Raw genomic sequence first — 113245 nt, 5'->3', positions numbered from 1 at the left:
GTGACATCATCAGTATGTCGGAAGATCTCTAAAAGTGAATGGGCCGTTTAAGCGGGATACTTACAGGAGCAGTGGCAATATCAGTATGATGCCTTTGGCAACATGGTGACAAGGCAGGACAGCGCCCGTATCCAGCGTTACCGCTACGACGGAGATAACCGTTTGGTGGGGGCTGAAGGGAGTGTTTGAAGCGCAGTACCACTATGATGCGTTGAGCCGCCGGTTGAGCAAGACCGTGACTCATCGGCAAGAGCGGCACGAAACGCATTTTCTGTGGCAAGGATTACGGTTATTGCAAAGCCACACCGCAGACAGCCAGCAAACCTGCTGTTACGACCCGAACGAAGCCTATACGCTGTTGGCCTGCATTGAGCGGCGCTACGGCGAAGACCAGTTGTACTGGTATCACACCGACCTGAACGGCTCACCGCAGGAAGTGACCAACAAACAGGGCGACATGGTGTGGTCAGGGCAATATGGCGTGTTTGGTCAGGTGACCCGCCAGACCGATGCGATGTGGCGCAACCTCAGCAAACCGCTGGGGCAGTTCAGGCAGCCGCTGCGTTATGCCGGGCAATATCTGGATGAAGAAACCGGGTTACACTACAATACTTACCGCTATTATGCACCGGAAGTCGGTCGGTTCACGACGCCGGATCCGATTGGTTTGTCGGGGGGACTGAATCTTTACCAGTATGCGCCGAATCCGCTGAGTTGGATTGACCCTTGGGGTTTAACTGGCAAGCCATTAAATTCTCCATTGATAGACAAATGGATAGATAAGGGGGGGAGTGTTTGGCAAGAGATCGATACGCGAACTTGGGTATATCAAGATAACGTTGGCAATGTAGTGAGATATCCGAATGGTTATCCAGACTTTACACCTTATGAGGTGCAGCGAGTTGATGTTCCTGATATGAAAGGTAACCACCGTCTTGGCCCTTCAGGGGATTTTGGTAAAGCGAATGCCCTTGCCCCTAATGGGGCTGCAAATCTGGAAGTTAACACGTGGCACCACCACCAGAATGGCGTTACGATGCAAGAGGTACCTAAAGATATACATAGTAATTTCACTCATAGGGGTGGCGTGTCAAAAATTAAAAAGTCGTGTCCCTAATATGGAGGCAATATGCCAATTTCATGTGGTAATGGTTCATCAGATGTTCAGATCAATAACCTTGAGCAGTTGTATAGTATTCATTTCCCTAATGACTACAGGAATTTTTTATCTGTTTATAATGGTTTTGTAGTCAAACAACCTGATTACTGTGAGTTGCCTTGTAATGATGTAGATGATGGGTATATTGCATTTTATTCTTTGTTTGGCTTTGGTGTTTCAAATAAAAATCATGACATAAATCATCAGAACAAAGAATATCTAGATGAGTTAAGCTTCATTGAAGAGGCATTCATCATTGGTGGTGATCCTGGAGGAAATTACTTTGTGCTAGTTTGTAATGGTGTTCAAAAAGGAGTTTACTACTGGGATAGGACACATCTGCATTCGGAATATGACATGCAAAAAATCTCTATTCAGGAAGTGGATGAATGTGGAAGTCTTTATAAAATCCATCATGAATTTAGTGATTTCTTCGCGGAGCTTGTAAGAAATACAATAGATAAAGGAATGAAATTGACTAAAGATCTTTTATAAATAATAGCGTGTGGCTGTTATAATGTGGCCTAATTTAATGAAAAAAAGAATGCTCTTTAATAAATCTATTTCAAAGCTTAGGTATTGATTATTCAAAACTAAGCTTTTATGACTCGTTTGAGTTTTTACAGGAAGAAAGGAAGTATCCAAGGTTTCTTGAAAATTATGCTCTTTATGTTGAACGTAAGGAATACTGGTAATGTAGTGGCATAGTTAATTTGGCAACCTGAAATCGAATATGATGCGATTACCTGTTGCTCCAGGTATCGATCCGAATCCAAATCTTGGTTTACATAGGGGTTGAACAGCAGAACATGCGGAGTATAACCGTGCAATTGGCGCTGAACTTGATGCGCTAGAACGGAGGACTATACAAAATAATTGGAATTATCGACGGACACAGCAAGAAGTTCTTAACTTACAACATAAAAGAAGAGCAGGTTTTAAAACGGGTAAGTATACGTGTGCTTAGGTAAAGGAGATTATAATAAGATTATACAGCCTTGAAAGTCCTATTAAATCCAGTGGTGATGTTGTCAGTTTTTCTGATCCTAAGGGCCGAATATCCTCTTATTTTATATGGAATGAAGGAAAGAGTAAATTCTTGGACTTCATGAAGCCGAAAGGACTCGCTCAAGAAAAAGTGAGGCTTTCGACTTATTAATGGCAGATTTTCTTCCTGCAAATATCGGCATACCAATATTCTCAGAAAAAGCAATGGGTGCAATTAGAGATTTCATTCCTGAGAGTGTGAAAGGAGTGGAGTGCATCATATCCTGTGAGGGAAGACAGGTGACTTATAATTTGTGCTGGGTTGGTGTTTATCTGAACTTGGTCGATGAAGAAAAATCTTCATTTAGAACGTTAAGTGATGGGGATAAAATATTAACGAAAGCTATATATAAAAGTGATTTTCAATATGACTTTATGATTGCTAGGGATGCTGAATTCAAAGAGCGCTTAGTTGTATCCCAAGGCTTTGTCGATTTTTGTCATTCCAAAAAGTTAAATGTGAACTTTGGAGAGCCCATATAGGAGAGCATGAAAAAGTGTGGGGCAGCCATCGGATAGGCCGCCTGCAGAGGCTAGAATAACCAACACCATTTCACAACAATACCCAGTTCCACTGCTATGAAAATCTACGTCATCAAAACCGCTGTTCGTGGAGTCAGTCCCATGGTCTGGCGTCGGCTAAGAGTCTCTGCTGATACGCCGCTGGCCGCGCTTCACTTCATTTTCCAGATCGTGCAGGGCTGGGGTGATGACTACCTCTATCAGTTTCATATTTACGGCAAAGAATGTGTTGGACGTTCTGGATGGAGTTATCGCTGATATCGGCCGGGAGGCGAAAAAAATTGGGCAAAAAAAACGCGTGAGAACGCTGAAAGATCTTGATAAGTCAGCATTAGAGCTGGCAAATATTTGCTCAGGTACCCTGACGCTGGGAACAATTTGGGCGTCAGTTTTGAGCCGATCGTTGCTGAGCAGCGATCGCCCTTCAGGGTTAACACAGGCAATTATCGAAGCCGGGAAAATAAATAAGACACTGTATCTGCTGAATTATATTGATGATGAGTGGCGAATTTTATCGCTCCGGACAACCATTTAGTTACAACATACATATGTGCATCAACTCAAATAATAACATTTGAAGCTTACGTGATTAAAAAATAATCAAGGGAACATAATCATTCCGCAAAGTCTAACAGGGGGTATTGGGGTGCGTACGGGAACTATAGCCTTCAACGAATCGTGGTAACGTTTTAATAAACATTAATTCTTCGGTCATAGTAGAACGGATTCTGGTGCGGATTCATTTAGAGAAGCCCACGATTATTATTAATAGAATTTATAAAAATATCAGCGTCTAAGAATGACCGCCATTTTCAGGCGGCCTGAAGCAAGATTTAGAGTTTAGAGATAACGCTGCTCTAAGTGCTGACGGAAGAAGCGCGGATTAAGCGTTTCGCCCGTTGCTTTAGTGATCAACTCGTCGGTGAGATAACGGCTGCCGTGCTGCCAGATATTTTGCTGCAACCAAGCGAATAAGACGCTGAGATCGCCATGAGCAATTTGTTGATCCAGATTGGGAATCGATTCGCGAGCGGTCTGAAATAACTGCGCGGCATACATTGCACCCAAGGTATAAGTTGGGAAATAGCCAAAAGCACCGTCGGTCCAGTGAATATCCTGCATGCAGCCATTGCGATAGTTGCCATCGGTATTAACGCCCAAATAACGCTGCATTTTTTCATTCCACTGTGCCGGAATATCCTCAACCTCAATTTCGCCTTCGATAAGCGCTTTTTCGATTTCGTAACGCAAAATCACATGCGCTGGATAGCTAACCTCATCAGCATCCACTCGAATAAAACCGGCTTCAACGCGCTGATTAATCGCAATGAAATTATCTTCGGTTAACGCAGCTTGTTCGCCAAAATGTTTGATAGCCAGCGGTAACAAAAGCTTTAGGAACTCGTCGCTACGTGCCAATTGCATCTCAAATAGCAAGCTTTGAGATTCATGTATCGCCGTGGAGCGAGCATGAGAAATAGGTTGGCCTAACCATTCGCGCGGTAAATTCTGTTCATAGCGGGCGTGACCAGTTTCGTGGACGATCCCCATCAGGGCGCTAGTGAATTCTTTCTCGTTATAGCGCGTAGTAATACGCACATCTTGCGGAACACCGCCGCAGAAAGGATGCACGCTGACATCAACCCGGCCGCCGTCAAAATCAAAACCAAGCAGCGCCATAACGCTCAGGCTAAGCTGGCGCTGTTTCTCTAAATCAAATGGGCCGACTGGCGTTAAATGTGGTTGTTTAGCCTGTTTGACGATCGCTTTTTGCAGCAAATCCGGTAACCATTGCTTTAAATCACCAAAAATATGATCCAAATCGCTGCTGCGTAAACCTGGCTCATACAAATTTAACAGCGCATCGTAGCGAGATGTGCCGGCAGCCTGCGCGCGGATCTCGGCTTCCTGACGACTGAGTTTTACCACTTCTCGCAGATTTTCGGCAAAACCCGCCCAATCATTATTGATGCGTTGCTGACGCCAGGCATGTTCGCAACGCGCGCCTGCCAGTGACTTAGCTTCAACCAAACTTTCTGGCACCAGAACCGCGTTGTTGTAATGGCGACGCATTTCGCGCAGATTCGCTTTCTCAATAACGTTCAGAGTTTCCTGTTCAGCCTGATTAAGCCATTGATCGACTTGCGGCGCGGTCAGAATTTGGTGATGCAGCACGTTTAGCTCAGCCAAGGCCTCTGAGCGAGCCAAATTGCCTTTAGGGGGCATCATGGTTTGCATGTCCCAGCCGGTAATGGCCGAGAGATGTTCAAAACGAGACAGGCGAGTGAAGGTGCTGCGCAGGTGATGATATGCTGTGCTCATAGGGCACTCCATTAGTTAACCAATCATAATCAACGTCTTTTGCTATTTACTTTTTATCTGACACGGCGTCTGGATCGACGGATAAACTGTAGTAGTCTTTGACAGGCCAGCAGAAACGGAAGCACGCACCGCCCAAAGAACTGCTTTCTACAAAAACGCGTCCCTGATAAGCCAGCGCAATGGAATGAACGATTGCCAGACCTAAACCGCAGCCACCGGTCGCGCGATCGCGACTTGGATCTAGGCGTACAAAAGGCTCAAATACTGTGGTACGTTCCTCCGGCGGAATACCGGGGCCATCGTCTTCAACCTGAAGACAAGCTTCATCACCGTCGAACCACAGGCCAATGCGCAAACGCTGATTGGAGTAGCGCAGGGCATTATTCACCAGATTATCCAGTACTCGCTCCATCAGGCGTAAATCCACCGCGCCAAAATCGCCGCTGTGCGGAATATCCAGCGAGATTTTTCGCTCGCTGTGAATCAGGCGCATATCTTCGACTTTAGTCTGCAGCCAGGCCGGTAAATCTATTGGCTCCAGATTAAGAGAAACCTGAGGGCGATCCAGACGAGCATAGGTCAGTAGTTCGTCTATCAATGATTCCAACTGACCGATATCCCGGTTTAATGCCAGTTGCTCTGTTTCGCTCAGATTCTCACTCATGGCTAAACGGTAGCGCAAACGAACCAATGGGGTGCGTAACTCGTGGGCTATGCCGTCAATCAGCAGTTTTTTGCTGGCAATCAGAGTGCTGATGTTATCCGCCATCTGATTAAAAGCGACGCCGAGACGATTCAAACTGGACGTTGGGTCAAAGTGCGTCCGTTCATCTAAATGCCCGGAACCCAGCCTCTGGGCAGCGTTTTCCAGCTGTAGCAGGTCTTTCCAGTGCGGGCGCATCCACAGAAAAACCGGCAGCGCCAGCGACATACCGATTAAAATCAGCAGAGCCAGATCCAACAGTCGCATTTGATGTAAATAGAATAAATACGGAATCGGACCGACCACCAATACATAATGACTGCGAGGAATTCGCTGCAAAAATGAGTATTCATCGTCTAAAGCGATGATTTCTCCTGCCCGCAGTCGCTTATTCAGGCGCGGCCCTAAATCTCGTTTATCCAGCGGTTCAATATGCAGCTCAAACGAAAGATTCAAATCCAGCGTTTCGATGGTTTTATTCCAGTCACGCAGAGGGATTTCTCTCAGTTCGCTGCGCATTAATGACAGCGAGCTTTTCATTAAGTCGTCTAAAGACTGGCGCCCAGCGCGTTCGGCGGTGACTTTATAAACCAGCCCGACCAGCATCGCCATCACCAGAAAGCAGACAAACAACAATAAGAAAAACTGTATGAATAGTTTTCTCATTGTTGGACGGATTCCCAAGCGTTAGGAGCAAACAGGTAACCTTTATTACGCACGGTTTTAATGCGGAAGGGCTCCAGCGTATTATCGTAAAGTTTGCGACGTAAACGAGAGATCGCCACGTCAATACTGCGATCCATGCCGTCATAGCTGACGCCGCGTAGGCTTTTTAATAAGACTTCCCGATCCATAATAATACCGGCGTGGGTGGCCAGCTCCCAAAGCAAATCAAAGTCTGACGTGGAAAGCGTAATTTCTTCCTGGCCCAGATTGACCTGACGATTAACCGGATCGATACAGAGCAGACCGAATCGAATCGCATTTTGATTGGTCAGCGTGGTTACTTGCGGCTCTTTAGTCTGGCTTTGATGTTGTCGTAAATGCAAACGCAGCCGCGCCAGCAAAACGGCAGGTGGCGTAGTTTTCAGAATATAATCATTAGCCCCCATTTCCAGCGATAGGATATGGTTCATATCGCTATCCAATGAGGTCAGCAGCACTATCGGACCATCGTAATGAGGACGCAAATCCCGGCATAGCGTCATACCGTCTTTACCTGGCAACATAATATCCAACAGCACCAAATCCGGTTGTTGCTCGGTAATAAAGTCCTGCGCGGTGTCGCCTCGCGGCTCAATCAGAACGTCAATATCATGTTTGCCCAAATAGGCAGCAATAAGTTTTCCAACTTCTGGATCGTCTTCGACAAAAACAATTTTAGCCATATTTCCCGATCTATAAGAATCTGCGATAAAAGTGACGGAATTCAGCATAGCGCGCGGAGGAGGGCAATGCCATGAGGATTTGGTGTCTAATCTTGAGCTGTATCGCGCAATTATTCATTCATATGATTAAAGCGTCGGCTCCGTCTGGTAAACAGTAAGGGAATTATGTCATTATATTGATGACACTGACTGTCACGTCGTCTCTATTTAGCCGTAGTCCAACACTATTTTGATTATAAGAGAGGATTAGGGGATGAGTAGTGAGCGGATACAGCACGAAACCATCTGCTTTGATTACATGAAATTTCTATCGGCCTCTTGCAAAAAACGCTGGAGTTTTGTCGATGCTATTTATGGTGTAATGCCTATCTTCGGCATGGTGGTAAAAAAATCTCAAACTGAATTAGAAAAAAACCCGCAAGAGCAGTTAACTGCCTTAGCTTTGCAGGTGCTATCTACACAGGTCAGCGATGAAACCAATATGATTCGGTTAATTCGGTTGGCGCGCCAACAAGGGATTCAATCTCTGGAGGTTCAATTACCCTATGGTTTGGATATCGGTCAATTAGCGACTATTTCACGCCAGTGCTCACCGCAGGTTGCTTTGACGTTGAACGGCGAGCGGTTGTTGGTTAATTTGCCCGTCATTCAGCCGTAGATCGAATGTTCATGGCATAATAGCCGTTCGCCGTTCATAGAGTAATAGTCGTTCATAGCGAGCAATAATAGCTCTTGGTCATTTTATATTTATATCTATATTTTATCACCCACAATTTCAGCTAAATATCGGCTGTGCTTACTGATAATTTTAATTTCATGCTCGGCTTCCTTCCCGGTATTTATACGTTGTTCAATATCATCTATTCTATCGTTTCTCTCCTCTAACGTATCATACTTAACTGGATGTTTCTGGTGTTTATACAGGTGAGAAATAAGGTTTTTTTCCGATTCTTGGATTGTTTTTATCAATGCATCAACTCCATTAAAAGCAGCCTTATTTGCTTTTACTATTTCATCGAAATTGCCTTCAACTGTGATTCTCTCCAAACTTTTTATTAATTGTTGGGTTTCTTGCCACTTCAACTGCGGCTTGATGTCTGAGTAGATAAAGCTGGCAATAGGACCGTTATTGCTTATTTCGTTGATTTTCCCCACCATGAGCATAATCGTAGGTTTAATATCTTTTGCTTTTTCCATAAGCATAGCTTGCTGATATGTGGGTGGTGCATTTGAATTGAGAAGAGGGAAGGATGAACTGCTTTCATAGGATGGGGGCTTGGATGAAATCATTATTTACTCCTATTGGCTGACTTGCGAAATAGGAGAATATCAATTTTCATTCATTCTTTTCTACTATAAAACGCCGCTCAGCCTCTACTTTATTATTACTAACATTTGTATGTGGAGAGCTGAACAGAGTAGAAATTAATGCATAATTAGCCAAGTGGCGGGCAGCGTAGCGACCATTACCAGACAAATAGCCACGCGCTCCATTTTATTTAAGATGCGAATATCATGGTGGCTTTTTCTAGCATAAATAAATACCAATAATCCCGGCGCATACAATAATACCGACAGTAGCAAATGCAGCATACCGGCGGCGTAAATCAGCCATAAACCGTATAAGCAGGCACCGCTGGCCGCCACAATCAAGCGCCAATCCTGACGTTTTAGCGCAACTTTAAACAGAAATGCGCCGACCAGAAAATACGGTACTAAAATCATTTCAGAGGCGATAGTTAGCAACGTATTGTAATTGCTACCAGTGATCCAAATCAGAACCAACGCAATCTGTACCGCGCCGTTGGTAAACCACAGCGATTTGGATGGCGCATTATTCTTGTTTTGCTGACAAAATGCTTTCGGGAAAGCGCCGTGTTTAGCTGCGTGCAACGGCACTTCGGCGGCCATAATGGTCCAGCTCAAGTAAGCGCCGCAGACTGAAATAATCAGGCCGGTGGCGATAACGATTTCACCCAACGGCCCCATCAGCTCAACCATTAAACCGGCCATCGATGGGTTGCGCATCTCTGCCAGCTCGGCGCGTGGTACTACGCCTAGTGAGAGTAGGGTGATCAGCAAATACACGCTCAGCGCAGATAACACTGCCAGCATGGTTGCCCGCCCAACGTCTTTTTTATTTCGCGCCCGCGCGGAAACCACGACCGCACCTTCCACACCGATAAACACCCACAGAGTGATAAGCATGGTGTTTTTAACCTGTTCCCACACCGGCGTACCCAAAGCGATGCCGCTGAAATCCAGCGTAAAGGTATCCATATTAAAGGCGATCGCCGCCAAAATAATAAAGCCGCCTAAGGGTAACAGTTTCGCCAGCGTCGCCGCCAGATTGATGCTGGCCGCTGTCTGCACGCCGCGTAATACCAAGGCGTGAACGACCCACAGCAGGAAAGAGGCCCCGATTAATGCTTGCCAGGTATTTCCTTCTCCAAAAACGATGTTTTCCGGCGTATCGGTGAAAAAGCTCAGAGCGGCAAACACAATCACCAGATAAGACACGTTAGCGATAACCGCGCACAACCAGTAACCCCAGGCGGAGAAAAAACCGATCAGATCGCCAAAGCCCTCTTTAGCATAGGTAAAAATACCGCCATCCAGATCCGGCCTGAGGCGAGTCAGCAACAGCATGGCAAAGGCAAGGAAGATAATCCCGACGCCGGTAATACTCCAACCGATAAGTAACGCCGCGGGACTGGCAACTTCAGCCATGTTCTGCGGCAGGCTAAAGACGCCAGCACCTAGCATTGAGCTGAGAACGAGTGCAGTTAGCGCGGTTAGGCCGAGTTTTTTTTCCAATGCTAGAAGTCCTGGTATTTAAAGAATTAATCTATGGATGTTAGCTATCAACTAGCAGGATATGGGGAGTCGGCACCGATAACTGAAAGATAATAGCCCTAAAAAGTGCCAAGATTTTACGGAGTGCGGGGTGTGGATGCAATGATTGGTTATGCGATTAGGATAAAAAGTTATTCAGTCGTTCAGGTTTTGTGCAACCAGAAAGGCGGTTAGGCGGGAAGAGGGTAAAGAATGGCGGAAACAAAAGTAAAACGGGGCAACCTTAGGCTGCCCCGCAAAGATTATTTGAACAAATCAGCGCTCACGGTAAGGTTACCGCCGCTTTTGTTCTGCCATTGACGAGTCACGTGATAGTACTTGGCTCCTTTCGCTGCGGCGCGTTTAGCCACTTCTTGCGAAACATCGGTCATACTATTGAAATGACCGGTGAAAGTAACGGAATCAAAGGGCACCATTTGCGCCGCAGTGGTGTTATTCAGTTCTTGAATTTGCGTACCGTCGGACAGGGTTACAGTGTAACGTTTTCCGGTTGAGGACTGAGTTTCGAAGAAGCGACCCACAGCATTGCTTGGCGTACCCGAAGAGGCCACGCCCGGCAATTCAACTTTAGCCGCTTCGGCACCGCCAGCTGCCAGTGCGGCACGGCCTGCGTCAGAGTCGGCAGGGATGGCGTCCGGGCTTTGCACCTTACGTTTTGGCGCATCAGCTTTATATACGTAAGCGGTGATGAACTGGTTACCGCCACCGTTGGCATCGACCTGACGCACGATGAAGAAGGAACTGGCATTTTTGCTTTTCGCTTCTTTAGAGATAGCGTCGTTGATATCCGGCTGGCTGCGGAAGAAGCCACTGACCGACACGGTATCAAAAGGCTCCAGCAGATAAGCTTCGTTCTTCGGCAGCTCTTTTACGCCGTTAAAAGTGCGGTATTGAGTATCTTTACTCACTTCTTCCGCATCTTTGTGGTACAGATCGGCCGTTACACGCCAGTTACCACCGTTATTATTGCTGTTAGTATCCTGAATATAGAAAGCGTCTGCGCCCAATTCGTCAGCGCGACGTGACACCGCAGCGGCTGCTTCATTGATTGCGTTAAACCGACCGGTAATTGTTATGCGTTGGAACGGTTTAATGGAGGCTGCTTTTTCCGGCGCTAATTCTTGCGCGGCTTGTGCAGCAGAAAATGCAGTCAGTGATAGCAATGCTGACGCGATGATCGTGTATTTCAGCTTCATAAAAAATCCTTTCGCCTTGCGCATTAACGTTATACGAGCAGAACTATTGATGTGTAACAGAATAGCCGATGATTATTACATGTAATAATGGCAGGTGTCTCAGCAATTTATGCCGCACAGTGTGACTATTTGCTACCGGCAATTTATGGCGATCTTTCCCGCCAATACCGATAAGCTTTGATAATAATCCAATTAACCATATAAGCTCGATTTATTTACATTCTTCTAACCTAAGGCCACGTATTTACTGGGTTCATAGAATGGATAGAATAAATTTAATCTGACGATAAATGGCAGGATAAGACTCTGGTAAATATAATATTGATAGTCATTTATACAATCTTCCCATTGGCTATCAGTTTTTATGCAAAAAGCGTTAATGTGACGCAGACAAATATGGATCATCAGCCACATTTTCAGTAGGTTATAGGAAGCTGTAGCAAGCAGGTTTCGGCGGCGCGAAGATTCGGCGCAACGAAATCACAACTATAGGCAGGATGACGACACACTCATCATCGAAGAGAACTAAAAGGGAACATTATGCGTATTGGTGTACCAAGAGAGCGGTTGGCCAATGAAGCCCGGGTTGCAGCAACGCCGAAAACGGTGGAACAACTGCTGAAGTTGGGCTTTACCGTCACCATAGAGGCCGATGCCGGGCGACTGGCCAGTTTTGACGATGCGGCTTATCAGGCAGCTGGCGCCACAATTACGGATACGGCGGATGTGTGGCAATCGGATCTGATCCTAAAAGTTAACGCGCCCCTTGAGGATGAAATTGCCTTAATGCGTGAGGGCAGCACGCTGGTCAGTTTTATCTGGCCTGCGCAAAATCCCGAACTGTTGAAAAAACTGGCAGACCGTCAGGTGACGGTCCTAGCGATGGATTCGGTGCCGCGTATCTCACGGGCGCAGTCGATGGATGCCTTAAGCTCCATGGCCAACATCGCGGGTTACCGCGCCATTGTGGAAGCCGCTCATGAATTCGGTCGTTTCTTCACCGGGCAGATTACGGCCGCAGGTAAAGTACCTCCGGCAAAAGTGATGATTATCGGTGCTGGTGTTGCCGGTCTGGCAGCCATTGGTGCCGCGGGCAGCCTTGGGGCTATCGTTCGCGCCTTCGATACACGTCCGGAAGTAAAAGAACAGGTTCAGAGTATGGGGGCCGAATTCCTCGAGCTGGACTTTGAAGAAGAAGCGGGCAGCGGCGATGGCTACGCCAAAGTGATGTCCGAAGCTTTCATCAAGGCAGAGATGGCGCTGTTTGCGGCACAGGCGGCGGAAGTAGACATTATCGTCACTACCGCGCTGATTCCGGGCAAACCTGCTCCGTTGCTGATCACCAAAGAAATGGTTGCCTCGATGAAGCCGGGGAGCGTGGTGGTCGATCTGGCGGCACAAACCGGCGGTAATTGCGAACTAACCGTCGCAGACAAAATCACCGTGACTGATAATGGCGTTAAAATTATTGGTTACACCGATTTACCCAGTCGTTTGCCAACCCAGTCTTCCCAACTTTACGGTACTAACCTGGTTAACTTGCTGAAACTGCTGTGCAAAGAGAAGAATGGCGAAATTGATATCGATTTCGAGGATACGGTGATTCGCGGCGTAACCGTGGTGAAAACCGGTGAAATTACCTGGCCAGCACCGCCAATTCAGGTTTCTGCACAGCCTCAGGCGGCGAAATCGGCGGCTCCGATTGAAAAACCGGAGGCTAAACCTTCGTCTCCTTGGACCAAATATATCTTTATGGCGATCGCCATCGTGCTGTTTGGCTGGCTGGCTAACGTGGCGCCGAAAGAGTTTTTATCACACTTCACCGTGTTTGCTCTGGCTTGCGTAGTGGGTTACTACGTGGTGTGGAACGTCAGCCATGCGCTCCATACGCCGCTGATGTCGGTCACTAACGCTATTTCAGGCATCATTGTGGTAGGGGCGTTGTTGCAGATTGGCCACGGCGGTTGGGTAAGTTTCTTATCCTTTATTGCCGTATTGATTGCCAGTATCAACATTTTCGGTGGTTTCACCGTGACTCAGCGCATGCTGAAAATGTTCCGTAAACACTAAGGGGTAACTGATGTCTAGTGGTCTCGTAACAGCTGCATACATAGTTGCCGCGATTTTATTTATTTTCAGTCTGGCCGGTTTATCCCGCCACGAAACCTCCAAGCAGGGTAATACTTTTGGTATTACCGGTATGGCCATTGCGCTGATCGCCACCATTCTGGGGCCGGATTCCGGCAACGTTGGCTGGATTATTGTCGCTATGGTTATCGGTGGCTCCATCGGTATTTATCTGGCGAAAAAAGTCGAAATGACCGAAATGCCAGAGCTGGTTGCGGTGCTGCATAGCTTCGTGGGTCTGGCAGCGGTACTGGTTGGTTTCAACAGTTATCTGGATCATGGCGCGCCAATGGAGCCAGTGATGCAGAACATTCATCTGACCGAAGTGTTCCTTGGCATCTTTATCGGTGCAGTAACCTTCACTGGTTCTATTGTGGCCTTTGGTAAATTACGCGGGATTATCTCCTCTAAACCGCTGACTTTACCTCATCGCCACAAGCTGAATCTGGCGGCGTTGGTGGTGTCATTCCTGCTGATGGTGCTGTTTGTGAAAACCGACAGCGTGGCAATGCAGGGCATTTGTCTGTTCCTGATGACTGCCATCGCGCTGGCTTTCGGCTGGCATCTGGTGGCTTCCATTGGCGGCGCGGATATGCCGGTTGTGGTTTCCATGCTGAATTCCTACTCCGGTTGGGCAGCGGCGGCGGCGGGCTTTATGCTCAGCAACGACCTACTGATCGTCACCGGTGCTTTGGTGGGTTCTTCCGGTGCGATTCTGTCTTACATTATGTGTAAGGCAATGAACCGTTCGTTTATCAGCGTGATTGCCGGTGGCTTCGGTACTGACGGATCGTCCGTCGGTGATGCGGAAGAAATGGGCGAATACCGTGAAACAACGGCGGAAGAAGTCGCTGAAATGCTGAAAAACTCTAGCTCGGTCATTATCACTCCGGGCTATGGCATGGCGGTAGCACAGGCGCAGTATCCGGTGGCAGAAATCACCGCCAAACTACAGGCGCGCGGTATCAAGGTTCGTTTCGGAATTCATCCGGTTGCCGGTCGTTTACCTGGTCACATGAACGTGCTGCTGGCGGAAGCCAAAGTACCGTACGATGTGGTACTGGAAATGGACGAAATCAATCAAGACTTCCCGGATACCGAAACCGTGCTGGTCATCGGTGCTAACGATACGGTTAACCCCGCGGCGTTGGAAGATCCGCGCAGTCCTATTGCCGGAATGCCCGTGCTGGAAGTGTGGAAAGCGCAGAACGTTATCGCGTTTAAACGATCGATGAATACTGGTTATGCAGGCGTTCAGAACCCGCTATTCTTCAAAGACAACACACAAATGCTGTTTGGCGATGCTAAAGCTAGCGTGGAAGCCATTCTGCGCGCGTTGTAACCGTTAACAAAAAAGAGCGGCTACATTTGGCTCCTTAATTTCAACGGTTAAAAACGCATTCCAAGCGACAAAACAAAAATCCGGAGCGCATCTACCTCCGGATTTTTTATGCCAATAACTTAGTGAAATAACGGGGATATATACAGCGGGAAGTTGGCGCGTTCGGCGGCCTGATTCAACTGTTTTTGCGCGGTGAGAATGTTTTCGCGCCAGTTTTCATTCTGTGCCCACATTTCAATCACCAAGGGTACGCGGCTATCCATATCTCGAAGCGCGCGGAAAATAGCCGTGAAATCCACTTCACCTTCACCAATAACCAGATCGCGGAACTGGCCCGGTGCATGTTCACTGACTTTAAGGGTGTCTTTCAGGTGAATCTGAACTATGTGGTCGCGGCTTAGCCTCAACTCCGTCAACGTATCGTAATTCCAACCGTTAATATTACCCACGTCAGGGTAGGCCATAAAATAAGGGGAGGGAATTTCTCGCTTCAGTATTTCGAATTTACTCAATGAATTCAGATAGTCGGTATCCATAATCTCAACCGCCAGCATCACGCCTGCGCGTTCGGCTTGTTTAGCACTCCATTTCATCCCATCAATAAAACGCTGGTGAGTATGTTCGTTAGAATCTTCGTAATAAACGTCATAACCCGCCAGTTGGATCACGCGAATCCCAAGCTTGTAAGCAAAATTAATCGCTTTTTCCATATGGATTTTAGCCTGTTCGCGAATAACTTTATCTGAGGAACCAAAGGGAAACTTACGGTGAGCGCTGAGACACATCGAATGTAGCGGAATCTGATGCTGTTCGCACAAGCGACGCAGGCCATAGATTTGCTCGTCTGACCAATCCAGTCTCGCGCGTCGTTCATCGGATTCATCTATCGATATTTCCATGAAATCAAAGCCTAGAGACTTGGCCACTTTAAGTTTTTCTTCCCACGGCATGGCGCTGGGGAGGGCTTTCTCATAAATCCCAACAATCTGGTTTACTCTGTTTGCATACATTATCAGCCTCCCGGACCATATCAGTTACGACCAGTATTTATCGATTTCAGCGCGTAATGCCTGTGCGTTGGACTGACCTTTTGGGCCGGTCAACGCTCGACCTGCAATAAAAGCTTTGGCGCGAATGCCTTCGAACAATCGGATATCCTGCGGTACTATGCCGCCGGTAATAGAGAGTTCCAGCCCTAAATCAGACAGGGTGCGCATGCGAAGAAGATCATCATCGCTCCAGCCCACGCCGGCCAATTCTGCATCTCTGGAACGATGATAAATGGCCTGTTTAATGCCCAGACCGCGCCAAGCTTTAGCATCATCGAGCGTCCAATTACCGTAAATTTCAATTTGAATTTCTCTGCCCAACTCATCGGCGACTTTTTTACAGGCTTCAATAGTAGCGATGTGCGCAGCGGCAGAAACAGTCAGCCAATCTGCGCCAGCGTCGAAAGCCATACGTGATAAAATCGCGCCGCCGTCGGTGGTTTTTAAATCGCAGACTAATAGGTGATTTGGATGGTTTTGGCGTAACGTCGTTACCGCCTCCATTCCTGCGGCGAAGGCCAGAATAGTCCCGACTTCGATAATATCGACGTAACCCGCGACGCTTTTTGCCAGAGTCACGGCGCTAGCCAGATCGGTTTGGTCTAGGGCGATTTGGAGCATAGGTTTAGCCATAGTGATATTCCTTTTCAGTAAGCGGCATCCGTTAACCAGATGCCGATGTGATAGCGAAGCAGGAGGGTGAGGCGGCTAACGTTGCCCGTAGTAGGCGTTGCTGCCGTGTTTGCGTCGATAATGTTTATCTGACAAAGCATTCTGGAGGTGAATGTGAGCATTGAGCGAGCGTGTCGCCAGCGCCATGGCGGCGACTTCCTCTAAAACCACCGCGTTATGTACCGCTTCACGCGCGTTTTTCCCCCAGGTGAAGGGGGCGTGCCCATAGAGCAACACGCCGGGTACGGCTACCGGATCGATACCGCGCATGTTGAAAGTTTCATCAATCACCAGCCCGCTGTTTCTTTCATAATCTTGATTAATCTCACTGTCATTTAGTGGGCGAGTGCAGGGAATGTCGCCGTAAAAATAGTCAGCATGGGTCGTTCCCAGCGCCGGAAGATCTTTTCCCGCCTGCGCCCAAATAGTGGCGTAACGCGAATGGGTATGTACGATGCCACCTAGCGCCGGAAACAGGCGATACAACTCAAGATGAGTAGGTGTATCGCTCGAGGGATTTAAATCGCCCTCGATCACATTGCCCTCCAGATCCAGAACCACGATATCCTCGGCTTTCATCTGGTCGTATTCCACACCGGAGGGTTTAATGGCAATGACGCCATGTTTTCGATCGATTTCAGAAGCATTGCCCCAAGTAAAGGTCACCAAACCGTAGCGAGGCAACAGCAAGTTGGCTTCCAGCACCCGATGTTTCAAAGCTTGATACATAATTTAATTCTCCTTGTCACACCCGCAGCGCTGCATCAATCACCGCATAAACGTCTTCTGCGGTACGGCAGCGGCGCAGTTTGTCGAGATCGACTCCGGTTTCGCTGTTTTCGTCATCCAGAACCTGCGTAACCTCCATTAATCCCGCCATGTGCTCATCCGAACTGCTACCTGCGAGGGTGATCAACACATCCACCGCGTCGTCTTCTCCGTCGAAATAAATAGGCTCGGTTAACGTCACTAACGCAAACGCCGTGCGATTTACGCCGTCTTCCGGTCGGGCGTGGGGCATAGCAAAATTCGGTGCAATAACGATATAAGGACCGAGTTTTTCAACGCTGCTGATAATGGCCTGATGGTAGGCCGGCGTCACGGCACCTGATGCAATCAGCATATCGGTCCCCAGCTTAATGGCCGCGCGCCAGTCGTCGGCCTGAGCCTGTAACAATATGGAGCGGTTTTCTATCAACGAGCCTTTCAGTGATGAGGTGGTCATAGTGATATCTCCCCGGATAGCTCTGGTGTGTCTTCAATATGAAAATTAAGGTTATTTTTGTTGGGTAACTCGCTCGATCAGGGCAAGCAACTCTTCGCCAAAGGAATGCGGGTTCAGCATATTTTGCACCCCAAGAATGAATTTACCTTCGCCAACGACCATCTCATTCGACAGGTGTTTTGACGAAACAATAATGTCAGTATTAGTCAGTTTGGACTTGTAGTCAGAAACCGCGCAGGAATCCATGTGATGAGGAATGCCTTTTTTCTCTAGATAGCTGCCGATCTTCATTTTCATCATCATCGAAGAACCCTGCCCGTTGCCGCAAACGGCAAGAATCCGGACCGGTTTAGCGCTAGTGACACTGGGTTCATCGGTAAAATGTTCGGATTTTATCGCTTCGTCCTGATTTTCATCCGCCGTAGGGGGGAGTGCCGCCAGCGCTTTAGCGGCATCTTCTTCAGCCCGTAAGGTGCGGGAGGCAAAGAACATGTAAACCAGTGCCAGTGCGATCAATAGATAGAAAGTTAAGGATGAAGCAGACAAACCTTGCATGATAGGAGGGAATAGCAGCGACCAGTCGGCCATACCCATCCAGCTATTAAAGGTGGTGCCATTCTGCATAAACAGATCAATAGCCCAAGCAGAACCTAATACTTCGATAATTCCCATTACGAAGCAGATTTTCATTACCGCACGCCAACCGCCGAAGTGGTTGGCAAATACGCCGATAGTGGCGTTGGAGAAAAACATCGGAATAAAGCCGGGAATAATCATGATAGACGTGTTGAAGGCCAGCATCGCCAGTACGGCGGTGAACTGCCCTAAAGCGCCCCAGATAAAACCAAAAACCATCGCGTTAGGGGAGAAGGCGTAGATCGCAGCGCAGTCAATCGCCAGTACCGCATTGGGAATAACCCGCTCAGAGATGCCTTTAAAAGCTTCTGACAGTTCGGCCACGAACATACGCACACCGGTCACAATAATCTGAATTGCTACGGCGAATTTCAGACCGGTTTCCAGAATATAGATGGCCCAGTTAGTGCTACCCGCCATCGAACGCAGATTGTCCATGCCGAAAGAGAGTAAAATTACGCCAAAAAACAGCGTCATAACAATAGCGGTGGCGGCAATGCTGTCATGGAATATATGTAACCATTTCGGCAGCTTTAGGTTATCAACGTTATCTTTCGGATCGCCAAGTTTAGGCGCAACTTTTACCGCAATCCAAGAGGCCGCCTGCTGTTGGTGCCCGATAGAGAACCCAGCACCGCCGGTCACCGCCTCCGTCGGTTTAAACATAATATTGGAGAAAATACCCCAATAAAGGGCGAGGAGAATCGATGAGTAAATCACGGTTTCCCACATTGGAACTGCCATCACAAAGTAGAAGACCGCGATCAATCCAGCCTGCTGGAACATAATGTGGCCGGTTAGCATAATGGTGCGAATCCCAGTGTAGCGGCGCAGCACCACCAGCAGAATATTGATTGCCAGCGCCAGTAATACCACGTACCCGACCCAGGAATAATCGTCGCCCATGGTTTCCATGGTTGCCATCATTGACGTATAGGGATCGATAACCGATCCTGTCAGACCATGGAATTCGGCCATTTTTTCGATGACCGGTTTAAAGCTGGAGACCAACGTTGTTGCGCCGACTTGTACCAGCATAAAACCGACTATAGTCTTGATTGTTCCTTTAATAATGGTTGTGATATCACGACGTAGCAGGCTATAGCCGATACAAGTCACTAGGCCCAGCAGCAACGGCGCTTTGGTCATGACCTGGCTGTAGAAGATATAAAACACATCATACAGATACTCCATACCACCCCCTGATACTAATATGGTTGGACGGAATCTTTGCCACCGTCCTGTAGAGATCCATTTCTCGGATAATACATGACACAACAATAAGCTATATAATCAAAGATGATCATTCAATGATTCAATGTGATTAATTTGATTCTACTCACACTAATAAGGGCCGCGTGGTTACGATTTGACTTTAATGCATTGAAAGTAAACATATAATATGATTATGATGAGTCATGGATGTCTTTTCCCGTATAAAGAAATCAAGGGTATACCGAGATAATAGCCATTCAATTGTTGAATATTACGCCATTGACAGTTATTTTTCTCACGTATATGATCAATTTAAATCAAAACCAATCACCACGTAATCAACGGGTGAGCGGTTATCGTAGGATGACTGAAATGAATGAAATGCAGCGTCACCATGAAATCGTGGCTTGGGTAAATGCGAAGCGGTCTCTCACTATTAACGATCTTATTGAGCGTTTTGATATTTCACCCGCGACTGCACGCCGTGACATCGCCAAGCTGGATGCATTGAAACAGTTAAGAAAGGTACGCAACGGTGCAGAACGCATCGCGGATAAAAAAAAGCTGGCCTGGTCGCCGCTGAATATTAATAACGCCGATAACTATGAAGAGAAATCACGCATTGCCGCCAAGGCGTCGGAATTGTGTCAGGACGGTGACAGCGTAGTGCTTAACTGCGGTTCCACCGCATTTTTACTGGGACAAACTTTGTGCGGACGTGACGTACAAATCGTGACGAATTACTTCCCGCTGGCTTGTTATCTGATTGAAAACGACCACGAGTGCGTGATCATTATTGGAGGTCAATACAACAAAACGCAAAACATTATTCTTAACCCTACCTCGACAACTTTTGATGCTTATGCAGGCAAATGGATGTTTACAAGTGGCAAGGCGCTCAATGAAACCGGGCTGTATAAAACCGATATGTTAACCGCAGTCTCGGAACAGCAGATGCTGGATAAAATCAGCAAACTGGTGGTGGTCGTTGATAGCTCCAAAGTGGGGCAGCGCACGGGATTGCTGTTTTGCCCGGCCCGTAAAATCGATATCCTGATTACCGGCAAGGATGCAAATCCAGAGGTTATCAGCAGCCTGAAAGCACAGGGGGTAGACGTCATTTTGGTCTAATTTCTTTATCCTAAAGGTCTGATTATGAGCAAAGTAAACGAGATTACCCGTGAGTCATGGATTTTGAACACTTTCCCTGAGTGGGGAACTTGGTTAAATGAAGAAATCGAGAAAACCGAGGTTCAGCCAAATACTTTCTCCATGTGGTGGTTAGGATGCACCGGTATCTGGCTAAAATCAGCCGGTGATACCAATATTTCTATCGATTTTTGGTGCGGTACTGGGAAAAAAACGCAGTCTAATCCTTATATGAATGCTCAACATCAAATGATGCGTATGGGCGGCGTGCGGGCATTACAGCCAAATCTTCGGACTTCGCCTTTTGTATTAGACCCTTTTGCTATCAAGAAGATTGATGCCGTGCTGGCCACTCACGATCACGCTGATCATATCGACGTCAACGTTGCTGCCGCGGTGCTGCAAAACTGCGGCGATCATGTGAAATTTATCGGCCCACAGGCCTGCGTTAATCTGTGGCTCGGCTGGGGTGTCCCTGAAGATCGCTGCATCGTGGCAAAAGTTGGAGCGGTGATTGATATTGGTGATATTCAAATCACCGTATTGGACTCTTTTGACCGTACCGCACTGATTACATTACCAAAAGGCACATCCTCCAAGGACAAGGCTCTGCTGGATACCATGGATGAGCGAGCGGTGAATTACCTGATAAAAACCAGTGGTGGCACGATCTACCATTCTGGCGACTCTCACTACTCAAATTATTACGCTAAACACGGCAATGATTACGATATTGACGTCGCGCTGTTGTCCTACGGTGAAAACCCTCGCGGTGTAACGGATAAAATGACTTCATCAGATATTCTGCGCGCTGCTGAATCTCTGAATGCGCAGGTAGTGGTACCGTTCCATCACGATATCTGGGCTAACTTCCAAAGTGATACTCGTGAAATCGAAGTGCTGTGGAAAATGAAAAAAGATCGATTGGACTACAAATTTGCGCCGTTCTTCTGGCAAGTCGGCGGGAAATACACCTATCCAACAGACAAGCATAAAATGCATTATCAGCATAACCGAGGCTTCCACGATATCTTTATCGATGAGCCGGAGCTGCCATACAAAGCCTTCCTGTAGCTGATATTCCATACCAATAGGCGCTGGAATGGCAACAACCGGCGTCTGTTTTATCCACCAAAGACTAAGGCTCAAAACCCGCAATTACACTGCTATAAGGGGATTTTTAAGGGTAGGGAACGCACCGGATGTGCCTGATTTGTCGGCACCGGTGCGGAGCAGACAACATATCGTTTTGAGTGAGTTCACTAAGCCAAAGCCAGTCCGTTTTCACAGACTGGCTTTGGTATTGAAGAGGTTATCGCTAAATTTATGTCCGCTAAACTTAGTGGCCGTTATCCGTTGGACTCCAGACCTTCACCATCCTCATTACATTCCACTGGACAGGTAAATCCATCCGGCTTGATTGCCAGCAAATCACATTTCAGATGGTCGATCACATGTTCGGTCGTGTTACCGATAAAAGCGGCGGAAAGACCGGTTCGCCCCAATGTGCCCAGTACGACCACGCCAGCGCGTAGGTGCTCAGCCAAATCCGGAATCACTTCCTCCGGCAGACCTTTTTCAACATGGGTGAATTTTTCGTCTAAACCGAATTTTTGCCGCAATGCTTTCATGGCTATCAAATGCTGGCCGCGAATAGCATCGTTATATACGCTCGGATCAAAATCAGGCAGTTCAATGGCAATATTGATTGGCGTCACCGGATAGGCGCTAATGAGATGCACCGCAGTCTGGTTAACATGCTCAGCCAGCTCTTTGGTTTCTTGTACCAGCTTGAGGTTGAGCGGATCGTGAAGTGGATCTTCGCTGGAAAGGTTAACCGCCACCAAAGCCGTGCCGCCTTCCGGCCAAGGCTGATCTTTCACCATCCACACCGGGCACGGGCATTTACGCAGTAAGTGCCAATCTGTTGGGGTAAAAATAATAGATTCCAGCCGATCGTGCTGATGAGCCATTTTTAACAGCAAATCATGCTTAGCACTCAGAACTTCCTGAATAATGGCTTCATAGGGTCGGTTGTGCCATACCACTTTAATTTCAATAGGAATGCCCGCTTCAACATAGAAACGACACTGTTCAGCAATCCAGGCGGCGCGTTGACTGATCACGCCTTTACGCATCGCCGTTCGTTCATCTGGCGAAAGTAGGGTGGTCATATCATAAGAAAGGTCGTAGATAGCGAGGAAAGCTTTGATTTGCCCGCCGTTACGCTGCACGAGATAAACAGCTCGGCGCAATGCCGGTTGATCGTCCTGATTGGGGTCAATAGCCACCAGAATATTCTGATACTTTGCCATAGGGTCTCCTTACAACTGCGAATCACTATTAACAGTGTGTTACTTACAGAGTAAACCATGATGGAAAAACAGAACAGGGGTGATAGAGAGCCAGACCAATAAATATGCAAATTATTGATCTGGCATTAGGTCAGATTAGAACGCCGGTTTTGGGTTACCCGCTAGCTGTGCCAGCGCTTCGGTATTCTCAATGGTAATGTATTTGCCTTTTACGCTGAGGATCCCACTTTTCTGAAAGCGACCCAGTAAGCGGCTAATGGTTTCAACCGTTAGCCCCAGATAATTACCAATATCGCCACGCGTCATCGTCAGGCGGAACTCACGAGGTGAGAAACCACGTTGGGCAAACCGGCGCGACAGGTTATAGATAAAGGCGGCCAGACGCTCTTCCGCGTTTTTCTTCGACAGCAACAGAATCATGTCCTGATCGCCTTTGATTTCACCGCTCATCAAACGCATCATCTGCTGACGCAGGTTAGGCATTTTGCCGGATAAATCATCCAGCGTATCGAACGGAATTTCACAGACCATCGAAGTTTCCAGCGCCTGAGCAAAACTCGGGTGTTGTAAATTGCTGATCGCATCGAAACCAACCAAATCACCAGCCAGATGGAAACCGGTAATTTGCTCATCGCCTTCTTCGGTAATGGTATAGCTCTTAATGGTCCCGGAACGAATAGCATACAAAGACTTCAGCTCATCGCCAGCTTTGAATAACGCCTGTCCTTTCTGAATGGGCTTTTTCCTTTCAATGATGTTGTCGAGCTGATCCAGCTCGTGTTCATTTAAGGTAAAAGGAATACAGAGTTGGCTGATGCTGCAATCCTGACAATGAATTGCGCAACCACCAGACTGGATACGTCGGATAACACGTTTTTCCGGGATCATTAGGGTATTCCCATTAATATTGATATTAGTCAATTTTAACATCTTTTAAGGCGTCTGATAAGAGTAACAATGCTTAGCGCGCTAAAAGATAACCTTCATGAGCCAATAACCAGCGTTTCCGTTCTACGCCACCGGCGTAGCCGGTCAGAGAGCCAGACGCGCCGATGACGCGATGACAGGGCACCACAATGGAGATGGGGTTCAGGCCATTAGCCATTCCCACGGCGCGGGAGGCGGTAGGGCGACCAATTCGTTGAGCCAATTCGCCGTAAGATAGCGTTTTCCCGCAGGGAATATTACGCAACTCTTGCCACACTTGCCGTTGAAACGCCGTTCCAGCGGTTTTTACCGGCAGACCGTCGATAATATCCAGCTCACCGGCAAAGTAACGCTGCATTTTATCGGTTAAACCGCCAGGATTAGCCTTTTCAATCAGCGTAAAAGTATTTGGCCCATAGTGAGACGTCAGTAATTTCAGCAGTCTTTCATAATGATCAACCCAATCAATGGCGCGCAGGTTATGTTCACTATCGCAAATAATGACCAGTTCACCGGCAGGGGTGTCAGTACGGTCAATGTAAAAGGTTTCCATAAGGCTCCGTGGAGTTTGTCTACTGGTTTTATCAACAGCAGTATGGCACGAAAAATCAGTGTTTTTGAATAGCTTCTGTCAGTTTGATGCGGCAAATCACGGACAATGCGAAGCGGCTCTCACCGATTAACTACAAAGCGTTAGTCTTTGTCCTTCCAACTGATTATGACAGGTTATAAGCCGTGACTGGGCATCGCATCGAATAGCGACTAGGATAAGGTTTTGCCTAATATATCGGAGTCAGAAATATGTCAGTTGACCGTCCGCAACCCTTATTAACCGCTGAGGATTGCTCGCCGGCCGTGCTAGAACGCGCTTGTGGAGCTTCTCCTTTCATTTTACTGGCTGACCACGCCGGACAAAAAATCCCCGGGCGATTAGGTGATTTAGACCTGCCGCTCGGTGAAATAGATCGACATATTGGCTGGGATATCGGCTCTTTACCTGTAGCCCAACGGCTCAGTGAACTGCTGGACGCCACCTTAATCCATCAGCGTTATTCTCGCTTGGTCATCGACTGTAACCGTACTCCCGGTATCGCCAGTTCTATTCCTGAAATTTCAGAGCAAACCACAATTCCAGGCAATCAAAGCGTCACTCCCGCGCAGGCTGAAGCCCGCAGAACCGAAATTTTCCAGCCCTACCACGATCTTATTAGCCAAACTCTGGCTCGACGCGCAGCACAAGGGCAGCCTAGCGTTATTATTTCGATGCATAGTTTTACGCCCACTTTTAAAGGTGTTTCCAGACCCTGGCAGATCGGTACGCTGTTTAACCGTAATCCGAAATTGGCTTTATTGCTGGTTGAATTATTACGTGCAGAAGGAGATTTACAGGTCGGAGTCAACGAACCTTATGCCATGACTGATGCGACGGATTACACCTTGCCATTCCACGCCGAACGGCGGCATTTACCTTATGTCGGCATCGAGATTCGTCAGGATTTGATAACGCAAACCTTTGGACAACAGGAATGGGCAGGAAAGTTGGCGCGTATTCTACCGCGTCTGTGGCAACAATTTAGCAACCGTTGCTGATCGTTCGCCGAGTTGATAGCTAATAAGGAAGAGTTAATTGAGTGGAATCTGTCAAAAATAAACAACCGCCAACCAATAAAGTGCTGGTGAGCGCCTGTCTGATGGGGCAACCGGTGCGTTACAACGTCAGTGCCGTCTCCGGTGAACGCGACATTCTACGCCGCTGGGAGAGCGACGGAAGGCTGGTCATTATTTGCCCTGAAATGGCAGCGGGAATGCCGGTTCCACGACCGGCGGCAGAAATTCAGGCGGGTAATGGCGAGTTCGTTTTAGCCGGACGCGCGCTCGTGCGAGAGATTTCCGGTGCTGATGTCAGCGCAGAATTTGTGTTAGGGGCACAACTGGCGCTAAAGCTAGCAAGGGAAAACGGTTGTAAAGTGGCAATTTTAACCGAAGGTAGCCCGTCCTGCGGCAGTTCGGTGATTTATGATGGTCATTTTAGCGGGACATTGCTATCGGGTAGCGGAGTAGTCACAGCATTGCTACGCAGTCAGGGGATTCAGGTTTTCAGTCAGAACCAATTAGACGCTGCTGATGCCTATTTATGCGAAATAGAACAAAAATGGCGCAATTAACGCTGTATAAATGAACGATAGTCAGATAATATCGCAGTACTGTTTATTTATACAGTAACGCACGGTATTGATATTTGCTCACGTTCAATCAGGCTCCGTATCGGATTTGAAACCGTTCGTGAGAAGAGAGATCTTCCTAAATCTTATCTTGAGAGGCCGCTACGATGACATTTCGCATTATTGAAAAACAGCCGCAGCAAGTTGTGAGCATTCGGGTGATTGGCCCTTATGCCAAAACCATTCCTCTTGGTTTCAAACAGTTATCATCCTGGCAGCAGCAACATCAGTTACCCTATGAATCCTGGCTAGCGCTTTATTGGGATAACCCGGAAACGACGCCTCCCGCCGACCTGCGGGCTGATGTGGCTTTTTCTGTGGCCGATGATTTTGTCTTGCCGGCACATGCTAGCAGTGGCGTGCTATTACAAATAATACCCGGTGGGACTTATGCGGTTTATCGTGCGAGGGTGACCGATGGAGATTATGCCAAAGCATGGGGGGAGCTATATAACCTGCATTTACCCGCCAGCGGCTACCTCCCGGCAGAAGGCGCATGTTTTGAGGTCTATTTGAATGACGGAATGGTCGACGGTCATTTTGATATTGATATCTATCAGTCAGTGAGCCCGATGGACACCGAGTGACGTTTACTCTGCCGAGTCATCATTTCCCTATTCGCTAAACTCCGCTCTTGCTGATTTAACTTATTGATTGATAAATAGAATGATAGTTAAGTAAAACTGGGGGCGTCGGTTAATCGAGGGTTGAAGGAAGCATGCCAGAGCTGCAAAATGCCGCTTTCTTTTATTAAATTAGGCCGATGTTTTTAAAGTGGTTTTATTAAAAATGATAGTGAAATAATTAACATAAACCGTCATAAAAACGTCATCCGGCTACTCTAGTATCCAATGTAACCAATAAATATAAACTGTATTAGTGTGTTACAAAAGGAACTCTACCGATGTCAAAGCGTATTGCCACTGCCTCCCAAGTCGCATTATCAACACTGCTGTTATCTACCAGTAGCGTATTATTTATGCCTAACGCCAGTGCCGCCGCACCGGGCTTATACGACCGCTCCGTGAAAGGCGACATCACCCAGTTCGGCGGAGCGCGTCGATTAGAGAGCGACCAAACGCAAGCTTTACGCGACTCTTTATCGGATAAAACCGTAAAAAATGTCATTTTGCTGATTGGCGACGGAATGGGCGATTCTGAAATCACCTCGGCGCGTAACTATGCGGCTGGTGCCGGCGGTTTCTTCAAAGGTATTGATGCCTTGCCTCTGACAGGTCAATATACCCATTACTCTTTAGACAAAAAAACGCAAAAACCGAATTATGTCACCGACTCCGCTGCATCAGCCACCGCATGGTCGAGCGGCGTTAAAACTTATAACGGCGCGTTAGGTGTAGATGTTACAGGCAAAGACCACATCACCATTCTGGAACTGGCGAAAGCGGCAGGGAAAGCCACCGGCAACGTTTCTACCGCAGAGTTGCAAGATGCCACGCCAGCCGCACAGTTTGCTCACGTTACCGGTCGCAAATGCTATGGACCTGAAGAAACTAGCGAAAAGTGCGCGACCAATGCGCTGGAAAACGGCGGAAGAGGCTCTATCACCGAGCAAATGATTCAAACCCGGGCGGATATCACGCTAGGCGGCGGAGCAAAATCTTTTGAGCAACAGGCTAAAGCCGGTGAATGGAAGGATAAAACCTTGCGCGAGCAGGCTATTGCCCACGGTTATCTGATTGTTGAGAATCTGAATGATCTTAATGGGGTCACTCAGGCAAATCAGGATAAACCCGTTCTTGGCCTATTCTCGGCGGGTAATATGCCTGTACGTTGGTTAGGTCCTAAGGCGTCTTACCACGGTAATATCGATAAATCTCCAGTCACCTGCGAGGCTAATCCGGAGCGTACTGCGGATATTCCAACGCTGGCCGCCATGACAGAAAAAGCCATAGATGTGTTGAAAACCAATGAAAAAGGTTTCTTCCTACAGGTAGAAGGGGCGTCAATCGACAAACAGGACCATGCCGCGAACCCTTGTGGCCAGTTCGGTGAAACCGTTGATTTGGATGAAGCGGTGCAAAAAGCGCTTGAGTTCGCAAAAGCCGACGGCAATACGCTGGTGATTGTGACCGCCGACCATGCTCATTCCAGCCAGATCGTCGAGGCTGATGCCAAAGCGCCGGGGTTGACGCAGGCATTAATGACCAAAGATGGTGCAGTGATGGCGATCAGTTATGGGAATTCCGAAGATGACTCCCAAGGTCATACTGGCACGCAGCTACGCATTGCAGCCTATGGCCCTCACGCGTCTAACGTCGTTGGCCTGACTGACCAAACCGACCTGTTCTTCACCATGCGTGATGCAATGGCGTTGAAATAATTATTGGTTTTGTTGGAAGATATAGACTCCCCCGCTTGCGTCAACTGCGGGGATTTTTAGAGTTGGCTCTCTGCCTACAGCGCGACGCCTATCGGGCAATAAGATGCCGAAGTTGTGTAATCATTTCGGTATGAAGCGCCTGATGAGCAATATCACGTACGAGTATCACCTCAACGTTAACCCGCTCGGCTAACCAGTGGGTTGCAACCATACCCATTCGGTCTTTTTCACCACCAATCAGAGTAACATTCTGAGCATCCATTCGCGCAACTTGTCGCAATATATCGTTGGTAATAAAAAATCCGGCGGCATGGTAATGAATCTCCAGCATGATAGCGGAATAAGTTCGCGGATTGAAAAACTCATCGGTTAACGTGATTGGCTGATAGAAATTTTGGTGTGCATTCGTCGCGATTTCATCGGTATTCACCCAGAGTTGAGCAATGGCTCTCTTCTGACTGGCTAGCCCCGTGGTCATCATCCGTAAACAGCGATAATAGGTGGCCGATTTGGATTCGCTTTCAGCAATAAGAAGAGGTTTTAGACTATGCGTCTGACAGATTTGCTGATGGAAATAAAACCAATGCAGCTCCTGCACCGTCGCAATAGGAATAAAAGGGCAACCGATAACCAGTTTCAAACCGCTCATGCCATAGCGGATTTTGTATAAAATGCCTAACCAACAGCCCCAGGATAGGCCTAAAATATTGGCGCGCGGCATTTTTAAAAAACATCGAAGCCTCTCAATATCATCCACCAGATGATTGATGGTATTGATTCTTCGCTCGCCGTAAGGAAGAGATTGTCCGCAACCTCGTTGATCAAAAATTAAAACGTCGCAGAGTGACAAATCAAAAAATGCTGTATGAATAAGATGACTTTGCCCCGCCGGCCCACCGTGGATAACGATCCAAGGTTCACCCTGTGGATTGCCATGCCGCTCCCAATATAGGGAGTGCAGATCATCTACCGGGAAGAAACCTGAGCTTCTCACTTGCGTCATGGGTGTTTTCTCAGCATATAAAACTGAAATATGCTGCACTTATCCAGTGAGCTAGCAGTATTCTTAATCACCTCAAATCCAAGCTCCGAGGCGAGATCTGTGATGGGAACCAATACTGGAGTATGGCCAAAAACAAATGCGATCCCGCCGGGGTTCAATAGGTCGATCAAATGCTTGAAAGCGAGCGCAGCGCTACCGATTTGCATCACTTCATCATTCAGAAAACGTAGAATAAGAATATCGCAGCGTTGCCGAGAAGACATGGCGTCACCAATGGAAAAAGAGATAGGCCGTTCCTTATGCCTCTCACGAGCAAATTCGATCATCTTAGGAGAAATATCTGAACCAATATAATTAAAGTTAGGAAGTTTATTAGCCAGGGATGCCAGAAAATCACCACTAGAACAGGCAGGATCGAAAATAACTCCTTGGGTTTTTAACACCTTGAGGCTGAGTTCTGTGTGAATCTGAAAATGGCGTTCTTCCCTAGCCATTCTCTCTGCAGAAAGGTGGTCCACTTGCCAAAATTTATCGCCAGAGGGAAGTGCGCCATCAAAATCGCGAATAAAACAAAAATCAACTTCGCCCATAGGATCGGTTAATAGGCTTTGGAAAAAAATAGAGCGCCGGCGAGAAGAGGGGGCAATATAACTGAACGTGACATGGTTTCCTTCCAGACTCGCAGAATTGAACGGACCTAATAAATTAATATCGCTTAATACGCTGGGCCAGCTTTGTCGTCCTGATTTATTTTCACATATGAATTTTCGTCCTAGCCAGGATTCATCTTCCGCATGTGCCAGGAAATAACTCCCCATGCTAAGGTTAACCTCCTCGATTAAGGAGACTATATTGCCTTCTGGAATATCTCCTGTCTGTTTCTGGTGTTTAATATATTGATGTTCTCTGATTAACCACCTTACGGCCAGATCATGTTTAGATATGTTTTTTTTCAAGAGACCTCCTTCCTCTTAATAGGGGTAAAACAATATTTCCGCTGGTAATAATATAAAAGCGTTCAAAGTTAGGAATTAAAGCATGGGTTAGACAAACCTGAGAGGTCTCATAGAGAATACTTTTGCCGATAACAAACCCTTTTTCCGTTAAATCCTGTTCTATCTCCACAAGATCTTCGGCGGGGCTTCTGTGTGTCTTGTCCGAAACAGGCAGGCGACACAGTAAGACTTCATTGGTGTTAAAAATATCCGCGGTTCGCATGCAGAAACAACGTTCTAATCTTTTATATCTTAATAGCCGCTGATGCAATACCTCGTTCTCTCGTTGAATTTCTTGGCGATGATTGAATACCGCATTGATTTGTACCAATTCACTTAACGCTCGCTGCAATGCGTGGTGCGGATGTAGCGATGTACCGCAGCCTATTGGGTATTTTATAAGTTTTGATTTTTCAGCTAACGCCAAATAAGTACGACATTTCATTCCCTGAGTGATATCCAGTACTCGTATTCTTTCTTGAATTTCCTCTTCTGATTTTTGCCAGTTGCGTGCGGCCTCTTCCGGTAAACTCTGCTTATCTATCTCATATATTTTACATGGGCTTCGGCTGTATAAACTGTGGATAAGAAACAAAGAAAATGCATCCCTTTCTATACATTCATTTATGCCATGTAATAAAGCTTCATTTCGAGTTGCGCCAATAGCAATGCCGCTATTGCTGCCGTAGCGAGCTAAGTAACGATAGTCGAAATTATCATCGGCAAGAGGTTTACGGGAATAATTGGGATCACAAAGCGCTAATGGATAATAAAAATCTCCCGCGCTAGAAGCGAAGCGGCGCGTGGCTAGATGACTATCAGGTTGAGTGTTAACCATATCGAGCACATCGTCACTAGCCAGTATCCCTGCACGCATCAGAGTCTTTGCAGGTCGAACTGTGGCTAGAGGAGCGGAAAAATCCTCAATATAATGCTCAAGTGCTTCAAATAATGCGCCAACAAAAGCATTGTCATAATCCCCTTTACCTACGCCACCCGTTTGATTTTTATTATGCGGATGTATCAATGTGACGACAATCGTCAAAATATTCTTCCCGTAGACCTCTTTACGCCACGTCAAACCCAGATTATCAATTTCTTTGATAACTCGATCTTTTGCATCAGATAATGTGAATTCACGCTCAATAGGACGCATAGGAATTCCTCCCTGGAATAGCAAGCAGTCATCGTGGGAAATTTTCGGTTAAATGATAAACATGAATGGAAAGGGGTTATTTAAGCGCCGATGAGGCCACTATCGGCGCTTAATTTTTTAGTCATTAAGATAAGAGAAATATAACTTAATTGTCAGTATGTTAATGACTATTTATATTTACTCGTCATCCTTTAGAGCTTCAGTCTCAGAGTGAGTTAAATGAACTTCCTGAGTTGAATGGCTCTCTTCTGACTCATTTACTGGATTAGCATTAAACGAAACCATATATCCCATATTAACACTCCTTTGCAGTTTAAATAGACAAGCACTAACGTGCTCAAAATTCATACTATCTATATTTATCAAAGAAAATGTGATCAAGATCACTATTTTAAATTAATTGTTAATTATTTAGTATCAAATGAATAATTATGTTGATTAGTTTCGACTTAAAAACATTAAGTGTATTAAATTTATTTAGTTCATTCGTAAACACCCCGATTTTTGTTATAAATACCAACATTTACTCGGTCATTACGTTATAAGATGAGGGCCTACTGGGGAAAAGATCAATGAAGATAGAATAAAACCGGCAACCATACCGATTGCCAGCTCTTATAAACAGTGATTATCTGACGCGAATATAATTACCATCAGCGCTGACATTATGACCAAATCCACAGTCACCATCAGTTTCCACAGTCACATCCGCATGCGTAAATTGCATATTAACTTTGCAGTCACCGGAGTAGTCTATTTCTTTATCTGCTTTACTCTGGTCGTATTGCACCTTGCCATCAGCTGGTATAGTGCTAACAAAAGAGAATTGCCCCATATTAGGGCCATAGTAGATGCCCATAATACCAAAATAGTAACCATTATAATCTATGGTGAATTTATTGCCTTTGGGCGTGACTTCAATGGAATTCCAATTACCCAGCCCGGCATATTGCCAATATTCACCAGCATAAATTGTCGGTTTAGGCAGTGCGGCTATTTTATCAGCGATGAGTTTCAGGTTATATTGCGACTTTTTATCTTCTGGGGCAATCATCAACCAAGCTTTAGCTTTAAGTAAATCCCCCTGACGAATATAGGTTAGCGCCATATTGTTATAAGCCGTAGCTCGGGCGCCGCTATCTACTTTTATCTCGTCAGAGAAGTGGCAGGCTTCTGTCCAAGCAACTTGGTTCATAAAATGCTTTTGCGCTGTAACGTAATCACCTTTTTGATAGGCAGCATTTCCTGCACGAGCGTAAGAAGGAATTTTTTTGCAGTCGGCAATGACTCGCCGATCATCAATTTCAGCATGAACCTGCGCCGTAAAAAGTAAATTGAGCCCAATCAACACGTAGGGAAGGTTATTCCTCAATTTAGTCTTAGGTATCATGTCGTTCGGTTCCTTGTTCAAATGTTATTCTGCCACATTGCTGATGGTGTAATAGAAAAGGTCCAACCCTGATCCTGAATCGATGCCTTTTCTTAAATCATGGGGCGAAGATTAGCATCCCGAAGTATAAAACGGTGAATTATTGCCATCAGGATATGACCGCCAATGCAAAAGAGCAGCAGCCACGCCAATGGTCCATGCATATTATCGACCCAAGCGGTAATCCGATTGATTTCTATTCCCGTGGTTGGCAATACAGGGATGCCCATGACAACCATGCCTTTGCCACCCGCATAGGCGCGGAGTAGGGCCAAAAGGGGAATAATAAACATCAGTAAATAAAGCGTCATATGCCCAATAATAGCGATCTTGTTCACTTTATTTGGCGTCGAACGCGGGGAGCGGCGTATATTAAATCCACGCCATAAAGCACGTACTATTACCAGGATAAATAGTAAAAAGCCTACGGTTGTGTGGGAACCCTGTTTATCCATCCACAGGGTAAATGCAGTGCGTCCGAAAGTATGCCAGACAATCACGCTGAAAAATTGCCATAAAAACAACAAAGCCATCAACCAGTGAAGCGTCCGACTAATTAAACCAAATCGGGAGGGCGTATCAAGCCAGTTAATTCTGTTTTTCACCGTCATCCTTGTATAGTAACCAGTATGCTTGTAGGGAACTTACTCATTGCGGTGAGATTTTTCCCATCAGAATAAAACATCCATTGAAACAGAAAGTTAATCTTGAGAGATTAACTGAGATTTTTCTGTTTGAAAATAGCAATCATTCAGCATTTTATGTGTAATAGAGATATACTCAGATTGGTCTGGTAACGATTACCTACTTTTGAGCCACTTATATTGTTAGTGCCTTGGCATTATTCCTTACAAACAGCGTGCTCAAGCTCTCGTCTACTGGCATAATTGTTTTCCCGCAATCGGGATGCTTTATTATAAATTACTTATATTGATAACCTGCTGAGTTGATTTCACCTGTATTAACACGGGGGGATTTCGGCTATCTGCAATGCAGACTTTTTAAAAATAGAATTATTATTAAGAAATTGCCCTTAAGGGCAGCATAAAAATTATTATTTCAAGATAGGGGCTTATAAACCATCGTGACTAAGATAAAATCTGCCAGAACTGGCTGGGTCATACTGTTAATGATTCTTTTGGCTTTGCTATCACTGCTGCCAAAAGAAACATCAATAGCCTTTGGTGCTGCACTATTATGCCTTTTCTTCTTTTGGCATTATTTGAAAGCCGCAAAGCGCGTCTCTAAGCCGAAGCTGGAACTGGCAACGGAAACTTCACCTTTGCTTTCCGATATACCTTCCGACGAGAGGGACATTTCGGCTGAGCTCCCGCTGCAATCGGACGATGAGTTTTATATTTTCAGGCTTGCGGATGAGCTGAATAAACAAAATTATCAAGCTTCAGTGCTGCCTCAAGGCTCACTATCGCGAGCATCCTGGCTGTCTCCTGGGGAGCTGGCCGTGGTGGCTGGAATTAATTTACCGGATGGCATGATCTACATCGGGAATAAATTGAAAAGCAATCGCAGTGGCGCAGAGCCTGCCTTTATTAACCCAACGCTAAAAGTGGCCGCCGAACACGTTGATATTTCTTTGCCGCTGACTGATGAACGTCCTAACTACTCCATGATATCGCCAGAGGCTCGCCGCGCTTATTTGCAATGGCTGGCAGCAGGGCGTCAGGCACCCGAAGCTTATATAGGCTATGTTTTCCTGTTCTTCTATGGTTTAGAACATCGCTTATTAATTGACGCTAACGTAGACGCAGCGGCTAAAAATGAGCAACCGGCGTTAAAAGCGGAAATTATCCGTTTACTTGGGATTTATGGCGAGCACCGTGAATTCGAACGCTGTGCACGTAACTTATTGGTTTATCTCACACCACTCGATCCCACGGAAAAAACTTATCTTTCTTCGCCGCCGCCGATTGGCAGCTACGGGACAGATTTACCATTAGGTTTACGAATCGGATTAGGGCAGTTAGCCGTTGACCAGCATCCATTACCGGCGGATTGGGCCGTCGCCTGGGCATTATCTGATCCTAACTTGCCGCATAATATTGCCGCTACGCGCAATTTTAGCGTTTTCTCGCAGCTGTTCCAACAGCGATATAGGCAGTATTTCCCGCAAGGTTTAATATTGCCTATGAATAAAACCAAACTACAGATTTGCTACCGTTCGGCCTCCACAGGGCTGATGGATCAGCAGTTTACCCGACGCATTCATGATTTGCCTGATGTGGTCGTGGCTAAAGATAGCAGGGATAAACTCAGGCTGATTCTGGAGGATTGTTATACCGAGTTAGCCGGTTACAGCCAGTTTATTGCGCTCAATCCAGATAAAATTAACGATCTGGAAGCTATTCTGCTGCTGCCGATGACTTTGTGGCCAGAAGAGTTAAAGCAAGAGTTGGACAATATCAAGGAGCGGGTGGGATACGGGTTACTGTTAATGACCTACAGCGAGCTATTTACCCGTTTGAATAGCCCCGGAGAGGTGACGCGGAATAAAGTCATGGCGCTAGTCCGGGCTCTGGAAAAAATACAGCTCGGAGTCGAACCTGATATTTTATCCGATAATATCACTCCGTCGGCGCAGGATACGATTGCACTCTTTCCTATCACGGTGCTAGCAACGGAATCAGAAACGCTTCCGGCTTATCGGGTCACGGTGGTAACGCTCGATCTGGCCTGCGCGGCGGTCATGGTAGACGGTGGGATTTCCGAGCCAGAATTAATGATGCTCAGTCAACATGTCGATGCTTGGGGACATATCAGCCCCGGTCAACGTATGCGCTTAAAAGCTTATTTACAGCCGGGAATAAAGAAAACCAGTACCTTGGGGGCGTTACGTAAAAAAATGGAGCCGCTCAGTGTCACAACCCGTCGGGCTATTGCCGCGTTTTTGGCTCACCTTATTCAGGCCGATGGCAAAGTAACGCCGCAGGAAGTGAAATTTCTGGAGCGGGTTTATGTGCGGTTATCACTAGACAGTAAATTGGTCTATACCGACCTGCATCAATCACCGCCGGTTAGCGTGGCGCAGACTACGGCTAAAATGATTAACGATAATGCCAGAGTGGCACAATTGCAGCAGGAAAGCCGCGATCTGTATAAGGTACTATCGACGATGTTTCCCGCTACCGTAGTACAGAAATCTAAGCCTATTCAGCCCATGACCACCTGGGTAAAACCGGTGGAAATATTTGGATTAGATGCCGATCATTCGGCGCTGTTACGTTTATTAATTAGCCGGCTGCTGTGGTCCAGAGATGAACTTATCGATATTGCGGAAGATATGGCACTCTCATTGGATGAAGCCTTGTCTACGCTGAATGAGAAAACGCACACGGTTTTCAATTTGCCATTAACCGAAGGCAATCGGCCGGTAAAAATCAACCGTACTATATTGCGATCTTTAGCGGCGTAGTCGTGTAAATATCAGTTCAGGTAGCCGAATAAGACTTTTATTGATCTGATATTTTGCTCGATGTATGGCGTTGTAAGGTTGCTCATACAGATAAACTACCGGAGAATAGCCGGCTAAGATCAAATCAGGAACCCAACTGGCGTATTAACCGCAGGAGTCATAGAAAGAATGAAGTACAAGTGGATACTTTTTGATGCGGACGAAACGCTATTTCATTTTGATGCTTACCAAGGGTTAAAACTGATGTTTTCCCGCTTCAAAACTGAGTTTACGCCGCAGGATTATGAGCATTATCAGTTGGTTAATCAGCCATTGTGGGTGGATTATCAGAACGGAAAAATTAATGCCGCACAGTTGCAAAGCACGCGTTTTGACATGTGGGCAAACAGGTTAGGCGTATCGCCCCATACGCTAAACAGCGAGTTTCTGGTTGCGATGGCGGATATTTGCTCTCTGCTTCCCGGCGCGCAGGAATTAATTGATTCACTGCAAGGTAAAGCGCAATTGGGGATTATTACTAACGGCTTTACTGATTTACAGAATGTTCGTCTGGAACGCACCGGTTTGAAGAACGTGTTCTCGCCGCTGGTTATTTCCGAAGAAGTGGGGGTAGCCAAGCCGGATGTGGGAATTTTTGAGTATGCGTTCAATCTGATGGCAAATCCGCCAAAAGAGCAAATTCTGATGGTAGGTGATAATCCACATTCAGATATTCAGGGAGGAATTAACGCAGGTATCGATACTTGCTGGTTAAATGCTCAAGGGCATGCGCGACCAGAAGGCATTCAACCACGTTATCAGGTCAGTTCTTTAACTGAGTTGCAGCATTTACTACTCGCCTAAAATCTTTAACCTGTAAACAACAGCAGAATAAATAGGGTGAACCTTGCCAATTTTGGCAAGGTTCACCCTATCTCATTATCAAGCCATTCGCTAATAACATATTTAAAATCACTTTATCATTGAAATTAATAGATTTTATTCTTAACCACCTCATTCAACATCTGTTTTACACCCCCCCAATTTTTCTCTCAAATGGGCCTCTTGGTGGATAAATAACCAGTATTTGGTGGTTTTTTATCAGGTCAGGACTATAGACAAATAGCTTTATATGAAAAAAATCAAAATATTCATAAAATAAATTTATTTTGTTATATACAGGCGATTATTTATTGGTAAAGATAACTATTATCATCTTTGGTTATTAGCGAGGGAACGCTGAATGAAGCCATTGCCTCAGGTTGGCACACCCTCTCAAAAATGCAGTGATGATAATATAAGCCTTTGTATTTAAAGGTTTTGATGAGTGAGATCAAACTAACGGAGTAGTATCATCATCATGTCTAGCCTACAAAACACCACCAACCAGACCACTACGGCCAACCAATCTAAAATTGTGACCTTAAAACAACTTGATCAGCGCAGTCTGGAGAAGTTAATCAGTGGCGAAATTCTTGCCATAAGAATTCCTGACTATTGCACGGAAGAGACCGCCTCATCGCTGAATGATTACATTGATCAAACGGCGAAACTGCACCAATACACTCATGAAACCTATGAGGATGGTCAGGTTGTGCAGAATTTCTACGGCGTGCATCGCTGGGGGACACCGTTCAATATGACCTACGGTAAGCCTGATGGCGACGGTGCTAAAGAGAAATATTATGCCGATGCGGCACAGATGCGTGAACTGATCGATAATATTTGCGCGCCGGCAAAACCACCGGTGCAGGCATTGATCGACCATTTCCAACAACATTGGCCAGACGGAGCGGTTACCGCATCTTTTGAGGGAAAACCGATGTTTGCTGGGATTATTCGCGCCATGTTCCCGGAAACGGCTCATCTATCCGAAACGGTTCCTCACGTGGATTGCCTACCACTCTCCGTAGCCGAATTAGAACATCAGTTTAGCGCCAATATTTATATTGAAACGCCACCGTCCGGCGGTGAATTAATGGTATGGGATACTGAGGCGTTTTCATTTGATGAGGTTGAACTGTTTGAGGGCGATCAATTGCCTGAGGAACGTCTGCAATTCCCGCTGCGAATTCAGCCGCAAAAGAATGAGCTGGTGATTATTAATACGCGTCGACCACATGCTATTTGCGGCTTTGATTCGGGAAAACGCATCAGCATGCAGTCATTTATCGGCTATAACACCAATGAGCCATTCTATTTCTGGTGTTAAGCAGTATTCACTTTTTCCTTTTCGGATAATAAATTATGACTCCTGATGAGTTTCGTCGGCATGGTCACGCCATGATCGATTTAATTGCTGATTATCGCCAGAATATTGAGCAGCGGCCGGTGCATCCTAATACGATGCCAGGTGAGATTAAAGCCAGCTTGCCAATGACAGCGCCAGAGAAAGGCGAATCTTTTGAACACATTATGGCGGATGTGGAAACGCTAGTGATGCCCGGTTTATTACATTGGCAGCATCCTCACTTTTTCGGTTATTTCCCCTCCAACGTCGAGCTGTCATCGGTATTAGGTGATTGCCTGAGTACCGGGTTGGGCGTAATTGGCCTGTCCTGGCAATCCAGTCCGGCGCTGACGGAGATTGAGGAAGTCACGACCAACTGGCTGCTAAAAATGATTGGTCTTAGTGATGCCTGGAGCGGCGTCATTCAGGATTCCGCATCGACTGCAACATTGGTGGCATTAATCAGCGCACGGGAACGGACTTCCGACTACGCGTTGATGCAGGACGGCATGCAAAATAGCGACGCGCCGCTGATTGTGTATACCTCGCAGGAAGCCCATAGCGGCGTGAACAAAGCGGCGATGCTGGCGGGATTTGGCTTAAATAACATCCGGTTAGTCGCTACGGATGAGCACAACGCCTTGTCTCCCCGCGCACTGGAAAAAGCGATACAGCAGGATCTGACCGACGGAAATCGGCCTTGTATCGTGATTGCCACCACGGGAACCACGGCGGCCACGGCGATGGACCCGCTGGATGCTATCGGTGATATAAGCCAAAAGTACGGACTGTGGATGCATGTCGATTCGGCAATGGCGGGTTCTGCGATGATTTTGCCGGAATTTCGCCACTTATGGCATGGGATCGAAAAAGCCGATTCGGTGGTGCTGAACCCGCATAAATGGCTCGGGGCTGCCTTTGATTGTTCGGTTTATTGTGTCCGTGATTCAGAGCATTTGATACGTATCATGAGTACCAATCCGAGCTTCTTACAATCGACGGCTGACGGTCAGGTACGTAATTATCGTGACTGGGGGATTCCGCTGGGACGCCGTTTCCGCGCGCTCAAGCTGTGGTTTTTAATCCGTGAACAGGGCGTTGAAGGGCTGCAGGCGCGGTTGCGTCGCGATATAGATAATGCGCGCTGGTTGGCAGAACAAATGGCGGAACATGAGGATTGGAAACTTGTGGCTCCGCTGAATTTGCAAACGCTGTGTGTGCGGCATGAGCCTGACGGTTTACAAGGAGAAGCGCTGGATATCTACACCCGTTCCTGGGCGGAAACCCTGAATCAGTCGGGCAATGCTTATGTAACTACGGCGACGTTAGGAGGGCGTTGGATGGTCAGAATTTCCATTGGCACTTTGGGTACTGAGCGCCGCCATGTAAAGGCATTATGGTCGCAGCTACAGCAATTAGTGAGTGACACTTCGGCGGCGGCATAATTAACGCTGGCTAGCCTTAAACTTATGGCTGTGCGAGGGACTGATGTGTAAAAACGTCAGTCCCTGTTTTGTTGTCAGAAATTCATGGATATATCCGCCACGGAAGGATGTTAGGATGTCAGCCGTGATTAATAGCGAATTGATAGGGATATATCTCGATGATAAAGTTGGCGTTTGTCCTATTAGGCTGTTTTTTCAGCGCGCTGGCTTTTGCCTATCAGCCGCAGGAAGGCGACATTATTTTCCATTCATCGACTTCATCCCAAAGTCAGGCTATTCAGTTTGCGACCGGTTCTCGCTATAGCCATATGGGAATAGTGTTGTTTAAGCAGGGAAAACCCTATGTCTATGAAGCGGTTGCCACGGTGCGATATACGCCGCTGGATCGCTGGATCAAACGCGGTGCCCGCGGGCAGTATCGGGTAAAACGGCTAAAGACGCCATTGACCGCTGCGCAGATCAGGCAACTGCATGCGCAAGGAAAAGCCTTCCAAAACAAGCCTTACGATCTGACTTTTGATTGGTCTAATGAACGGATGTATTGCTCCGAACTGGTGTGGAAAATGTATCAACGCGCCACCGGGCTTGAAATTGGTCAATTGCAAAAGGTGAGAGAGTTTAATCTCACCGCACCCGCAGTGCAGCAAAAAATCAAAGAGCGCTACGGCAAAAATGTGCCGCTGGACGCACCGGTTATTTCCCCGGTAGCGATGCTGAACTCGCCGTTGCTAAAAACGGTTCCATTATAATCGAGACTCAACGTCTGTTTTATTTCTGATTGCAGGACATCCCATGATTCAATGTACCTTTATGCTGGTTCCCGGTTATACCAATTCAGGCCCCGAGCACTGGCAGTCATTTATCGAACGTAAATATATCAACGCGGTGCGAGTTGAACAAAAAGATTGGGATAATCCGGATCGTGACGCGTGGCGGGAGAGGCTGGCTCGCTCTATAGAAGGTATTCCTGGTAATATTTTTCTGGTAGGCCACAGTTGCGGTGCCATTACCGTGACTCAATGGGCAGAGTGTTACTCGTCCGGTAAAGTGATTGGCGCATTATTGGTCGCGCCAGCCGATGTAGATGCCACTACGGCACCGGCGGCTATTCAGGTTCAACGTCCCATTCCGTCAAAACCTTTGCCGTTTCCCAGTACGCTGATTTGCAGTGACAATGATGAATATCTCTCGCTGGATCGCGCGCAGCAGCTTGCCAGTCAGTGGGGCAGTGAGAGGGTGATAAAATCAGGCGGTGGCCATTTTCATACGGCGGCGGGCTACGGGGAATGGCCAGAGATTGAAAATATGCTGGAAAGTCTGTCAGGTTTTAAGCTGATTAAAAAACAGCATTCAGCGAGATAAAAAACCTGAGGTTTAAAAATATCGCTGTTGGCGTTTGATTACAGACATTCCGCCTGCGGCCACTGATATTCGGGGCCACAGGCGGAAGGATGAAAGCACAGACGAAAATAACCGGACGCTTTATAACCAGGAAGTGTAGCTTTCTGGCTACAGTGCCATAGGTTTAATCAACTGCAATATCGCGCCCAAGCGATCGCGCTGCGCCACGCTCAATTCTTTTCCGGCTGAGTAACCGAGGTTTTGCATAATCAGTTCATTGAGTCCCACCAGCCAGTCATAAATATAAAACGCTGTGGTATTGGTTGGCGTTAGAGCCAAACGAGTCAAACGTTGGGATGTGCCCCAGTTTGCTTCCGGTTTTTCTGGCTGAGCAAAAATCTTATGGCCACGATTAATCCGGCTGTCAGGCCGCTGCGCCGGTTCAATTTGCAGGAAGCCCAGCCAAGCGACAAAATCACCCAGTACCGTTAATGCACGCGAAACCTGTTGATCTGCCAACGGTTCCCACGGTGTACCTGGCTGTTCGTGATTGGTCAGTTTACGCTGTAGAGCACCTTCCATATCCAGACGAATACTGGCGGTGATCAGTTCTTCCATCAGCATTTCAATAGTCGGTTTGCTCACGCCCAGCAGGGCGACTAACGGGCCATTTTCTGGCAAACTACGCAGATGGTTGATCCAGTAACGGTGTACATCTCTGGCATAGCTGGCATCGTTATTTGTCGTGATGGATGGAGAAACGTCGAGGTTTGTGTCGACATTTTCCTGTAACTCGCTAAACAAATCGATTTCAATTCCTACACTGAAGGGTTCGTTGCTGGTTTGAACTAACCTTTGAGCGGCTCTCGGTTGTCTAGTCACTCCCTGAGATTGTTGTAGGAATAACCGCAGCAGCTCCTCTCTGGCAGGTAATAAACGCTCCAACAGTTCGCCGTGAACGCCGGTACGAGTTTGTAGGGTTTTAATCAAGGTTTCGGCGATGCGCTTTCTTTTCTGCGGATCGCTGACACCTTCGGAGTGATACCAGTGGCCAAGCAGATTATCCTGTAGCTCCCGCTGCAGTTCATGCAGTTGCTCCGTCAGGCGTTCGCCTTTAATATTTCGGGCGATTTCTCCGATTAAATAGGTTGCCATTCGTTCGGTACCGCGTTCATCCAGCGCTTGCACCGAGCCCCAGCTATCACCGGGATTGCCAACCTGCCGCTGTACCGCTTCATCATAATGTTGGCCATGAGTGACACGTTGATCGAAGGGAGTGAGCGCCCAAATTAGCCCTGGATGACGACGTGCACGTACCTGTGCATTTTCCCCTTGAGTCTGTTTTACCCAGTAATCCAATGCCTTGGCGACTTTCTTTACCTCAGAACGTTGGCCTGCGGCACTGCATAACATCAATAGGTTAATAGCTTGATGGTCGGTATAGCGATCGAGTAAATATTCACATTTGGCGCGCAAAAAATTCTGTGCTAACGGGTAACGCTGCAAATTTTCAGATTCACTTAACATCGGCGTATCAAGCTGAGCTCCCCAATTGGGCAGGTCTAGCATATCCACGGAGGCAAAAGCCGGATCACGCGGGGTAGAGTGTAGCGGGATACATAGCTCGGCGCTCAGTAGCGTGAGCTCGGATAGTGACAACGTCACTTCACGTTGTTTTTCACCCTGACATAGCGGTTTAACCTGAACCGAAATATCCGACGGCGTATTCAGGTTGGCCAACGTGGTCATATTCATCAGGCTGTTAGCCGGTAACTGTAGGTCATCAACTAATACGCTCAAAGGTGCCAATACCGCAGTGGCGCCGTTAAGATGCTGTAAAGTCTGCGCGAAGTGATTATAAGCTGTTGTTAAAGCAGGGATTTCTCCCCATAACAGCGAGAACAAACGTGCGCGATCGTCTACACTCAGGCAGGGAGCCAGTTCGATAGCCGTAGGCCAGAAATGAGTATTCAGCAGGGACTGGCTGTTTTTATCCTGACGCAGCAGATAATCCCACAGCGTAACCACATCATCTTCCGTGATACCACTCACTGCCTGACTTTGGCGGTGCATCGCCAATAAGTTGAGATGTTCGGCGATATAGTGGGCATCTGGCTGGTATAGTGCCTTTTCCTGTAAGAAATCATGCAGGAAGATGTTGGCCGTCATCTTGGCTAAATCGGTTTCATTGAGCAAAGAGAGCTGTACCGGATAAGCGTGTTCTTCTGGCTCATTCTGGCGGGTGAAGCGGGTTGCCAATGCGGTAGCCTGATTATCCGGATTGATATGCATTAGATAATCATAGGTTTTATCTCCTAAGCGGGTTTCCAGCTTATTGTCGCCGTTCGTAGTCAGCGCGGTAATCAACGCCGATTTTCCCTGCTGAGACTGACCAAAAAAACCGATGGTCATTGCTTTGGAAGAAACAACTGACAAACGCTGAGCCTCACTCCGATGGCGGCGCAGTTTGATTTTTAGCCGCTCAGCTTCGGTATCCAAGCGTGGGGCCTGCTGGCGACAGTTTTCAATCCAGCCAAAACTGTGGTCAATGCCTTGCACAACCGCCTGTAACTGATAGGTAAGCGTGGCCGACAGCTGTTCGGGTGTTAAAGATTTCATTTTTTAAATACGCTCCCACTGTCGATCCAGTAATGCGTCTCACCGGTGCCATTACCGGCCAGAGTATTCAATTTCAGTCGTAAATGTTGCAGCGGCACGCGGCTACCATCTCCAAGTAACGCTTCGGCAATGTCGAAGCGTTCCGGGCTGTTATCCTGTACACCTTTCACCAAGGTTAACCTTACCCGCAGATCTCCGTCGCCAGCCACTTTTCTCGCTAATTCTGTATCAGTTATCGACAGAGTATAGAGTGGAGATGCGGGCCAGCGTTCATTATCCAACTGACGGAACCCCAGACACAGTGCGCCGCGCACTGGGAAACTGCCTTTCGCTGGTAACTGGTAGGACGGCAAATCCAAATCGATATCGCTGTAATACAGATTATCCGTACTTAGGGTGTGATTGCTGTCCAGCATACCGAGATAACGCACGGTGGAATAAGGCTGAAAATCACCGGCTTTAAAATAGAAGCCCGGCAGACGCAGATCCAGCGCCAGCAGGCACAGCATGGCACCGACGGCGGCGGTGGATTTGGGATTATCAATGCGACCCAATTTGTTAAACGGATACCATTCACTGGTGTGATAACCATCCAGCGACAAAATCCGGTTAGTTGGCAGAGGCTGTAAATGGCGGAATAGCGCGGCGATACCAGGGAAGCGGGAAGGGCGACCAGTCAGCAGCAAAACGTCGCAATCATATAGCGAAACCACTTCACACAGCGAACGCAGGCTTTGGGTCAAATTCATCCGGTTGGAAAGAAACTCGGCGTGCAGTTTGCTGAGTTTAACGATCAGCACAACCTGAAGAATATCAAAAGGTTCAGCATCGGCGCGCAGTTCACGCTGCACTTCGGTATTCAAATAATCCAGCACACGCGCAGTGGGAGCCTGAGTCAGCAATTCGCCAAAGCTGGCGTCGATCTCGGCGCTGCTGTCTAACGGGTCGAAACCTTCATAGGCCTGTAAAATTGCGCGGCCCAACGGCATAAATAGCTGCAAAGTCACTTGTTGACGTAGTGTCGATTGTCCATCGGCGCGACCATCATTGCCAAATAATTTAGCCATCAACAGATCAGGAGAAGGCACTCCGGATTTTTTCAGCGCGGCCTGCACCGCTGGCAATACATAAAGCTGAATCACATCCAGCAAAATATCGTCGCCGGCGACTTTAAATCCTTCTCGGAACAGCAGGCGTGGGGTGATTTTTACGTTGCTGCCAACGCCATCATCCAAAACGTATTGAGTAATCGCCAGATCGGTCGTGCCGCCGCCGATATCGATCGAGGCAATACGCAGACTTTTTCCTGCCGTTTCATCTGCGGCGAGCGGTTTATCCGGACGCGCCATACTGGCGAAGAAGGCTTCGGTACGGCCACCGAAATTCACCTGAGTTTCGTTATACAGATAAACCATCTGCCCGCAGGTGGCTTCGTCCCATTCCATGTGAACATCTGGCACAGGTACGTGGCTTTTGGCTTTATCTTCAGCACAGGTGAAATCATCGTCCATCGGATGCCAGCCCAGCGCTTTCCAGATTAGCCCAATGGCTTCATGCATTCGGCGACGGAATATTTCGCGCTCCGGTTTCGGCATAGCCGAAGGCAGCGTCAGAATAATATTGCGCAATTGGCGCGGTGCGCTGGCATGGTTCATTTTCTGCCGCTGCGCTGGGCTGTTGATTTGCATTAACGCCTGCGCCAACAGTTCCGACAACATGAACGTCATCAAGGCGCTGCGACTATAATGAGGGGAAAATACCGGCAAACGTTCTTCCAACGGCAAAGCGTAGAGTGGCTGGCCTTCGTCATTGATCAGATTGGTCAACGGCAGGGCGATCGCCGGCGCTTCTCCGTGAGATTTGGTGGCGGTACGGCTAAAGCGCCAGCCGGGAGTGAAACTTTCTTCATCCCATAAGTAGCGGCGCGGGCTGGAAATACCGGTTGCACCTTCGGTACCCTGACGCAGCAGCGCCATTCGGCTGGCTTCCCGACCTACGCGCGCGATCGACGGCCAGATAAAGGCGTCGTCACGACCACTTTCCACCGAGAAATTCTGTTTGCCGAAGGCTGCCTGGGAAAATTCGACGCGGCTTTCAAACAGTTCGTTATACAAATAATGTGGCTGACTGAGATCCCGCAGCTGTAGTTCGTAAGACTGCTGCAACCCGTTGATTCCGTCGCCGTGATCTTCCACCAGAACGCCGCAAGTGTGGGAATTCCCCACGTCCAGAATCAGATCAACGTTCACCGCGGGCTCTTGCAGCGTGGCGGTGGCCATTTTGATGTCCGGTACACCTAATTGCTTACCTAACATATCCAGCAGGTTAAGATAGTGCGCCTGATATTCGAATTCTCGCAGCGAGGCTTTAATCTCGCGCTCGGTACGTTGCTCCTGCTGGCTAACCTGTTGAATAAAGGTTTCCCGTAACCAGCCGTCTACCCAGGTCAGATCGAGAAATTCCCCTAATTCATCATTTTGATATGCTAGAGCAAAATGCGTGCCGGTATCAATATCATGCTCGGTAGGCGCAAGGAATTCGTTATCGTGACCTTCAGGATAAACCTTGGTATCAAATGCCAGACATACGCGGTGAGTATTGCCGTCCTGATCCGGAGTGTCCAACGCTAAAATCTGCATCCGCGCCCAGTTATCTGGGCCACCGATAAAGTTACGTGGCGGATTAAAACGCAGGAAAGGTAAAGGCAGCCAGATGTTCTCCAGCAACTTAAGTGACTGATCCAGTGGGAAACTGAATTCAGGTTTCACCACTTCAGGCGTAGAACCCGCTACCGGTAACAGGTATTTGCCGCGTTCCTGATTAAACATCAAACGCAATAATGGGCCATTGGCGCTTTTACGCACAAAGGCATGGGGCAAGTCGGCATCCACGGCGGGCGTTAAGGCAAAATCCAAAAATTGAATTCCGCTGTTCTGAATCAGCGTAATGCGTTGTTTATAATCCGTGATCGTCGCCAGCATAGTGTTTATTTACTCTCACGTTTCATCGTCATTGGAAGAAGGGTTTCAGCGTCATAACGGCCGGTACATTCGGCGGGGCCGATCAGGCCTTGTTTGCACACCAGTTCGGGGACCTGATAACGGGAACCATCGCTGCAGCGGGCTTTGGTACGGCTATTGATAACCAGATTGCCAGATTGCATCAGACCGGCGTTAACATTGACCCGGCAACTGATGTTGTCGCCATAGGTGATACGGGCGGTACCTTTGCCGTCTTTTATCTGGTATTTCAGTACCGGCGGTTTGCCAGTCAGCGGATCTTTGATATCAACAAATACTCGCCAGCGGCCATTCAGAAATTTTGTGGAGCCGATTTTTACCGCGTCCGGCGGCAATACCAGCGCATCTTTCGGAATCGGCACCGCAACGGTTTCTACTGCGGCAACCACAGGTGGCTCAGGTACGACTGGAGCGATCACTGTCGCATGGGTAACCGGCAGTGAGTTTGACGGCAGCGCTTCTGCGGTCTTTATCGGCGCTGGCTTTTCGACTTCTACCACAGGTTTATCTGCTACAGGCTGGGCTGCGGCCACGAGAGGCGCGGGTTTAGCTGCCGAAGCCGGATTTTCTACCGGTTTAGTGGCAGGTTTGGTCACGGGCTGGCTGACGGCGGGCTTAGCTACGGCTGCTGGTTTAGTCGCAGACAGTTGCAGCGCCAAAACTGCCATCACGCCGGCGGCCGGTAACAATAGCCATAACCGTAGGCGACGCCAGCGGTTTGGCCTTACCGGCTCGTTTTCCGCGACTGGCGGTGGCGCAATCACCTGCTCCGGAATCGTCGGCGTCACGATCGCGGCAGGCTCTGCTTTTGGGCTAACCGGCGCAGCCGCTGGCATCATCTCAACGGCGGGTTCATTCACCGTGGCGCGCAGACAATCCAGCGCGTCGGATCGGGATTTTTTATCGAGATTGACGAAACCCCAGAAGGTAATGACTGGCTTGCCGTCGACCAGATAAACATGATTTTGATCGGGGAATTGGAAGGCTTTTGCCAACAGCGCACCGAATAGCTTATGACCGGTTTTTTCCGCTTGTTGAGCACGTTGGCTAATCGCCGCCACCGTGGCCTGACACATTTCCAGTTGCTTGATGGCCGAAGTGCGCTGGCTATGGCTAGCCGCAATCCAGGAGGTAACCTTGCCTGAAATAGGGGAATACCAATCCATGCGGTCGCCGTCTTCATTTGGCTGGGGAATCGCCAGACAGTCAGCAATATGTTGCTGTTTCCTTAAGCGTAACGCTTCCCGAAGCTGGCGTGCTGAAGCATAAACCGGTTGCCCATTTTCGCCCAAGGCAAGCATGTCATCTAAATTTCCACTGCGTAAAAATGATTTTGCCACGCAAAAGGGACCCTTTATGAGAGATGTCTAACGCAGAAAATAATGTGTTATCTGCAACAGCGGATACTTTAATTCTCATTAACACCAATCAAACGCTTGAATAGGTGGCAAAACCACCCCTTGTTTATCAATAACAATCGCTATACGGAATGAATTGACGCGCGAAGATAGGGGCGAACATGGAATGTGTATAAAAGAGTGACTGTAAAGAAGAGAATGATCAGCGTGGGAAATCAAGCGAGAAAACGCCGGTGCTGCTAAGCAGACCGGCGTCGCGAAAAACATGATAGTCGAGCATCACCGAGGAGGGTTATGCACCAAAATCAACGTCAAATGCCTGATAGAAAGCATTACCTGAGTTCGCCACGATCCAAAGCAGTACAATAACGTGATGGCCTTTTTTACCTGTAGGTAAAGGCACCTGATGGCTGGTTTTTGCTACCAATTTAGCCGAATATGAGTAATAAGGCACGAACGGGTAGAAATCTTCGTGGAACGGAGCCACTTCCAGCTGATCGCGAGTGATGCGCTCCTGCGGATTCCAGCCATCCTTGGTAATAAACCAGCGATAACCGCGAGTGGTGTGAGGGGCAGTGTAGGCCCAATTGACGTCAAACAGCTCGCCGGGTTTTACCGCGATCTTTGGCCAACTGAAACTGTCATCGGCATTGCCTAGCGCCCGCAGTTTTTGCTGCATTTCCTGATCGGTAAAGTTGACCGCTTCACGGTTGCCTGCGTGACCGCCGCTGAGAATCAACCCATCCTGAGGCGGAATATTACTTGGGTTATCCGCTTGGTACGGCGCAGGAAACGGACCCGCGTTTAAGTCAGGGAAATTTTTACCGCCTTCCATTTCATCATTTTCCCATGCGCCGATTAATCCTAAATCGGTTGCCACTAATCCGCGAGTTTTAGGAGTAATAATTCGGCCATGTCTCAATTGTGCATTGTTAGTCGTCATATATTGCTCTCTTAAATTAAATGGTGGAATGTTGTTATTTTATAGCGCCTATAACTTTGAAGCCGTTTGGCGCTACCTGCTTTCTCCCTTGTGGGAAGCCCTACACTCCACATCTTTGCTGACCAAATCAAATGACAAAACACAGTTAACTACTTAATAAATAATGGATATTAAATATCAGATATATCGTTAGACTTATTATTCAAATGGCAGTGGTTAGCGTTATCTGATTTCTCACAAATAAGTTAACGATCGGGGGGACGCAAACAAACGTGCCGACGCTGATTCGTTCGGCATAAAAAAGGAAAGGAGAAAAATAGACTGGAAATTTACCGCCTGGCGCAAATTATTATCCGTTATAGCGGCTTAAGATGGTTTAATCGCTGACCACGGGAAAACATCCGCAGGTCAGCTCTGCCAAGATGAACTAGATATCCATGACTGAAACCAGCGCATTCACGTCATCCGACACTATTAATGATAAATTCTGAGTGATTTTCTCAACTGGCCAGTCCCACCATGCTAATTGCTCAAGTTTAGCCGTAAGGTCTGGAGTAAATCGATATTGAATGACTTTTGCTGGATTACCACCAACGATGGAATACGCCGGTACGTCTGAGGTTACGACAGAACGGGACGCAATTATTGCGCCATTACCGATATTGACTCCCGGCATAATTAGCGCTTCAAATCCTATCCACACATCATTACCCACCACAGTATTGCCTTTGAACGGCAGATCGCCGGGAGAAGGGGTGACTTTTTCCCAGCAGTTTCCAAATATCTGGAAAGGATAAGTCGAGACGCCTGATAGCTTGTGATTTGCACCATTCATAATGAACTTAACACCTCTGGCAATGGCGCAAAATTTTCCAATGATCAGTTTGTCCCCAATAAATGGGAAGTGGTACAAAACATTACGTTCAAAGTCCTCCGAATTATCAGGATCATCGTAATATGTATAATCTCCGATAATAATATTGGGATTAGTTACCGTATTTTTGATGTAACAAACTTGCGGAAAACCCGCCATCGGGTGTTTGTTCGTATGATCGGGTCCGTTCATATTATTTTCCATTATTCCTTCAGCACTGAGGTTGTTTTCAGAAAATCTGTCATACCTATAGCAAACAGAACAATATAGCTCATTTCGGTAGTATTCAGTTTGGGATACCGTATTTTTGTGCAGAGACTCATGTTGTTTATTTCACTATTATCCCACTGCCGCTGTAATTTTTCCGTTCTGCGCGTATGGCCATGTTGGCTACTGCGTTTCGTCAGATGAGTATTGAATAAATCAATGGATTCGCGCCGATGGGGAAACTTAGCATGAAAGGGGGTAGACGAAAGGATTAAGGAATGTGGCCCTATTTGTTCTTCTTATAAACCCAAATCATTATATCAATCATTTCCTAAAGACGACTATATTAGTAAGCTAAATCAGACGCCTTAACCGTTGCTTTAAGGAGATATTTTGAAAAAAACACAAGATAGTGTCCATCTCACTGCATCTGAGGCGCTGGATAAACTCGAGGCGCTGTACGGCGCGGCATTAGTTGCGCTACGAGAGGCCATCAGCGACTTTGTGCGTGAGGGAAAGCTGCCCGATGCGGCAGAACGTGCCCAAGGTTTATTTGCCTATCCTCAGCTGAGCGTCAGTTGGGAAGGCCAGTTCCGCGACAACATTCGCACCCGCGCTTATGGACGCTTTTCCCGTACCGGCCGCTACAGCACCACGGTGACGCGCCCGGCGTTGTTCCGTCGCTATCTCACTGAGCAGTTGACTCTGTTGGAAAGTGAGTACGGGGCACGCTTTGAGGTGACGCCGTCACAAATAGATATGCCATATCCCTTTGTGATTGACGGTTCCGACCTGCTATTAGACCGCACCATGACCGCCGGATTGGCGCAGCACTTTCCCACCACCGATCTAGCCAAAATTGGCGACGGTATCACCGATGGACTGGATACCGCGACGGATAACTTCCCACTGTCTCACTTTGACGCGCTGCGTACCGATTTCTCACTGGCGCGTTTGAAACACTACACCGGTACGCCAGCCGAACATATTCAGCCCTATATTCTATTTACCAATTACAGTCGCTATGTGGATGAGTTTGTCAGTTGGGCCTGCGAACAGATTCTCGATCCGAGCAGCCCCTATGAGGGATTGTCCTGCGCCGGTGGCACTTATATCACGGCAGAAAACGCCGATCCGCAGAAAACCACTTCAGATTTGGCGTGGAAAAAACATCAAATGCCGGCCTACCATTTGATCGCTAAAAACGGGCAGGGAATCACACTGGTGAATATTGGTGTCGGCCCATCCAATGCCAAAACGATATGTGACCATTTGGCGGTTATGCGGCCTCATGCCTGGCTGATGATTGGCCACTGCGGCGGGCTGCGGGAAAGTCAGGCAATTGGGGATTACGTACTGGCGCACGCTTATTTGCGGGACGACCACGTTCTGGACGCCGTATTGCCGCCGGATATTCCCATTCCCAGCATTGCCGAAGTGCAAAGGGCGCTGTATGACGCAACCAAAGCGGTTAGCGGGATGCCGGGGAAAGAGGTTAAACAGCGATTGCGTACCGGTACTGTAGTCACTTCGGACGATCGCAACTGGGAGCTGAGGTTCTCTGCTTCAGCGCTGAGGTTTAGCCTGAGCCGCGCCGTCGCCGTGGATATGGAAAGTGCGACCATTGCCGCTCAGGGGTATCGTTTCCGCGTTCCTTACGGCACTTTGCTTTGCGTTTCTGATAAACCTTTGCATGGGGAAATCAAATTGCCCGGTCAGGCGAACCATTTTTATGAGGGGGCGATTTCCGAACATTTGCAGATAGGTATTCGCGCCATTGATTTGTTACGCGAAGAGGGTGACCAGTTACACTCGCGTAAACTGCGTACCTTTAACGAGCCACCGTTCCGCTAAACATCTGCTCGCTAAACTTCTGCTGTCTACACACTTTCATTATGAGACAACAGCGTCACTGAACGTGTGACGCTGTCACTTTCAATTATTAAGATCGCGTAATTCTGAATGTCGTGTCTAAAAACCCTTATCCGTTTCGGTTTCGGCCTTACTTTCATCGCCTACACGCCATTTCCACGGCATTCGCTGATACCAAGATTGCGGCACCGGATGGACAATCGCTCGCAGCGCGCGGGCATAATCCATCACTAAACCGGGCGTCCAAGCCATAGTTATCGCCCGTCGCCGTACCTGAGCCGCGATCCACAATTCAGGCATAAACAAGGTTCGTAACGCGGGTCGCCAATGTTTTCCCTGATCGGCCAGTACGCCATCTAATGACGCTTCTAACGCGTATGCTACGCTGCTGGAGCAATTGCGTGATGTCAGGTTATAGGTCTTCTGGCGCTGATAAATCTCCCAATAGCGCAAAAGCGCCGGGCCGTTGTACTCATGGAATAATATTTTTCTATCAGATTCACACCAATTGGCCGCTTCGGTGGCGTAATCCGGCTGAAAAATCCCGGCAACGTCATTATCGCGCGTAGCCTTGAGCAACCGCAAAAACTCGGAGGGGGAACGATCGATATCTGCTGCGGGATACAGACTGATATACACCTTCGGCGACAATTCCAGCGCCGCATGACCGGTGGAAATCACCCCTTGTGTATCCACCGCCGCAATATAGCGATTGATCACTGGGCGCGGAATGGTTCTGGCACTCGCAGCACCTTCCGGCGTCCAAATATGTACGGTCAGGGGTTCAGTGAAATCTGCATGCTCTGGTGGGAGCGCCCTAGGTTTTGCCGCAGATTTTATAGTCAATCCAGACAGAATATCCGAGGGAGCCAACAGCTCGAATACCGAAGTGCCTTCACTTAACTGGCTGGCGCGCCTTGCCAGCAGTAAGGTATTCATTCCGCTAATAAACATTAGAGTACCCAGAAAGAATGACACAGTAGCCTGATAGTGCGTGGGATAAGGGCTAAACATAAATATGGCGAATAAAATCTGACAGCTTCCGCTAGTCATTGCATGTTTCCAGCGGGGATAACGAACCACCCAGGCGGAGGCAATCACTAAGGCGCCAATAATGAAATAGGCAAAACCGAAGATAATCGCCAGCAGCAGGTTACTGTAGGTTCTATTCGACAGGATCAGCAGCGCCACGAAACAAAACAAGCCGCCTTTAAAATACAGCACCGCTTTTTGTGCGCCTACGCCGCTGGCTGCCACGCTGAGCGTCACCAGACTTTCCAGCAATAGCAGCAAGCCAAAGGTCTTTAAGGGAAAATACAGCGTGCCATCGATACCATCGATAAAAATCCCGATACCCGTTAATCCCCAAACCGCGCCAATAAAACCAAGAAATCGGGCTTTGGAACGGACAAAGTCAACGCCAAATAATAGTAGGGCGATTTGAATCATAGCTGGCATCTCTGCGGTAAATATCGGTTCATACCTTGATTCCCTTGATTGTACTGGCTCATTAGTTGTACTGGCTAATTTGCCAGTTACCCATCACGCGATTGCCTTCAGCGCTGGTCAGCAACACACAGCCGCCATCCACGATAGAAAGCCACTCTCCGTTGGCCGTCCGGATGCGCAACACCAAAGCACCTTGCGGCTCCCGACCTTCTGCCGCCCGCCAATGTTGTTTCAGTTTTTCTCTATCCTGTGGATGAATGCGCGGCAATACATCATCAATATGCTGGAAAGCTGTCGACTCCCGCTCACCCAATAAGGCGCCAATGTCGCTATCCCACAGGATTTCGCCCGATTCTGGGTTGAGCTGATACATCACGCCGTCTCCTTCAATGCGGCCGGTCTCTGGGTTGAAACTGTGTATTGAGTGGGATAATCCACGCAGGAATACCATCAATAAAGCCGTGGCGGTCAGGTAGCATTGAGTAAGTAGCAAAGGCTCGCCACGATGAAGTCCTTGTAAGAAGAATGGGCCTTTGTGTTGATAGGTATAAAAAATCACGATGGCGCCCAGCGTCAGCAGCGCCAGTGAACCGCCCCGATTACCGGCGACAATCGATAGCACGATAGCGATAGCGATAGGAAGGCAGGACAACGCAAAGTACAGCGCGGCACCGCTGGCCGCAAAATCCTGTAGTTTTCCCGAAAAGATTAGCCAGGTGCTAGCACAAAGGAGTAACCAGACAACCGCTCCCGACAGTTTTGCTCTTAGCGTCAGTCGAGCGGAACGCACTCTGATATTCAGGAAGCCCATAATAATGATGGTCACAAACAGAATGCCGGTCACGTCGGCAATCAGGCTGACCCAGAACAGGCTGAATAGCGGTAAACCTGCCGCTAGCGCAATTCCACCGCCGGTTATCAATGCATCCAGCGCGCTGATAATAAGAGTCGCGCTTATCCACAGTAAAATAGCGTGCAAATCGTCATTGGGGCGAGCAAAACGCCGCACTATCCAGGCAATAATCACGCTGGCAGGTAACGACAAGACGGAATAGAACAACGCACTGAGCACATCTTCGCGCCAGTGTTGTTCAAGTAGAACGCTCACAATCGAAAAAATAAAGAACAGCAGCGGCCATAAACCCCAGCGAACCGCCAAAAAGGCGGCTACAGCCACGCCGGAGGGAAACCACACCAGAGATATTTGAAAATCAGGGGAATCAAACTGTTGCGAAACCACACCCGCAAAATAATAGATTAATGCCCAACCCATCAGGGCGCTAGCGTGCCGCCAGGACAGCCTCTTACTTTCTCTCATCGTTATTTCTCACTGAATGATTCTCACCGGCAGTTTTCAGGGGGCTTAATCCTAAACACTCATGTCTATAAACCTAGTCATAGCAAACCTAGCAGGTATAAAACAAATAATTATAAACCAAACACCTATAACCCGGTTTTTATCTAAAGATCGTGGCTGAAAAGTGGGCGTGAGCTCGATTGCTACCGCCGTCGTATGCGTGGGAATCAGGTTATTAGAAATGTATATGATTTCAATCATACGATAGAAAAGGTGATGAAAGCACTAATCATCATACCTTAACGGGGAAGGGGTTGTGGCTTCATGCAGAGCAGGACAGGGCAGAGTGAATCATTGCAGCAATAAATATGTTATAACATAACAAAATCTTTGCCGTAGGAAATGAAGTTCGTTACATTATCACACTCAAATTCTGTTACCGGGAATGTATTGCTGACCTGAACGTCCAGAAAATGTTGGATATTTAATATGGAGTAGTTAAATGAATCGAACTCAAACCCTGTGTTTTTCTCTTGGCCTGTGCGCCTCGTTAGTGCATTCAACGGTAAGCGCCCATGATTTATGGACCAATATGCCTCCGGTGCAAAACACCACTACGGCAACGGTAGAAATGGCCTATGGTCATGGATTCCCTCATGGGGAAGTGATTCCGGCGAAAAGGCTGCATTTCTTTGCGCCACTAAAATTGACCAACGGCAGTGAGGAATACAGTTTTAACATCGATGGTAAAAGCGTCAAATTCCAGCAGGAAAACTTGAAGCCCGGCTCTTATATTGCTCTGTCTACCTATAAGCCAACTATTTGGTCAGTGAAGCGCGTAGGAGAGAAAGACGAATGGCGTCAGGAAGAAGATAAAACCCAATGGCCAGGTAGCTTTTGCACCGATAACACGATGTCGGGTAAAACCATCAGCTTTGTGAACAATCCCGATGCTAATAAGTTTATTACCCAACCGATGGGGTTGAGATTAGAGTTTGTCCCATTACAGAATCCGAATGAGCTGTCTATTGGTGACGATTTGGAATTACAACTTCTTTATAACGGCAAACCTTTGGCTAATCACACCTTTGGCGTTATTTTTAATAATGGAGAGGCACGCAGCGACGCCGAGGGGCAGGGGCATGAACACCATCATCACGACCACGTCCATGAAAAAAATAATACATTGTCTCATCCCGCCTTGGCGCATACCTACGCCTTTGAAGATGTGGATTTAAAAGGCAAGACAGACAGCCATGGGAAATTAACGCTACCTCTTACGGCGAAAGGTCAATGGCTGGTCTCTACCGTAGCGGAAACGCCTCATGAGAATAAGAATCGATGTGATATTCACCTCGATAAAGCCACTTTATCTTATTACGTAATTAATTAACCAAGCGCGGGTAGCATTCTCACTCTCGGTTTGCTTCGCTCCAGCCGTATACTGACTGTCAGCCATCAACGACAAACGACATGTATATTCTGCGTTGCGATAGGCACAACAAACCGAGAGTTTTTAAGTGTTAGCGGGTAATACGAATAAAGGCCAGGGTTTAACGAGCTAACAGTGCCTATTGATAACCGTCCCAAATTCCCTCACGGTATTCGCCTTTGTTCTCTACACCATAGATTGCATCGCGGATATTACGCGGGAAACAGCCAATCATGCCGCGAAAGGCGGTATTCGTCATAACTACGGCGCTAAGTTGGTTTTGCCGATCCATAAACCAATAATGCCCATACACGCCTCGCCATTGAATGGTTCCTGCAGATTGCGGCGTATAAGTACACAGAGGGTCATTTAACACCCCCCAACCCATACCGAATCCCCAACCAGGGCCTTGAGATTGGGCCTGAGAACCTACATGATCCCGCAACATTAATTCGAAGCTTTGTCGTTTAAGCAGGGGCATACCGCCACGGCGAAGGCTTTCAGTAAAAAGCATCATATCGTCGGCGGTACTGACCAAACAGATACCAGCAGAAGCATAGGCGTCAGGATGCACAGTTCGATTAGGATTTAACACAACACTACTGCCAAACAGAGGAAGCTGAGTGTTTTTATTCATGTTCATCCGTACTGGGCGGTTCTGGCCATCGTGATAGGTAATAGCAAAGCGCGAAGTATCCGTCACCCCACAGCCAGTGTCTGCCATACCCAGAGGTCCGGCTAACCAATTTTTAACAATATCTCCTAGCTTTTGCTGACAAACTGCTTCCAGCAGCGCTCCCAATACGTCTATCGACAGGGAATAACGCCATTTCTTACCGGGTACGGAGAACAACGGCGCAGAAGCCAGTCGCTGTAAACTTTCCTGTATCGTCATTCCAACTTCATCCAGCGTATCTGGTATCGACAGGCGGTGATAAGGGGAATCCTGTGGTTCGACAAATCTATAGGCCAACCCAGAGGTATGTGTAAGCAAATGCCAGATACGAATGACTGGCTCGGTACCATTGGCCAATTTTGGGCGAAAATCGGGTAACCAGCGAGTCAGCGGATCGCTCAGACTAATCAGACCTTTCTCTACCATTCGCATAGCAATAACCGAAACGAGCGGCTTACTCAAAGATCCCATAATAAAAATGGTGTTATCACGCATAGGGAGCCGGGCTTCCCGATCGAAATAACCGGCGCTACCGCGATAAATTTCCTTACCTCGATGAGCAACCAGAACCGTGGCACCCACGATCCTGTTTTGTGTAATGGCCGCATCCAGCACACGATCCAGCCTGTGCGTTATCGAATAACTGAATGGCTGACGAGGAGAAGAAAACGGTGAAATACCCATTATTAACCTTTGACTATGAATGGTTTAGTAAGGCTAGTGCGGAAAAATGTAAATTCAATTATCGGGATGATGAATTATTCATTCATATTGTACGAAATAATTTACGGCCATTAACTTATCAATGCACTTCACGTGACAAAACAAAAGGCAAGAGTTAGCAATAAAGGTGTGTGTATTTTCTTGATGTTTTTAAACAAAAGGCATTAATTCGCTGGTGGATTTTATCTAGCAAGACACTTTTATATAACTGTGAAAAAAAATTGAGTGTAGTGATCACAGACAGGTGTAATAACTGAAAGGACTCAACTATGAAACCGCCTAGACAGACTCCTTTTTGCCGGAGGGCTTATATCAAAGACAAGCACCCGATGGCTCATTTGCAAGATGAGAACGTCATATAAATGTTTTCCTTGCCGTATTTATCTACATAATTCCAGATTATCTGATGTACTAATTTACAGCAATTACCGTACAACAGTGCCAATGCTAACGCCCGAAATCCCGCCAGAACCGCCACTAATACCAATATGCTTAGAGGATGTGCAAGGGGTCTGAAGCCCAATCGTCCGAAAACGCACGGAGAGTGCATTTTTTGATCAAATTGTGGTTCAAATAACAGCTGTGACACGCTTTATATCCCTATTTTTGAAAGAAACCTACAACAAAAAACATTATCATGAATTGAAGTTAACATTCTTCTCATTCAATAAACCTACAATTAAGTGATTTTAATATGATTAGTTTTTTTAAAGAAAAAATAAATATTCACTCTGATAATTTACAAAGTGCCATTGCTAAAAAAATAAACAATAAATCATTATCTAGTAAATCGTTGGAAAAATTGGTGAGTATAGCAAATACTCAGTATGAATTTAAAAATGGAGAGAGTGAGTTTATACTCAGGGATACCCCTTGCATTGCTAATGTAAATTATGAAAAGGTATCTAGGTTAATCAAAGACATTAAAAACATTAAATCTGTCAAAGATGATTCCTTTATCAAGTCTCGAATTTACTCGTGGGAAGTCAATGCGAAAGAATTGTTAAAAACAAATCATGAACCTAAGGAGGAGAAAAAGCTATTGGGTAAAGGATCAAGAGGGGCTGTATATAAAGATGGAGAGTCTGTTATAAAGAAAACGAAAAACTTAACACTTAATGAACTTTTTCACGAAGGAAATATGTGCAATGAATATAACATAAAAAAAGGGAGTTTTCAAAACGCAGCCACTATAGTAGGTAACTGCATTGAAATGCCATTTATTAACGGCAACACTCCAAATTTTCAAGACACACTAATCGGAGTTAACTATCTCTTTGAAAATGGATTTTTTATGGGTGATGCAAACCCATCCAATTTTTTGAAAACTCCAGAAGGCAGCGTGGAACCCATAGATTTCGGACTTGTATTTAAGCGAGATGAATTAGAATGCATTGATGATGAAGTGAAAAAAAACATAATTTCAGACTATATTAAAGGTGGCTTTAGATATATTCCAAGCGAAATCAAGAAAGAATATAATTCATGCATTGTAAAATTAGATGATATTCTTGGGAAAGATAGCCCAACAAGAAAAATAAACATTAAAGCGCTTTCAAAAGCAGGATTACAATATCCATGAACAAACATTTTTTGCAGCATCAATATATTATAGAGGGTAGGTCTTGAACCCTCATGAGTTCACATATCTGTGCGACAGTATGTTTTTTTCATCATACTTCTCGTGAACCCAATGATGTTCAGTTGGCCCGTTTCTTTCTGCTGGATGAAGCGGGTTCGTGAAAAATCAGCAGACAGACTCTGACCACGTCTTTCAGGGCTGGTGTAAGTATGCCTGTAAAACGTACCATTGTTCCTGTCTTGAATTCACTTTTAGAGATCTACTGAGTATGTCCCTTGAGGAGATCGCTATACGTAAGATCGATTCACTAAACACCAAATCATCACCGTTCTGAAGTCCGTCGGAACGGTTTAACCGAACCTACCGGACAGAAATACTGGATTTTTATCTGTTCAGAATCCTGAGTGACGCACAGGAGATCACAGATCGCTGGCTGACGGAATATAACAGCGAGCGAGCTCATGAGTCCCTGAATAATCTAACACCGGAAGAATACCGGCTGAGAAACAGGAACTATCAAAAAGTGCATGGAACTAAAACGGGTGTGCTTACACTGGCATCAGATGAACAGTGCTCATTACTTGAAGAACTGCTACAAATGCCTGATGGAGTGCGCACTTCACGTTTTGAACAGGGAAGGGAAGACGTCATCAACCATAAGATGAGTTCTCTGGTTGTTTCTTGATATATGTACGATGGAATATGCCAGGAACTTAGCTGTGGTCCCATAATTGCTACATTCTGTAGTTATCGTAAAATCACAACTCAACTTTAGCAAACCGTAAACTTATCTGTAATTCATAGAAAGAGAGCGACGCATGAACTCAATAACATAACGAACCCAGTCAATTTAACATAATATACATTATGCGCACCAAGATAAGAATATGTGAGGTTCCCGATGTTTGCCTTAATCCTTGTCCATTGCGGTTTATTCTTATTGTTCGTTATTCCAAGTTCATTTCGGCTTTGCTTATCCCAGCTAAAAACTAATTCCCAATCATGGCTTCACCCTTAGTGAATGTGGCCTATATCTTTTACTGACCTGCCTGTATGCCGGATAACCGATGAATAATTTAATGCTTTCGCTCACTCAACTTGTTCATTCGAATTCTTCAGTGCTTGCGAACCCATTTTAATGTGAGTGACCTTACTACCAATTGACCAATTACACAGCGTTAAGATTAACTTTAATCGAGATGATGACGGGATGCTCATACTATTCATTGCTGCCCATCGCGGCAAACCCTGCCTATTTTCGATCGCGCTACGTGAAATCTGATAAAAATCACCTGCTATGACCTTGCTGATTTCACGTAGCGACATCATTTATTGGGTGACTAAATCAAACGGTGGTCGATTATTCAAGCAATCATCGATTATTTTTAATACACCTTCGTCATCGTTTGTCGGTGCAAGGTATTTCGCCGCTTGTTTTGCCGCCGGGGAGCCGTTTTTCATAGCAAAACCGTATCCTGCGTGCCTTAACATCTCCAGATCGTTACCGCCATCACCCATTGCCATTACTTCATTATCCGCAATCCCGTAGATGCGTTGAATCCGCTTGATACCATTAGCCTTATGATTCCCCGGAATTATCAGGTCTACAGATCCATGCCCACTGGAAACTGTTGTGACAATGTCACCTATTTTTTGTGTTATTTCATCCATCAGTCCACTGACATCATCTTCTTCATAGCTAAGAGCAAACTTGAAGATAACGTCATCGATCTGTGTATAATCAGCCACTGTGTCGAGATGGTGATAATAGGTACGCATTCCAGTAAAGAAATCGGGATCGCCAGTCTCCAGCATATAAGCGCCCTTTTTACCGCAAACCAGAAAATTTACTCCCGATAAGGTACTGATGCATTCCAGCACCTGAGCAACCTGCGCAGAAGGTAGGTTTCCACAGTAAACTTCCTGCTTTTTATCAACGATATATCCACCATTCTCAGCCACATAGGCTATTTGATCGTCAATATCATCGAAAAAACTTTTCAACTGATAGTATTGGTTGCCGCTGGCCACAACAAATTTAATACCCCGCTGTAATAACTGCTGATACAGTTCTCTAAAGCGCGATTTATTATACTGACCATTGCTGTTTAGAAAGGTGCCATCCATATCAACTGCGATAAGTTTGACGCTCATTGAAACTCCTTGCGGTATAGGATAATCAGGATAAAAAATAACTGGCGCTGCTGTACCCGCTGGCACAATTGCCACTCAGTTAAATCTAATACTTTAATTTAAAGGCACCTAAAGTAATAATCAGGAATGCGGCCGCAACCATAGAGAATGCCACATACAGATTAGAAAGATGCGCTATCCAGCCAATCAGCGCCGGACCGCCCAATACGCCGAAGTAACCTAAGGTCGCAACCATTGCTACAGACATATTTACCGGCATAACTTTTTCCTGTCCCGCTAAAGTAATCAAGACAGGAACAATATTCGCTGCGCCAATACCGACGAGTGCGAAGCCACACAGCGCCATCACCCACCCAGGTAACAGTACAACCATCAGGTAACCGGCAATTCCAAGCAGTCCACCCAAAATTAACACGCGTTTGCGCCCCAAAGCATTAACCACCGCATCACCTGTGACGCGCATTAACGACATGGCGATGGCGAATACGGCAAAGCCCCAACCAGCATGTTCGACTGCGATCCCGCGATCTTGCGTCATAAAAATTCCGCTCCAATCGAGTATCGCACCTTCGGCCATGAAGCAAATCATTGCCATTAATGCCATCAATATCAGACGAAAATTCGGTTTTCCTCTGGGTTCGTCGCCCCGTCCTTCTTCACCGCCAAAAGGTAATAACGAGCGATATGACAAGGATGTGACTAATGTAATCAAAACGATAGCGAAAAATGTACTGCCTTGAGGCATAACGCCAATACTGAGCAACATCGCGCCGCCGCCAGCACCGACAATTCCGCCAACACTCCATAAACAGTGGAAACCTGACATGAGGGATTTTTTTGCCGCTTGTTCAACCAGCGTACCCTGAACATTCATCGCCACATCAGCCAAGCCGATGCCCATGCCAAAGACAAACAGGCTTAAGGCTAACATCCTGATATCACTGAAAGTTGCTAACAGCGGTAGCATCAAACAGTAAAGACTTACCGAAGCAACAATCACTGCCCGACAGCCAAAGCGACCAATAATCCGTCCGGAACACAGCATTGAGAGTAACGAGCCACCTCCTAGACATAATAATAATAAGCCAAGATCTTTTGCTTCAGCCTGAGTTCGCATCTGGGCGTAAGGTACCAGCGCTGCCCACATTCCCATCGCCATTCCCGTGACAAAAAATACGGCCCGAGTGGCAATTCGGTTGTTTGGAGTCCCTACCGCGGCTTTTCCCAATGACATATACAGAGAATCCTTATCTTACACGTTAAAGGCTGTCTGGTTACAAAGACGCCATAGTTAATAAAAGACTTTTAAAAAGTGAATTCATTGTGGCCGTCGCGGGATAAGATGTCAAACGTCACGACGCTAAAAACGTCGTGGTGATTAAAAATAGGGAAGTTAAAGCTCGAACAGACGATGGAAATTGTAGTTTTGTAGCGTCAGTTCTGCGATACCTTGCAGATAATCCTGACGAATAGAATGGCGATAAATGAGCGTCGGCATGTGTTTTTCTGGAATATGCTGATGACAAATACTTAGAATATCAGCAAGTTGTGATTCATTTATCTTAGGCCCGGAAATGGCCACTGTAACCGGATTGATTATCGCGGCCAAAGAAACAATGGTCTGGGCTATCTCTTCAGTATCCGGTAAAAGAGTCTGATAATTAAACGGTAAATGGGAAACTTCACCGGCAAAGTTATTAGCACCATGTAGCACTTTACCATTAATAACAATACCGCAGCCGGTGCAAGGCAGTTCAGGTTTATATATATACGCGACCGGAGCGCTGACTCCAGCGCAGCTATTACGATAGAAACCGTAGGCGGTATAATTCATATCATTACCTGCCTGAGAAAAAATACCGAATTTTTCCTCTAACTGCTGCACTATCGTTATCCCGGTGAACAGTGAAATATCGCACGAAGCTACGGTTCCATTTTCTCCCACGACACCCGGCAACCCAATTCCTATTGCTCGAACTTTGGGATATTTAGTCAATAGCGCATCAAGGGTTTGGTAAAACGTGGCAAGTCCCAGCGGCTGAAATAGCAGTTCACCTTGGTCTAAAGTTTCTCCGGTAGCTGAACTCAGCGACCAGATAATTTCTGCTGAGGTATCACTGCCCGCGGCATATAAACTGAGAACGGAAAAATAATCGGGATTATAAGCATAGCGCTGTGCTGGCCTGCCCCCGCGAGATTCTTCAAATTCCAACGCCAACACTTCCCCACTCAGTGATAATTCGTTAAGCACCGCGCCGCAGGTGGCAATACTCAGACTCGTGTTTCCAGCCAGCTCGCCTTTAGTTGCCGTACCCAGTGATTTCAAGGTGTTGGTGACCAACACGACATTGTTGATTTTCATTTCACGGGTGGTGCGGTTTAACGGAGTATTCATTTTACCTCATCAACTGCTGTAGTAAATCTGGGGTGGTTTAGAAACTGCTTCGATGATCCTGAGGGGTAAGGATAGATATTCTTACTAAGCTTATCAATCTAAACCATTTAACTGACTGGGTCAGTGATCCTCCCGTTAACACGACTTAAGACAATTTAGGCTGATAGAGTCACATTGTAGTATTCTTGCTCACGAGGTTAACTGGCTATTGGCATAAAGGACATGAATAAACTCGGCTTTGATATCCAGCCCATCGACAGATTTACTGTCAATCGACGGAAAAATATTGGCTGATGTATCTCATCCTATCCCTAAAATGATCATCGGGTCGTAGCGACTACATTGGCTTCTCAACCGGAGTTTGAAATAATAATTCTATAACTAAAAATCCTATTCGTAATGTTATTAATATGATTCGCTGTCATTTCAGCCAGTTTAAGATGCGAAGATGTCAATTTAGTCGAAATACAATTCTGTAACACCCTAGGCTCCGTAAATGCTACTCTTAGAATTTATGGGGTTTTACCCCCGCATATATAACCCTCTTAAATAAGTAACCCATCACGTTCAGAAATGATATTTAATGGTTATTAAATCCAACCTCCATTAGAAGTGTTATATAACTTTTTTAATCCTTATATGTTATTGATTCTATTAAATACGATATTGAGATAGTGATATAAATCAGTAACCACCTGAACCATAATTTAAAATCAAACTTGCCCATTCGATTAAATTAAATTAATGTAAATCTCAATCGGCGTTAATGGACAGCAAGATGAGTAAAGTTATTTTAATCATGCACAAATAACAAGGAGCACTTAAATGGAAAACTCTCAATTAATAAATATAGATTATAATTCATACCGTAATGTGAAAGGATTCAATAAACGCGTTAGGTTTTTGATTCTCCACTATACCGTAGTTGATTTCACAGGTTCGATCACCGCATTGACTGGGCCGCTAGTCAGTTCGCATTATTTAATTCCAGATCCTATGGACCCTGGCTATATAGCCGCCGGTTTTGACGAGCTGCGTATATTCAACTTAGTAGATGAGAATGACCGTGCCTGGCATGCAGGCGAAAGCCGCTGGCACCAGAGAACCAATCTCAATGACAGTTCAATTGGTATTGAGATTGTTAATCAGGCATCTGATAATAAAGGTAATTTTACCTTTCCACCCTATAATGATGAGCAAATTGAAGCTGTAAAAGATTTGGCGCTTAACATCTTACAACGTTATCCGGATATATCCCCCACTCATGTATTGGGCCACTCAGATATTTCATTGGGACGTAAAAGTGATCCCGGAGCTGCCTTCCCGTGGTTTGAACTCTATATGTGTGGCGTCGGAGCTTGGTATGATGATGAAACCAAAAAAGAATATTTATGCCAGTATAATAACTCCATGCCAAATAAAAGTGAAATTCTAAAGTTATTTAATACTTATGGTTACGATACCAGCAATGCTGATACTAACATAGGTTATGAGATTTTAATTCGAGCTTTCCAACTACATTTTCGCCCAGAGTGCTATGACGGGAAAATGGACGAAGAAACGCTCGCAGTCCTTTCAGCCTTAGTTAAAAAGTATTTCCAATCTGAATTATAATTCAAGGTATTTTATTTTCACATAATCTACGATAACAAATAAAAACATAATATTCTGATTGAAGTTTATTACTCACAGCACTACAAAGCGACACTCTAACTTATCAATATAGATTTACCAAAATATTAAACAATAAATTATTCTCTAACGTTTCTGGCGCCATTCATATGGGCGCCAGACTTTTATCATTTCATTATCACTGCAAATATGGATGCGTTACGATTCATTTTTGTCTGAGGTAAGTGGAATCGATGATTTTTAGTGAGATTCTCTTGCAACCTGTTATTTACCCTTAATGTATTAAATCACTCGGGATAAAGGCCGTGGCTTGTAGCGAATCAAAGCGAAATTATATTTATCTCCGGTATTATATTTACCTGCACTGTCAGTGCCCTTCTTGCTTAATCTTGATGAACCTGCCTCTGATAAAGCAACAGAAGATAACGGTACCTACCGGTGCGTTCGGTGACTATTTAACCACCATCACCCCATTGAGTTCCGACTCTTTTCAAGTAATGGTAATTATATCGAGATAAAAATTATCCGAGTATGCTAATGATATAAAATCAGTTATCGCCCCACTTTATTGGTAAGGAACGGAATATGATCGTTTTTGTCACAGGTGCAACCTCCGGTTTTGGCGAAGCCATTGCCCGTAAATTTGTCAGCCACGGCCATCAAGTGATTGCCAGCGGACGTCGTTTAGAAAAACTGGAGCAACTTAAGAACGAATTAGGTGAAGCCCTGCATATTTTGCGGTTAGACGTACGTAATCGCGCCGCCATTCAGCAGGCTATTGACGAATTGCCTACATCACTGCGAAATATCGATGTATTGGTAAACAACGCCGGTTTGGCATTAGGTTTGGAGCCCGCGCACAAAGCCAATGCCGATGATTGGGAAACCATGATCGATACCAATACCAAGGGTTTGGTGAATATGACTCGCGCGTTGCTACCAGAAATGGTCAGCCGGAATATTGGCCACGTGATTAATATTGGCTCTACCGCGGCAAACTGGCCATATGCCGGTGGCAACGTATATGGAGCCACTAAAGCCTTTGTGAAGCAATTTAGCCTGGGACTGCGAGCGGATTTACACGGAACGCGTATTCGCGTGACGGATATTGAACCCGGATTGGTCGGAGGAACCGAGTTTTCCTCCGTGCGCTTCAAAGGGGATGATGAAAAGGTGAATAAAACCTACGATGGAGCTAACCCATTGATGCCAGAAGATATTGCTGGCGCGGTATATTGGGTAGCTACCCTGCCTGCTCACGTCAATATTAATACGTTAGAAATGATGCCGGTCAGCCAATCATTCGCTGGATTGAACATTCATCGAGAGTCATAATACGTGGTATCGGATCGAGCGCAGTGAAGTCACTGCGCTCTATTTTCACTGATTACTTTCATTCGTTTCCGCTAATTAACCCGCCAACCAGCCACGATAATCAACATACCTATCAATGCAATACCTGCACCTAACCAGTCAAGCATTGACAGTTTTATGCCATCTACCACTCGCAGCCAGATTAAGGCTGTGGCCACGTAAACACCGCCGTAGGCCGCATACACTCGCCCACTTGCCGCCGGATGTAGCGTTAATAACCAGACGAACAGGCCTAAACTTGCCGCAGCCGGTAATAGCAGCCAGGCCGATGCCCCTTTCCTCAACCAGAGATAAGGCAGGAAACAGCCTATAATCTCTGCGAGTGCAGTGGCAAAAAAAAGTAATGAAGTCTTCAACATAACAACGAGTTTTCTCTCTAAAGGTTAAATGACTCTGCGGTAGTGGGTACATCGTCACAGAGCAATGATATAGTTTATCTATAAGTTTGTATGCTTAAACAAAATGAGTCACTTAACTCATCGATAAAGAAGGATTTAATGATGAAAAACAATCGATTGCGTATCGCATTGCGCGTTCTGTTACCTGCTGCGGTATTGATGCTACCTTTATCTTGGATCTCTATGGCGCAAGCGCAATTGAGTCATTGTTCGCAAGGAAGCACCTGCGTTACCGTTGGTGGCAATAATGCCAATGATCCTCTGGCGAAAGAAGCCGCCCGTCAGAGCAAAGAGCAGTGGGATGAAACCCGCCGCCTACGTAATAAGGTTAATACGCGTAAAGAGAAAGATTTCGACAAATACGATGTTGCTGAAGATGCTAAGGATAAATGCCTGAGCAGCTCTAATTTTAATGCCTATTGGGAACCTAATACCCAGCGTTGTTTAGACCGTCAAAGTGGCCATAAGATTAATCCTTAATAGGTAAGAAAGGTGCTTTTTACTTGAAGTTCAGGCTGTCTGAACTACTATTAGCGACACAAGCAATTCATCCTAAATAAGGACTTACTGATGAAAAAAACGCTTCTTATCGGCACATTGTTACTGGCGGTTGCGCCTTTGGCCGCACAGGCATCTTGCGAAAGCGTGAAAGCGGATATTGCGCAAAAGATTATCAATAACGGTGTACCGGAGTCTGGTTTTACACTGGAGATCGTACCTAACGATCAGGTTGAAAAAGCTGGCGGTCAGGTTGTTGGGCACTGCGAGAACGATACGCAAAAAATTGTTTATACTCGGATTACCAACGGCGAATAGTGTCGTTAAGTTATATCCGTCAGGGCGCGCGGGTTGCGCCCTTTTCTATTTTTACAGTTTCTCAATTCCACAATTCCTCGCGGTGATCCCGTCTAAAGTGCGCTGTTCCTCCGTTCAGTAATAGGGTTTTCTCTTCCTTCGCACATGCCCATTGTTCTTTTTATGGAACACTGTGGCTTAATTTGACCTACTTATCACTTATTGGAACTTTATCTATACTTTATTGCACAGTTGCTCAGCGGAATTAGCAGCTGATTACACGCTGTTTGGTTGGTTTATATCAACCAACGGTCATTCAGGTAGTAAACAATGGAGTGAGAAATGAACAAACCATATGTACGTCTCGATAAAGACAATGCAGCTGTGTTGCTGGTAGATCATCAGGCGGGTTTGTTGTCTCTGGTGCGGGACATCGATCCGGATAAGTTTAAAAATAACGTGTTAGCATTGGCCGATCTGGCTAAGTATTTTAACTTACCGACCATTTTGACGACCAGTTTTGAAACCGGTCCTAACGGCCCGCTGGTTCCTGAGCTGAAAGCTCTGTTCCCGGATGCCCCTTATATTGCCCGACCAGGACAAATTAACGCTTGGGACAACGAAGACTTTGTTAAAGCGATTAAAGCCACCGGTAAGAAACAGCTGATTATCGCGGGTGTGGTAACCGAGGTTTGCGTGGCTTTCCCAGCACTGTCCGCGTTAGAAGAAGGTTTTGATGTATTCGTGATTACCGATGCTTCCGGCACCTTCAATCCGTTAACTCGCGATGCTGCATGGGATCGTATGTCTGCCGCCGGTGCGCAGTTGATGACATGGTTTGGCGCCGCCTGCGAATTGCACCGAGACTGGCGCAATGACGTAGAGGGTCTGGGCGCGCTGTTCTCCAACCACATTCCTGATTATCGTAATTTGATGACCAGCTATTTTACGCTGACATCTGAAAAATAACGCTAAGTCTCTTTCTCCCGCCTTGCGACCAGCTTTTGGCGGGAGCTTCTTGCTTGTTAAATCCTTCCATTTTGCTTTCTTTGTGCTTCTTTCATGAATACTTCCCACATTTTTCGCCGTATTGACCCAGGCTAAATATTCACTAGCCATTCACATCAGGCCAAGTAACAATGGTGGTCTGAATTCAATCAGTTAACTCGCGACGCATGAAAAAACCACTCCACCATTATTTTTATCGCGCCATGCTACGGCGATTGCTAATTGCAATCATGCTGGGAATGACTTCGGCGGTCATTGTCTGGCTGTTCCACCGCGGCATGTTGGGATTAGAGTGGCTGCTATTTGCCCGTACCGATGGTAGTTTGGTGGCCGCTGCCTCCTCGATTTCTGGCTGGCGGCGTGCGTTGACGCCGGCGCTGGGTGGATTAGTCGCAGGTGGCGTGCTGTGGTTATTCCAGCGCTATCGCCATCAGCGGCCCGCAGCCCCTACTGATTATATGGAGGCAATCGAAGTCGGCGATGGTCGTCTCGATATGTCTGCCAGTCTGGTTAAGTCTTTCGCTTCTCTTTTGGTGGTATCAAGCGGTAGCGCTATTGGCCGCGAAGGCGCCATGGTGTTGCTGGCGGCGCTTTTTGCATCGGTTTTTGCTCAACGCTATGCCAAAGCTAACGAGTGGAAACTGTGGGTCGCCTGCGGCGCGGCCGCCGGTATGGCCAGTGCTTATCACGCCCCGCTAGCGGGTAGCCTATTTATTGCCGAAATTCTGTTTGGTACTTTAATGCTGGCTTCGCTAGGCCCTGTGATTATTGCCGCAGTGACGGCGCTGTTAACCACCAATATGCTATTAGGCGAACAGGCACCGTTATATCAGGTGCAGGCGCTTCCCTCTCCGTTACCGATGCAATATCTGCTGATGGCCACATTGGGCGTGATTGCCGGATTTAGCGGGCCGATCTTTCTGAAAGCCATGACCGCCAGCGGTAATGCTTTTCGTTCCCTAAATTTATCCCTGCCGCTTCAGTTGGGGCTGGGGGGAATTATCGTTGGTTTACTGTCGCTGATATTTCCTGAAGTGTGGGGGAATGGTTATAGCGTGGTGCAATCGATGCTGGCAGTACCACCGGGAATATTGCTGATTGGCGGGATTCTGATCTGTAAATTAATTGCGGTATTAGCCAGTAGCGGTTCTGGTGCGCCCGGAGGGGTATTTACCCCGACGTTATTTGTCGGGGCAGCCTTAGGAATGCTAATTGGGCAGATTTTCGCCTTATGGCCACCTTTAGGTGAACATATTGCCCTGTTGATGGCGCTGACCGGCATGGCCACGCTGCTGGCAGCCACCACTCATGCGCCGATTATGGCGGCACTGATGGTGTGCGAAATGACTGGCGAATACACGCTCTTGCCAGGCTTATTATTATCTTGCGTAATCGCAACGGCAATTGCCCGCTGGATAAGACCGATATCGGTTTATCATTCGGGATAAGCCGCCGATTTAGCGGAAAATATAACCGCCAGAATCGGATATAAAATAAAAGAGATATGAGGCAAAGATTATATCTGATTCACTCTTTAATCAGCGGAGATAAATCAAGATATTTAACCAAGTCGCGCTGTTCTGGCCGAGGTAAATAAGGCAACTCGCCCAATTGTGGCGCAGGTATCTGGTGGCGTAATACATCAATAGTTTCCGCATAGTGCGCCAAACCCGGATTAATCCTATTAGCAACCCAGCCTAATAAAGGTAAACCAGCATTGATTATTGCCTGAGCCGTTAATATAGCATGATTGATACAGCCTAATTTAATTCCTACCACCAAAATAACCGGTAATTTCTCTTTCACTACCCATTCGGAATAAAAACGCTGATCGTTCATCAACACGCTCCAACCACCGCAGCCTTCCACAACGACACTATCAGCCTGTTGCTCTAACGCGGCTAACCCGGCGCTCATCCGGTCATAGTCGATCAGGGTTTCAATGCTGGCATGGATCACATCCTCATGCAGTGGGAAAGGATTCACCGCCGAATAATCCAGCGCAATGGATGATGAAGCCTGCAACACCAAGGCATCTGCGTTACGCAGCCCGTCCGCTGTTTCTTTGCTTTCGGTGGCAACTGGCTTGTATCCCGCAGCATTCTTACCGTGCTGACTGAAAGTTTGCAGTAAAGCCCGAGACACCACCGTCTTACCCACGGCGGTATCCGTTCCAGTAACAAATACACGCGTTAACATAAAGGAATTACTCCGCAATTTTGCCGTTTTAACTCAAAATAGTCCCGCCGAACCTTGGCGAAATTGTCGATTGGCTTAAAAGTCTAGGCGATGACGAAGATAAACAGCTTGCGTTAGCGCAATGTTTTGCCGGACTGGAATGTTTTTTTTAGCTAACTGGCGGATGGCGCGCGTGTAATTAGCAGAGAAATAGTGTTTAATACCTATTAATAATTAACTCTAAGTTATTAGCAACAGTGGATTAACCCTGTAGCAATTTCACTAATAAAGAGCCGTTATATAACGCCTCTTTAACCAACGCCGCTCCGGGCATCGTTCCTTGATTATAAAATCGGGTGGACTCTACTTGAATATTTTCACTGTAAGCCGGCAATGCCTGCTGACGAATACAAGATTCAATTGCCGGATGTAAAATAGAAGACGCCAGATTAAGCGGCGAGCCGACTAATATTTTCTCCGGATTAAATAAATTGACCATAATAGCCAGAATCCGACCAACGCTGTGACCCACGCCCAGAATAATATCTTTGGCTAACTGATCGCCTGCCATTGCGGCGGCACATAGCGATTCCACCGTTAGTGGAGAACTGTGTAGCAATGAACTCATAGAGCCATTGAGCCGCTGTTGGGCGATTTCTAGCATATTTTCAATGCTGGCAACGGTTTCCAAACAACCATGATTTCCGCAATAACAGCGCTTACCATAGGGATCAACCTGAGTATGGCCGATCTCGACTACGCTGCGATTACCGGCGTGGAGTACCCTACCGGCGGTGATCACACCTGCGCCAACGTTATGGTCAATCACCACTTGAATGACGTTCTGGCTCCCTTTGGCAGCACCGTATAAGGCTTCAGCCATAGTCCAAGCACAAATATCATGCTGAAGGAATACCGGCAGACCGGTGCGCTGCTCCAGTTCGGGACCGAGGCGCATCTCATCCACATCATAAAACGGCATTTTATGCACGATACCTGCAGGTGCATCAATCATGCCTGGCATGGTAATCGCGATAGCGGTCAGACGTTCCAGTTTTTCCTGATGACGAATAAAGAATTGGTCAACTTCGTTAAGAATGCGGTTGAGCAACGGTTCGGGATGGGAATCTGGCAGTGGGAGTAAATCCTCAACCACCAATTTACTGCTGAGATCCCGCAGCGCAAGAGTGATGCTGCCATGGCTGATGCGACCAGACAAATAGTGCCAGGCCTCGGTATCCAACACTAGGCCGATAGCCGGACGCCCGCGGCTGCCTACATCCTGAAATTCGGTTTCTTTTACCAGATGAGCTTCAACCAGTTCCCGCACAATCTTGGTAATACTGGCGGGCGCCAGCTGCGCGCGTTTCGAGAGTTCGATGCGGGATATTGGGCCAAAATGGTCGATCAGGCGATATACCGCCCCGGCATTGGTCTGCTTGATTTGATCAATATGCCCAGGCTGTCCATCCGTAATCACAAAACCGGCTCCTTCTTTGCCACTTACCGAGTATTTTCGCGCTTCTAAATAAATATTAACGGCTATGTTGGGGCTTTTGGCATAAGGCGTCAACTATTTGATTAGTTATGTGATTTACTGCACATATTCCCAGTACATATCACCTTTTAAGGCGTTTATTCAAACAGGTTCCGCCACCGAATCCGGTATCATTAAACGAATCAACGCGTCAGCGGGAGCCGTAACCGGACGATGACGATGATTGACCAACCACACCTCGGTCGTTGCCTCTGGCTCATCCAGCGGCAGGTATTTCACTCCGTCCACTTTTACCCGCGTAAAGGAGGCAGGCAGGATCGAAATCCCCAGACCGGAAGACACCAAGCCGACGATGGTCATAGCTTCCCCCACTTCTTGCGTGATGTAAGGCATAATGCCGCTACGTGCCAGCAAATTCAGGATTTCGTCGTACAGTGCCGTACCGACCTCGCGGGAGAAAAAAACGAAAGGTTCCTGCGCTAGCATATGGAATTTCAGCGTTCCTAATGGCTCTGCGGCCAGTGGGTGTTCCTCGTGGACTACCGCGACTAAAGGCTCCCGTAGCAACAAACGATGCTGTAGGGCATCGGGCAAACGCGTATTGCGCATAACGCCCAGGTCCAGACGCCCATCGAGCAGCGGTTCAATCTGCTGTTTGGTATTAACTTCCTGCATTTTAATATGAACATGCGGATGCAACTGCCTGAATATTCGCAGATTTTTTGATACCACGCTGATAAAGGGCGCGGACGATGTAAAGCCGATGGTCAGTTCACCCAGCTCACCTCGGTGCAGCCGCCCCGCTTTTTCCGCAGCGCTATTGACCTGCGCCAAAATCTGGTAAGCCTCTTTGAGAAATAGCTCTCCGGCCTGTGTCAGGCTAACGTTACGGTTATTCCGAGCTAACAGTCGGGCGCCTATTTGCTCTTCCAAAATCTGAATCTGCTGGCTCAGCGGCGGTTGCGAAATCCGAAGTCGCTCCGCCGCCCGTCCGAAATGCAGCTCTTCAGCGACAGCAATAAAATAGCGTAAGTGTCTGAGTTCGATTGACATGAAAATCCATTAATAGGTTAAACGTCTTATTTCCAATTATTAATATATTAGACAAAAAACTGCGCTATTCCTATGATCACAGTGTTCCCCCTTTCTATGGGGCGAACAGACTGTTTTATAGTGGTTTTTTGGATAAGGAATGAAAGTGAACACCTCTTTGCGCTCTGCGAATTCTGTAGCGCCGACACCGGCAGCCAATGATGATACTGCCTCTGCCCGCCACACCTCGACTTTACCTATTAATAAACGCCCTTACATCCAACGCGGCACACCGCAGTTTATTCGCGTAACGCTGGCTTTTTTCTCCGCCGGACTGGCGACATTTGCCTTACTGTATTGTGTGCAGCCTATTTTGCCTTTGCTGTCGCAAGATTTTGGTATTTCCCCCGCCAGTAGCAGCTTATCTTTATCTACCGCTACCGGAATGCTCGCGGTAGGATTGATGTTTACCGGCCCACTTTCCGACGCGATTGGCCGCAAACCGGTCATGGTGGTGTCATTGATGCTGGCAGCGTTCTGCACGCTGGTATGTGCCTTTATGACCAGCTGGCACGGCATCTTATTAATGCGCGCATTGATCGGTTTATCCCTCAGCGGCGTGGCGGCAGTGGCCATGACCTATTTAAGCGAAGAGATTCATCCCAGTTTTGTGGCGCTGTCGATGGGGTTGTATATCAGCGGTAACTCGATTGGGGGAATGAGCGGACGCTTGGTTACCGGTGTTTTAAGCGATTTTTTTTCCTGGCGGGTATCGCTGGCGGTGATTGGGCTGTTTGCGTTGGCCGCCGCTTTCATGTTCTGGCGTATTTTGCCGCCTTCCCGACACTTTCGTGCCACTTCGCTACGCCCGAGAACGCTGGCGATTAACTTCAAACTGCACTGGCGCGATTCCGGTCTGCCTCTGCTGTTTGCCGAAGGTTTCCTGATCATGGGCAGTTTCGTCACCTTGTTTAACTACATCGGCTATCGCCTATTGGGAGAACCTTATGGAATGAGTCAGGCGCTGGTTGGCCTGCTGTCCGTTGTGTATCTCACCGGTTCCTACAGTTCCCCTAAAGCCGGCGCCCTGACCACTCGTTTTGGTCGTGGTTCAGTCTTGCTCTGTTCAATAGGCCTGATGTTGGGTGGCGTATTGATTACCGCATTTTCATCGGTTATCGCAATATTGATTGGGATGATGATATTTACCGCCGGTTTCTTTGCAGCACACTCCGTTGCCAGCAGTTGGATTGGCCGCCGCGCCAGACGTGCTAAAGCGCAGGCATCTTCTTTGTATTTGTTCTGCTATTACGCCGGTTCAAGCGTCGCAGGCACCTTGGGAGGCATCTTCTGGCTGAATCTAGGCTGGTACGGCGTTACCGGATTTATCGCTTTGCTGTTGCTTATTGCTTTGGCCGTCGGCCAGCGTTTACGAGTGTTACCTGAAGCTGCACCTATTTAAATACTGAATATTGACCTTTGTGGCTCTGGCCATCAGCCAGAGCCTATTTACCCATATTCACATCTAAAGGATTATTTTCTGGAGAATAATAATCAACGTCAGTTCGATCAAAAAAATAGCGAACACCCAAAACCGTTGATACCGAAAAGTCAGACATATCCATCCGATAGCCGCCCCCGTATTCTGCTACACTACTCGGCCAGCATGTAAGTTAACCCTATGAAAAAATTAATCTAACCGCTCTATTAATCATAATGTTGAACACTGAGCCGCCCTTCGTTATGCATGAATAATTGAGCACTATCCTTGATGTTTTTGCACTGTTGCTTGTATGAGCACTGTTATTTTAGAGAAGCACAATGTATGTTGTAACTAAGTTGGCATTTTATTGAGATGGACCTATGGATAAGTACGATTTGATTTTGAGAATGAATACCCATTTTAACCAACTGGAATCCTCATTGGAGTCGCTCCACCAGCAGCTGGCTGAATTTCCATTATTGGCCGCTCAAGTTTTCACCCTGCCCGATATCGAAAAAGGCCAGGAACATGAAGCGATTGAACAGATTAACGTCACGCCAGTAGTTGGAGAAGAAGCCCGCGAATTGGGTTTGCAGCATTTCCGTCGCCTGTTTATTCATCATAATAAGCAAAATGTCAGCAGCAAAGCGGCCGTTCGCCTACCCGGCGTATTGTGCTTCGCTTTGGATAAGACGGAATATCGGGACTGTATCACCCTGATTGAACATATTAATCAATTGAAACATCAGTTGGAGCATATTATTACCGTTGAGTCCGGCCTACCCAGCGAGCAACGCTTTGAATTCGTTCACACTCACCTGCACGGCCTGATTACGCTAAATACCTACCGCACCCTCACCCCGTTGATAAATCCAAGTTCAGTGCGATTCGGCTGGGCAAACAAGAATATAATTAAAAATATAACCAAAGAGGATTTACTGACTCAGCTAAATAAGAGCCTAAATGCCGGCCGCGCCGTGCCTCCCTTTACCAAAGAGCAATGGGCCGAATGGGTGAGTAAAGAAATTGCCGACGTGCAAAGATTACCAGAAACCGCAAAATTGAAAATCAAACGCCCAGTCAAGGTTCAGCCCATTGCTCGCGTCTGGTACCAGGAGCAGCAAAAACAGGTGCAACACCCCTGCCCTATGCCGTTAATTGCCTTATGCCAAACCGAGTTAGGTGCAAGCATGCCTAAAATTGGAGAGCTACCCAATTACGATGCTGCGCAGATTAAGCACAAACATAAACCACAGGCTAAGCCGTTACGATTGTTAATTCCGCGTCTGCATCTTTATACAGACCTCGAATGAGTCAAGCGGCTTATCCGCTTATAAGAAACAAGGGTTTATTTTCCTATTATCAAAATAAACCTTAACTTAAATCATTTAGTTACGCGTAGTGATGCTATGAGAAAAAATTATCTATATCTCTCTGGCAGTCTTATTATTTATTGCTATGATTAATACTCATCGCACACAATATAGATTATTAATTGTGTGATGAAAATGTTTTACTTTGATAGTTAAATACAAAATGATAGCAGGCTAATAAATTCATCCAACCGCATAATGCCTTGATTACTCACAAAAAATATAACAAATTGATTGATCACGTTAAAAACATAAATTGATATGCTCTCCACCTTGATTTATTTAAATAGCTCAATATATTGCTTTTTATTTTCATAACCAGAATCATGCATATTTATAATCCCGAGTTAATAGAGCTCGATATTATTTATATTTATCACAGCGTTTCACGGCGCAATGCCATAATCCTAATATGAATTGGAAGGTATACTATGCCATTAACTAAGACAAATACTCAGAATCCTATTCGCGGAATTGTTAACCCTACCGCCGCACAACGAAGAGATTGTCAGGACGTTATCGCTCTGCTTGATTATGCCGACCTTGGCCGTGGCCCCGGGACGTTACATACTGTGGGCTCTGCGCGTCTCGATATGCAAGGAAGGACGGCGGCAGGAGATGCCAATATTCAAGTTCAAATAGGAACCGGTACTGTGGCTGCAGCCATGATCGCGCATTCCGTTCAAACGATCACAGATCCTATCAATCAAAGAGGCGCAGTGAATGCCTGCATTTCCGTATTGAATCAAAGTATGGATACCGGAATGATTTGGAATTTGACCGGCACCCTGCCTTAAAGCAACGGCGGTCATCTCAAACATGAAAAGCGCCAGCTTTCCCATCGCCAGCGCTTTAATCATGAATATTTATATCATTAGCTTAAGGAAGAGCTAACTCTTCATACTACCTACCATCTCTTCTGGTTTTACCCATTCATCGAATTGTTGATCCGTCAGATACCCCAGTTTCAGCGCCGCCGCTTTAAGCGTCAGCCCCTCTTTATGCGCCTTCTTGGCAATCTCGGCCGCTTTGTCGTAGCCGATATGGGTATTCAACGCCGTTACCAACATGAGTGATTCATTCAGCAGTTGGGTAATACGATCCCGATTCGGTTCGATACCTGCGGCGCAATGCTCATTAAAGCCACGCATACCGTCAGCCAGCAAACGAATTGACTGTAGATAGTTATGAATCACCATTGGTCGGAACACATTCAGCTCAAAGTTACCGGACGCGCCACCAATATTCACTGCCACATCATTCCCCATCACCTGAGCACACAGCATGGTCATGGCTTCACATTGGGTCGGATTAACCTTACCCGGCATGATAGAGCTGCCCGGCTCGTTTTCCGGAATAGCAATTTCGCCAATGCCACAACGCGGTCCGGAAGCAAGCCAGCGCACATCATTGGCAATTTTCATCAGAGACGCCGCGAGACCTTTCAGCGCACCGTGTCCATGAACCAGTGCGTCACAGGTCGCCAGCGCTTCAAACTTATTCGGTGCGGTCACAAAAGGTTGCTGGGTCAGATTCGCCAGTTCCTGAGCCACACGCCCTGCGTATTCCGGATGCGTGTTCAAGCCAGTCCCTACCGCCGTTCCCCCAAGCGCCAGTTCACAGATATGGGGAATGGAGGCTTCGATATGATGCAGACTGTAGTTGAGCATCGCCGCCCAACCGGAAATTTCCTGCCCCAACGTAAGTGGCGTGGCGTCTTGTAGATGGGTACGACCAATCTTTACGATACCTTTATAGGCTTCAGCCTTATCCTCCAGCGTTTTCTGTAATACTTTCAGCTCCGGTAACAGATGCTCACGCACCGCAATCACCGCCGCGACATGCATTGCTGTCGGGAAGACATCATTGGAACTTTGGCTTTTATTCACATCATCATTAGGGTGAATCCGTCGTTCATTGCCCCTGACGCCACCCAAAATTTCACTAGCACGATTAGCCAGTACTTCATTCATGTTCATATTGGTCTGGGTGCCAGAACCGGTTTGCCAAATGGAGAGAGGAAATTCATCAGGATGCTCATCCGCCAGCACTTCATCGGCGGCCTGAATAATGGCAGTGCCCCGCTCTTTCGCCAGCAGCCCTAAATCCATATTCACTTTAGCGGCAGCGCGTTTAGTCAGCGCCAACGCATGAATAAGCGCAGTCGGCATTTTCTCTTGGGAGATACGGAAATGCTCCAGTGAACGCTGCGTTTGCGCGCCCCACAGGTGGTCAGCGGGTACTTCGATTGGCCCCATTGAATCTTTTTCAATGCGAGTGGCTGCCATGACTCTCTCCTTAGCACAGATAACAAAATGATTCGGTGTCGAACATCAGCGACAATAACAGCCGCTGATGAGAATAATTATCATGCCATAACAATCATTCTCATTATGAGACCGGGTCGCCTTTATTGTAGGTCTGGGTGATAACTTTTATGTTGATTTTTTGTAAACTGTCGATTGAGCCGTTTCCGAACATCGCCTATACCCTATGGCCCACCAGCCGTTTGGCGGCAATACGCCGGCGTTCAGCTCTCTGTCATTAATCTGTATTTTTATTAACAAACTTCATTACCAAACCATCGACCTAAGTTATCAATTAACGGAAACCTTCTTTTTATACCGCGGTTTTTAGCCGTTAAAACGACCAAAACATCAGCTCCAATAACACTGATGGCTTCTCTTCCTTGCTATCCTTCCTATTGGAGCGTCGCGCGAATTTACGGCAAAAAGCACAATTCCCGGTGTGGAATCCTTGCAACCCATCTAACCTCATTGTTTACTAGCTTATATTTTCAATCTGGCTTGAATTCCTTTCAGCCACTGAGACAGCAGACCTTAATCATGCAAAAGATGATCAATGCAGTACAACACTACGCTTGGGGCAGTACCGATGCCCTGACCCGTCTTTATGGCATTCCTAATCCGCAACATATCCCGATGGCAGAACTGTGGATGGGCGCGCATCCTAAAAGCAGTTCAAAAATATTAAATGCTCAGGGGCAGCCACAATCTCTGCGCCAATTTATCGATAGCGACCCGTCTGGCCATTTAGGGGATGCAGTCGCTAAACGTTTTGGTGAGCTACCCTTCCTGTTCAAAGTGCTTTGCGCGGCTCAGCCACTGTCTATTCAGGTTCATCCTAGTAAGCAGGCAGCGGAAATCGGTTATGCCCGTGAAAATGCCGCCGGTATTCCTTTAGACGCCGCCGAACGTAATTACAAAGATGCCAACCATAAACCGGAGCTGGTTTATGCACTGACGCCTTTCCACGCCATGAATGGTTTCCGCACGCCAGAGCAGTTAGTCGAGCTATTGCAGCCGGTGTCTGCGGCGCATCCGGATATCGGCGCTTTCCTGCTTCAGCCGGATGCGGAACATCTGGCGCTGCTGTTTGCCAGCCTGTTGAGTATGGAAGGCGAGCAAAAAGCGTTAGCGCTAGGCGTATTGAAATCCGCGCTGAACAATCAGCGAGGCGAACCTTGGGATACTATTCGTCATATTGCGCAAATCTACCCTGACGATAGCGGCTTGTTCTCCCCCCTATTGCTGAATGTGATTACCCTACAGCCGGGTGAAGCCATGTTCCTGTATGCAGAAACGCCGCACGCCTATCTGGATGGCGTGGGTCTGGAAGTGATGGCCAACTCGGATAACGTACTACGCGCCGGGTTAACGCCGAAATTCATCGATATTCCCGAGTTAGTTGCTAACGTGAAATTTATTCCTAAGCCGGAGTCGGCGTTACTCACCGCGCCGAAGGAACAGGGTAACGCGCTGATTTTCCCGATCCCTGTGGATGACTTTGCCTTTGCCATTCATCGCCTGACGGACGAGCCGGAAAACGTTGAGCAAAACAGCGCGGCGATTATCTTTTGTATCGACGGACAGAGTATTGTGCAAAAAGACTCACAGCAGATTGTGCTACAGCCGGGGGAATCCTGCTTTGTTTCCGCCAATGAATCCCCTATAAACCTCCGTGGTTCTGGTCACATTGCGCGGGTTTACAACATTATTTAACTAATTGGTGTTACAAATCTTTCTTATTTGTTGCCAATCAGTAGCTATTGCATTCACAATAACGCGCTTATGGGCGTTATTGTGCCCACAACCGCGTTCAACGTATTGAATTTGCTGAATTAGAAAAGGATGAACAGAACCATGAAAAAATCGTTAGTGGCTGTCAGCGTTATTGTCGTTCTCGGCGCTGCATGGACAGGTGCCTCTTGGTACACCGGCAAATTAATGGAACAGCGGATGGGTGAAATCGTCGATAACGCCAATTCGCAAATTAAACGACTGGCGCCACAAGCCGGTCTGAAACTGGCTTATACCGATTACCAACGCGGAACCTTCAGTAGTAAAGTCCGTTATATCCTGCAACCAGACGGGACTATCACCGGCGAAAATGCAGTGATGAAGCCAGGTGAAGAGATCGCCTTTATCGAAACTATCGATCACGGTCCTTTCCCAATGGCTCAATTGAAGAAATTCAATCTGATCCCTAGCATGGCATCAGTTCACTCCGAACTGGAAAACACCGCAGCGGTTAAAGCCCTATTTGACATCACCAAAGGCAAATCACCGTTTACCGCTGATTCGCGTATTGGTTATAACGGTAGCACCGATTCTGCGATCAAACTGATCCCTATCACCTACGAGAAAGACGGCCTGAACCTGAACTTCTCTGGTGCCAGCCTTGACGCTGCTTTCTCTAAAGATATGCGTGACATTAAACTGAGCGGCGAAAGCGATAGCATCGTGCTGTTCAAGAAAAACGAAATGGATCAGGTAGAAACCTTTACCGTTAAAGGTCTGAGCCTGAAGAACGACAGCAAGACCGGTAAGTTTGATCTCAGCATCGGCGACCAGAATCTATCAGTCAAACAAGTTCTGTTGAGCGTGGAAGGCAAAGAAGCGCTGGTTCTTGATGGTTTTACTCTGACTTCGCAGATGGGCGAGTCTGACAAAAGCTTGAACGGTAAGCTGACCTACACGCTGGACTCCCTGAAAATTCAGGGTAATGACTTTGGCTCCGGTAAGCTGAACTTTACCTTTGCCGGTCTGGACGGTGAAGCAGTGAAGAACTTCACTACCTCATACAACCAAATCGCTATGCAGGGCCTGCAAACCGCTAACATCGATCCTGAAACTTACCAGTTGCAGATGACCGAGCTGGTTCTGACCAAGCTGCCAAGCCTGCTGAAAGGCGATCCTAGCTTCAGCATCTCTCCGCTGAGCTGGAAAAACAGCAAAGGCGAAAGCGCCCTGAAACTGGACGTAGTACTGGCCGATCCAAGCAAAGTGACAACGCCAATCACTAGCCAGGAAGAAATCGTGACGCGTGCGATCAAGAAAATCGACGCTAACCTGACAATCCCAATGCCAATGGCGACCGAACTCACTACTCAGGCTGCACGTTTGCAAGGTTACAGCGCTGAAGAAGCCGCTAAAATGGCCGTTCAGCAGGTTCAGGGCATTGCCGCTATGGGCCAGATGTTCAAACTGACTACCACCAAAGATGAGGTTATCAGCAGCAGCTTCAGCTTCGCTGATAACAAAATTGATCTGAACGGTCAGAAAATGACGCTGCAGGAATTTGCCGGTCTGTTCGGTATGTTTGGCGGTATGCCGCAGGAAGAAGAAGCACCGGCTGCTGAAGCCCCTGCCGCAGAGTAATATCGATTCAGATCAATAAGTCGCTTACCCGCAGGTAACGGCTCAGTGGGCTAAAATCGAAACAGAATGATTAATGCCAGCCACTTTGCAGGGCTGGCATTTTTTATGACCCCTTTGCCTGCTATCGATAAGCAGTACCATCTGCGTCTCTATCAACCTATCAGTATATCAACAGGCTTGATGTCGTTGGTTTCGCCACTGAGCCTGAGTAAAACCACTTTTTCCATAGCCGGCAAACGCGGTGCGCTGCGTGAATGCGGTATTCAGCATTTCTCTGTGCCATCAGTGCCATAGTCGGCAATAACGAATCCGATGCACTCACTCATTTTGATAACGCCATGTTTCATCCCTGAATGTTTTCACCCAATCACATTCTGACGCGTTTGATTTTCAGGGTAATGCGTTGCTAATTATTGGTGATTTATTTTGATTAGAGATAACCAAAGGTAATAATTGATGAATGAAAATTAATGATAAAGGAGATGAAGATTAACAACTCGAGGAAGACATTTTCACCAGAAGGAAGGTAGACGACGATAAAGCGTTGGTTTAGCTCAGTCCGAAGCACAATGACAGCAATATCAGTACGCCGAAGATAACTTTCTATTCGACAGGATTAATCGATGCCATTTTCGCAGCAATATAAGCTTTTATATTAGGCCACGGGCGGAGGGACGTTCCCCCATAAAGATCGCAGAAGGCTTCAGCAAAGGCTTCTTCGGCACCACCGTGATCACCATCCTGCCAATAGTAATAATTGCTATCGGTTTGGGGCGTTGATCCCAATTCCGCCTGCCATATATCGAGGAAACTTTGACGACGGCTCAAACTATCGCCAACATCACCAAAACCGTTATCTCCCATATTTGCCTTTTGAGCAAAACTACGATCAATGGCATGCGCGTACTCATGCAAAACCAGATTGGCAGAACCATGCGCCGTAGATAATTGCCAGCCACCGTTGGCGTGTTGCGTTAATGCCAGTACGGTTTCATCGGCATCCAATCCATTGCTTACCCCTATACCCGAAGCCCCAACTCCGGGGACTGAATCCCAAGTTTGGCCATTGGTCCACCCACGCGGCGTTACACCTTTCAGTACGTTCATTCGAGGGTGATTGGTGACATTATCGTTGGTCAGTGTTATAAACTGCCCCAAAGTGTCTGCTGTCTTTAAGATATTCAGCGGCAGTTTTTGCAATTCAACCATAACCGGATCCGGGTCGATTTTCATGCCAGGCGGCGTGGTACTGGCAAAAATAAAACCGGCGATGATTTCTTTTTTCTGAATTTTTTCAATTAATCGACGATAATTAGCCTCCCTCACTTCAGCGACTATTTTATTGGCTTCATCCGCAGCGGCGGCAGCCTTTTCCTGTTCTATGACTTTTAATCTGGTTAGGGTCACTTTCATCTGCATTAAAGCGGATAATTCTTTACTGACTTCATCACGACGTTTATCTACGACGGCGAGATATCTAACATCGTTTATCTTTGCCACGATGCTTTGTATTTTATTGATTTTATCTGTATTTTTTGTGCTATTTAACGTACTGTTCAAACATGTCATTACCACATTTGAAACCTTCAGCAGATTTGTTTTTTCCAGCGTTTTTAATTCTTTAGTCGTCAGATTTAAATTTAAATAGCGGCGCAGCGTTGAAGAACTGATAATTGACATATATCCCATCCTTGATTGAATAAAACTCGCAAAATGCACCCGGCATTTTTTGGTAAAACGTTTTTAAACGTCAGGCTCTAAAAGCATGGAATTAGGCCGAGATCTCTCTAGAGACTTATTAGAATCGGGAATGCTAAAGTTTACTTTCAAAAATGGCCCAAATATCTAAATCATCGTTGGGCTGTCAGAATTGAGAAAAGGATCGGTATCCCCCGTTTTATCGGACGGCTATCGTCGAATATGGAATAGGATTATTGCGATGTTTATAGCTCATCAGGAACAAGAGGATAAATAGATCCTTCTGCAGAAATAGCATCGGCTACACCGAGCCACGGCGAATAAGCACCGGCGGTAGAATAACGTTTTGCAATTGCAAATCGACGCCGGCAATACGCTGCAACAACCGCTGACCGGCGCTATAGCCAATTTCTCGCGCCGAGCTGGTAATAAAAGTGAGCGGAGGCTCAGTTAATTCCGCTTCGGGTACGTCGCCAAAACCGATTAATGCCACCTGCTGATCGAGATAAGTATCCACTCCAGCGCTGCCAATTCCTCTGCCGGTGCGCAGAATACCAAAATAAGCACCGAGCGCCACGGATGCCTGATGACAAATAATTGCGCTAACGTTGGGATGATGGCTAAGCAAACGCTCCGCGGCATCAGCCGCTGCTTGCTGCTGGCTATCGCATTCAATCACCCAGTCCGAACGAAACGGCAGGCCGTATTGCACCAACGTGGCACAAAATCCGCCCAATCGTTCTGCCCGCGTCAATGAATGGCCGTGACCGCCCAGATAAGCAATTTTACGATGCCCTCTGCCTATCAGCAGTTCTGTCGCCATTTTTGCCGCCTGCATATTATCCGGACGAACCACGTCGACACCTTCCAATACGTTGGCACGCGCGGCACAAATCAGCGGAATGCCCTGTTGCTCAGCCTTCTCTTTCAGGCCACTTTCCTGATTCGCGCCTCCGCCAAGAACCAGCCCGTCAACCCCCTGTTCTATCAGGGAATCAAAACAGCGCTGTAGACCTTTCCCTTCTTTGCCACTTTGGGTGAGAAACAGCACTTTCCCTTCTGCTTCAATGGCTTCGCTGAGTCCCGCCGTCATCGCCGCATAAAAAGGATCGCCGATATCGCGCACAATCAACCCAATCACCCCGGAATGACCACCGCGCAGCTGAGCCGCCTGCCGATTACGCACATAACCTAACTGTTCGATGGCCAGATTCACCCGCTCGGCGGTCGTCGGTGAAATACGACCTTTGCCACTGACGGCCAGCGAGACCGTGGCAACAGAAACTCCGGCGTGTTTGGCAACATCGGTAATGGTGATCTTTTTATGATTCATCGCGGCTATTCGGTATCATTTTTGTCTCACGTCCTTTGGCAGACAAATCTATGCTTCGGGGCAAATGTTACACCCAATTCAATAATCTGGGTAAAACGATTAATCCTTTTAATCAGTATCTGTGCACTACATAGCGATTTTAACCTCCCACTCAAATATTAGCGGTGTCCATCAAGCCCTGCAGCCCAAAAGCCGTGCAGACCAGCCAGAGTCAACACATCAGCACGCCTGTTCTCTGGCTGAAAAATTCATCCTCGGTTTTTCATTAGTCTGAGTTCAAGTGAGTTTCTATCGACAAAATGACATTTTCGGGCGTATCTCACAGAATTTCATTTACCGTGGTTAAAGGCCGCAATAACTGTGATTTGCCGCGCATATTATTTAGGTTAAACGTTTTATCTTAATTTAACCTCAGGACGCTAAAGATCCACAGAACAGATCCTTATTCACACACCAGGAGCCACCTATGTCGGCGGTAAAAAAACAAAAAATTACGCTATGGGAGTTTTTCCAGAGTCTGGGGAAAACCTTCATGTTGCCGGTCGCCTTACTGTCCTTCTGCGGCATTATGCTGGGCATTGGGAGTTCGTTGAGCAGCAAAGACGTTATTACCCTTTTGCCTGTGTTAGGCCACCCAGCTTTCCAGCTGTTATTCACCTGGATGAGCAAAGTTGGCTCTTTCGCCTTTAGCTTCCTACCCGTGATGTTTGCCATTGCTATTCCCTTAGGTATGGCGCGGGAAAACAAAGGTGTTGCTGCCTTTGCCGGTTTCGTCGGTTTTGCGGTGCTGAATCTGGCTACTAACTTCTATCTCACCACCAGCGGCGTGTTGCCGACTACCGACCCCTTGGTGCTGAAAACCCACAACATCCAAAATATTTTAGGCATTCAGTCGATTGATACTGGTATTTTGGGCGCAGTGATCGTGGGGATTATCGTTTACCTGCTGCACGAACGTTTTAATACCATTCGCCTGCCGGATGCGTTGGCCTTCTTCGGTGGCACCCGTTTTGTTCCTATTATTACCACCGTGGTACTGGGGCTAGTCGGTTTATTAATCCCTCTCATTTGGCCGTGGTTTGCCGCAGGTATTAACGGTTTGGGCCGCTTGATTAACGGCGCGGGAATTTTTGGTCCGATGATCTTCGGCAGCGGTGAGCGCCTGTTACTGCCTTTCGGCCTGCACCATATACTGGTGGCACTGATTCGCTTCACTGAAGCTGGCGGCACCATGGATGTCTGCGGTCACAGCGTCAGTGGCGCGCTGACTATCTTCCAAGCGCAGCTTTCCTGCCCGACCACTACCGGCTTCTCAGAAAGTGCGACTCGCTTCTTGTCTCAAGGCAAAATGCCCGCCTTCCTCGGTGGTTTACCGGGCGCTGCGCTGGCGATGTATCACTGCGCCAAGCCGGAAAATCGTCATAAAATTAAAGGATTGCTGATTTCCGGCGTTGTCGCCTGCGTAATCGGCGGCACTACCGAACCGCTGGAATTCCTATTCCTGTTTGTGGCTCCGTTCCTGTATCTGATCCACGCACTGTTAACCGGTCTAGGCTTTACCGTAATGGCACTGCTGGGGGTCACTATTGGTAATACCGACGGAAACCTGATTGATTTCGTCGTCTTCGGCATTTTGCACGGTACCGCCACTAAATGGTATTGGGTGCCTGTGGTAGCCAGCCTGTGGTTTGTGGCTTATTACCTGATTTTCCGTTTTGCCATTCAGCATTTCAATATCAAAACGCCAGGCCGCGAAAATGACAGCGCCAGCGAAGAAAAAGCGCCAGCGCAGGGTGTAGTCGGTAAATCCGGTTATAACAGCGAGGCTATTTTGCAGGCGCTGGGCGGCGCGGAGAATATCGTTTCGCTGGATAACTGTATTACTCGCCTGCGTATGTCCGTCAAAGATATGAGCAAAGTGGACAAAGAGGTGTTGAAAGCTAACCGAGCGCTGGGCGTTATCCAATTGAACGACCATAATTTACAGGTGGTTATTGGCCCTCAAGTGCAATCGGTGAAAGATGAATTAGACTCACTCATAGCCACAGCATAATAAGTCTCGATAATACAACTCTGCGGGGCGCTCCGGTGCCCCGTTTGGTTTTCCCCTGATTGAAAAAAGTGAGAGCCCGATGTTTGATTTCTCCACGCCGGTAGATCGCCATGGTACCTGGTGTACCCAATGGGATTATATTGCCGACCGTTTTGGCAGCGCCGATCTGCTGCCCTTTACCATTTCCGATATGGATTTCCCTACCGCACCGGTAATTCTGCAAGCTCTGACCCAACGTCTGGAGCACGGCGTTCTGGGTTATAGCCGTTGGCAGCACGAAGATTTTCTTGGCGCCATTCGCCATTGGTATCAGGAACGGTTTCAATGCGGTATCGACACCTCCATGGCAGTGTATGGCCCGTCGGTCATTTATATGGTGGCGCAATTGATTCGCTGCTGGTCTGCACCAGGTGAATACGTTGTGACCCACACGCCGGCCTATGATGCGTTTTATAAGGTCATTTTGGGCAATCAGCGCCAGTTATTGTCTTGCCCGCTGCATAAAGTGGAAAACCAATGGCACTGTGATATGGCACACCTGGAAGCACTGCTGGCGCGACCACAAACCAAAATTCTGCTGCTGTGTAGCCCACATAATCCAACCGGTAAAGTGTGGAGCCCGCAAGAACTGGCGCACATGGCCGAACTGTGTGAACGCCATCAGGTTAAGGTTATTAGCGACGAAATTCATATGGATATGATCTGGGGCGAACAGCGACATACGCCGTGGAGTCAGGTGGCTCAATCTCCATGGGCGCTGCTGACGTCGGGTTCAAAAACCTTCAATATTCCCGCATTAACCGGCGCTTACGGCTTTATCAGTGACAGTGAAACCCGCGAAACCTACACCAATATGTTGAAAAGTCGCGACGGTCTGTCTTCCCCGGCGGTGCTGGCGCTGGTCGCACATATTGCCGCTTACCGTCAAGGTGCGCCCTGGTTGGATGCGCTACGCGCCTATTTACAGGCCAACCTGCAATACGTCGCAGATCGGTTAAATCAGGCCTTTCCGCAGCTAAACTGGCAACCGCCGCAGGCGACCTATCTGGCGTGGATTGATTTGCGCCCGTTGAATATCGACGACCGCCAATTGCAGGAAGTGCTGATAGAACAGGAAAAAGTGGCAATAATGCCGGGCTTTACCTACGGCGAAGAAGGTCGTGGCTTCCTGCGACTTAACGTCGGTTGCGCCCGCAGTAAGGTGGAAACAGGAATGGATAAATTGATCAATGGGTTGAACGCGGTCATCGGTAATAGCTAGACGTCGCTAATTTCTGCTGATATAGCGTAAACCTTCATCAATCCTCACCCCCTGCTTAACGCAGGGGGTTTTCTTCATTGTCAGAGGTCTTATTTTGACCATTGAACAAAGAACCTAATAAAAAAACAGCATATTTAATGTGATCTAAATCTCTTTTTCCTGCAACTCACTGGAAGTTTTCATGCGTTTGTTTTTATACTGTTCTGCACTTTACCTAGAATAAATATCATTAATAAATATAAGTGAGTGCATCCATGATCGATCCCCGCCTTCCTCTGACAGACATTCACCGTCATCTTGATGGCAATATTCGCGCCCAAACTATTCTGGATCTGGGGCGTCAGTTCAATATGACTTTACCGGCCAATGAATTAGAAGCGCTGCGTCCTCATGTACAGATCACCAAAACCGAACCTGACCTGGTCAGCTTCCTGCAAAAACTGGATTGGGGCGTGGCGGTACTGGGCGATTTAGATGCCTGCCGCCGCGTAGCTTATGAAAACGTGGAGGACGCGGTTAATGCCGGCCTACACTATGCCGAACTACGTTTTTCTCCTTATTACATGGCGATGAAACACCAACTACCAATTGCAGGCGTGGTTGAAGCGGTCATTGATGGCATTCAGGCGGGCTGCCGCGATCGCGACATTGATATTCGTCTGATCGGTATTCTGAGCCGGACTTTTGGTGAGCAGGCCTGCCTGCAAGAGCTGGATGCCCTGCTGGCTCACCGTGACGGTATTACCGCGCTGGATCTGGCCGGTGACGAACTGGGCTTCCCTGGTGGGCTGTTCCTCAACCACTTCAACCGTGCGCGGGATGCGGGTTTGCGCATTACCGTTCATGCAGGTGAAGCCGCTGGCCCGGAAAGCATCTGGCAGGCGATTCACGAACTGGGCGCGGAACGTATTGGTCACGGCGTCAAAGCTATCGATGACTCCCGCCTGCTGGACTATTTGGCGGAAAACAATATCGGTATCGAGTCCTGCCTGACCTCCAATATTCAGACCAGTACCGTGGCTTCCTTAGCCGAACATCCGTTAGCGACCTTCCTGCGCCACGGCGTGCTGGCTTCCATCAATACCGACGATCCTGCAGTTCAGGGAATTGAAATTGCCAACGAGTACCACATAGCCGCCCCAGCGGCGGGTCTGACTCGTGATGAAATTCGTCAGGCACAGGAAAATGGTCTGACTATGGCCTTTATCAGCGAAGCGGAAAAACAGGCGCTGCGCGATAAAATTCGCAGTTAACGGCTTAGCCTGTTTCACTCGGTAAACCCGCATCAGGCGAAATCGATAAACTAAAGGGGCGGAAATGATCCAGCCCCTTTTTTATTATCAAAATCAGTGAATAAATGAGTGAACTCAGGCTTTGCCTTGCTCCAGTTTCCCACTTTCATCCCGCTCACGCGCCACTCGACGAGCGTAACGCTGTGCCAGCACCGCGCACACCATCAATTGCACCTGATGGAATATCATCAACGGCAATACCATAACGCCAACCACGGAGGCTGGGAACAGAACATTGGCCATTGGAATTCCGTTGGCCAGACTTTTCTTCGAGCCGCAGAACACAATAGTGATTTCATCTGCGGTGTTAAAGCCTAACCAACGCGCAGCCAGCGTATTCACCACAATGACGATAGCCAGCAGCACCAGCGAACACACCAGAATCGCCAGCAGCGACCAGCCGTCGATTTGATGCCAGATACCTTCCACCACCGCTTCGCTGAAAGCCACATAAACAACCAGCAGAATCGATGACCGATCAGTAATATTGACCAGTTTTTTATGGCGTTCGACCCATTTGGCGATCAGTGGGCGAGACAAATGACCGACGATAAACGGCACCATTAATTGCATGATGATAGAACCAATAGCGTGCAAGGTATCCGTACTGCCGCCCTGAGTTTGCATCAGCGCGCCCACCAGCAACGGTGACAGGAAAACGCCGAGAATACTGGATGCCGAGGCGCTACAAATCGCTGCCGCCACGTTCCCACCGGCAACAGAGGTATAAGCAATCGCCGATTGTACCGTGGCAGGCAAGGCGCACAGATACAGGAAGCCCAAATACAGCGTTGGCGTCAGAATGCCCGGCACCAATACGTTCATTCCCAGCCCTAACAGCGGAAATAGCGCAAAAGTACTCAGGAATACCACCAGATGCAGCTTCCAATGCCCCATGCCAGCCACTATTGCCGCGCGGGATAATTTGGCTCCGTGCATAAAGAACAGCAGCGCAATAGCCGCGGTGGTCAATCGTTCAAACCACACTTTGGTTTCCCCTTCACAGGGGAAAAAAGAGGCGATGATCACCACCCCAATTAATACCAGTAAAAACGTATCAATACGTAAGCGTTGCAACCAAGACATGCCACTGTATTCCTTCAATCGAAATGCCTCCGATTAATAACGCTGGGTTATCAATTAGAGAAAACCATCAACAATAGACGTAAACAAGCAATAGGCGTCATTGTCATTATTGACAGTGCTGGAAAGCTATTACTCATAGCCTGTAATAATGGTTAGTGCTAACGCGGATTAACCGGCAACGCTTTCTTATGTTTATCTGATTCCAGCCCCAACTCGATCAGTTCCATTACGGTAATCGCTTCGGTGGCAGGAACGGGATTCTCGCCTACCCCCAAAATGGCATCACGAATCCCGGCATAATAAGCTGGATAATTACCCGGCAGCGTCAGCAAAGGCTTCTCCGTCAACACACCATTTTGTGACAACGTCACCACCCCGTCACGCATATCATAACCCCAATCGGTTTGAGGCAGGCGTTCACCAGCTTTCAGGCGATCTTCTTGTGGGTCCAGACCGTATTTAATATAGCTGCCTTTGGTGCCGTGAACGATATAGCGCGACGTTTCTGCCGCCGCCAGCACCGTGCCATGTAACACAACACGTTGGCCAGGATAGCTTAATACTGCGTGGAAATAGTCCACCGACTGTGCGCCGGGACGCAGCAAACCAAGATCGACATTAAGGGTTTCCGGCAGTCCAAATAGCTGCAACGCCTGATCCAGCAGATGTGGACCTAAGTCATACCAGATACCGCTGCCAGCACCGGGTTGCTCCCGCCAGCGCTGACGAATTTCCGGACGGAAGCGATCGAAATGAGATTCGAAATACACCACATCCCCTAACACACCGTCTTTCAGCAAGGTTTTTAATGTCAGAAAATCGCTGTCCCAACGACGATTGTGAAAGACCGACAATAGCAAACCGGCCTCATCTGCCTGACGTTTTAACTCATTAGCCTGTGACAGCGTCACGGTAAACGGCTTATCCACAACCACATGCTTGCCTGCGGCCAGTGCCCGTTGAGCCAGTGGAAAGTGGGTATCATTGGGAGTAGGAATAACAATGACATCAATACTCGGATCGTCAAATAAATGTTGAGCATCGCCCACCACGGTAACCGACGGCCAGTCGGCGCGCACCTTACTGGCATCGCTGCTGGAAACGGCCGCAAATTCTACGCCGGGCGTACCCGAAATCAGCGGCGCGTGAAAGGTTTTACTGGCATAACCGTAGCCCAGCAACCCAACTCTAATGTTATCAGCCATCGTTAATCCCCTCGCCATAAGCTTTTTCTATTTGATATCAGGATCGATTTGACACCATGATGTCACTCTGAACAAGGGCTAATTCCCTTTCAACTCGGACAATCAGGCAAAATCCGCACGATGTGAACGCTATTCTCGAGGTGGTAATGTTCATGCGATAGATAATAAGGTTTAAGATTACGGCGGTGATGTAGCATTGGCCCCTCTGTTGAGAAATTATTAACGCGAAGCCTTCTTAATCAGCGCCCTAGATACCAATAGTCAGTAATTCTGCCCACTCAACCCGCGTTGACCTCCTGCCATTATTCTGAATTTTATGCGTTATTCCCGCGAAAGCGCTTACTAGCATCAGGTTCTCATACTGGATTGCCCGATCTGTCTAACGTCGGTTGTCAACCATCTGACAAGGTGTTAAATCGCTCCTACACATCCTGAATTTTGCTGTTTTCTCTTCTGGCATTCCCCTCATACCACTTAAAATTGATGTTGCGCAAAGTGACATCCATTTTCTGCAACCGGTTTCAGAAACCGGTTGCAGGAATAAATCTATTCCGCTTACACTAAACTTAACAAATTGGACGATCCCATTTTCAATTTACGTGGAGCGAATGTTTTATGTCTGCTTTTCCAAAAGATTTCCTCTGGGGCGCAGCCAGTGCCGCCTATCAGGTCGAAGGGGCTTACGACACCGACGGCAAGGGCCTTTCCATCTGGGATACCTTCTCCCATTTACCGGGTACAACTTATCAGGGAACGAACGGCGACGTTGCCGTAGATCACTACCATCGCTTCCGCGAAGACGTCGCATTGATGGCCGAAATGGGAATGAAAAGTTACCGTTTCTCTATTTCCTGGCCTCGCCTACTGCCGACGGGCCGTGGGGAGGTTAATCCCGCTGGCGTGAAATTCTATAGCGATTTGATTGATGCTCTGTTGGAACATAACATTGAGCCAATGATTACCCTGTATCACTGGGATTTACCACAAGCATTACAGGATGAAGGCGGCTGGGAAGCTCGCAGTACTACCGATGCTTTCGAAGAATATGCTCGCCTTTGCTATGAGTCATATGGTGATCGGGTCAAACTCTGGTCAACATTCAATGAAACCGTGTGTTTCATCGGTTTCGGGTATATTACTGGCGCGCACCCACCGGGCGTTCAGGAACCTGCTCGCGCTATTCAAGCTTGTCACCACGTATTCGTGGCCCACGCCAAAGCAGTCGCGGCCTTCCGTTCCAGCGGTATCGACGGAAAGATTGGTTTTGTGAACGTGCTGCAAACCCATACACCGCTAAGCAACTCTGTGGAAGATATGGCGGCATTCAATCTGGCTGAAGGCATTTTCACCCACTGGCTATACGATCCTGTGCTGAAAGGCGAATATCCTGCCGAGTTGCTGGAGCAGGCTCAGGCTATCTGGGGTGTTCCGACTTTTGCGCCAGGGGATGACGAACTGTTACGCAGCAATATTTGCGACTTTATTGGCTTGAATTACTATAAGCGCGAGACTATTGCCGCCAATAATCAGGATACTCACCTGAAAATTAATACCACCGGGCAGAAAGGCGCAGGCCACCAACAGGGTAATGAATTCGGTTTCAAAGGACTGTTCAAGTTTGTCCGTAATCCAAACGGCGTTTACACCGACTGGGATTGGGAAATCTATCCTCAAGGCCTGACCGAAGGCATCATGAATATCAAAGCCCGTTATGGTGATATTCCGATCTACATCACCGAAAATGGCTTAGGTGCTAAAGATCCTATTATTGATGGCGAAGTGGTAGACGATGATCGTATTGATTATCTCAACCAACATATCGGTGCTATTGAAGATGCAATCAAGCAAGGTGCAGATGTACGCGGCTACTATCCTTGGTCATTTATCGATTTGCTCAGTTGGCTCAATGGATTCCAGAAGCAGTATGGATTTGTCTACGTTGATCATCAAAAGCAGCTCGCGCGTCAACGTAAGAAAAGCTTCTTCTGGTATCAAAAAGTGATTGAAAGCAACGGCGAGCAACGCTAAATATCGGTTGCCCACCTTGTTGAGGTTTATCGCTTTAAAACCGTAAACGCAAATAACGTAATGACGATGAAAAACGCTCTGCTCAGTTGCGGTCAGAGCGTTTTTATTACGCTTTATTCCTTTTATCTTTATGGCGTTCGCTCAATATACGGCACAACGACTTTAAGAGCGTCATAGCGTTTCTTCATCATGCCATTTATCGTAATGACATGGCGTTTTTAGCCCCACCCTCTGATTCGCGCAAACAGGTATTGATTCCCACACCTCGTTTACCTTGGCTAACTGCTGTTGGAACTATGTAACCAACTCTTTCTTTGCTAACCTTTCTTTGCCAATAAAGTGGCAAAGCGCAGTTTAATTCTGTTTCCTTCTGCGTCTTTCTTATGCAAAGCCCCAACGTCCTCGTTGTATTTCACGATAGTCCAATCCCGATAATATTCTTTCAACTCATTGTGTTTAAAGGTGAAGGAGAAAGGCATATTACATGGGTAATCCTCCGTAGACATCGCGGCCACTATCAGGTTATAGCCGCCGGGCTGAGTTGATTGTTGCATATTGTCGATAATCGCCGGTATCTTCTGGCGGTCGAGGAACATAAACACCACGGTAGATAAAATAAAACCGTACTGGCCGTCGATCACCAGATCGTTAATATCACGCACCTGCGTATGGATGTTTTGCAGTCCTTCCTTCTCAATAATCTCATCAATAAATGCCACCGACTGAGCGTTGTGATCGCAGGCATCCACATCGAAACCGAGGAGATTGAGATACAGTGAATTACGGCCGGAACCGCAGCCCAAATCCATCGCTTTACAAGGTGTTATCAGACGGGCCGCGTTGATAACCTCCGAATGAGTCGGCGTTAAAGCGTATTTTTTATGATAGAAATCTTCTGGCGTGCAGAGAAACTCTAACTGGCATTCTATATCATCAGAAAAAGACACAATCCGGTGCCACACCTGTGGCTCGATCATTTTCGGCTGGTTAACCTTACTAAAAATGAAGGATTCAATGTCTTCCCCATCTTCCGTGAGCAGTGAAAAAGCCAGCTCGCCTTGTAATATCGTCAGCTTGGCCCAGGTACCTTCTTTGGTATTGTGTTTTTCCTGGAACATAGCAGGCAGTGTGCGACTGTTCCAAACCGGCATTTTTTTGTAGCAAATGAGTTCCTGCATATAAACCTCTTTGTAAACACTGAATAACTTTTCTCTGGTGTTGTGGCGGACGTTAACACTCTTTTCTTCTGCCATAAACCAGCCAGGTCATCGTGATGGATAAAATATAAAGCGCAAAAATAAACAACATTGCTGCAAAGACCGAGCCGGTCATTGCCAACGACGAGCCCATGACTTTTGGAATAAAGAAGCCGCCCGATGCACCAATCACGGAAATAAAGCCCAGAGCGGTGGCGGTATCAGCTACGCCGTGGCGCTCTGCTTCTTCTTGACTGCCGCCCTGCGCTTTTATCTTGTCGGCAGTACTTTTACGAAAGACCACCGCGATCATTTGATAGGTTGAACCGCTCCCTAATCCCGCAGTGATAAACAGCAGCATAAAAACACTAAAAAAAGCAACAAACGAACCAGGACCCTTAGCATTCGGTAATGTCATAATCAACAGCAGGATCAATAGCGCCATCACAACAAAATTGAGCACAGTGACCAATACGCCACTAAAACGATCAGCCATGATGCCACCCACCGAACGCGCTAATGCACCGAGAAACGGGCCAAAGAAGGCGTAATAAAGTATTTCTACCTCAGGAAATTCAATGGTGGAAAGCATGGCAAAAGCAGCGGCAAAACCGATAAACGAGCCATAAGATGCCAGATACAATAATCCCAGAACCCATAGATGACGATTTTTCAAAATACCAAACTGTTTTCCAACGGAAGGCTTACTCATGGCCAGATCGTTCATCCCAAACCAGGCCAGTAACGTGGCGATGCTAAGGGGAATCACCCAGATCCACGCTGCATTCTCCAGCCACAGCGTTTCACCATCGGGCATCAGTTGCCCTGTACTACCAAAGGCACTAAACAACGAAACCGAAATAGCAATGGGTACTACCAATTGCATTAGGCTTACCCCAATATTGCCCAAGCCGCCGTTATAACCAAGCGCCTGCCCTTGTTTATCTTTCGGGTAAAAGAAGCTGATATTTCCCATGCTGGAAGCAAAGTTGGCTCCGGCAAACCCGCATAGTAGAGCGATAATGACGAAGGTTTCAAAGGTGGTCTTGGGGTTCTGTACCGCAAAACCTAGCCACACGCAGGGAATAATCAGAAACCCCGTGCTCGCCGCGGTCCAACGTCTTCCGCCAAAAATTGGCACCATAAAGGAATAAACGACCCGCAATAACGTACCCGATACCGAAGGTAATGCGGCCAACATAAACAGTTGGTCTGCCGAAAATGAAAATCCGACGTGATTTAAATTAACGGACAATGCGCTAAATAACATCCAGACACAATAGGCCAATAGCAGACAAAAAATAGAAATCCAGAGATTCCGTCTTGCTACAAATTGACCACGTAGTTTCCAGAAAATAGCATCCTCTGGCCGCCAATCTGTGATTAATCGTCCTTTATCTTTCACATCTGCCATTGATATTTGCATCATCATTACCTCGCTCTAAATCATTTAGAATGTATTGCCGTTCTTTCGCTCATCGTATAAACCCAACGGTGATCAATGTTCCATCGGCTATCGTTCGAGGTATCATCATATCCTTAAACATGCATTTAATATACATGTTTAAGGGTTTATCACAAAACCATTTCTATATCTCCTTGTTTTTATTGAATTAAAATCAAAGCACTCAAATGAATTTAATGCAACAAACTCAGACTGCCCCAAGGTAAAGGGGTGGGCATCGCAATCGATATGGATAAAATCTTGTTATATCTTCCTTGTTCTTTACCCCTATCTACTTCATTTATTTAATAGTATTAAAAGGTTATTAAGTATTAATAACGAAAGCTAACAACTATTAATCTATTATTTTTAATATTTTTACTTGAGGATTATTATCAATAAATCGCCGTCGGCTCTGGTGGTTAAAATATGGTCAAAATAAGCCCTCTGCAATACCCCCAGTTTATTTACATCAGTTTCTTTTTATTTTTCGCGTTGATTCGCATTTTATTGATTTGCTGCCAAGCTTCCTCTCCGGTCTATGACATAATTCACGGGTTATGTTCAGTCAGTTGCTCTGCCGCCAAATAACAGGAACACCTATCGCCATGACACAAAAATTATCGACGATTGAAAACAAGCCCATTGCCCCTACTATGCAGCCTATTGAGACCATCGCCCGCAGCCTCGGGATAGCCGATGAAGCTTTGATTCCCTATGGGAGGCACATGGCTAAGATTGATATCGATTGTATTGATGCCAACAAGCCGCAGGGCAAATTGATCCTGGTTTCCAGCATTACACCTACCCCATTAGGTGAAGGTAAAACTGTCACCACCATCGGGCTCAGCCAAGGCATCAACCGACTCGGCGTAAGGTGTGTAGCCTGTATTCGGCAACCGAGCCTTGGTCCTGTGTTTGGCGTTAAGGGCGGTGCCGCCGGCGGTGGCGCGTCGCAGGTTTTACCGATGGAAAAGCTTAACCTTCATCTAACCGGCGATATCCACGCCATCAGTTCAGCGCACAATCTGGCCGCCGCCGCGCTGGACGCCCGCCTTTACCACGAACAGCGTCTAGGAGAGGATTTCTACCCGCAGACCGGCATGGAGCGGCTAAATATCGATCCGCATCGCATTCTATGGCCAAGGGTGCTGGATCATAACGATCGTGCTCTACGCCAGATTACCGTGGGGGTGGGTGGCGGCAGCCACGGCGTGGAACGAGCCGACCGAGTAGAAATTACAGCTGCTTCGGAGCTTATGGCTATTCTCGCGCTGGCGGAGGGATTGCAGGATATGCGCCGTCGTATCGGCCGTATTATTCTGGCTTATTCCACCAGCGGTCAACCTATTACCGCCGATGATTTAGGCGTAGCAGGTGCCATGACTGCGTTGATGAAAGACAGTATTCACCCAACGTTAATGCAAACCAGCGAGCAAACGCCGGTGTTAATTCACGCGGGTCCCTTCGCCAATATCGCGCACGGTAATTCATCTGTACTTGCCGACCGTTTAGGCCTGCAACTGGCAGATTGTGTCGTCACCGAGGCCGGGTTTGGCTCAGATATGGGGATGGAGAAATTCTTCAATATCAAATATCGCCAATCTGGCATCGCCCCTTCCTGCGTGGTTCTGGTGGCGACTTTACGCAGCCTCAAAGCTAACAGCGGCGATTTTGACATTAAACCGGGCCAGTCTTTGCCAGCAGAAATTGCCGATAGCAATATTCCACTGCTCGCCAAGGGTTGCGCTAACCTGAAATGGCATATTGATAATGCCGCCAGCTACGGTTTACCTGTGGTCATCGCCATAAACCATTTCCCGACCGATAGCGAGGAGGAGCTTGCCTTCTTGCAAGACTTCGCCTTATCTGCCGGCGCACAGGCCTGCGAACTCAGCGATGCCTTTGCCTCCGGCGGAGCGGGCACTGAGCAACTGGCACGCAGCGTACTGGCAGCCTGCAACAGCCAGAATACACCGCAATTGCCTTATTCGGACGATATGCCTTTGGAAGCCAAACTGAACCGCTTAGCCGAACGTTACGGAGCCAAAGAAGTGCTGCTCAGCCCGCAGGCACGCCAGCAACTGGCGGATATTACCGAGCTGGGTTTTGGTCACTTGCCGCTGTGCGTTGCTAAAACGCCGTTATCGATCAGTGCAGACCCAGCGAAAAAGAACGTTCCCCGTGACTTCACGCTACCGATTACTTCTTGCGCCGTTTCCGCCGGAGCCGGTTTTGTTCGGGTTTACGCTGGGAATATCATGACCATGCCGGGGCTAGGCAGTTTGCCCGCCTACCATCATATTGATATAGATGACGAAGGGCATATCTACGGGTTAAGCTAAAGTTCTGTTGGCCGGTTTATCCGGCCATTAATATGTAATGAAGAATAAGGTTTTGTCATGTCTCACTCTGAAGAATATCAGCGAATCGGCGGTTGGTTACTGGCACCAATGGCCTATCTGATCGTCACCTTGCTCAGCGCTACGTTGATGTTGGCACTCTATGCCATGGCGGTAGTCACACCAGAGTCGCGGGAATACCTTATGGCCAACTCACAGGCATTTACTCTTCAATGGTACTTTTCTGTGGTGACGACGCTGTTTATGTGGTGCTTCACACTGTGGGTACTATGGCTGTTTTGCAGCCGCTCCCGCCGTTTCCCCAAACTGTTTATTTTGTGGCTGTTACTTACTGTACTTCTAGCGCTGAAAGCCTTCGCCTTCGCGCCGATTTCCGATGAAATTGCCCTGAGAGCCCTCGGTTGGCCTCTGTTGGCTGCGGCTTGCTTTGTGCCCTACATGCAAAAATCTGTTCGAGTAAAAGGGACTTTTACGGAGATTTAAGGCCGCAACGCACTAATTCCCCATAAAATCGAGGGAAAAATGCAATAACCCTGCATTTCATCTGTTGTCGTCAGGCCGCCAATTTCGGATAATAGGCGGCTTTTATTTTTTTAGGTCCCGCAATGACTGAATACCTGCTTTTGTTCGTTGGCACCGTTTTGGTAAATAACTTTGTGCTGGTCAAATTTCTTGGCCTGTGCCCGTTTATGGGCGTTTCCAAAAAACTGGAGACGGCTATCGGCATGGGGCTGGCAACCACTTTTGTACTGACGCTTGCATCGGTATGCGCCTGGATGGTAAACAGCTTTATTTTGCTGCCGCTGGGGCTGGTTTATTTACGAACGCTGGCATTCATTCTAGTTATTGCCGTAGTGGTACAATTCACCGAGTTAGTGGTACGCAAAACCAGTCCGGCACTATACCGTCTACTGGGAATATTTTTGCCATTGATTACAACCAACTGTGCGGTATTAGGCGTGGCCCTGCTGAACGTGAACCAGTCACATAATTTCCTTCAATCAGCCGTTTACGGTTTTAGCGCCGCGGCGGGTTTCTCTTTGGTGATGGTTCTCTTCGCGGCAATCCGCGAGCGTCTGGCCGTCGCCGATGTTCCCGCGCCATTCCGTGGCTCGTCCATTGCATTGATCACTGCCGGGCTGATGTCATTAGCTTTTATGGGCTTTACCGGGCTGGTGAAATTCTAATGATGTCGTTATGGATTGCTATTGGCGCACTCAGCACGCTAGCGCTAATTTCCGGTGTGGTGCTTGGCTTTGCCGCACGCCGGTTTCAGGTAGACGAAGATCCCATCGTTGAGCAGGTCGATGAGATTCTGCCACAAAGCCAGTGCGGCCAATGTGGCTATCCCGGTTGTCGTCCTTATGCTGAAGCGGTCTCCAACGGCGGCGAAAAAATCAATAAATGTGCCCCCGGCGGCGAGCAGGTTATGCTCAAACTGGCCGATTTACTGGGCGTAGAACCGCAACCGTTGGACGGCGACGAAAGTCTGGCTAATCCGGTGCGTAAAGTGGCATTTATTGATGAAAGTAACTGTATTGGCTGCACCAAATGTATTCAGGCCTGCCCGGTCGATGCCATTGTGGGCGCAACCCGTGCCATGCACACAGTATTACCGGATCTGTGTACCGGTTGTGATTTGTGCGTTGATCCTTGCCCAACCGACTGTATTGAGATGATTCCAGTGCCTACCACAACCGCCAACTGGAAGTGGGATCTCAAGACTATTCCGGTGAAAACTATCCCATCACAGATTATTCCGGTGAAATTGATTGACGTGGAGCAACATGTTTAAGCTATTTACACCGCGTAAAAAAGATAAAATCTGGGACTTTGATGGCGGCATTCATCCACCGGAAATGAAGGTGCAATCCAGCCGCGTACCCATGCGTATTGCGCCGCTTCCCGATCAATTGATTATTCCGCTCCAACAACATTTAGGACCGGAAGGCGAACTGCGGGTAAAAGCGGGCGATAACGTGTTGAAAGGTCAGCCGCTGACCGTGGGGCGCGGACGCACTGTCCCGGTTCATGCGCCGACATCCGGGTTGATCACTGCGATTGCACCACACACTACCGCGCATCCATCAGGTTTAGCCGAACTTTGTGTGCATATCACACCGGATGGAGAAGACCGCTGGTGTGAACGCCATCCCCTGCCCGATTATCAGCAGGCTCAACCTGGCGATTTGTTGGAGCGTATTCATCAGGCCGGTATTGCTGGGCTGGGCGGTGCGGGGTTCCCGACGGCAAGCAAATTACAGGGGGGGTTAAACGGCGTTAAAACCTTAATTATTAACGCCGCCGAATGTGAACCTTATATTACCGCCGATGATCGTCTGATGCAGGATCATGCCGACGAAGTGGTCAGCGGAATCAATATCTTAATTCACTTACTACAACCTGAGCGGGTGTTGATCGGCATCGAAGACAATAAGCCCGAAGCCATAGAAGCCCTGAAGCGGTCATTGGTCGGTCATCCGTCGATTCTGTTACGCGTCATACCGACCAAATATCCTTCCGGCGGAGCCAAACAGCTCACTAAAATTCTGACCGGTCAGGAAGTCCCATTCGGTAAACATTCCTCATCCATCGGCGTATTAATGCAAAACGTCGGAACCGTCGTCGCGATAAAAAGAGCCATTATCGACGGCGAGCCGCTGATTGAACGTGTCGTGACCTTGACCGGTGACGCCCTTTCTCACCCCGGCAATTTCTGGGCCAGAATCGGTACACCGGTGCTGCATCTGCTGGCGCTGGCTGGCTTTACTCCGCAAGCGCAGCCAATGGTGATTATGGGCGGCCCACTGATGGGCTTTACGCTGCCAAGCCTGGATGTGCCGATAGTCAAAATCAGTAACTGTATTCTGGCCCCCGCAGAAACCGAGATCGGCATCAGCGAGCAGGAAGAAGCCTGTATTCGCTGTGGGTTGTGTGTCGATGCCTGCCCTGCGGGGCTATTGCCGCAGCAACTTTACTGGTTCAGCCGCGGCGAAGAACATGAAAAAGCCCGCAATCATAATCTATTTGATTGTATTGAGTGTGGTGCCTGTGCCTATGTTTGCCCGAGTAATATTCCTTTAGTGCAGTATTACCGAAAAGAAAAAGCCGAAATTAAAGCACTGGATCAGGAAGCTGCGCGAGCGGCCGAAGCCAAGGCACGCTTTGAGGCCAAACAGGCTCGTCTGGAACGGGAAAAACAGGCTAGAGAACAACGTCATAAACAAGCGGCTGTCAAACTGACCGATAGCGATCAACAGGCAGTACAGGCTGCGATGGAGCGACTTACGGCGCAAAAATCTTCCGACACAGCGATTAACGTACAACCCGGTGAAATACCGGATAACAGTGCAATCATCGCCGCTAGAGAAGCCAGAAAAGCGCAGGCTCGAGCACGTCAGGCAGAAAAACGCGAAGCGACAACCTCTACACCAGAGTCAACCGACGATCGTCAGGCGGCGGTCGCGGCGGCGATTGCCAGAGTGAAAGCCAAGAAAGCCGCGCAGAATCAACAAGAAGCCAGCGCTACCTCCGTCACCAGCGAACCCACGGATAACGCGGCAGACGATCCGCGCAAAGCGGCGGTCGCGGCAGCGATTGCCCGAGTAAAAGCCAAGAAAGCCGCGCAGAATCAACAAGAAGCCAGCGCCACGCCCGTCACCAGCGAACCCGTGGATAACGCGGCAGACGATCCGCGCAAAGCGGCGGTCGCGGCAGCGATTGCCCGAGTAAAAGCCAAGAAAGCCGCGCAGAATCAACAAGAAGCCAGCGCTACCTCCGTCACCAGCGAACCCACGGATAACGCGGCAGACGATCCGCGCAAAGCGGCGGTCGCGGCAGCGATTGCCCGAGTGAAAGCCAAGAAAGCCGCGCAGAATCAACAAGAAGCCAGCGCTACTTCCGTCACCAGCGAACCCACGGATAACGCGGCAGACGATCCGCGCAAAGCGGCAGTGGCGGCGGCGATTGCCAGAGTAAAAGCCAAGAAAGCCGCGCAGAATCAACAAGAAGCCAGCGCTACCTCCGTCACCAGCGAACCCACGGATAACGCGGCAGACGATCCGCGCAAAGCGGCGGTCGCGGCAGCGATTGCCCGAGTGAAAGCCAAGAAAGCCGCGCAGAATCAACAAGAAGCCAGCGCTACCTCCGTCACCAGCGAACCCACGGATAACGTGGCAGACGATCCGCGCAAAGCGGCGGTGGCGGCGGCGATTGCCCGAGTGAAAGCCAAGAAAGCCGCGCAGAATCAACAAGAAGCCAGCGCCACGCCCGTCACCAGCGAACCCACGGATAACGCGGCAGACGATCCGCGCAAAGCGGCGGTCGCGGCAGCGATTGCCCGAGTGAAAGCCAAGAAAGCCGCAGAAAAATCAACAATATCCTTGTAAAATCAGCGCCATCGGCCATCCCGTTCTAGGGTGGCCGATCGGTCAGATGCTGGGAGTTAAAACTCGATTAATCTACGGAAATCAAATACTGATATACCACGTCGATATCACGCATTTTCGCTTCCGAATGACAGTGCTCTACTTCTATCACTTCCATCTCAATACTGCCCTTCACTTCCTCTCGAATCTTCGGCAAAACCTCATTGAACAAATAAGAAGAAAACTTCACGCATTCCTTCGCACTACCCTGATGAGAAATAGACAGAAATTCACCGCCTGGGATGGTGAAACTGTTGGTTTCGCTATGACCTTGCAACTCATGGCGCTGATCTTTATCTACCGCCGTTGAGTAATAGAAACTGTTTTGATCTTGTTCGTCAGGATCGACCGAGAAAACCGCATAAATCCTCTGGCTGGTGAAATTCATCTCCTTAAAGAAATCGAGCAGAATCTCATCCTTCATGGCCATACAGGATGCGTGCTGTCCGCTACATAGGTTACGTTCATCAAAGTTCAGACGGCGAGTAATACCGACCAGCTCTTTGGCGTCCAGCGTCAGAGGCTTAATCTCCGGCGTATAGTTCTCATAGAAACTAAAGCGCGGGATCATGCCCTCTACGTTCCATTTATCCTGTAGACGGAAATGGTTGGGTGTGGTGCCAAAACGTTTCTTAAAAGTACGGGTAAAGGTCTGCTGGGAGTCAAAGCCCAACTCATCGGAAATTTCGATGATAGGACGGCGAGAAATACGCAGCGCCACCGCCGCACGAGTCAAAACTCGACCACGGATATAAGACGCCAGTTGCAGGCCGACAATACTTTTAAACTTCCGTTGCAGGTGCCATTTTGAATAACCCGAGATTTTGGCAACATCATCCAGCGTCGGCCTTTTCTCTAAATTAATTTCGATCCATTCAATAAGTTCTTCAATAAACAATACGTCTTCGTTCATCATTACTGAGGTCTTCAAATATATAATTACATTGCATACTACATTAATCTGACCTGAAACCAACGGTTTTTTAATTAGAGCGAAGGAAAGTGAATAACCCATTTAAATACAGCAGGTTAACTCACTTACATTAATATACAAGTCTTGATTGTTTGATGCTAATTTCATTACTTTTAAGTAACAAACCAGTAGCCACATAAATAAAAGTGCATTTTTACCGAACGCGTTGTTCCTAATTAGAGCGGAAATGCAAGAGAAATGTGCCCTGCTAATAATCACCTTCCGATTAGCATCGTTTAATCATTTTCCCTTTATCAGGATAATACCCTTATAATTAAGACGTATTACCCTTGCCGTGATTAGGGTAGAATGCGCCAGCCCAATATAGCCCTAATGGTCAAGTGTGTTTTCCCGGCAAGTACCCCGCCCGGCGGCACAGCAACAACGTTAAGAACCTTGATTACCTATTCGAACCTATGGTTGTAACTTCATGAAATTCAGGCCAGTGCAACACACCCTCAGTAAAGGGTTACAAATAGCCAGTTCCCCTTTCACTCATAATCAGCGCAGTACCCGCAGCATTATGTTGCTGGTGATGCTGGCCTGTCTTCCCGGCATAGCCGCCCAGACCTATTTCTTCGGTTTTGGTACCCTGATTCAGATGATGCTGGCCATGATAACCGCGGTACTGGCCGAAAGTGCAGTGCTGGCTTTACGTAAACAGCCAATTAAAACGCGACTGGCCGACAATTCTGCACTGCTTACCGGTTTGCTACTGGGGATTAGTCTGCCGCCACTGGCTCCGTGGTGGATGATCGTACTGGGCACCTTTTTTGCAATCGTCATTGCCAAACAATTGTATGGCGGTTTAGGGCAAAATCCTTTCAATCCGGCGATGGTGGGTTATGTGGTGTTGCTGATCTCTTTCCCGGTGCAGATGACCAGTTGGTTGCCCCCGATCAGCCTGCAAGCTAATAGCATTGGTTTTTATGACAGTCTGTTGACCATTTTTACCGGCCATACCTCTCAAGGCGCGAGCATTCATGATTTACAGCTAGGCTATGACGGCGTCAGCCAGGCTACGCCGTTGGACAGCTTCAAAACCTCGCTGCGCAGCCTGCCGGCGAGAGAAATTCTACAGCAACCGCTATTTGGCGGCGTACTGGCCGGTTTAGGCTGGCAATGGATTAACCTTGGCTTTTTAGCCGGCGGCCTGTTCTTACTGTGGCGAAAAGCCATTCACTGGCATATTCCGGTCAGCTTTCTGCTGTCCCTGAGTATCTGCGCCGGATTAAGCTGGCTGCTGGCACCGGAAAGTTTCGGTTCGCCTATGCTGCATTTGTTCTCTGGCGCGACCATGCTGGGGGCCTTCTTTATCGCGACCGATCCGGTTAGCGCCTCCACAACACCGCGTGGTCGCCTGATTTTTGGCGCGCTGATCGGCTTGCTGGTCTGGTTAATTCGCGTTTACGGCGGCTATCCGGACGGCGTCGCCTTTGCCGTGCTACTGGCGAATATCACCGTGCCGTTGATCGATCATTACACCCAGCCACGCGTTTACGGCCACAAGTAAGGAGAGTGCCATGCTAGCTACCATGAAACGTCACGGCGTGACGCTGGCCGTCTTTGCCGCACTGGCCACCGGTCTGACCGCCGTGGTGAACAACCTGACACAAAATACCATCGCTCATCAGGCAGCCTTGCAGCAGAAGGCATTGTTAGATCAGGTGGTTCCCGCAGAGTTATACGATAACGATATGCAGGGTGAGTGTTACATTGTCACTGACTCAGCATTAGGCAACACCGCGCCACATCGCCTGTATCTGGCGCGTAAAGACGGCAAGCCCGTCGCCGCCGCGATAGAGAGCACCGCGCCAGATGGCTATGCCGGTGCCATTCAACTGTTGGTTGGCGCAGATTTTCAGGGTAAAGTCCTCGGCAGTCGGGTGATGGAACATCACGAAACGCCAGGGTTGGGTGATAAAATTGATATTCGTATTTCGGACTGGATGACCCGGTTCAGTAATCAACAGGTTGAAGGCAAAGACGATAAGCGCTGGGCGGTGATTAAAGACGGCGGTACTTTCGATCAATTTACCGGAGCCACCATCACCCCAAGAGCGGTAGTTCGCGCCATTAAAAATACCGCGCTGTATATGGAAACCCTGCCGGCTAAGCTGTCTACCCTGCCAACTTGCGGAGTTGAACAATGAGTGAAGCTAAGAGTTTGATGGTGCAAGGGTTGTGGAAGAATAACTCTGCGCTGGTGCAATTACTGGGGCTGTGCCCTTTGCTGGCTGTCTCCTCCACCGCGACTAACGCCCTTGGGCTGGGGCTGGCAACAACGCTGGTGCTGGTATGTACCAATACGGCCGTTTCAGCCTTACGTCGTTGGGTGCCAAACGAGATTCGCATCCCTATTTACGTGATGATTATCGCCTCGGTAGTGAGCACAGTACAAATGCTGATTAATGCCTATGCCTTTGGCCTATATCAGTCTTTAGGGATCTTTATTCCGCTTATCGTGACCAACTGTATCGTGATTGGCCGCGCCGAAGCTTATGCAGCCAAAAATCCAATCGGGCTCTCGGCGCTTGACGGGCTGGCAATGGGGTTAGGAGCAACCGGCGCTCTGTTTGTTCTCGGTTCGCTACGGGAAGTTCTGGGCAACGGCACCCTATTTGACGGCGCAGACATGCTGCTGGGAAGCTGGGCTAAAGTGTTGCGGGTTCAAATCGTGCATCTGGATAGTCCGTTTCTGCTGGCTATGCTGCCGCCAGGTGCATTTATTGGCCTCGGGTTATTGCTGGCAGCAAAATATGTGATTGATGAAAAAATGAAAGCCCGTAAAGCCCGGCGAATCGCCGCTGAGTCGGTGCCCAAAGGTAGGGTTGAGAAAGCCTGATGAATAAACAAAAACGCATCGAGATTTTGACTCGCCTGCGCGAGGACAATCCGCACCCAACCACCGAATTGATGTTTACCAGCCCGTTTGAGCTACTCATTGCGGTGCTGCTATCGGCGCAGGCAACAGATGTCAGCGTCAATAAAGCTACCGCCAAGCTGTATCCGGTGGCGAATACGCCACAAGCCCTCTTGGATTTGGGCGTGGACGGCTTGAAGTCCTATATCAAAACCATTGGGCTGTTTAATACCAAAGCGGAAAATGTGATTAAAACCTGCCGCATTCTGCTGGAAAAACATCAGGGAGAAGTACCTGAAGATCGGGCGGCACTGGAAGCACTGCCAGGGGTGGGACGCAAAACGGCCAACGTGGTATTGAACACCGCTTTTGGCTGGCCGACTATCGCCGTCGATACCCATATTTTCCGAGTCTGTAACCGCACCAACTTTGCTCCCGGTAAGAATGTCGATGAGGTTGAAGAAAAGTTGCTGAAAGTCGTGCCCGCCGAGTTCAAGCTGGACTGTCACCACTGGTTGATTTTACACGGCAGATACACCTGTATTGCCCGTAAACCTCGCTGTGGTTCCTGCATTATCGAAGATTTATGCGAATTTAAAAGCAAAGTTTACCCGGAAAACTGATGACTTTCGCCCTGCTATCCCGCTGGGCCGCGCTTCAGAACCGCTCTTCTTCCCAAATCAACGCGATGTTACCGCGATAAATATCCTCTATGCCGCGATTGCGGCATTCGATTAGACGCCCTCCCGCCGCCGCACTAAAATTGTGACAAATTCCTCTCAAGTATTTAAATAAAAATTTACTTATTCGAAACAACATCTGCGGCCATCAATCATGAAATTCAAACCATCGATCAAACCTTATACTGCCGCAGCCGGTGGTTGGGGTTCACTGGAAGCTACGACCCGTTTTGTGCTGGACAGCAAGCGTGCGCTCGCCAATATCCGTAATCTGCTGCGGGTCAATCAGGTCAAAGGTTTTGACTGCCCTGGCTGTGCCTGGGGCGATGATAATCACAGCACCTTCAGTTTTTGCGAGAACGGCGCCAAAGCCGTCAGCTGGGAAGCCACGCGTAAAGCCGTCGAACCAGAATTCTTCGCCACACATACCTTGACAACCCTTAGCCAGCAAAGCGATTACTTCCTGGAGTACCAAGGCCGTATTACCCACCCAATGCGCTATGACGCCAGCACCGACCGCTATCGTCCGGTAAGTTGGGAAGAAGCTTTGGGATTGATTGCCCATCACATCGGCGCGATGACTAATCCGAATCAGTTAGAATTGTATACCTCCGGTCGCGCCAGTAACGAAGCGTCCTATTTATACCAACTGTTTGGTCGTATGCTAGGTACGAATAATTTTCCTGATTGTTCGAATATGTGCCATGAAGCCAGCGGTACCGGGCTAAACCAAAGTATCGGCGTGGGTAAAGGCACCATTCGTATGGAAGATTTTGAACGTGCGGATGCCATTTTCGTCTTTGGCCAGAATCCTGGCACCAATCATCCGCGGATGTTGCACAGCCTGCGTCACGCCAAGGATCGCGGCGCGCGCATTGTCAGTTTTAATACTCTCCGGGAACGCGGTCTGGAGCGTTTCGCCGACCCGCAGAATCCGATTGAGCTGCTTACACCGAAGTCTTCTCCGATCAGTTCATCCTATTATCAGCCGAATTTAGGCGGTGATATGGCGGCGGTGCGCGGTATGGTGAAAGCCCTGTTAGAAACGCATCGCGAGCAACTCTCTATGGGGTTAAAAGGCATATTTGATCAAGCATTTATCGATCTGCACACGCGAGGATCTGCCGCCTATTTTGCCGCCGTCGACAATACTTCCTGGCAGAAAATCACTCAACAATCAGGCTTGAGCGAAGAGCAGCTACGCCACGCAGCCCGAGTTTACCAGCATGCCGAACGGGTTATTTTCACTTGGGCAATGGGCATTACTCAGCACAAACACTCCGTGGCCACGGTGCGTGAAATGACGAACATGCAATTGCTGTTCGGTCAGCTCGGTAAGCCGGGAGCTGGCCTGTGTCCGGTACGTGGTCACAGCAACGTACAGGGCAACCGAACCATGGGCATCGACGAAAAACCGTCTGCCGCCATGTTGGATCGACTGGCCGCACACTTTGATTTCACCCCGCCGAGAGAAGCCGGTCACAATACCGTGGAAGCGCTGGAAGCCATGTTGCGTGGCGAAGTGAAGGTATTGATCGCTTTGGGTGGGAATCTGGCCGCCGCCGCGCCAGATACCGAACGCACCGCTCAGGCGCTGCGCTGTTGTCATTTAACCGTGCATATCAGCACCAAGCTGAATCGCAGCCATTTGGTGACCGGAGCCGACGCCTTAATTCTGCCAACGTTGGGGCGCACTGAACGGGATATGCAAGCCAGCGGCTCGCAATACATCACCGTAGAGGACTCCTTTAGCATGGTGCATGCCTCTGAAGGCGTCGGTAAACCACTGTCCGATAGCCAACGTTCGGAGACCGCAATTGTTTGTGCCATCGCCAATGCGGTGCTGGGAAGCGATAAACTGAACTGGCTAGCGTTAGCAGACGATTATCACTTGATTCGCGACCATATCTCCGCCACGGTGCCGGGTTTTAGCGATTTTAACGCCCGTTGCGAGCAACCGGGCGGTTTCTATCTCGGCAGTACCGCCGCCGAATTGAAATTCACCACTGCCAGCGGAAAAGCCGAGTTCAGCGACGCTCCTTTACCAGACAGTTTATTCCCGCAGATTGGCAAGACCAAAGCGCCTTTCGTGCTACAAACCCTGCGTTCTCACGATCAATACAACACCACCATTTACGGATTGGACGATCGCTATCGGGGCGTTTATGGGCAGCGGGAAGTCCTGTTTATCAACCCGCAGGATTTGGCGGATTTAGGTTTGGAAGATGGCAATCAGGTAGAAATTGAAACTCTGTGGAATGACGGTATTACCCGTAAGGTTAACGGTTTTAAACTGGTTAGCTATGACATTCCCCGTGGCAATCTGGCGGCCTATTATCCGGAAACCAATCCATTAGTTCCGCTATCGAGTTTTGGCGATCAAACCCATACGCCAACCTCCAAATCTATCCCGGTGGTGATACGTTCGTGGCAGGAGCCACACTCGCAACGTATTGCCTGAATTAGGAATATTTCTCTTATGCAGGGCATTCATGATGCCCTGCATTATTTAAGGGATTTGTGCATCAGAGTGATATGACGCTTGCCCGACGCGGCTGATTCGCGTAAAACTGTCAGCCGCGAATCACTCGACTCACTACACCATTCACTGGACGATATGTTTCAAGATAACCCGCTGCTGGCGCAGCTTAAACAGCAACTTCACACTCAGACCCCGCGCGTTGAAGGCGTGGTAAAAGGGACTGAGAAAGGCTTTGGCTTTCTTGAGGTAGATGGGCAGAAAAGTTACTTTATCCCACCGCCGTATATGAAGAAGGTCATGCACGGCGACCGTATAATAGCCACTCTCCATACCGAAAAAGATCGTGAAATTGCTGAGCCAGAATCTTTGGTCGAGCCTTTCCTGTCTCGCTTTGTTGGTAAAGTGCAGAGAAAAGATGACCGCCTGTCGATTATTCCAGACCATCCTTTGCTGCGAGATGCTATCCAGTGCCGTCCGGTACGCGAGTTAACCCACGATTTCCAAAACGGTGATTGGGCCGTAGCCGAAATGCGCCGCCATCCGCTCAAAGGCGATCGCGCTTTCAACGCTGATTTAACCGCCTTTATCACTCATGCCGACGATCATTTCGTTCCGTGGTGGGTCACCCTCTCGCGCCATAATCTGGAGCGCGAAGCGCCAGCTATGGTGGTTGCAGAATTAAAGCAGGACGGTTTTGAACGCGAAGACTTAACCGCACTGAACTTTGTTACTATTGACAGCGCCAGCACCGAAGATATGGACGATGCGCTGCATGTGGCAGACAAAGGCGACGGTAGTCTGTTGCTGACTATCGCCATTGCCGATCCGACCTCCTACGTGGACGAAAACAGCGAGTTGGATCTGATTGCGCGTAAACGTGCTTTCACCAACTATCTACCGGGCTTTAACATCCCGATGCTGCCGCGAGATCTGTCCGATAACCTGTGTTCTCTACGTCCGAACGAGCGCCGTCCGGTACTGGTTTGTCGGGTTACCATCGCCGAAGACGGTACGCTGGGCGACGATATTTCATTTTCTGTCGCTTGGGTCGAGTCTAAAGCCAAGCTGGTTTACGATGAAGTGTCTGACTGGCTGGAAAATCAAGGTGACTGGCAGCCGCAGAACGCCGAAATCGCCGAGCAAATCAAACTCCTGCAACGCGTATGCAACGCGCGTAACGCCTGGCGTCAGAAGAATGCGCTGGTGTTTAAAGACCGTCCGGACTACCGCTTCCTATTGGGTGAGAAAGGCGAGGTGCTGGATATCATCGTCGAGCAACGCCGCATTGCCAATCGCATTGTGGAAGAATGCATGATTACCGCCAACGTCTGTGCCGCCATTGTGCTACGCGAGAATCTGGGCTTTGGTATCTATAACGTTCACACCGGTTTCGATCCGGCGCTGGTCGAGCAGGCTGCGACAGTGCTGAAAGCCAACGAAGTGGACGCCGATCCTCAGGCTCTACTGACGTTACCAGGCTTCTGCGAACTGCGTCGTCATCTTGATTCGTTGCCGACCCAGTTCCTTGATAGTCGTATTCGTCGTTTCCAGACCTTTGCGGAAATCAGCATCGAACCAGGCCCGCACTTTGGCTTAGGTTTAGAGGCTTACGCCACCTGGACATCGCCAATTCGTAAATACGGCGATATGGTTAATCATCGACTGCTGAAAGCGGTAATTACCGGTCAACAGGCCGAAAAACCACAGGAAGAGATTACCGTTCAACTGGCCGAACGCCGCCGCCTGAACCGTATGGCCGAGCGCGATGTGGGTGACTGGCTGTACGCCCGTTATTTACAGCCAAGCGCAGGTACCGATACCCGCTTCCCTGCAGAAATTATCGATGTGACTCGCGGTGGTTTACGCATTCGTCTGCTGGATAACGGCGCGGTCGCCTTTATTCCTGCGCCATTTATTCACGCGGTACGTGATGAGATGGTATGCAGTCAGGAAACCGGCACCGTACAAATCAACGGTGAAGTGGTTTACCGTCAGAGCGACAAAATTGAGGTTGTCATCGCGGAAGTCCGTATGGAAACCCGTAATGTGATCGCTCGCCCAGCCGCCTGAAACTAGACGTTCTTCGTTAAAAACCGTGTGGATAGCCAACTATCCTACGGTTTTTTTTTAATCTTTCTGCCTATTCCTCCTCACTTATTTCCCCAGCCAAAAAATCCTGTCAGCTCGCAATTTGTAAGCAAATGCAAACATTTATGACATTAAAATAATTCGTGCATCACAGATTTCGCTCTATGGGCTTTTCTTCCACGTTGAAGATCATATGTTAACGGTTCGTTAATCAAATAGACCTATACCCTCACACTCTGCCCCTACCAACCAAGGAGTTGTTGTTCATGAAAAACGTCAAGACCGCCGTTATCTGGCTG

At 47.8% G+C, this 113245-nt stretch carries 92 protein-coding genes and 2 pseudogenes (1 of these 94 only partly in view); 52 read left to right on the top strand and 42 right to left on the bottom strand.

Going from position 1 to position 113245, the window contains the following annotated elements:
* Positions 1–181 precede the first annotated feature (181 nt).
* From AD970_RS20445 to AD970_RS19625, 5 genes and pseudogenes are all read left to right on the top strand, one after another.
* Entirely contained in the window at positions 182–1117 is a 936-nt protein-coding gene (locus AD970_RS20445; protein WP_053215270.1) for an RHS repeat-associated core domain-containing protein, read from the top strand.
* 12 nt (positions 1118–1129) lie between these two features.
* Positions 1130–1654, top strand: coding sequence for an SMI1/KNR4 family protein (locus AD970_RS10030; protein WP_049598392.1), 525 nt, complete (start codon positions 1130–1132; stop codon positions 1652–1654).
* Between the two features lie 663 nt (positions 1655–2317).
* Positions 2318–2689 carry a hypothetical protein gene (locus AD970_RS10025; protein WP_049598391.1) on the top strand — a complete coding sequence of 124 codons (372 nt, stop codon included), beginning with the start codon at positions 2318–2320 and terminating at the stop codon, positions 2687–2689.
* A 96-nt stretch (positions 2690–2785) separates the two neighbouring features.
* A complete protein-coding gene (locus tag AD970_RS20555) occupies positions 2786–2986 on the top strand; it encodes an IS1096 element passenger TnpR family protein (protein WP_072080631.1) in 201 nt (66 codons plus the stop codon).
* A gap of 97 nt (positions 2987–3083) precedes the next feature.
* A pseudogene (locus AD970_RS19625) lies at positions 3084–3230 on the top strand (Tn3 family transposase); the annotation flags it as partial.
* Between the two features lie 338 nt (positions 3231–3568).
* On the opposite strand, the gene AD970_RS10015 reads toward AD970_RS19625, so the two are convergent.
* Genes AD970_RS10015 through rstA form a run of 3 tightly spaced genes read right to left on the bottom strand, consistent with a single transcriptional unit; the run spans position 3569 to position 7141 of the window.
* Positions 3569–5050, bottom strand: coding sequence for a carboxypeptidase M32 (locus tag AD970_RS10015; protein ID WP_049598388.1), 1482 nt, complete (start codon positions 5048–5050; stop codon positions 3569–3571).
* 46 nt (positions 5051–5096) lie between these two features.
* Entirely contained in the window at positions 5097–6419 is a 1323-nt protein-coding gene (gene rstB, locus AD970_RS10010; RefSeq protein ID WP_049598387.1) for a two-component system sensor histidine kinase RstB, read from the bottom strand.
* Entirely contained in the window at positions 6416–7141 is a 726-nt protein-coding gene (gene rstA / locus AD970_RS10005; protein WP_049598385.1) for a two-component system response regulator RstA, read from the bottom strand. The genes rstB and rstA overlap by 4 nt, the downstream gene beginning before the upstream one ends.
* Positions 7142–7394: 253 nt before the next feature.
* Between rstA and AD970_RS10000 the strand changes: the two genes are divergently transcribed.
* Entirely contained in the window at positions 7395–7799 is a 405-nt protein-coding gene (locus tag AD970_RS10000; protein ID WP_049598384.1) for a hypothetical protein, read from the top strand.
* Between the two features lie 95 nt (positions 7800–7894).
* Here AD970_RS10000 and AD970_RS09995 read toward each other — a convergent pair whose 3' ends face one another.
* The 3 genes from AD970_RS09995 to ydgH form a co-directional block, all read right to left on the bottom strand.
* Positions 7895–8431 (bottom strand): hypothetical protein, encoded by a 537-nt coding sequence (locus AD970_RS09995; RefSeq protein ID WP_049598382.1) that lies wholly within the window; start codon positions 8429–8431, stop codon positions 7895–7897.
* A gap of 135 nt (positions 8432–8566) precedes the next feature.
* Complete coding sequence (locus AD970_RS09990; RefSeq protein WP_049598381.1) at positions 8567–9958, bottom strand: amino acid permease; 1392 nt, start codon at positions 9956–9958, stop codon at positions 8567–8569.
* A gap of 281 nt (positions 9959–10239) precedes the next feature.
* Positions 10240–11193 (bottom strand): DUF1471 family protein YdgH, encoded by a 954-nt coding sequence (gene ydgH, locus AD970_RS09985; protein ID WP_049598379.1) that lies wholly within the window; start codon positions 11191–11193, stop codon positions 10240–10242.
* Between the two features lie 540 nt (positions 11194–11733).
* Here ydgH and pntA point away from each other — a divergent pair.
* Both pntA and pntB read left to right on the top strand, forming a co-directional pair.
* Entirely contained in the window at positions 11734–13263 is a 1530-nt protein-coding gene (gene pntA / locus AD970_RS09980; RefSeq protein ID WP_049598377.1) for a Re/Si-specific NAD(P)(+) transhydrogenase subunit alpha, read from the top strand.
* Positions 13264–13273: 10 nt separating this feature from the next.
* A complete protein-coding gene (gene pntB / locus AD970_RS09975; RefSeq protein WP_049598376.1) occupies positions 13274–14662 on the top strand; it encodes a Re/Si-specific NAD(P)(+) transhydrogenase subunit beta in 1389 nt (462 codons plus the stop codon).
* Between the two features lie 119 nt (positions 14663–14781).
* On the opposite strand, the gene AD970_RS09970 is transcribed toward pntB, so the two are convergent.
* From AD970_RS09970 to AD970_RS09950, 5 genes are all read right to left on the bottom strand, one after another.
* Positions 14782–15672 carry an L-ribulose-5-phosphate 3-epimerase gene (locus AD970_RS09970; protein ID WP_049598374.1) on the bottom strand — a complete coding sequence of 297 codons (891 nt, stop codon included), beginning with the start codon at positions 15670–15672 and terminating at the stop codon, positions 14782–14784.
* 24 nt (positions 15673–15696) lie between these two features.
* Positions 15697–16344: a 3-keto-L-gulonate-6-phosphate decarboxylase UlaD gene (locus tag AD970_RS09965; protein ID WP_049598373.1), complete on the bottom strand. Its 648-nt coding sequence runs from the start codon at positions 16342–16344 to the stop codon at positions 15697–15699.
* A 75-nt stretch (positions 16345–16419) separates the two neighbouring features.
* Positions 16420–17112 (bottom strand): L-ribulose-5-phosphate 4-epimerase, encoded by a 693-nt coding sequence (locus AD970_RS09960; RefSeq protein ID WP_049598372.1) that lies wholly within the window; start codon positions 17110–17112, stop codon positions 16420–16422.
* A gap of 16 nt (positions 17113–17128) precedes the next feature.
* Positions 17129–17608, bottom strand: a complete 480-nt coding sequence (locus AD970_RS09955) for a PTS sugar transporter subunit IIA (RefSeq protein ID WP_049598371.1) — start codon at positions 17606–17608, stop codon at positions 17129–17131.
* Between the two features lie 51 nt (positions 17609–17659).
* Positions 17660–19438 carry a PTS ascorbate-specific subunit IIBC gene (locus AD970_RS09950; RefSeq protein ID WP_049598370.1) on the bottom strand — a complete coding sequence of 593 codons (1779 nt, stop codon included), beginning with the start codon at positions 19436–19438 and terminating at the stop codon, positions 17660–17662.
* Between the two features lie 393 nt (positions 19439–19831).
* On the opposite strand from AD970_RS09950, the gene ulaR reads away from it, so the two are divergent.
* Both ulaR and ulaG read left to right on the top strand, forming a co-directional pair.
* The gene (gene ulaR / locus AD970_RS09945; protein WP_049598369.1) at positions 19832–20590 is read left to right on the top strand and encodes an HTH-type transcriptional regulator UlaR; all 759 of its coding nucleotides are present in this window, start codon (positions 19832–19834) and stop codon (positions 20588–20590) included.
* 24 nt (positions 20591–20614) lie between these two features.
* Positions 20615–21682 carry an L-ascorbate 6-phosphate lactonase gene (gene ulaG / locus AD970_RS09940; RefSeq protein WP_049598368.1) on the top strand — a complete coding sequence of 356 codons (1068 nt, stop codon included), beginning with the start codon at positions 20615–20617 and terminating at the stop codon, positions 21680–21682.
* A gap of 275 nt (positions 21683–21957) precedes the next feature.
* Here the strand turns inward: ulaG and uspE are convergent, their stop codons facing one another.
* The 3 genes from uspE to ogt all read right to left on the bottom strand — a co-directional run bounded on the left by uspE (position 21958) and on the right by ogt (position 24403).
* Positions 21958–22923, bottom strand: coding sequence for a universal stress protein UspE (gene uspE / locus AD970_RS09935; protein ID WP_049598367.1), 966 nt, complete (start codon positions 22921–22923; stop codon positions 21958–21960).
* A 135-nt stretch (positions 22924–23058) separates the two neighbouring features.
* A complete protein-coding gene (locus tag AD970_RS09930; RefSeq protein WP_049598366.1) occupies positions 23059–23811 on the bottom strand; it encodes an FNR family transcription factor in 753 nt (250 codons plus the stop codon).
* Positions 23812–23884: 73 nt separating this feature from the next.
* Entirely contained in the window at positions 23885–24403 is a 519-nt protein-coding gene (gene ogt, locus AD970_RS09925) for a methylated-DNA--[protein]-cysteine S-methyltransferase (protein WP_049598365.1), read from the bottom strand.
* Between the two features lie 248 nt (positions 24404–24651).
* Between ogt and AD970_RS09920 the strand changes: the two genes are divergently transcribed.
* The 4 genes from AD970_RS09920 to phoA all read left to right on the top strand — a co-directional run bounded on the left by AD970_RS09920 (position 24652) and on the right by phoA (position 28413).
* Positions 24652–25440: an N-formylglutamate amidohydrolase gene (locus tag AD970_RS09920; RefSeq protein ID WP_049598364.1), complete on the top strand. Its 789-nt coding sequence runs from the start codon at positions 24652–24654 to the stop codon at positions 25438–25440.
* Positions 25441–25481: 41 nt separating this feature from the next.
* Positions 25482–26015, top strand: a complete 534-nt coding sequence (locus tag AD970_RS09915) for a DUF523 domain-containing protein (RefSeq protein ID WP_072080630.1) — start codon at positions 25482–25484, stop codon at positions 26013–26015.
* 164 nt (positions 26016–26179) lie between these two features.
* A complete protein-coding gene (sbmC, locus tag AD970_RS09910; RefSeq protein WP_049598363.1) occupies positions 26180–26659 on the top strand; it encodes a DNA gyrase inhibitor SbmC in 480 nt (159 codons plus the stop codon).
* Between the two features lie 317 nt (positions 26660–26976).
* Positions 26977–28413 (top strand): alkaline phosphatase, encoded by a 1437-nt coding sequence (phoA, locus tag AD970_RS09905; RefSeq protein WP_049598362.1) that lies wholly within the window; start codon positions 26977–26979, stop codon positions 28411–28413.
* Positions 28414–28501: 88 nt separating this feature from the next.
* On the opposite strand, the gene AD970_RS09900 is transcribed toward phoA, so the two are convergent.
* From AD970_RS09900 to AD970_RS09880, 5 genes are all read right to left on the bottom strand, one after another.
* On the bottom strand, positions 28502–29416 hold the full coding sequence (locus AD970_RS09900) for an alpha/beta fold hydrolase (protein ID WP_049598361.1): 915 nt from the start codon (positions 29414–29416) through the stop codon (positions 28502–28504).
* Positions 29413–30372, bottom strand: coding sequence for a class I SAM-dependent methyltransferase (locus AD970_RS09895; protein ID WP_049598360.1), 960 nt, complete (start codon positions 30370–30372; stop codon positions 29413–29415). The genes AD970_RS09900 and AD970_RS09895 overlap by 4 nt, the downstream gene beginning before the upstream one ends.
* A complete protein-coding gene (locus AD970_RS09890) occupies positions 30353–31567 on the bottom strand; it encodes a YcaO-like family protein (RefSeq protein ID WP_049598359.1) in 1215 nt (404 codons plus the stop codon). Before AD970_RS09890 ends, AD970_RS09895 begins: the two co-directional genes overlap by 20 nt.
* Positions 31568–32195: 628 nt before the next feature.
* Entirely contained in the window at positions 32196–32957 is a 762-nt protein-coding gene (locus AD970_RS09885; protein ID WP_235786926.1) for a tetratricopeptide repeat protein, read from the bottom strand.
* 92 nt (positions 32958–33049) lie between these two features.
* Positions 33050–33607: a cytochrome b gene (locus tag AD970_RS09880; protein ID WP_049598357.1), complete on the bottom strand. Its 558-nt coding sequence runs from the start codon at positions 33605–33607 to the stop codon at positions 33050–33052.
* Between the two features lie 473 nt (positions 33608–34080).
* On the opposite strand from AD970_RS09880, the gene AD970_RS09875 reads away from it, so the two are divergent.
* The 6 genes from AD970_RS09875 to AD970_RS09850 all read left to right on the top strand — a co-directional run bounded on the left by AD970_RS09875 (position 34081) and on the right by AD970_RS09850 (position 41442).
* On the top strand, positions 34081–36426 hold the full coding sequence (locus tag AD970_RS09875) for a tellurite resistance TerB family protein (RefSeq protein WP_049598355.1): 2346 nt from the start codon (positions 34081–34083) through the stop codon (positions 36424–36426).
* Positions 36427–36594: 168 nt separating this feature from the next.
* Positions 36595–37269 carry a pyrimidine 5'-nucleotidase gene (gene yjjG / locus AD970_RS09870; protein ID WP_049598354.1) on the top strand — a complete coding sequence of 225 codons (675 nt, stop codon included), beginning with the start codon at positions 36595–36597 and terminating at the stop codon, positions 37267–37269.
* A gap of 496 nt (positions 37270–37765) precedes the next feature.
* Positions 37766–38617, top strand: a complete 852-nt coding sequence (locus tag AD970_RS09865; protein ID WP_049598353.1) for a 2OG-Fe(II) oxygenase — start codon at positions 37766–37768, stop codon at positions 38615–38617.
* A 35-nt stretch (positions 38618–38652) separates the two neighbouring features.
* Entirely contained in the window at positions 38653–40080 is a 1428-nt protein-coding gene (locus tag AD970_RS09860) for a pyridoxal phosphate-dependent decarboxylase family protein (RefSeq protein ID WP_049598350.1), read from the top strand.
* A gap of 161 nt (positions 40081–40241) precedes the next feature.
* Positions 40242–40829, top strand: a complete 588-nt coding sequence (locus tag AD970_RS09855) for a YiiX family permuted papain-like enzyme (protein WP_049598405.1) — start codon at positions 40242–40244, stop codon at positions 40827–40829.
* A gap of 43 nt (positions 40830–40872) precedes the next feature.
* Entirely contained in the window at positions 40873–41442 is a 570-nt protein-coding gene (locus AD970_RS09850; protein ID WP_049598349.1) for an RBBP9/YdeN family alpha/beta hydrolase, read from the top strand.
* Positions 41443–41589: 147 nt separating this feature from the next.
* Here AD970_RS09850 and AD970_RS09845 read toward each other — a convergent pair whose 3' ends face one another.
* The 5 genes from AD970_RS09845 to AD970_RS09825 all read right to left on the bottom strand — a co-directional run bounded on the left by AD970_RS09845 (position 41590) and on the right by AD970_RS09825 (position 50427).
* On the bottom strand, positions 41590–44040 hold the full coding sequence (locus AD970_RS09845; protein ID WP_049598348.1) for a putative virulence factor: 2451 nt from the start codon (positions 44038–44040) through the stop codon (positions 41590–41592).
* Positions 44037–47021 (bottom strand): virulence factor SrfB, encoded by a 2985-nt coding sequence (locus AD970_RS09840; RefSeq protein ID WP_049598346.1) that lies wholly within the window; start codon positions 47019–47021, stop codon positions 44037–44039. Before AD970_RS09840 ends, AD970_RS09845 begins: the two co-directional genes overlap by 4 nt.
* A gap of 5 nt (positions 47022–47026) precedes the next feature.
* The gene (locus tag AD970_RS09835) at positions 47027–48400 is read right to left on the bottom strand and encodes an SrfA family protein (protein ID WP_049598344.1); all 1374 of its coding nucleotides are present in this window, start codon (positions 48398–48400) and stop codon (positions 47027–47029) included.
* Between the two features lie 310 nt (positions 48401–48710).
* Positions 48711–49361, bottom strand: a complete 651-nt coding sequence (locus tag AD970_RS09830) for a lytic polysaccharide monooxygenase auxiliary activity family 9 protein (RefSeq protein WP_049598342.1) — start codon at positions 49359–49361, stop codon at positions 48711–48713.
* Positions 49362–49788: 427 nt separating this feature from the next.
* Positions 49789–50427 (bottom strand): Vat family streptogramin A O-acetyltransferase, encoded by a 639-nt coding sequence (locus AD970_RS09825; protein WP_209429072.1) that lies wholly within the window; start codon positions 50425–50427, stop codon positions 49789–49791.
* 408 nt (positions 50428–50835) lie between these two features.
* Between AD970_RS09825 and AD970_RS09820 the strand changes: the two genes are divergently transcribed.
* Entirely contained in the window at positions 50836–52296 is a 1461-nt protein-coding gene (locus AD970_RS09820; protein ID WP_049598339.1) for an AMP nucleosidase, read from the top strand.
* A 117-nt stretch (positions 52297–52413) separates the two neighbouring features.
* On the opposite strand, the gene AD970_RS09815 is transcribed toward AD970_RS09820, so the two are convergent.
* Together AD970_RS09815 and AD970_RS09810 are read right to left on the bottom strand one after the other, a co-directional pair.
* Positions 52414–53763, bottom strand: a complete 1350-nt coding sequence (locus tag AD970_RS09815; protein ID WP_049598403.1) for a peptidase — start codon at positions 53761–53763, stop codon at positions 52414–52416.
* 61 nt (positions 53764–53824) lie between these two features.
* Positions 53825–55081 carry an MASE1 domain-containing protein gene (locus AD970_RS09810; protein ID WP_072080629.1) on the bottom strand — a complete coding sequence of 419 codons (1257 nt, stop codon included), beginning with the start codon at positions 55079–55081 and terminating at the stop codon, positions 53825–53827.
* Between the two features lie 481 nt (positions 55082–55562).
* On the opposite strand from AD970_RS09810, the gene AD970_RS09805 reads away from it, so the two are divergent.
* Positions 55563–56453, top strand: a complete 891-nt coding sequence (locus AD970_RS09805; RefSeq protein WP_049598337.1) for a DUF4198 domain-containing protein — start codon at positions 55563–55565, stop codon at positions 56451–56453.
* Positions 56454–56631: 178 nt separating this feature from the next.
* On the opposite strand, the gene AD970_RS09800 is transcribed toward AD970_RS09805, so the two are convergent.
* Positions 56632–57852: a serine hydrolase domain-containing protein gene (locus tag AD970_RS09800; protein ID WP_049598336.1), complete on the bottom strand. Its 1221-nt coding sequence runs from the start codon at positions 57850–57852 to the stop codon at positions 56632–56634.
* Positions 57853–58585: 733 nt separating this feature from the next.
* Here AD970_RS09800 and AD970_RS09795 point away from each other — a divergent pair.
* Both AD970_RS09795 and AD970_RS19620 read left to right on the top strand, forming a co-directional pair.
* A complete protein-coding gene (locus AD970_RS09795) occupies positions 58586–59473 on the top strand; it encodes a hypothetical protein (RefSeq protein ID WP_049598334.1) in 888 nt (295 codons plus the stop codon).
* 343 nt (positions 59474–59816) lie between these two features.
* Positions 59817–60010, top strand: a pseudogene (locus AD970_RS19620) (integrase core domain-containing protein); the annotation flags it as partial.
* Between the two features lie 792 nt (positions 60011–60802).
* Here AD970_RS19620 and AD970_RS09790 read toward each other — a convergent pair.
* The 3 genes from AD970_RS09790 to AD970_RS09780 form a co-directional block, all read right to left on the bottom strand.
* On the bottom strand, positions 60803–61627 hold the full coding sequence (locus AD970_RS09790; protein WP_049598332.1) for a Cof-type HAD-IIB family hydrolase: 825 nt from the start codon (positions 61625–61627) through the stop codon (positions 60803–60805).
* A gap of 85 nt (positions 61628–61712) precedes the next feature.
* Positions 61713–62861, bottom strand: a complete 1149-nt coding sequence (locus tag AD970_RS09785; RefSeq protein WP_049598330.1) for an MFS transporter — start codon at positions 62859–62861, stop codon at positions 61713–61715.
* Between the two features lie 159 nt (positions 62862–63020).
* Complete coding sequence (locus tag AD970_RS09780; protein WP_049598328.1) at positions 63021–64022, bottom strand: ROK family protein; 1002 nt, start codon at positions 64020–64022, stop codon at positions 63021–63023.
* A gap of 825 nt (positions 64023–64847) precedes the next feature.
* On the opposite strand from AD970_RS09780, the gene AD970_RS09775 reads away from it, so the two are divergent.
* Positions 64848–65636, top strand: a complete 789-nt coding sequence (locus AD970_RS09775; RefSeq protein ID WP_049598326.1) for an N-acetylmuramoyl-L-alanine amidase — start codon at positions 64848–64850, stop codon at positions 65634–65636.
* Positions 65637–66239: 603 nt separating this feature from the next.
* Positions 66240–66989 carry a bifunctional NADP-dependent 3-hydroxy acid dehydrogenase/3-hydroxypropionate dehydrogenase YdfG gene (gene ydfG, locus AD970_RS09770; protein ID WP_049598324.1) on the top strand — a complete coding sequence of 250 codons (750 nt, stop codon included), beginning with the start codon at positions 66240–66242 and terminating at the stop codon, positions 66987–66989.
* Positions 66990–67060: 71 nt separating this feature from the next.
* Here the strand turns inward: ydfG and AD970_RS09765 are convergent, their stop codons facing one another.
* Complete coding sequence (locus tag AD970_RS09765; RefSeq protein ID WP_049598323.1) at positions 67061–67387, bottom strand: YnfA family protein; 327 nt, start codon at positions 67385–67387, stop codon at positions 67061–67063.
* A 141-nt stretch (positions 67388–67528) separates the two neighbouring features.
* Between AD970_RS09765 and AD970_RS09760 the strand changes: the two genes are divergently transcribed.
* From AD970_RS09760 to clcB, 4 genes are all read left to right on the top strand, one after another.
* Positions 67529–67906, top strand: a complete 378-nt coding sequence (locus AD970_RS09760) for a DUF1283 family protein (RefSeq protein WP_049598321.1) — start codon at positions 67529–67531, stop codon at positions 67904–67906.
* Positions 67907–67996: 90 nt separating this feature from the next.
* Positions 67997–68242 carry a DUF1161 domain-containing protein gene (locus AD970_RS09755; RefSeq protein ID WP_049598320.1) on the top strand — a complete coding sequence of 82 codons (246 nt, stop codon included), beginning with the start codon at positions 67997–67999 and terminating at the stop codon, positions 68240–68242.
* A 321-nt stretch (positions 68243–68563) separates the two neighbouring features.
* The gene (ycaC, locus tag AD970_RS09750; RefSeq protein WP_049598318.1) at positions 68564–69190 is read left to right on the top strand and encodes an isochorismate family cysteine hydrolase YcaC; all 627 of its coding nucleotides are present in this window, start codon (positions 68564–68566) and stop codon (positions 69188–69190) included.
* A 206-nt stretch (positions 69191–69396) separates the two neighbouring features.
* Positions 69397–70677: a voltage-gated ClC-type chloride channel ClcB gene (gene clcB, locus AD970_RS09745; RefSeq protein ID WP_049598317.1), complete on the top strand. Its 1281-nt coding sequence runs from the start codon at positions 69397–69399 to the stop codon at positions 70675–70677.
* 79 nt (positions 70678–70756) lie between these two features.
* Here clcB and bioD read toward each other — a convergent pair whose 3' ends face one another.
* The 3 genes from bioD to AD970_RS09730 all read right to left on the bottom strand — a co-directional run bounded on the left by bioD (position 70757) and on the right by AD970_RS09730 (position 73958).
* Positions 70757–71428: a dethiobiotin synthase gene (gene bioD, locus AD970_RS09740; protein ID WP_049598316.1), complete on the bottom strand. Its 672-nt coding sequence runs from the start codon at positions 71426–71428 to the stop codon at positions 70757–70759.
* Positions 71429–71669: 241 nt separating this feature from the next.
* Positions 71670–72887, bottom strand: coding sequence for a sugar metabolism global transcriptional regulator Mlc (gene mlc / locus AD970_RS09735; RefSeq protein ID WP_049598314.1), 1218 nt, complete (start codon positions 72885–72887; stop codon positions 71670–71672).
* A gap of 159 nt (positions 72888–73046) precedes the next feature.
* Positions 73047–73958 carry a LysR family transcriptional regulator gene (locus AD970_RS09730; protein WP_049598313.1) on the bottom strand — a complete coding sequence of 304 codons (912 nt, stop codon included), beginning with the start codon at positions 73956–73958 and terminating at the stop codon, positions 73047–73049.
* A 145-nt stretch (positions 73959–74103) separates the two neighbouring features.
* On the opposite strand from AD970_RS09730, the gene AD970_RS09725 reads away from it, so the two are divergent.
* The 3 genes from AD970_RS09725 (at position 74104) to AD970_RS18845 (ending at position 77590) form a co-directional block, all read left to right on the top strand.
* The gene (locus AD970_RS09725; protein ID WP_049598402.1) at positions 74104–75399 is read left to right on the top strand and encodes an MFS transporter; all 1296 of its coding nucleotides are present in this window, start codon (positions 74104–74106) and stop codon (positions 75397–75399) included.
* Between the two features lie 401 nt (positions 75400–75800).
* Positions 75801–76733 carry a DNA replication terminus site-binding protein gene (tus, locus tag AD970_RS09720; RefSeq protein ID WP_049598312.1) on the top strand — a complete coding sequence of 311 codons (933 nt, stop codon included), beginning with the start codon at positions 75801–75803 and terminating at the stop codon, positions 76731–76733.
* A gap of 491 nt (positions 76734–77224) precedes the next feature.
* Positions 77225–77590: a hypothetical protein gene (locus AD970_RS18845; RefSeq protein ID WP_072080628.1), complete on the top strand. Its 366-nt coding sequence runs from the start codon at positions 77225–77227 to the stop codon at positions 77588–77590.
* Between the two features lie 93 nt (positions 77591–77683).
* Here the strand turns inward: AD970_RS18845 and fumC are convergent, their stop codons facing one another.
* On the bottom strand, positions 77684–79081 hold the full coding sequence (fumC, locus tag AD970_RS09710; RefSeq protein ID WP_049598310.1) for a class II fumarate hydratase: 1398 nt from the start codon (positions 79079–79081) through the stop codon (positions 77684–77686).
* A 558-nt stretch (positions 79082–79639) separates the two neighbouring features.
* Between fumC and manA the strand changes: the two genes are divergently transcribed.
* The 3 genes from manA to AD970_RS09695 all read left to right on the top strand — a co-directional run bounded on the left by manA (position 79640) and on the right by AD970_RS09695 (position 82768).
* Positions 79640–80815, top strand: coding sequence for a mannose-6-phosphate isomerase (gene manA / locus AD970_RS09705; RefSeq protein WP_049598308.1), 1176 nt, complete (start codon positions 79640–79642; stop codon positions 80813–80815).
* A 141-nt stretch (positions 80816–80956) separates the two neighbouring features.
* Positions 80957–82474 (top strand): YdgA family protein, encoded by a 1518-nt coding sequence (locus AD970_RS09700; protein WP_053215269.1) that lies wholly within the window; start codon positions 80957–80959, stop codon positions 82472–82474.
* A gap of 105 nt (positions 82475–82579) precedes the next feature.
* Positions 82580–82768 (top strand): hypothetical protein, encoded by a 189-nt coding sequence (locus tag AD970_RS09695; RefSeq protein WP_157045500.1) that lies wholly within the window; start codon positions 82580–82582, stop codon positions 82766–82768.
* A 309-nt stretch (positions 82769–83077) separates the two neighbouring features.
* Here the strand turns inward: AD970_RS09695 and AD970_RS18490 are convergent, their stop codons facing one another.
* Both AD970_RS18490 and malI read right to left on the bottom strand, forming a co-directional pair.
* Positions 83078–84154 carry an anthrax toxin lethal factor-related metalloendopeptidase gene (locus AD970_RS18490; protein WP_053215268.1) on the bottom strand — a complete coding sequence of 359 codons (1077 nt, stop codon included), beginning with the start codon at positions 84152–84154 and terminating at the stop codon, positions 83078–83080.
* 319 nt (positions 84155–84473) lie between these two features.
* Positions 84474–85505, bottom strand: coding sequence for a Mal regulon transcriptional regulator MalI (gene malI, locus AD970_RS09685; protein ID WP_049598305.1), 1032 nt, complete (start codon positions 85503–85505; stop codon positions 84474–84476).
* A gap of 466 nt (positions 85506–85971) precedes the next feature.
* Between malI and malX the strand changes: the two genes are divergently transcribed.
* The 3 genes from malX to add all read left to right on the top strand — a co-directional run bounded on the left by malX (position 85972) and on the right by add (position 90072).
* The gene (malX, locus tag AD970_RS09680) at positions 85972–87558 is read left to right on the top strand and encodes a maltose/glucose-specific PTS transporter subunit IIBC (RefSeq protein WP_049598304.1); all 1587 of its coding nucleotides are present in this window, start codon (positions 85972–85974) and stop codon (positions 87556–87558) included.
* A 79-nt stretch (positions 87559–87637) separates the two neighbouring features.
* Complete coding sequence (locus tag AD970_RS09675; RefSeq protein ID WP_049598303.1) at positions 87638–88819, top strand: MalY/PatB family protein; 1182 nt, start codon at positions 87638–87640, stop codon at positions 88817–88819.
* A gap of 254 nt (positions 88820–89073) precedes the next feature.
* Positions 89074–90072, top strand: coding sequence for an adenosine deaminase (gene add / locus AD970_RS09670; RefSeq protein ID WP_049598302.1), 999 nt, complete (start codon positions 89074–89076; stop codon positions 90070–90072).
* A 114-nt stretch (positions 90073–90186) separates the two neighbouring features.
* Here the strand turns inward: add and AD970_RS09665 are convergent, their stop codons facing one another.
* Both AD970_RS09665 and AD970_RS09660 read right to left on the bottom strand, forming a co-directional pair.
* A complete protein-coding gene (locus tag AD970_RS09665) occupies positions 90187–91197 on the bottom strand; it encodes a bile acid:sodium symporter family protein (protein WP_049598300.1) in 1011 nt (336 codons plus the stop codon).
* 158 nt (positions 91198–91355) lie between these two features.
* Positions 91356–92402 (bottom strand): oxidoreductase, encoded by a 1047-nt coding sequence (locus AD970_RS09660; RefSeq protein WP_049598299.1) that lies wholly within the window; start codon positions 92400–92402, stop codon positions 91356–91358.
* A gap of 615 nt (positions 92403–93017) precedes the next feature.
* On the opposite strand from AD970_RS09660, the gene AD970_RS09655 reads away from it, so the two are divergent.
* The gene (locus tag AD970_RS09655; protein WP_049598298.1) at positions 93018–94430 is read left to right on the top strand and encodes a glycoside hydrolase family 1 protein; all 1413 of its coding nucleotides are present in this window, start codon (positions 93018–93020) and stop codon (positions 94428–94430) included.
* A 317-nt stretch (positions 94431–94747) separates the two neighbouring features.
* Here AD970_RS09655 and tehB read toward each other — a convergent pair whose 3' ends face one another.
* Positions 94748–95608 (bottom strand): SAM-dependent methyltransferase TehB, encoded by an 861-nt coding sequence (tehB, locus tag AD970_RS09650; protein ID WP_049598297.1) that lies wholly within the window; start codon positions 95606–95608, stop codon positions 94748–94750.
* A 52-nt stretch (positions 95609–95660) separates the two neighbouring features.
* Positions 95661–97055 (bottom strand): NarK family nitrate/nitrite MFS transporter, encoded by a 1395-nt coding sequence (locus AD970_RS09645; protein WP_049598399.1) that lies wholly within the window; start codon positions 97053–97055, stop codon positions 95661–95663.
* A 623-nt stretch (positions 97056–97678) separates the two neighbouring features.
* On the opposite strand from AD970_RS09645, the gene AD970_RS09640 reads away from it, so the two are divergent.
* From AD970_RS09640 to rsxC, 5 genes are all read left to right on the top strand, one after another.
* Complete coding sequence (locus AD970_RS09640; protein WP_049598295.1) at positions 97679–99415, top strand: formate--tetrahydrofolate ligase; 1737 nt, start codon at positions 97679–97681, stop codon at positions 99413–99415.
* Positions 99416–99472: 57 nt separating this feature from the next.
* Entirely contained in the window at positions 99473–99916 is a 444-nt protein-coding gene (locus AD970_RS09635; RefSeq protein ID WP_049598293.1) for a DUF2569 domain-containing protein, read from the top strand.
* 122 nt (positions 99917–100038) lie between these two features.
* Positions 100039–100620, top strand: coding sequence for an electron transport complex subunit RsxA (gene rsxA / locus AD970_RS09630; RefSeq protein WP_049598292.1), 582 nt, complete (start codon positions 100039–100041; stop codon positions 100618–100620).
* A complete protein-coding gene (gene rsxB / locus AD970_RS09625) occupies positions 100620–101228 on the top strand; it encodes an electron transport complex subunit RsxB (protein WP_049598291.1) in 609 nt (202 codons plus the stop codon). Before rsxA ends, rsxB begins: the two co-directional genes overlap by 1 nt.
* Entirely contained in the window at positions 101221–103821 is a 2601-nt protein-coding gene (gene rsxC, locus AD970_RS09620) for an electron transport complex subunit RsxC (protein WP_049598290.1), read from the top strand. Before rsxB ends, rsxC begins: the two co-directional genes overlap by 8 nt.
* 67 nt (positions 103822–103888) lie before the next feature.
* Here rsxC and AD970_RS09615 read toward each other — a convergent pair whose 3' ends face one another.
* On the bottom strand, positions 103889–104776 hold the full coding sequence (locus AD970_RS09615) for a helix-turn-helix domain-containing protein (protein ID WP_049598288.1): 888 nt from the start codon (positions 104774–104776) through the stop codon (positions 103889–103891).
* A 487-nt stretch (positions 104777–105263) separates the two neighbouring features.
* Here AD970_RS09615 and rsxD point away from each other — a divergent pair, with 487 nt between their 5' ends.
* The 7 genes from rsxD to AD970_RS09580 all read left to right on the top strand — a co-directional run.
* The gene (rsxD, locus tag AD970_RS09610; protein ID WP_049598286.1) at positions 105264–106346 is read left to right on the top strand and encodes an electron transport complex subunit RsxD; all 1083 of its coding nucleotides are present in this window, start codon (positions 105264–105266) and stop codon (positions 106344–106346) included.
* 10 nt (positions 106347–106356) lie between these two features.
* A complete protein-coding gene (gene rsxG, locus AD970_RS09605; RefSeq protein WP_049598284.1) occupies positions 106357–106986 on the top strand; it encodes an electron transport complex subunit RsxG in 630 nt (209 codons plus the stop codon).
* Positions 106983–107678 (top strand): electron transport complex subunit E, encoded by a 696-nt coding sequence (locus AD970_RS09600; RefSeq protein WP_049598283.1) that lies wholly within the window; start codon positions 106983–106985, stop codon positions 107676–107678. Before rsxG ends, AD970_RS09600 begins: the two co-directional genes overlap by 4 nt.
* Positions 107678–108319, top strand: a complete 642-nt coding sequence (nth, locus tag AD970_RS09595; RefSeq protein ID WP_049598282.1) for an endonuclease III — start codon at positions 107678–107680, stop codon at positions 108317–108319. Before AD970_RS09600 ends, nth begins: the two co-directional genes overlap by 1 nt.
* 211 nt (positions 108320–108530) lie before the next feature.
* Complete coding sequence (locus tag AD970_RS09590; protein ID WP_049598281.1) at positions 108531–110837, top strand: FdhF/YdeP family oxidoreductase; 2307 nt, start codon at positions 108531–108533, stop codon at positions 110835–110837.
* Between the two features lie 156 nt (positions 110838–110993).
* Entirely contained in the window at positions 110994–112928 is a 1935-nt protein-coding gene (locus AD970_RS09585) for an exoribonuclease II (RefSeq protein ID WP_049598279.1), read from the top strand.
* A gap of 284 nt (positions 112929–113212) precedes the next feature.
* A protein-coding gene (locus tag AD970_RS09580; RefSeq protein ID WP_049598278.1) for a carbon starvation CstA family protein crosses the window boundary here: on the top strand, positions 113213–113245 show its 5' end (the start). 2034 nt of this gene lie beyond the right edge of the window; only the first 33 of its 2067 coding nucleotides appear in the window; it begins with the start codon at positions 113213–113215; its stop codon lies beyond the right edge, outside the window.

It is taken from the genome of Yersinia nurmii, assembly GCF_001112925.1.
Classification (GTDB): Bacteria; Pseudomonadota; Gammaproteobacteria; order Enterobacterales; family Enterobacteriaceae; genus Yersinia; species Yersinia nurmii.
The sequence above is the reverse complement of the archived record's forward strand: the minus strand, read 5'-3'. Positions and strand labels throughout refer to the sequence as shown.

Coding starts and splice junctions, on each gene's coding strand:
- AD970_RS10030 (WP_049598392.1), top strand. CDS start 1,130: ATGCCAATTTCATGTGGTAATGGTTCATCAGATGTTCAGATCAATAAC.
- AD970_RS10025 (WP_049598391.1), top strand. CDS start 2,318: ATGGCAGATTTTCTTCCTGCAAATATCGGCATACCAATATTCTCAGAA.
- AD970_RS20555 (WP_072080631.1), top strand. CDS start 2,786: ATGAAAATCTACGTCATCAAAACCGCTGTTCGTGGAGTCAGTCCCATG.
- AD970_RS10015 (WP_049598388.1), bottom strand. CDS start 5,050: ATGAGCACAGCATATCATCACCTGCGCAGCACCTTCACTCGCCTGTCT.
- rstB (WP_049598387.1), bottom strand. CDS start 6,419: ATGAGAAAACTATTCATACAGTTTTTCTTATTGTTGTTTGTCTGCTTT.
- rstA (WP_049598385.1), bottom strand. CDS start 7,141: ATGGCTAAAATTGTTTTTGTCGAAGACGATCCAGAAGTTGGAAAACTT.
- AD970_RS10000 (WP_049598384.1), top strand. CDS start 7,395: ATGAGTAGTGAGCGGATACAGCACGAAACCATCTGCTTTGATTACATG.
- AD970_RS09995 (WP_049598382.1), bottom strand. CDS start 8,431: ATGATTTCATCCAAGCCCCCATCCTATGAAAGCAGTTCATCCTTCCCT.
- ydgH (WP_049598379.1), bottom strand. CDS start 11,193: ATGAAGCTGAAATACACGATCATCGCGTCAGCATTGCTATCACTGACT.
- pntA (WP_049598377.1), top strand. CDS start 11,734: ATGCGTATTGGTGTACCAAGAGAGCGGTTGGCCAATGAAGCCCGGGTT.
- pntB (WP_049598376.1), top strand. CDS start 13,274: ATGTCTAGTGGTCTCGTAACAGCTGCATACATAGTTGCCGCGATTTTA.
- AD970_RS09970 (WP_049598374.1), bottom strand. CDS start 15,672: ATGTATGCAAACAGAGTAAACCAGATTGTTGGGATTTATGAGAAAGCC.
- AD970_RS09965 (WP_049598373.1), bottom strand. CDS start 16,344: ATGGCTAAACCTATGCTCCAAATCGCCCTAGACCAAACCGATCTGGCT.
- AD970_RS09960 (WP_049598372.1), bottom strand. CDS start 17,112: ATGTATCAAGCTTTGAAACATCGGGTGCTGGAAGCCAACTTGCTGTTG.
- AD970_RS09955 (WP_049598371.1), bottom strand. CDS start 17,608: ATGACCACCTCATCACTGAAAGGCTCGTTGATAGAAAACCGCTCCATA.
- AD970_RS09950 (WP_049598370.1), bottom strand. CDS start 19,438: ATGGAGTATCTGTATGATGTGTTTTATATCTTCTACAGCCAGGTCATG.
- ulaR (WP_049598369.1), top strand. CDS start 19,832: ATGAATGAAATGCAGCGTCACCATGAAATCGTGGCTTGGGTAAATGCG.
- ulaG (WP_049598368.1), top strand. CDS start 20,615: ATGAGCAAAGTAAACGAGATTACCCGTGAGTCATGGATTTTGAACACT.
- uspE (WP_049598367.1), bottom strand. CDS start 22,923: ATGGCAAAGTATCAGAATATTCTGGTGGCTATTGACCCCAATCAGGAC.
- AD970_RS09930 (WP_049598366.1), bottom strand. CDS start 23,811: ATGATCCCGGAAAAACGTGTTATCCGACGTATCCAGTCTGGTGGTTGC.
- ogt (WP_049598365.1), bottom strand. CDS start 24,403: ATGGAAACCTTTTACATTGACCGTACTGACACCCCTGCCGGTGAACTG.
- AD970_RS09920 (WP_049598364.1), top strand. CDS start 24,652: ATGTCAGTTGACCGTCCGCAACCCTTATTAACCGCTGAGGATTGCTCG.
- sbmC (WP_049598363.1), top strand. CDS start 26,180: ATGACATTTCGCATTATTGAAAAACAGCCGCAGCAAGTTGTGAGCATT.
- phoA (WP_049598362.1), top strand. CDS start 26,977: ATGTCAAAGCGTATTGCCACTGCCTCCCAAGTCGCATTATCAACACTG.
- AD970_RS09900 (WP_049598361.1), bottom strand. CDS start 29,416: ATGACGCAAGTGAGAAGCTCAGGTTTCTTCCCGGTAGATGATCTGCAC.
- AD970_RS09890 (WP_049598359.1), bottom strand. CDS start 31,567: ATGCGTCCTATTGAGCGTGAATTCACATTATCTGATGCAAAAGATCGA.
- AD970_RS09885 (WP_235786926.1), bottom strand. CDS start 32,957: ATGATACCTAAGACTAAATTGAGGAATAACCTTCCCTACGTGTTGATT.
- AD970_RS09880 (WP_049598357.1), bottom strand. CDS start 33,607: ATGACGGTGAAAAACAGAATTAACTGGCTTGATACGCCCTCCCGATTT.
- yjjG (WP_049598354.1), top strand. CDS start 36,595: ATGAAGTACAAGTGGATACTTTTTGATGCGGACGAAACGCTATTTCAT.
- AD970_RS09865 (WP_049598353.1), top strand. CDS start 37,766: ATGTCTAGCCTACAAAACACCACCAACCAGACCACTACGGCCAACCAA.
- AD970_RS09860 (WP_049598350.1), top strand. CDS start 38,653: ATGACTCCTGATGAGTTTCGTCGGCATGGTCACGCCATGATCGATTTA.
- AD970_RS09850 (WP_049598349.1), top strand. CDS start 40,873: ATGATTCAATGTACCTTTATGCTGGTTCCCGGTTATACCAATTCAGGC.
- AD970_RS09845 (WP_049598348.1), bottom strand. CDS start 44,040: ATGAAATCTTTAACACCCGAACAGCTGTCGGCCACGCTTACCTATCAG.
- AD970_RS09840 (WP_049598346.1), bottom strand. CDS start 47,021: ATGCTGGCGACGATCACGGATTATAAACAACGCATTACGCTGATTCAG.
- AD970_RS09830 (WP_049598342.1), bottom strand. CDS start 49,361: ATGACGACTAACAATGCACAATTGAGACATGGCCGAATTATTACTCCT.
- AD970_RS09825 (WP_209429072.1), bottom strand. CDS start 50,427: ATGAACGGACCCGATCATACGAACAAACACCCGATGGCGGGTTTTCCG.
- AD970_RS09815 (WP_049598403.1), bottom strand. CDS start 53,763: ATGATTCAAATCGCCCTACTATTATTTGGCGTTGACTTTGTCCGTTCC.
- AD970_RS09810 (WP_072080629.1), bottom strand. CDS start 55,081: ATGAGAGAAAGTAAGAGGCTGTCCTGGCGGCACGCTAGCGCCCTGATG.
- AD970_RS09805 (WP_049598337.1), top strand. CDS start 55,563: ATGAATCGAACTCAAACCCTGTGTTTTTCTCTTGGCCTGTGCGCCTCG.
- AD970_RS09800 (WP_049598336.1), bottom strand. CDS start 57,852: ATGGGTATTTCACCGTTTTCTTCTCCTCGTCAGCCATTCAGTTATTCG.
- AD970_RS09795 (WP_049598334.1), top strand. CDS start 58,586: ATGATTAGTTTTTTTAAAGAAAAAATAAATATTCACTCTGATAATTTA.
- AD970_RS09790 (WP_049598332.1), bottom strand. CDS start 61,627: ATGAGCGTCAAACTTATCGCAGTTGATATGGATGGCACCTTTCTAAAC.
- AD970_RS09785 (WP_049598330.1), bottom strand. CDS start 62,861: ATGTCATTGGGAAAAGCCGCGGTAGGGACTCCAAACAACCGAATTGCC.
- AD970_RS09780 (WP_049598328.1), bottom strand. CDS start 64,022: ATGAATACTCCGTTAAACCGCACCACCCGTGAAATGAAAATCAACAAT.
- AD970_RS09775 (WP_049598326.1), top strand. CDS start 64,848: ATGGAAAACTCTCAATTAATAAATATAGATTATAATTCATACCGTAAT.
- ydfG (WP_049598324.1), top strand. CDS start 66,240: ATGATCGTTTTTGTCACAGGTGCAACCTCCGGTTTTGGCGAAGCCATT.
- AD970_RS09765 (WP_049598323.1), bottom strand. CDS start 67,387: ATGTTGAAGACTTCATTACTTTTTTTTGCCACTGCACTCGCAGAGATT.
- AD970_RS09760 (WP_049598321.1), top strand. CDS start 67,529: ATGAAAAACAATCGATTGCGTATCGCATTGCGCGTTCTGTTACCTGCT.
- AD970_RS09755 (WP_049598320.1), top strand. CDS start 67,997: ATGAAAAAAACGCTTCTTATCGGCACATTGTTACTGGCGGTTGCGCCT.
- ycaC (WP_049598318.1), top strand. CDS start 68,564: ATGAACAAACCATATGTACGTCTCGATAAAGACAATGCAGCTGTGTTG.
- clcB (WP_049598317.1), top strand. CDS start 69,397: ATGAAAAAACCACTCCACCATTATTTTTATCGCGCCATGCTACGGCGA.
- bioD (WP_049598316.1), bottom strand. CDS start 71,428: ATGTTAACGCGTGTATTTGTTACTGGAACGGATACCGCCGTGGGTAAG.
- AD970_RS09730 (WP_049598313.1), bottom strand. CDS start 73,958: ATGTCAATCGAACTCAGACACTTACGCTATTTTATTGCTGTCGCTGAA.
- tus (WP_049598312.1), top strand. CDS start 75,801: ATGGATAAGTACGATTTGATTTTGAGAATGAATACCCATTTTAACCAA.
- AD970_RS18845 (WP_072080628.1), top strand. CDS start 77,225: ATGCCATTAACTAAGACAAATACTCAGAATCCTATTCGCGGAATTGTT.
- fumC (WP_049598310.1), bottom strand. CDS start 79,081: ATGGCAGCCACTCGCATTGAAAAAGATTCAATGGGGCCAATCGAAGTA.
- manA (WP_049598308.1), top strand. CDS start 79,640: ATGCAAAAGATGATCAATGCAGTACAACACTACGCTTGGGGCAGTACC.
- AD970_RS09700 (WP_053215269.1), top strand. CDS start 80,957: ATGAAAAAATCGTTAGTGGCTGTCAGCGTTATTGTCGTTCTCGGCGCT.
- AD970_RS09695 (WP_157045500.1), top strand. CDS start 82,580: ATGACCCCTTTGCCTGCTATCGATAAGCAGTACCATCTGCGTCTCTAT.
- AD970_RS18490 (WP_053215268.1), bottom strand. CDS start 84,154: ATGTCAATTATCAGTTCTTCAACGCTGCGCCGCTATTTAAATTTAAAT.
- malI (WP_049598305.1), bottom strand. CDS start 85,505: ATGAATCATAAAAAGATCACCATTACCGATGTTGCCAAACACGCCGGA.
- malX (WP_049598304.1), top strand. CDS start 85,972: ATGTCGGCGGTAAAAAAACAAAAAATTACGCTATGGGAGTTTTTCCAG.
- AD970_RS09675 (WP_049598303.1), top strand. CDS start 87,638: ATGTTTGATTTCTCCACGCCGGTAGATCGCCATGGTACCTGGTGTACC.
- add (WP_049598302.1), top strand. CDS start 89,074: ATGATCGATCCCCGCCTTCCTCTGACAGACATTCACCGTCATCTTGAT.
- AD970_RS09665 (WP_049598300.1), bottom strand. CDS start 91,197: ATGTCTTGGTTGCAACGCTTACGTATTGATACGTTTTTACTGGTATTA.
- AD970_RS09660 (WP_049598299.1), bottom strand. CDS start 92,402: ATGGCTGATAACATTAGAGTTGGGTTGCTGGGCTACGGTTATGCCAGT.
- AD970_RS09655 (WP_049598298.1), top strand. CDS start 93,018: ATGTCTGCTTTTCCAAAAGATTTCCTCTGGGGCGCAGCCAGTGCCGCC.
- tehB (WP_049598297.1), bottom strand. CDS start 95,608: ATGCAGGAACTCATTTGCTACAAAAAAATGCCGGTTTGGAACAGTCGC.
- AD970_RS09645 (WP_049598399.1), bottom strand. CDS start 97,055: ATGATGCAAATATCAATGGCAGATGTGAAAGATAAAGGACGATTAATC.
- AD970_RS09640 (WP_049598295.1), top strand. CDS start 97,679: ATGACACAAAAATTATCGACGATTGAAAACAAGCCCATTGCCCCTACT.
- AD970_RS09635 (WP_049598293.1), top strand. CDS start 99,473: ATGTCTCACTCTGAAGAATATCAGCGAATCGGCGGTTGGTTACTGGCA.
- rsxA (WP_049598292.1), top strand. CDS start 100,039: ATGACTGAATACCTGCTTTTGTTCGTTGGCACCGTTTTGGTAAATAAC.
- rsxB (WP_049598291.1), top strand. CDS start 100,620: ATGATGTCGTTATGGATTGCTATTGGCGCACTCAGCACGCTAGCGCTA.
- rsxC (WP_049598290.1), top strand. CDS start 101,221: ATGTTTAAGCTATTTACACCGCGTAAAAAAGATAAAATCTGGGACTTT.
- AD970_RS09615 (WP_049598288.1), bottom strand. CDS start 104,776: ATGATGAACGAAGACGTATTGTTTATTGAAGAACTTATTGAATGGATC.
- rsxD (WP_049598286.1), top strand. CDS start 105,264: ATGAAATTCAGGCCAGTGCAACACACCCTCAGTAAAGGGTTACAAATA.
- rsxG (WP_049598284.1), top strand. CDS start 106,357: ATGCTAGCTACCATGAAACGTCACGGCGTGACGCTGGCCGTCTTTGCC.
- AD970_RS09600 (WP_049598283.1), top strand. CDS start 106,983: ATGAGTGAAGCTAAGAGTTTGATGGTGCAAGGGTTGTGGAAGAATAAC.
- nth (WP_049598282.1), top strand. CDS start 107,678: ATGAATAAACAAAAACGCATCGAGATTTTGACTCGCCTGCGCGAGGAC.
- AD970_RS09590 (WP_049598281.1), top strand. CDS start 108,531: ATGAAATTCAAACCATCGATCAAACCTTATACTGCCGCAGCCGGTGGT.
- AD970_RS09585 (WP_049598279.1), top strand. CDS start 110,994: ATGTTTCAAGATAACCCGCTGCTGGCGCAGCTTAAACAGCAACTTCAC.